Genomic DNA, 115343 nt, shown 5'->3' with positions numbered 1-115343 from the left:
GGCGCCTTTGCTTTTGGCTCTACCTTGAAGCAGGCTTTCATCTTTTCCACTTCACCCTTCAGTTTCGGGATATCCGAACGAACGGACTTAACCTTGCCGTTTTTGAGGGCTGTTTCGACTTTTTTGATCAGATTGTTTGCGGAGGTTTTGTGCTTGTTGAAGTCTTTGACTTTTTCCTGATCACTCAAGGTGCTCAGCTTGCTGGACAGATTTTTGATGTTCTTTTTGGCATCCTCGGCAACAGCCTGATATTCTTTCTTCCGTTTTGCGATGTCTTCGCTGTTGCCAGGCCGCAAATCAAGCATAACGGCTTTGGCTTCTTCCAGCTCTTCTTCCGCTTCGAGGAACTTGTCAGCTTCCAGCGTCTTCAAGGACTGATCCAGCCCATCCCTGGCGTCTGAGTAGATGTCCTCAAACTCTTCACGAGCGTTCTCGTCCTGAATTTTATCTTTTTCCTTGCCCAACTCGTCCAGTTCAGCCTTTGCAGTATCAATCTTGGCAGTTAACTCTGCATAAGCCTCCTCCGGGTCTTTGGCTGCAGAGTAATAGGCTGCTTCCAGCGCATCTCTCATGAATTCGAGCTGATCAACAGCATCACTGAGTGCACCGCCGGCATCTCCGCTGCCCATACTGGCCTGTGCCTTGTCGATATTACTATCAACAGCAACATAGGCCTGATCAAAATATTGGAGGTGCATCGCAAGATCACGGTCGAGTTTCGCCTTGCCTGCGATCTCGGATCGTCTGTCATATATGGTGTTTAATGTTTTTCGGAGGTAGTTGATGTGATCGGCAACTGGCGTTTTACCATCAATGCGCAGGTTTTCTTTAGGTTCCCGCTCAAAGCCCTTCGTGGGCCCGTTCCATTTTAGATTACAAGCGCTTAGTACATTCTCAGCCCAAGCCTCAACTTCTGGCGAGATTGTTTGTGCGTCTACATCCGACATATAGCAACTCCAGACCAATGCGGTGACAGCTTATTTCTTTGCAGTCCATTATGCTTAGCTAGAAAGCTCTTGCCTCCATATATGAGAGTTTGAGTGAAAACGGCTTGAAGGAGATCTCTCAAGGTTTGAGCAAACTTGAAGCTTTCGCCCCATAAAAACTTGATGCTGACTTGAATCGTTGCCCGACAGAATGCCTTGAGGTTTTGTATGCCTAAAACGCGAGTAGCCCCTGAAAGATAACTCTAACGTTTGTCCCTAAGCATCTTCAAATGCGTGGAAGCCAGTGGCTGAAGCGATTGGCAAAGTTCCAGTGCACCCGTTCATCGGACTGGTCTGGCGCCGAAGACCACATCAACTCAGGGAAACAAACATGCGACTGAAATTACTCGCAGCAGCGGTCATCGCAGGGTCACTTGGCTACACCAGTCAAATCGACTTTAACGAGCTTCCAACCGGCGTGGCTCTCCTCTTTTCTGTCGGCAAAGCTAACGCCCAGAATGCTCAGATTAATCAATCAAGACGCGTCGCACGACGGACATCCCGCAGAACATCCAGACGCACCAACTATCGCCAGTCCATATCTGGCTGCAGCCCCTATAACTCCTATTACAACTGCGGCGGCGTCTATTACAGACCTGTCCTTCAAAACGGCGTGACTGTCTATGTCGTTGTTAATCCGTAATTTTTCTATTCTGGAGACCCCAAAATGATTAAATCACTCGGAGCTGTCTTGTTCGGTCTTGGCTTGTTGGTTGCGACCACCGGATACAATGCGATAGCGCAGGATACAGCAGCAAAGAATGCAGCCCAAGGCGTGTTTGAAGCCTGTGAACCAGAGATAAAATCTCATTGTAAGGAAGTGACACCCGGAGAAGGTCGCATTTTTGCATGCATGTATGCCTACGAGGACAAACTCAGTCAGCAATGCTCAACTGCGATTGATGACTTCGCCGACGCTCTGGACTTCTTCTTCGCGAACGCCAGACAGGCTCTGGCAATTTGTGCTCCAGATATTGAAGCTCAGTGCTCAGAAACAGAAGTTGGCGGTGGACGTGTCCTGACCTGCCTGAGTGAGAAACAGGATAAAGTAGGCGCTGAGTGCAAAGAAGTGATCGAAGTCTTCAGTGAGAAGTTTGGCCTGAAAGACAAAGACTCTTAATTGCCGTAGCGTAGATTGCTGGCTGAGCAGACATACCAGTTTATCAGCCAGCTACTCCACGTGAAATCTAATGAATAAAACTAATTGAAGCCCCATAAGCGCAATATAATTACATTAATTGATGTCATTTTAGTTGATAATAATGCACGATAAATCTACCTAATCTATCAATAATGCCAGATCTTTGATGAATAATGCTTTTTGCATATATTCGCCTAAGGATATTTCGTTTTTCTACCCCTACGTCAACTGCTAGTAAATTCATGTACGCATGATAATTACATAATGTGTGGGAGGTCATCGGTAGACGTCATTTCTGCCGGTCATGGATCATTATTGCTTGTTGCCTGACCTGTGTTTTGCTCTTCTCTGATGGTCCATGAGCTTTTGAACTGGATGCTGTGACACATGAAGAACGCCAGATTGCTTATTGCGGTTGTTGCTTTCTGTTTTTCCGCTTTCGGAGTGAGAGCCTCAATGCCGGTTAATCCTGACCGGCCCTACTCAGACCCCACTTGTTCCTATGCCATTGAACGGTTGAAGGAGGCTGTGGCTGGCAGCCCCTTGCAAAGCAGCAAGGAGCAACAGCGGACAGTTCAATATGCCATTGAGCAAGTGGAACGTGCGTGCCTGGAAGATACTGGGCGGACGGACGACCTTCCGAAGCCCCAGTGAAAATGAACTCATTCATCTGAATGTCCATTTTAAGCTGGAGAAACATAATGACAAATCTCTATGAGACCAGAGATGCCGCAGACAACGCGTCCACATCCTACCGTTTAAGGGACACGGGGCAGGACGCGCAGGGATCGAACAACAACATCTTCGAGACGGTTCAAGGCACTATTAGCAGTGACGGCGACCACGACTGGTATGAAGTCGAGCTGGTTGCCGGGCAGACCTATACCTTCGCTGCAATTGGCACTTTTGATGGCGAAAGCCGCTTGGACGATCCTTATCTGCGCCTGCGGGACGCCGATGGGAACCTGCTGGTGGATGACGATGACGGCGGACCGGGCACACATTCCACGATTACGTTTACCGCAGCAACCAGCGGAACTTTTTATCTTGATGTAGCGTCCTATGGTGACCAAGGCACTGGCCAGTATGGCTTGTCTGCCGTGGAAGGTGACAAAGCTTATTATGACGGCAACATGGGCGCAGGTGCCCTGCTTCGCCCTGGCCTTTCATGGAGTGGACCGGGTACCGCAGCGACAGTGACTTATGGCTTCCGGGAGAATAACAACGGGGGTGAAGACACATTTGCGCATGTCACTGATGAACAGATTGCAGCTATTGAGAAGGTGCTGGCCTCCTACTCAGAAATTGCCAATATCACGTTTGATCGGGTGAACCCGGACGGATACACCGACGATGCGACTATGCTGTTTTCCAACTACAACTCCACCACGGATGGTGCTGGTGCCTATGCTTATTACCCAGGTTCGCCGGAGGCTGGTGAAAATGAAGGCGACGTCTGGCTGAACACGAACAGCGTTTCAACCGAGGAGTTGCCCACCGGCTCTTACAGCCACTTTGCTGTGATGCACGAGATCGGTCATGCTGTGGGACTGGCGCATCCGGGGGACTACAATGCGGGTCCGGGTGTTCGCATCACTTATGATGATCATGCTCAGTTCCGGCAGGACACGCAGCAGTATTCCGTGATGAGCTATTTTGATGAGAGCAACGCGGATTCCAACCTCGGCTATGGTGGCTTCCCGGATACGCTCATGCCGCTGGATGTTCTGGCGCTTCAGCAGCTTTATGGGGTGAACATGACCACCCGAGCGGATGATACAGTCTACGGCTACAACTCCAATGCTGGTGGTGCCTATGATTTCTCTGAGAAGATGCCCAGCGCAGTTACCATTTGGGATGCTGGTGGCAATGACACCATCGACATGTCTGGAGCTGGTAAGGTCAACCAGATGATCAGCCTCATTGATGGCTCCTTCTCCAACGTGGGTGGTGGCCTGAGTAATCTGGCGATTGCTTACAATGCCGTTATCGAAAACGCGATTGGTAGTGGCGGCAATGACACCATTATCGGCAACGCTGCCAGCAACATTCTGACCGGCAAAGCTGGCAATGATACGCTGCTCGGCAATGGCGGTAAGGACAAGCTGATTGGCGGGAACGGTCACGATACCCTTCGTGGTGGGTCTGGCAGCGATGTGCTGAAAGGCGGTGCGGGAGACGATACTCTGGACGGTGGTTCTGGGGCAGACAAGTTGATTGCAGGCGCCGGTGACGACACTCTTACAGGCGGTTCAGGCTCTGACAGCTTCTGCTTCTTCAATCTGGGAGGTGATGACACCATCAACGACTTTGAGATTGGCAGTGATCTCATCATGATCAAGAGCCGCATGGCTGAGTTTGACAACCTCACCATCTTCGACGATGGCGGAGATACCGTGATCACCTTTGGTACAAATTCCATTTCTCTGGTGAATGTGGATGCTGCACTTCTTGGCGAAAGCGACTTTGCTTTCGTGTAGTCAGCAGAAACTGGTCAGTGCCCTATCAACCCAGGGCACCGACTCAGATTTTAAGAGGCAGCCTCGGCCATTTCTGGTTCCATATGCTCAGCACCAAGCATGGCCTTAAACTGCTGAAGAGTATCCGTGGCAAGCCCAGCGGCTTCAAAAACGGCAGCTGTAAAAGACACCGGAGCCGTTCCCGGAGCGGAGATCACGCGGCGATCCGAGATAGCTGATGCACTTGGGCAGTAGTGCGCTACTCCCCTGTAGTTTTGTGCATTTTGCTGCAGGAATTCTGCGTTATTTGATGTGTGGCTTACTTCATTCAGCAGGCCAGCTCTGGCCAACGCCAATGTGCCACCGCAAACTCCAGCAATTGCAACACCACGCTCGTGGTGAGCCCTGAGCAGATCTGCAATATCCGGTGCTTGTTCGGTTTCCCATATGGTTCCCCCTACAACGACAATAACGCTCGGCTCAAACGCCCTGATCTCATCCAACCTGCGCGAGACAATCGCAGCCAGCCCGCCCTGCGATTTCACTTCACCCGCCTGAGGGGTGAAGAACTCAACCTGCATGCCGAAAAATGGGCCACCTGTGCCAGCAATAAATGCATATTCCCAATCAGCAAAACCTTGGGTGAGGATCACTGCAATCTTTGTCATTTCAAATATCCTTTTGAGCAATCAGTCGGGTTGATCGCCATCACTTACAATAGATTCTGTTCACTATATGTTCATGAAATAAGATTGGCTATCCCTTTCTTATGAGAACGACAAAACAGATGCTCTTGCTTCCATATAGGCAGATTTCTTTGATCTGAACTACCACGTCAGATCCTAGGGATTTAGGTCTTGGCTGAGATGTGTTGCCCTGTGAGTTCAAGTTGAGTTGGGGAGGCATAAATGGGGCAATGGAAACTTCCTATTCAGGCTGCGATTGCGGCGCTGATGATGGGGTGTGCCACGTTTGTTGCCTTTGCAATTGATGGCAAACCACCGCAGCACTATCCGGAGCTGGTTGGGCAATGGGTGGTGATCAAGAAAGATGCGGTCTATTGGCATCGAGACATCCAAAGCCAGGAAAACGGGCCCTCGCATTTGCGAATAGATGAGCAGACGGGGCCGGTGTTGGAAGGCGTCTTCTTCTGGCAGGTCAGTCCTGGGTCCGGGCGGGATCATGATGGACGGTCCGAGGTCTCAAAATCCAAAGAGCCCGTGATCGGGATGATCGGCTGGGATGGGGCTTCCCTCACCCTTGTTGAGCACCCGGATACAGGCACTATGCAGGGTCGTATGATCAACTCTGATACGATGGAGTTGGTGCACTATGAGGCCGGGCCGTATGCAACTATCTCTCGGTATTTGCTCGTACGACCTTAAACTTCTCAAACGACATTTTCAGCTCCAGCCTCATACGGCTCAGAGCGCAATCAGGTTTGTGATCACCCAGGTGTTCATCAGGTCGATAAAGAAGCCGCAGGTGAGTGGCACGATGAGGAATGCTTTAGGCGATGCACCAAACTGGCGGGTGACGGAGGTCATGTTCAGCACCGCTGTGGCTGTGGAACCGAGCGCTATTCCGCCAAAACCTGCTGCGATGACTGCTGCATCATAATCTTTGCCCATAGAGGTGAAGACGATAAAGAGGGCGTAGCCAATGGCGAGTGCGATTTGCAGAGACATCACCAGTGCGACGAAGCCCATAAATTGCCAGACCACCAACAGGTCCATAGTCATCAGCGCGATGCTTAGGAAGATACCTAGGCTGATGTCTGAGATCATCGCCATGCCTTTTTCGCGGCCAACATTGTCGTAGTTGCGAAACAGCAGGCGGCCTGTGTTGTTTATGATGATACCGGCAACAAGAATTGGCACGAACACCGGAATGACGACACCAGCTTCTTGTAGGCCAAGATACATCATGTAGCCGATGAAAATTGCCATGTTGATGAAGAAGACCGCGCCCAGAACATCGTAGTAGTGCAGGTTCAGCTTACCGTCGTCCTTGAAATTCTGCCCAACAGCTTCGTCTGTGCTGAGAGATCCTGCCAGTTTATGCCGTTTCATGAGGTACTGAGCAATCGGTCCACCGATGATACACGCAGACACGATACCAACGGTGTTGCAGGCAATACCGATTTCCTGCGCATTTGCGACGCCAAGCTCTGAGGCAAAAATCGGCGCCCATGCCAGCGTTGTCCCTACCCCGCCAGATAGCGAAACTGACCCGGCGATGATGCCTGTGTGAACTGGGTAACCATAGACACTGGCGGCACCCATACCGACAAAATTCTGAATGCCGAGAAATACCGAGGAAATGATGATGAGGATGACAAGCGGTTTGCCACCTGTCAGGAGGTCACTTACCTTTGCACGAAGACCGATTGCTGCGAAGAAGTAAATCAAAAAGAAATCAATCGGTTCTGTCGAGAATTTGAATTTCACACCCCACCAGACTGTCAGCACAGTAACAAGAATGGCGCACAGCAAACCCCCTGCCAAAGGATCAGGGATCGTCAGTTTTCGCAAAGCTACATTTTTGCGAACGAGCTCACGCCCAACAAACAAAACAAGGATTGCAATTGTGATTGTCGTAAATGGATCAATCTCAATAAGCTCGGGTTGCGCAGCTTCCATACGGGCCTCACTGTTCACCAGCCTTGGTTCTATCAGCATGACCTCACTTCCCGTTTAAAAGTGATCTGCGTATTTTAATCGGGGTGATCCATTTTATTTACTCTGATGCGGCAACAAAACCTTATGCATTGCGTAGATTTTCGAGAATTTCTTGTGTAAGGAAGGTCTTCAATTTCAATATTACAGCGGCTCAACTGTCACCATGACAAAACTAGACAACGAAGCACTTGCCGAAGCATATAACCGGGCTCTGGATCTGGAAAAAGCAGGCAAGTTTGACGAGGCTGCTGAAGCCTACAAAGCAGTTCTGGAGTTAGATCCGGAAGATCATGGTGGCGCGGCCGTTCGTCTGGCAAGCATGGGCAAAGGCAATGCACCCGTCAAAGCCCCGGATGCTTATGTAAGTACGCTGTTTGATCAGCATGCTGAAGTGTTCGACATGGTTCTAGTGGATCAGCTTGGCTATTCCGTACCGCTGATGGTGCGCGACAAGATTGAGAAGCTGGAGCTTGGCCCTTTCAAACGTTTGCTGGACCTTGGCTGCGGTACTGGCCTTTCCGGCGAAGCCCTGCATGATCTGGTGCCCCATAAAACCGGCGTAGACATTGCCGAGGGTATGGTTGAAGTTGCGGATGAGAAGGAAGTTTACGACGACCTTTACGTGGGCGAAGTGGTTGAGTTTCTCAAGGTTGAGGAAGAAGAGCGCTGGGACCTTATTGCCGCGACTGATGTGCTGCCCTACATGGGCGAGCTGGAAGAGTTTTTCGCCGGTGTTGCAGACAACATTGAAGCAAACGGCATCTTTGCATTTTCTTCTGAGACACTTCCTGCGGACGTGTTAGGCGAGCAGAACTTCATGGTGGGCAAGTACCATCGGTTTGCGCATGCTGAAAGCTATGTTCGGAACCTGCTGGAGAAGAGTGGTTTTACCATCCTTGATCTTTCGCCGATTACCGTTCGCTTTGAACAGGGTGAGCCAGTACCGGGTCATCTGGTCATTGCGGCTTACAAGAAGAGCTAAGGGCGTAAAAATAACTAGATAAAGTCAGGTGACTATTAATTGTTAAAATTGTATTAATGTCGCGAATGACTTAGATTTCCCCCTAGGAAATAAGCGTGTAGTTCTATAATTTGTACAACCGTAGATACGTCCGTCACATATGCGGAGCAACATGGGTGCCCATGACCAGTCTTAATATCAATGGCAGATCGATTGATGCCAAGCTTGGTGAAACTCTTTTAGAAGTCGCTGAGCGTGGTGGACTAGCTTTGCAGTGTGACTGCGGACATACGACTTGTGAAAGCACACGTGTTACCGTGATTTCCGGTGAGGTGGAAGCCAATGGCTCGCGGCTGAAAAGCACCGTTCTTGCTTGTAAAGCAACGGTTGCTGGCGATGCTGAGCTGAAACTGCCTGCATCCTCTGAGTTACAATCGCTTAAAGGGCATGTTTCTGCAGTGCGGAAGGTTTCAGATGACCTTTTCGAATTGCGCCTGAGTTTTACCAAGCCGATTTCATGGCGTCCGGGCCAGTATTACCATGTTGAGTTTCGCGGCCAGGAGCGGGTGAACCTTTTCGCCAGTTTTGCGCTGGATGCAGGGACGGAATTCAACACGCTGATTTTCCTCATTGAGCAGGCTAATACTCCTGATCTTTTTGCGATGCTCGCGAAGAAAGGCGATGTGAAGGGGCGTGTTGGCATTACCGGTCCTTATGGCTCATCCTTTCTTGGGCATGATGATGAGCCACTGATCATGGTTGCCGGACCGAACAGTCTGCCTCCAATCTGGGCAATGGCTTTGAGTTCCGTCATGGGGCAGCCACGCCGTGAGAAGATGCTCATTCTGGATCAATCATTGAAACAAGACCAGTTTCAGCAGGTGTTTAACTGGCTGAACCGTCGTGGCATACAGCCGACCTTTGCGGACCTGCAAGGTGTTGGAGCCGCTGAAACCCTGCAGGCGTTGTTGCCAGATCTCACCGAGTTTGACATGGCTTATATGGCTGGCTCACGCGACTTTATTGCCAGCCTTGAGCATGTTTTCATTGAAGCACAAGCCACTTACGGGCGGATTCCAAACTTCCAGCCGTGGGATGATGTGGCAGAACCCATTGATGATGCCGCTGCGATGGAACCTGCTGAGTGACTATTTAACCAGCGGCTTTCTTGGTCAGTTTTGAGTTGTTGACCTGAGCTTCCAATGTGATGCCGCGCGCTTCTTCCAACATCCAGAAGAGTGCCTGATTAGGTGGTGCAGGTTTGCCAAAGTAATAGCCCTGCGCTTCTGTACATCCCATAGCCTTCAATTGCTCTGAGATCTCTTTGCTTTCAACGCCCTCTGCCGTGGTTGTAATACCCAGGCTGTTTGCAAGATCTATGACAGAGTTGACGATGAAGCGGGAGTCGTCATCCTCAGTCATACTCATCACGAACGATCTGTCGACTTTAATCCTGTCAAAGGGGAAACGGCGGAGCGTACTCAGTGAGGAGTAGCCCGTTCCAAAGTCATCCATGGAGATCTTAACGCCGATCTGCTGCAGCTTCGCCAAGGTCTGACGCACGCGCAAATGATCTGCCAGCAACACGGTTTCGGTCACTTCCAGCTCCAGTCGTCCAGGATCCAGACCGGTGCGGGCCAGCACATCATCAACAACGGGCAAGAGCTGCTCGCAGTAGATCTGGCGCGGTGACAGGTTGACCGCCAAGTTCACCCGTTTGGGCCAGCCAACGGCTAGGGAACAGGCTTCGTCCAGCACCCATGCCCCAATCTCCAGAATTAGACCGGTTTCTTCTGCCAATGGGATGAATTCAAATGGTGAGATGAAACCGTAGCGTGGGTGGTTCCAGCGCAGTAGTGCCTCAAACCCCGAGATTTCTCCGGTTGCCAGTATGACTTGTGGTTGGAAGTAAACCTCCAGCTCCCGGTTGGCGGTGGCTTTATAGAGATCAGTGATCAAGGTCTGGCGCTGCTTGATTTTGGCAGCCATATCATCTTCGAAGAAGCGGAAGGTGTTTCGGCCATCATTTTTGGCCTGATACAAAGCAAGGTCGGCAAAGCGGATAAGCTCATCCACGTTTTGATATTCCTTGCTGAATGTCGCGATACCAACACTCGCAGCGACCACGATTTCATGACCTTCTAGGAAACATGGAGAAGCGATGACTTTCAGCACTTCTTTGGCAAGCTGTTCAAGGTCTTCTCGGGAGGCAGGCAACTTGGACAGGATTGCGAACTCATCCCCACCGAGACGGGCGACCATCTCTTTGTTAGACACCTTTTCTCGCAGGATTTTTGCGACGTGGCACAAGAGCTTATCGCCGACAGCATGGCCCAGTGAATCGTTGATGGTCTTGAACTCATCGAGGTCCAGCCACAAAATGCCGAAGTGCTCATCCTGCTCAAGGGCAGCTTGTTTCATCTCTTGCAAGCGCTCATTCATCAGCAGGCGATTGGGCAGTTTGGTCAAGGCATCGTGTGTTGCGAGGTAGCTCAGGTGATCACTGATGCGCTGCCTGTCAGTGATATCCTCGAAGATCGCAACCCAGCCGCCGCCATCTTGCGGCTCAAGTGTCATCAGAATGACCTGCTCGCTTTGCAATGTAAGCGTGAAGGTGCTGCGTACTGAGCTGGGCCAGTGCTGTTGAGCGACAGAGTTTTCATCTGCTTCCTCCAAAAACTCCTGAGCCAACGGCATACATTGGACCATTTCGTCCCATGTCATGCCAATTTTCCCCTCACCCTGCTCACAAGCGAAGATGTCATCAAAGCGCTGATTGAACACAATCAATCTTTTCTGTGTATCGAACATACACAGCCCATGAGACATATTGTTGAGAGCCGCGTCGAATAACGTATTTTGCTTCACCAATTGCTGTTCTTGCTTGCGTAATTCCTTATTCTTGCGCTGAATGTTGAGACGCAAACTGTCACGCTCGCGAGCGGAGGCTTGGAGCACTTTGACGGCGCGGGCGATCTCTCCGACCTCGTCCATTCTTCGGGTACCTTCCACCCGCACATCAAAGTTCCCTCCGGCCACATCAGAAAGAGCATCTGCAATGCGTTGCAATGGCTGGGACATTTTGCGGGAAACAAACAGGGCTACGATGAAGATGATGAGGCAGGCTGTGAAGCCCAAAACGATAAGCCGCTCAAAGGTTTGAGAGCTTGTTTCTTCCCCTACATTACGTAGACGTTCCTGCGCGTCCAGAAGGACCTCCAGTGGCTTGAATGCGCAGATTACAAGGGGAGATGGGCCATTGTCGCAAAACTCAAATGCAGTGTTCAGGATCTTGAGTTTGCGTAGGTTTTCCGGCATTTGCAGGGCTTCCACCGGCGCATTTGGAGACGCGCCAACCAGCTTTTCCTGATAGAAAATAGCAATCTCAGCACCTGAGATCTTGCTGTACTCGTCAATCACGCCGGAGTTGAAAGGAAACCAGCGCTGCGCCACCAACGCACCACGCCATTGGGTGCCCGGATCTATGAGTGAGGAATAGAGGACCTGAGAGACGCCTGCATCCGGCTCTCCCGGCAAGAGCGGGCCAAACTGCGTGGCGGGAAGCAGTGTGTATCTGACGGCTGGACCTGTGCCGGTTGAGGGTGTCCAGACAGTGCTAAGTGACTGTTTCAGATGTACTTTGAGAAGTTGCTTCTGTATTAGCCCTGGATCAGCGCGCTTGGATGCACCAACGATCTGGCCACGGTAGTTCAGCAGGATAATGGCATCCAGCGGCGTGCCTTCCTGCACAAGTGACAGAATGTTCACATCCCCTGCCCAGACGCGTGTTTCTGCAGCTTTTACGATGTCACCGCGCTCGCCAATAGCAGAGAGACTAGCTGCCGTTTCGGATAGCTGAGACTGAATACGGTGTCTTATCAAAGCAACATCGCGTTCAAGTGTGGTGGAGAACTGGTTTACGGCGATTTGGGAAAGCTGTTCGCTTTGGAGTTGGAGCGTTCTTTCCCATTGAATTACAACGAGAAATGTTAGCGCGAAATAAGATAGAGCAATGGCGACAACAGAGATGATTGCTAGTTTCAGAGAAATTGAGTGCCGGACTCGTCTCATAGAAATTGCCTGCGCCGAACAGTTTGCTATTCGCCAAATGAACAAAAACCTCGTGCGTGAGGGCACAGAGGTCTCATGAACAAGACCTGATTGTCGCGAAACTGTCTTAAGCAGGCGTGAGCACTACCAAACTATGAGTTTTGTCGGTTAATGCTCACGAAAGCAGGTTGGTTAAATGCACTTTAATTGCATCGGACTAGGCAGAGAGCTCTAGCTTTCTTTCTGCGTTCACCTCAACGCTTGTCCTAATTTCATCTGCGTTTTCAATAATCTGCGTCAAGTTGATTGCATCCAGTTCTTCCATGAAAGAATTCAGCGCATGCTTCAGCTTGCCTTTGAAGCGGCAGACACCCGAGAGCGGGCATGGTTTGGCAGGATTACATGCAAAGCACTCCACCAGTGCGAAGTTGTCTTCAACATTGCGGATGAGTTTGCCGATATTGATAGAAGCTGGCGCATGAGCGAGCATCAGACCACCCAATCTCCCGCGTCTGGATTTGATGTAGCCTTTCCGGTTTAGGATCTGCACGACCTTGGCGACCTGAGGGCGCCCGCTGTTGGTTGCCTCAGACAAGCGGTCAATTGTCCACTTGTCGCTCCGGTTGACAGCCATGAGCATCAGTATGCGTACCGCTACATCTGTCATCCCAGTTAATTTCATAGGTACCTCGACCTTACTCTAAAGCTGAAATTGCTTCATCGAATTACAGTTAATAAAAACATTTGGGGTATTATTTTTATTGATTGACACCGGTCATATACTACAAAAGAGCAGTACTCACATGGGAACATTGATCTCCGTCAAAAGTTATCAAAATATAAATACAATTACCAACTACACGCATCCGAACCATTACGCTGGGGCAATTAGAATTTATCTTCTATACTTAGCGTAAATAACTTTTTTTGCGTTTTTTTCTTTCGTGACCCCAATATTTCCTTACGTAATAACTGAAAGAAACGAAAACTATGATTTATTAAGCATGGATTTTTAATGAGCGAAACTATCGATGATCGATTGAAGTATCACTGTATTTCTTCGGCAGAATTGGAAGAACTTGGAAACTCCCAAGATATCATCATGGCGATCATGCCTGAGGTCTTGGATGAGTTTTATAGACACATTCGAAACTTTCCAGAGACTCTGAAGTTTTTCAAGAATGAAGAGCACATGCGCCATGCACGGGAGAAGCAGCATGAGCATTGGCGGCTCATATGCAGCGGCAAGCTTGATGATGACTATGCTCAATCCGTGCAGCGGATCGGCAGAACGCATCAGCGGCTCGGCCTGACGCCGCAATGGTATATCGGAGCTTACAGCAGGTTAGGGACGTTGCTCAACACAGCTCTTCTTGAGCAATCTGGCGGCGGATTGTTCTCCCGCTCTAGCCGAGCAAGCAAAAACCTGCCTGCCATCCTCAACAAGGTCATCCTGCTTGATATGGACCTAGCACTGGCGGTTTATGACCAGACCGGGGAAGAAGCGCGTCAAGAGTTTCTGACAGATCTTGCTGAGCATTTTGAAGGATCCGTCGGCCAAGTCACGTCTTCCATTGCCAGCGCTGCGGATCAGCTACACGGGTCTGCCGTGTCACTCTCTGGCAACTCAGAGCACACCAACGAGATCAGCTCCAGCGTGGCCGCTGCCTCTCTGGATGCCTCTCAGAACGTTGAAGCCGTGCGGTCCGCAACCGAAGAGCTGGGAACAGCCATTTCCGAGATTGCCGAACAGGTCCATAAGACAACGATCACGGCCTCCAACGCAACACTAGCGTCCACGAAGGCCTTCCAGCAAGTCAATCATCTTTCCCAAGTGGCGATTGAGATTGGTGATATCATTGACTTGATTACTCAAATCTCGGAGCAAACCAATCTGCTTGCTCTCAACGCAACCATTGAAGCGGCGCGCGCCGGTGAATTGGGCAAAGGGTTTGCGGTGGTTGCACATGAGGTGAAATCGCTTGCTCAGCAGACAGCGAATGCGACTGTGCAGATCAGCGATCAGATCTCTGGGATTCAGGAGAGCACAAGCGAGTCCAAAGAGGCTATCTCAGAGATCAAAGTGATCATTGAGGAAATGAACGACAGCGCGAATGCCATTGCCAGCGCGGTTGAACAACAAGGCATCGCAACGCAATCCATTGCCGTGAACATCAGGGATGCTGCATTGGGGACCACGCAGGTATCAGATAGCATCGGCCAAGTGCAAAAAGCGGCAGACGAAACCGATAAAACCGCCTCTGGTGTGCTTGATGCTGCACAAATTTTATCCAATCAGGCTGCTGACCTGCGTTCTTCGGTTGGCACTTTCCTCGGCAACTTGAGATAGAAAGCCTTCGCACTTGCGTTAGCTGCACTACAAAAAACTGGTGTTTGTCTTTCAGCCATAAGACAAACACCAGCGCTCTGCCTGCTTTGGGAAATTTAAACGACATTCTTCATGAATTCAGTATTTTACAGTTTTAGCAGACACCTTACGTAAAATGCATTCATTTCAGCCAAGTCACATTTGCAGTGCAGCACTTCCTGAAAACTAAATAGGGCAAACGATTTACAACATCTAATAGAATGTTACTTGGTATTAACCTTTGGTTTAAAAACCATAAGTCGAATTGCGATTCATTATACTACCGAACTAGGCTTTCCTTTGCGTGAGCTGACGTAACTGTTTCTGGTGAACAAGGAACGGTGAGCGCGGCAGGTTCTTAGGAGGACGGGACCTCTATCACGTCATTTTGGGCATTTTGCCTTTCGGGAGGATTTCATGAGCATTATTCGTAGGCCGATGAATCGGCGTAGCCTATTGAAGGCGGGAGCAGCCAGTGGTCTGGTACTGGCGACCCCAACTATTATCAGCCGCAGCGCTTGGGCTGAAACCAATTTCCGCAATGACCCAACCAATTCCAAAACAGTCACTTTCGGTTTCAACGTGCCACAAACAGGCGCATATGCTGACGAAGGCGCAGACGAGCTGCGTGCTTATCAGCTGGCTGTCAAACACCTGAACGGTGAAGGTGACGGCGGCATGCTGAGCACCATGAAGCCACTTTCGCTCAATGGGAATGGCGTTCTTGGCAAGAAAGTTGATTACGTCACCGGTGATACTCAAACAAAGTCTGACGCGGCCCGTGCTTCTGCCAAGCGCATGATCGAGAAAGACGGCGTTGTCATGTGGTCTGGTGGCTCTTCTTCCGGCGTGGCGATTGCACAGCAGTCTCTGGCGCAGGAAATGGGCGTCGTGTTCATGTGCGGTCTGACCCACTCCAACGACACCACCGGCAAGGACAAGCGGCGTTATGGCTTCCGCCACTTCTTCAACGCTTACATGTCCGGTGCAGCGCTTGGCCCAGTGCTTGACAAAGAGATGGGTAAAGACCGTCGCGCTTACCACCTGACAGCTGATTATACATGGGGCTGGACACAGGAAGAGTCCATCGCCAACACCACTGAAGGCCTTGGTTGGGAAACCGTCAACAAAGTCCGCACCCCACTGGGTGCTGGTGACTTCTCCCAGTACATTGCTCCAGTTCTGAACTCCGGTGCTGATGTGTTGATCCTGAACCACTACGGTAAGGACATGATCAACTCGTTGACACAGGCTGTTCAGTTTGGTCTGCGTGACAAGCTTGTCAACGGCAAGAACTTTGAGATCATTGTTCCGCTGTACTCCCGTCTTATGGCTCAGGGTGCAGGCGAAAACATCAAAGGCATTTACGGCACAACCAACTGGAACTGGTCCTTGCAGGACGAAGGTTCCAAGGCCTTTGTTAAGTCGTTCGGTCAGGAATATGGCTTCCCACCATCCCAGGCTGCACACACCTGCTACGTTCAAACGCTGCTTTATGCAGATGCGTGCGAGCGTGCGGGTACCTTCAATCCAGCAGAGGTTATCAAGGCTCTGGAAGATCACCAGTTCGACGGTATGGGTAACGGCCCAACCCTTTACCGCGGCTCTGATCACCAGTGCTTCAAGGACGTGCTGGTTGTGAAAGGTAACGAGAACGCGACTTCCCAGTTTGACCTTCTGGAAGTTGTTGAAGTGACACCTGCATCTCAGGTCACATATGACCCAGAGATCTTTGGTGGCGAGCTTGGACCTTACAAGGTCTAACAGCACCGTTTGCCCGGCTGCAGCTTTTTGCAGCCGGGTAATGGCTCCTGCTTGAACCACTGATGTTCCGCATTGGATGCCTTGCACCTTCTCACGAAATTAAAGGGAGAAGAGCGGATGGACGCCATCGTTCTTCAAATTCTCAACGGCCTTGATAAGGGCGGCGCCTATGCTTTGATTGCGCTTGGGCTAACGCTTATCTTCGGTACGCTTGGAGTTGTGAACTTCGCCCACGGGGCCTTGTTTATGCTTGGCGCATTTTGTGCCGTAGCTTTCAATAAACTGATTGGCCTTGAGCAGGTTGTCGTCGATCCAACCAAGACCACTGCCTGGGGCACACCTTTGGAAACCCGTGTGCCTTACATTGAAGTGTGGCTGGGTGATACTGGCACGACGATGCTGAACTACTCCGTTCCATTGTCGATCGCATTCGCTATTCCGGTCATGCTGCTGGCTGGGTATGTGATGGAGCGTGGTTTGATCCGCCATTTCTACAAACGCCCACATGCTGAGCAGATACTTGTGACCTTTGGTCTGGCCATTGTTTTGCAAGAGATCATCAAAACTTATTTCGGTGCCAACCCCATTCCACAATCAGCCCCTGACATGGTGCGCGGTGCTATGGATCTGGGTGTTATGCTTGGTTTCGACCCGGGAACCGTTGTTTATCCGCAGTGGCGCATTGTGTATCTGTTTTTCTCACTCAGCGTGATTGGCGGGGTCTTTGCCTTCCTGCAATTCACCACCTTTGGCATGGTTGTTCGCGCTGGCATGGCTGACCGCGAAACTGTTGGCCTTCTTGGCATCAACATTGAGCGTCGCTTTACGCTGGTCTTTGCCGTTGCTGCGGTCGTCGCAGGCCTTGCTGGTGTTATGTACACGCCGATCCTTCCGCCAGATTACCACATGGGTATGGACTTCCTCGTGCTGTCTTTCGTGGTGGTCGTCGTGGGTGGCATGGGGTCCCTGCCCGGCGCGGTATCAGCTGGCTTCCTGCTTGGCATCTTGCAAAGTTTTGCGAGTATGAACGAGGTGAAGACCATTCTGCCCGGTATCGACCAGATCATTATCTATCTTGTTGCAGTTATTATCCTTCTGGTTCGCCCGCGTGGACTTATGGGCCGCAAGGGCGTGATGGAGACCTGAGCCAATGATGACCAAGAACTCTCCACGCTCCGACCTGCTCATGCTTGTGCTGTTTTCAGCTGCAATCCTGACAATGCCAATATGGCTGGCACCGGTTGGTGCCGGGTATCCTGACCTTTTGCAGAAGTTTGCCATCTTTGGCCTGTTTGCTTTGGGCTTCAACTTGCTGTTTGGCCTCACAGGCTATCTCAGCTTTGGCCATGCTGCCTTTCTGGGCATCGGGTCTTACGCCGCGGTCTGGAGCTTTAAGTTGCTGGGTATGAACCCACTTCCAGCACTGCTCTTTTCCGTGGTGTTCTCTAGCCTCTTTGCAGTTGCAATCGGCTATATCTCACTGCGTCGATCAGGCATCTACTTTTCCATTCTGACGCTTGCCTTCGCGCAGATGAGCTATAATTTGGCTTACTCTGTGCTGACCCCAATCACCAATGGTGAGACGGGTCTGCGGGTGTTGCAATCCGACCCGCGGTTGTTTGACAGCTCTTCAGAAGCCTCTGGTCCGTTAATCTCCAACCTGTTTGGTATTGAGATGACCGGATACTCAGGCTTCTACTTTTGTGCCGTTCTGCTCATCGTTGGATTTTACATTTCACAACGCATCTTCCGCAGTCCGTTTGGCATGATGCTGCGTGCTGTGAAATCCAACCAGAACCGCATGAGCTACACCGGACTGAACACACGGCCTTACACACTCACTGCTTTCGTTATTTCCGGCATGTTTGCTGGTGTTGCAGGTAGTCTGCTGGCTGTGACTGATCCGCTTGCAGGTGCTGAGCGCATGCAATGGACGGCATCTGGTGAGGTGGTTTTGATGACCATTCTTGGTGGTGCTGGTACTCTGCTTGGACCGATCCTTGGTGCCGGCCTCATCAAGTACTTCGAGAACATCTTCTCTGCGTATAACGAGCAGACATTGCATGCCATCTTCTCTTTCCTGCCTGACTTCATGGAGGGGCCGGTGGTGAGTCTTGCGAGCCTGTTTGTGGGCGAAGGGTGGCACTTGACGCTTGGTTTGCTGTTTATGGTGATCGTGATCTTCCTGCCTGGCGGCATCATGGAGGGCTTCAACAGGATAACCAAAATGTTCCGCCGCAAGTCTTCGCGCGTTGGCAAGGGAACAGGTCATTCGCATTTTCCAGCATCAGCGAATGCAGCGGAATAGAGAGGCAACCATGGAAATTCTTAGTGTTAAGGGCGTAAACAAGCGCTTTGGTGGCCTGAAAGCTCTCGATGACGTGAACCTTTCCATCGAGCAAGGGCATGTGCATGCCATCATCGGGCCAAACGGCGCGGGCAAGTCCACATTGCTCAACTGCTTTGTGGGCCGCCTGATTCCGGATACAGGCTCTGTGACTTTTCTGGGCAAGGATCTCATTGGTGCTAAGCCGCATGAGATCAATCAGGCAGGTGTTTCCCGCGTGTTTCAGACGCCAGAGATCTTTGGTGATCTGACCTTGCAGGAAAACGTGATGATCCCAACTCTGGCAAAGCGAGATGGGGCATTCACCATGAACGCCTGGGCTCGTGTGGATGGTCAGGGCGAGATACGCGACAAAGCCATGCATATGCTTGAGGATGTTGGGCTTGTAGATAAGAAAGACATGACTGCAGACTCTCTTTCACGAGGCGACAAGCGGCGTCTGGAGCTGGCGATGTGTCTGGTTCAGGATCCAAAACTGTTGCTTTTGGATGAGCCAACAGCGGGCATGTCTCGTGCTGACACCAACAACACCATTGATCTGCTGAAGCGTATTGGTGAGCGCGGCATTACCAAGATTGTTATCGAGCACGACATGCATGTGGTGTTCTCCCTCGCCAGCAAAATCAGTGTTCTGGCACAGGGCACTGTGATTGCTGAGGGGCAACCAGAAGACATCAAGGGCGATCCACGCGTTCAGGAAGCTTATCTGGGAGGGGCGCACGTATGACCATTCTCGAAGATCAATTTAAAGGCGCGACGGCTCCGGGTGTTACGCCTGTGCGCTCCAAAGGTGGTGCTCCGGCTTACTTCTCGGCTTGGGATCTGCATGCCTATTACGGTGAAAGCTATATCGTTCAGGGTGTTAGCTTTGACATTCGCGAAGGTGAGATCCTTGCGCTGCTGGGACGAAATGGGGCGGGGAAGACGTCTACTCTTCGCGCGATTGCACGTGCCAGCGACCCTCAGCTGACACATGGTGAGATCTGGCTAGACCATAAGCCTATTCATGAGATGCCAAACTATCTGGCAGCTCAGAACGGAATCCAGTTGGTGCAGGAAGATCGCCGGATCATTCCAGGACTGACAGTTGAGGAGAACCTTCAACTAGCGCAGATTTCGGAGCCGCACGGATGGTCGATTGAGCGTCTTTATGATCACTTCCCTCGCCTTGCAGAGCGTGCCAAGCAGGAAGCTGTGACCATGTCTGGCGGTGAACAGCAGATGCTGGCTGTGGCCCGTGCGTTGGCTCGCGACGTGAAGCTGCTGTTGCTGGATGAGCCGTATGAAGGCCTCGCGCCGGTGATCGTTCAGGAGATTGAGCGCATTCTTGAGAACGTGAAAGAACTGGGCATCACGACGATTATCGTGGAGCAGAACGCTGTGGCTGCTCTGCACCTTGCGGACCGTGCGGTTATTCTGGACATGGGCGAAGTGGTGTTTGATGGCACGGCACAGGAAGTGCTCGACAACGAAGAGCTACGGCAAACCTATCTGGCGATCTGACGATTTTGTTGGAGCGTCAGCTCCGCAAAAGCAGGTTGCGTTATTTCTGAGTCTGCAACTTGCTTTATTTTGCAGGGTGTTTCTGAGCATTTTTCAGCATGCTTGGAGATCCCGATCAAGTTCCCCCAAGGGCTATTGACCCTTTACCTGAACCAGAGGATTCGTTCCTCTGGTCTTTTTCTTTTTGGGCGCATTATTTTTCAAAGGGTATCTAAGAACTGCTGATAGGTCAGAGGAACTTGGCGTGCAGGTTCATGGCCCAGAAAACGATCTTGCCAGAAACTCAGGTAGAGACTGGAAAAGTCAAAGGTTCCTGCCAGAATTTGTTGTTTCGCCTCAAGTAGACGTTCACTGGTCAGCTCGACCCAATCATCCAGAACCACGACTGGTAAGTTTTTGAACAGCGGGTTTAGGCTGGAGGATTTGACGATGGGAATCGCTCCAAGAAACAAGGCTTCCCATGTGCGGTGGCAGTCCATTCCGTCCCCAAAAGGACTGATCGTGAAGAGGAATTGCGCGTTTTTACGCCATGACTGTTCGCGAGGAAGGTGCTCATTTTCAAAATAGGCGGTGGAATCATCAACCACCTCAATCACCTCTGCTCTGTCTCCGCGATGCGCTGCATGGTGCCAGTTGCAGTAGGCTCGGACCTCTCGGTCTTCCAATGAGGCAGCGTTGGCGATCACAGTGCGCAGGCACTCTTCCTGCTCAAGCGGGGTCTGGAAGGTCCCCCAAGCGTGAGACTTGCGGGCGGTCATGGTGTGATAATCCAAACCGATGGGCAGGTTGAAGACTTTCTCGTGCTCGATAGCCAAGTTCTGCGCGTACCATGCAACCAGCAGCGGATGGGATAGCAGGTTCTTCAGATCAAGTGAGGACAGCGTGTTTGGCAGGGTTGTGTCCGGCCCTATGGGCAGATCACTGTCTCCACTGAGCAGGACGAATGGTTCGCGAATGTGCAGCAGTTTGGTTTGGACGAAGTACGGCAGGGCGTCGGTGGTGATGTAAAGCGTAGCACCGTTATGATGATGCTCCAGCAAGTTGTCGTCGAGATCAGGGACTGAGGACTTAAGTTTCTGGTTCCGGCTTTGGCAGGTTTTGGCGAAGCCTCTGCTGGAAATAAACTTGCAGTGATTTTCCTCTCTGTCTCGCGGCATCCACTGATAGGATTTATATTGCAGCAATGAAAAGACCAACCAACCCTCCTGCGCTTTTCGATATCTAAGCGTGCACGGTTGTTTGGCGCCACTCTGAAATCTTTCCCACCATTTCCAGAGATTCCCTAAAGCCTTAGAGTTTGGCACCTGTTCTTACCTGAAAACCGGCCCCCTTCTCGGGAATACGCTATAGAGTTGAATGGCATTTGAGAGATCCCATTGGTGCAGGATTACCATGATTTGCCAAAGTGCATGCAGGATGGCGCGGGCAGGGTAAAATCCGCAACAAGGCTGATCAGCCGAGGATGTTACTGAAAGAAGGCCCATAGATGCGCTTCCTGTCCCAGCGCGATGAGGAACAGTCTCCTAAAAAAAACAAATCACGGCTTGAGGTGAGCTACGGCAATATCCCACGCCATCGCACGCAGTTGCATCAGCGGCTTCTCGATCTTGGTTTGCCAACCCAGCCTGTTATTCGTGAGGTGCTGGATTGTGCCCAGTACTACTCCCTCAAAGCCCATGAGGATTTGCTAGTGCAAGGGCAAAGCGCGGATCGATTTTTCATCATTCTTGAAGGGGATCTGGAAGTTATCAAAGAAGATCAGGACGGGGCAGATACTGTTCTGGGTCACCTGAAAGCGGGTGATGTGGCGGGAGAACTGGCCTATATTCGTGCCCATGTCGGACCGCAAAGCTACATCGCAAGCGTTCGGGCCAAACGGGATACGGTTGTCGCCTCGCTGAGCTGGAACAGATACGGCACTTTGCCAACCTCGACTGAAACCAACTCCATGCTGTTTCGCTATTTTGCCCGGCAGGCGGCGCATCAGCTGGAGCAAAGCAGTTCCCGAGTGCTGGAAGAGATCAAGATCCGGTCACGACGTTTGCAGGCTTATGCGGTTTTGCTGGTGGCGAATATGATTGCCATGTCGTCGTTTGCATTGTTCATCAGCCTCTACAAAAATACGTTTGATGATTACGGCTACGGCTTTATTGCGATGACGGTTTACAGCTTGAGCCTGAACTTCATTCTTGCGGCTATTCTGTTTTACATCATGAAGAATCTCTATTTGCCGCCACGCATCTTCGGGCTTGAATTCAGCCATCTTCCGAGCCAGTTCGGTTATGGGGTGGTGATGACTATTCCGATCATTCTGGTAATGGCAGTGACCCGGTACATTGTGCATCCTTCAGAAGAGTCGTTTTCCTTCTACTTTCTCACGCATCAGGTACAAGGACCATTTATGGGATGGCCTGAGGTTGCCTTTGCGGTTTTTTATGCGCTGGTGATGTGCCCTATTCAGCAGTTCATTGTTCGGTGTGGCATGCAGGTTCCGGTGACTGCGGCCTTGGGGCCGCATAAGCTCTCCTCTGTGTTCTGGGGCAATTTTGCGGCTTCTGTTGCTTTTTCCATCATCCACCTTCCCTATTCCAAACTGGCGGTTTTACTAACGTTTATGGTGAGCTTTTATTGGGGTGTGATGTTCCAGTATCGACGGTCATGGGTGGCCGTTTCCACCAGCCACGCGATTGCTGGTCTTGCGGCCTTTTACTGGTTCGCCTTGCTGCGTGTTGCATAGCAAAAAAGGCGCCTGAGGCGCCTTTTTCATTGTCATCAAGATCATTACAAATCAGTTTTCAGATGGCTTTTCATCCTTAGCATCAACCGCCAACTCACCACCGGTTCCTCTTGCTGCACGACCTTCTTCAATGGTCCAGCCAGCCTTTTCGCGCATCCACTGGAAGCTGACATAAAGGGTGGGGATGAGGAAAATGCCGAAGGTGGCCGAGAACAGCATGCCAACCAGCACTGGCACACCCACAGCAACCATGGCACCTGCACCTGGACCGGATGCGATCACCAGTGGCACCAGACCAGCAGAGAAGGCAAGTGATGTCATCATCACTGGACGGAAGCGCAAGCGAGCGCCTTCAATTGCGGATTCGTAAATCCCCATGCCATCAATGCGTTTTTCTAGCGAGAACTCGTTCATCAGGATCGCGTTCTTACCCGCGAGCGCGATCAGAATGACCATCCCGATCTGTGCATACAGATCGAATGCGAGGCCAAAGACCCACAGGCTCAACAAAGCCCCTGCCAAGGCCGGAGCGACCGAAAGCAGAACGGGGATTGGCGTGTTCCAGCTTTCATAGAGCGCAACAAGGAACAGGTAGGCAAACAAGAACGCCAACCCCAATATCAGCGCAGTTTGACCCGCAGCTTCCTTTTGCTCCAATGCCAGACCTGTCCACTCATACGCATAGCCTTTTGGTAGAGCTTCTGCAGCAACACCATCCATCGCTGCCAAAGCTTCACCCAGGCCTACGCCGGGGGCTGCATTACCGTTGAAGGCGACAGCGCGGTAGTTGTTGTAGCGTGTGATGGTATTTGCTCCACGCGACAGCTCAGTGTGCACAACGGAGGACAGTTCAACCATCTCCCCTGTATCTGAACGAACAAAGATGGAACCAATGTCTTCAATACCTGAGCGATACTTCTGCTCAGCCTGAAGGCGAACGGTCCATGTGCGACCGTAGAGGTTGAAGTCGTTGATGTAGTAACCGCCCAGCGTGGCCTGCAATGCGTTGTAAACACTTGCGATATTGAGACCAAGCACCTGAGCTCGCTCACGGTCCAGCTGCACATTCAACTGCGGTGTGTTTGCGTTGAAGGTGGTGAAGAAGGACGAGATATCCGGAGCTTCATTCGCCGCTACAATCAGGGAGCGGGAGATTTGCGCAAGTACTGTTGGGTCCTGACCTTCCAGAGCCTCCATGATGAACTCAAAGCCACCGACAGTACCAAGACCATCAATCGCAGCCGGGTTGACCGGGAAGAAGGTTGCCTCTGGAATACCCGACAAGGCGCCGTAAGTTCTGTAAACGAAGGCGAAAGAAGACAGTTCGCGTGATGGACGTTCCTCATAATCCTTGAGTTTGACGAAGAAAACGCCTGCGTTTGGTGATGAGCCACCACCTGCCAGCAGGTCGAGCCCGATGATCATTGTGGTGGAGTTGACTGCCGGGTCTTTGCGGATGATGTCGTCAGCTTTGCGCATAACCGCTTCAGTACGGTTGCGAGATGCACCCGGTGGCAAGTTGACCAGCACCATGGCGTAGCCTTTGTCCTCATCCGGGACGAAGCCATCTGGCGTGTTGGAGACAATCAGGAAACCAAACAGCGCGAAGCCTACGACGACGGGCAGTGAAAACAACGACATCTTTGCAATGCGCTTGATGAGGCCAGCATACCCATGTCCGACATCATCGATCTTCTTGGATACCTTGGCCATGACGCCTGTCAGATTTTCCGACTTCATCAAGATGGCACAAAGGGCAGGAGACAGCGACAGCGCGTTGATTGTGGAGATCACCATCGCAGCGGAGATGGAGACGGCGAACTCTCTGAAAAGCACACCGGATGATCCCGGCAGGAAAGCCACTGGCACAAACACGGAGAGCAGTACAAGCGTGGTTGCGAGCACGGGTGCTGCAATTTCACTCACCGCTTTTGATGTTGCCTGAGCCGGGGTGAGATCAGGGTGTTCGTGCATAATGCGTTCGACGTTCTCTACCACGATGATAGCATCATCCACTACGATCCCGATGGCGAGCACCAAGGCCAGCAGCGAGATTGTGTTGGCTGTGTAACCCATCATAAAGGCCACAGCGACCGCACCGATGATGGACACGGGGACGGCAATCAGTGGAATGAGGGTCGCGCGGAATTTACCGAGGAAAACGTAGACCACGATGGTCACGAGCACGAAGGCTTCCAGCAGTGTGTGGATGACCTTCGAAATCATCTCATTCACGAAGAGTGAGGTGTCGAAGATGGACGTGTATGTGAGATCATCCGGGAAACGCTCTGCCAGATACGCGATACGCTCATTGACGGCTTCTGACACGGCCACTGCATTCGCGCCCGGTGACAGGTAAATCCCCACCATCGCCGTTGGCTGTTGGTTGTATTCTGCCAGCACATCAAAGGAGGCGCTGCTAAGCTCTACACGGGCTACGTTTTTCAAGTGAACCACGGAACCATCAGGATTTGCTCGCAGAACAATGTTCTGGAACTCTTCGACCGTATTCAAACGGCCTTTTGCTGTTACTGTCAGCTGAAGTTGCTGATCGGCAGCCAAAGGCGCAGCACCGACACGGCCCACTGCGGCCTGCTTGTTTTGCGACTGGACAGCTGCGATTAAGTCCTCTGCTGTCAGGTTCAAGGCTCTGAGTTTGACCGGATCGAGCCAGATGCGCATGGAGTAATCCTGCGCGCCGAATACGCTGGCATCCCCCACTCCCGGAATACGCTTCAGCTCATCGACAATATTGATGGTGACGTAGTTGGAAATGAAGAGGCCATCATGTGTCTGGTCCGGCGAGTAGAAGGAGATCGCCTGAAGGAGATCACCGGCCTTTTTAGTGACGTTTACCCCCTGATCCCGAACCTCTTGCGGTAGCTTACTTTCGATCGTGCTTATTCGGTTCTGAACGTTCACCGCATTGATATCCGGGTTCGTTGTCAGATCGAAGTAAACCGTTAGCGAATACGTACCATCACTGGAAGACGACGACTTCATATAGCGCATGCCGTCTACGCCGTTGACTGCCCCTTCAACAAGTTGGCCAACACTCTCTTCCACCGTCAATGCATCCGCACCGATATAGGTGGCATTCACCTGCACAGTTGGTGGTGCAATGGTCGGGTATTGTGAAACCGGAATTGAGTAAATCGAGATCGCGCCGACCACGACTATGAGAATCGAAATCACCATCGCCAGCCGAGGCCGGCGAATAAACATGTCATAGATCATGGTTTATTGACCTGCCAGCTGAGCGTTGACTTTAATTCCCGGGCGGACTTTCTGGATACCGGATGTGATCACCAGATCACCTTTTTCGAGGCCACTTCCAACAATTACAAGGCCGTTGATCTGGTCGACAACGCTAATGCGCTGTTGCTCAACCACATCTTTGTCATTCACCTTCAGCACATACGGGCCTTCCTGGTCCAACAGCAGTGCAGATTGAGAAACAACCAGCACAGGCGTGGCATCTTTGGCGTTGGCAACAACGTCAACCAGCTGGTGATCAAAAAGCAGGTGGTCGGGATTGTCGAAGATTGCATAAGCCGTGACGGTGTCTGTGCCCGGGTTGGCTTCCGCTTCAAGGAAGTCCAGCTTTCCGTTGTGCTGATAGAACTTGCCGTCTGATAGACGAATACGGATGAGGATGTTGTCAGTGACCAAGTTGTCGGCCCGCTGAGATTGCAAGATCAGTGCTTGCGGGACCGGGAAGGCCACACGAATGGGGTCCAAAGACGTGATGGTCGCCAGAGTTCCGCTGTTGGCGTTGACGTAGGCGCCTTCTTTAAAGGCGGCGGTTCCGATCTGCCCATCCAGCGGCGCTCGGATTTCAGTGTAGCTCAGATCCAGTTCGGAGAGCTTCAGGTCCGCCTGACGCAAAGCCAGCGCGGCGTTTGCCTCTTTCAGGTTCGCGCGAGCTGTGTCGAGCTCTGATACGGAAATTGTATCCCGGTTGACGAGTTGTTCCTTACGGTCAAAATCTACCTTTGCCAGATCTACCTTTGCCTGAGCACTTTCCAGATTGGCTTGTGATTGTTCTACTGAGAACTCATAGGGCTCCTGCTGGATCACAAAGAGCAGGTCACCTTGTTGAACGGTCTGGCCTTCTTTGAACTCCAACGGCTCCAGAAACCCACCGACGCGGGCAATGAGTGCGACTTGACTGATTGCTTCGGTACGGCCAGAGAAAACACGTTCTTCTTCAATGACTTCTTCTCGCGCAGGTTCAACAATAACACCTGGAGGTGGAGGAGCTTCCTGAGCGATGGCTGCGGAGGAAATAAGAAATGTGCCAAGAGACGCCGTCAGAAATGTGAGGGCGGCTTTGCGCGTTGATGAAAGCAGACTTCCATTCCGGCCGGCAGGGAACTCTATTTTGTTTTTCATTTTTTACTCTTACACATTGAGAATTGCTGGCAGCACTTGCCCAACATTACCTTAGGGAAGTAACTCAATCCTTGATGGCTGCAGGCACAGCTTGACTCGTCGCTGCCGAGGTCCTCTCGGCAACGTGGGAACTGAGTCAGATTGAGATTTGAAAATGTCCTCTCACTTTCCCGAGGGAAAGCCCGTGACTGGTGTCACAAAAAACGGTTTCTGGAAAATTTTACCCCTTGTTTGCCTGAGCCAGGTGCACAAGCTGAGTGGTTTCTGTCCAGAATTTCTGGCGGGTTTCTTTGCTCAGAACTTGCTGGTTTGGCGGGATTTTTGTTCCGCATTCGTAGAACCCTCCAGTCTTGCCCGCAAAATCCTGCGAGAGCAGCATGTGCATAGCGGGTAAGGCAGCATAGGGGGCAGACTTGCCAACCAGCGAGCTTTTCATGCCAAGCCAGAACCGCCGCATGGCGCTGTAGCCCTGCATTTGCTTGGTCAGCACAAGACCGGGTCCAAATGCATTGATGCAGATACCTGCGTCCTTGAGCTGATCAGCCAGTTCCATCAGAAAGAGCAGATTGCAGTTGGCGTGCGCTCTTCCCCGATTCCAACTGTCGAGCTGACAGTCAGGATCGTTGAGGATGTTCAGGTCGGGTAGTTCGAACTTTGTCACCGGGCTTGCAAACGAGACGACCCTTGGGGCTGTTTGGTCTTTGAGCAACGGTGTGATCTTATTCAGCAGCAGAAACCGACTGAGATAGTTGACCGCAAACCCAGCCTCAATCCCCTCTCCTGTGACGCCGCGAAACCCCGGCGTTTCGGCAGCGCAGAGGACGATACGGGTCAGGTCCGGCAGCTTTTGGGAGATTTCATCGGCAAGACGATCCACTTCTGAGATGAGGGAGAGGTCTGCCACAAAGCCACGGTGGGAGCGATTGGGACCGGCGTCGCCGACATCCTTGAGAACGGCACTCACTTTCTCCTTAGAACGGCCCACAACTACAATGGTTTGCCCGGCATCTGACAGACGGATCGCAAGCGCTCTACCGATGCCATCCGTTGCGCCTGTTACCAGACAGGTGTTGTTGGTTGCCCGCCATTCCTCCAAATACCCGGGAGGTGGTGGCACCGGAATGGCCTTGGCTTTCTTCATGCCAGAAGTAGAGCAGAAACCCTTTAATCAGTTGCAGAATTTTTCGATAAACTCACTGAGGGAAAGCGTAAGGTTTTCTGGTGCGGGCGAGATAGCGCCGCTCACACGAAAGTTTATGCGTGATGAGCTTGAGTGACTTTGCAGAAATGTCCACATTTGCTAGTAGATTTTTATCGGGTGCATTGTCGGGATTGAGGGATCTAGTTTTATGCAGGAAGCAGTAACCGATTTCAGGGGCGCTTTGCGACGCCTGTATTTCGGGCAGACCACAGCCGCACGCTCTTGGCGTATCGGATTGCTGATGTTTGATGTGGTCACGATCCTCTATTTCGTGCTTTCTGCGACGCTTCCTCAGCTGGAGGGCTACCCGCGTCTGGACTGGGCGATTGGTTTTATTCTGCTGATTGACTACGGATTCCGCCTCACCATTGCACTGCGGCCCTTCAAAGCTGCGTTTGACAGCACGGCCATTGCAGACCTTATTGTAATCCTGTCTTTGTTTGCTGAAGCTCTTATCGAAAACCTCGGCTTCTTGCGCGTGATCCGTATGTTGCGGTTGTTACGCTCCTACCATGTGGTGAAGGATTTGCGAGAGACGTTTTCGTGGTTCAAGGAGCGTGAAGAGATCATCAACTCGGCGATGAACCTGCTGGTCTTCGTGTTTATGGTGAGCGCGGTTGTTTATGTGATTGAGGCGCAACTCAATCCAGACATCAACTCCTACATGGATGCGCTGTACTTTACCGTTACCACGCTGACGACCACGGGTTATGGCGATATCACCATGACGGATACGATGGGGCGGGCGATCACGATCATCATCATGGTGTTTGGCGTGGCGCTGTTTTTGCGGCTGATCCAGACCATTTTCCGTCCGTCTAAAGTAAAATATGCCTGTCCTGATTGTGGCCTTAATCGTCACGATAATGACGCCGTTCACTGCAAGCATTGCGGCAATACTTTGCACATTCCCACGGAAGGGGAATGGCAGTAGGTCCTCTTGCGGTAACCCGTAAATGACGGCATCAATTTTGAGAGTAAGACCGCCCTTGAGGCGTATGTTAGCATAAACAAAATTAGTCTCGGCAATTCCTGGATTTATCCATGAATTTCAATAGGTTTAATCCGAGAGAGCGGCAAGAAGTGGAATGGGCATGAGCCTTCTTACAAGTGCGATTACGTTTGCTACCGTGGTTATTTCCGGGTTGGTTCCCAATGCAACAATGGCAGAGGAAGCGACCTGCGGTGTGACAGCTCCCTGTGAAGTTGAGAGCGGTGAATACTATATTGCACTTCCAGATTCTCCTGCTGATGATGAACAGATTGGCGCCATAATCTACCTGCACGGGTGGAAGGGCAAAGCTGATCGCGCCATCCAGAATAAAGCTCTTCGCGGCCTTGCAAATGAGCTTGGTGTGGCTTTGATTGTGCCGCAGGGCATTGGCGGTTCCTGGTCCTATCCGGGTTCTCCAAGTCAGGATCGTGACGAGTTCAAGTTCTTTGATGAGATGCTGTCAGACGTTTCTGATCGTTTCCCGATTGACCGTGAGAAGATCTTGCTCTCCGGTTTTTCCATGGGCGGTTCCATGGTTTGGAATCTGGCCTGTTATAAAGGCGAGAACTATGCTGGCTTTGCACCGATTGCCGGTGCCTTCTGGGACCCGATCCCAGCAACATGCCCTTCTCCGCTAACCAACCTTTATCACACCCACGGCGTGGAAGATAAAACCGTTCCGATGGTAGGCCGTGCTATTGGCACAAACTGGCGTCAGTCCGATGTGTTTGACAGTTTGGATGTCTGGAAGCGGCAGGCTGGCCTTTATGACATCAAGCCAACATCCATTAGCGCTGGTGAATTACAGTGTGATGTTTGGTCTGCTAAAGGCGAGAAGCTGGAGCTGTGCTTGCATGATGGAGGCCACTCCATGAAGGCCAACTGGATCCGGCGTGCATGGCTTGATCTTGCCAACACAAAGCACTGGTAAAACCCACAGGTCTATCACGGTAAAAACTTCAAATTTCACGGGCCATCACGATACTGTGTGATTTTTCAGATTGTTGTGGTGGGCCTTTTCTGAGTGCTCTAACGTCTCTCCAAAATCTGCTGGATTGCTGTACATGACAGGGTCAGTCACCCTCCATTTGCGGTCAATCTTGCCTCAAAACCAATGGATTAGACGGTTTGAATTCTCTAGTAGACGGTGAACAGCACCAGTCCTCTACCACCAAAGGGCCTTTGGATGGCCTTGTGGTGCTTGACCTTTCGCGCATTCTTGCAGGCCCAACCTGCACCCAGTTGCTGGGTGATATGGGCGCCGAGATCATCAAGATTGAGCACCCTAAACGCGGTGATGATACCCGCAAATGGGGGCCTCCCTTCCTGAAGGGCAAAGGCGGCGAGGATACTGGCGAAAGCGCGTATTATCTAAGTTCCAACCGCAACAAGCATTCTCTTGGCATCGACATGCGCTCTGAAGAGGGTGTCGAGATGCTGAAGGATCTGGCCGCAACAGCTGATGTGGTTATCGAGAACTTCAAGGTTGGTGATCTCGCTCGTAAGGGCCTCGGATATGATGATCTGCGTGCGAAAAATGACCGCTTAATCTACTGCTCCATCACCGGCTTTGGCCAAACTGGCCCTTACTCACATCGTGCAGGTTATGATGCGTTGATTCAGGCCATGGGCGGAATTATGAGCATCACGGGTCTTCCTGAGGAAGAAGGCGGCAGCCCGACCAAGATTGGTGTCGGCATTGCTGATGTGATGTGCGGGATGTATGCCTGCAACGCCATTCTGGCCGCGTTACACCACCGCGATAAAAACGGTGAAGGTCAGCACATCGACATCTCCTTACTGGACTGTCAGGTGGCTTGGCTGATCAATCAGGGCCTTTCTTATCTGACCGACGGCAATGTCCCGAAACGACTTGGCAACGCGCACCCAACCATCGTGCCTTATGAGACCTTCCCGGCCGCTGACAAGGATTTCATGGTGGCTGTTGGCAACGATGCGCAGTACCAGCGTTTCTGCGAGATTTTGGGTTGTTCTGACTTGAGCACTGATGCTCGCTTTGCAACCAACGCTGACCGCGTGCGCAATCGTGCTGAGCTGGTACCATTATTGCGCCAGTTCACGATTAAGCAGGGCGCTCAACATTGGACGGATGAGCTTGAGGCTGTTGGTGTTCCCTGTGGTCCGGTGAATGATCTGGCTGGCGTGTTCAGTGACCCGCAGATCCTGCATCGCGGTATGAAGATTTCTCTGCCACACAAGCAGTCTGATGATGGTCAGGTAAGCCTAATTGGCAACCCGATCAACTACAGCAAGACGCCAGTTACATACAGGAAAGCTCCGCCGACCCTTGGCGAGGACAGCATTGAAGTACTGACCAAATATCTGCAAAAAACCAAAGAAGAAATTGACGATCTCGCTGCTCGCGGTGTCGTGTCACTGGGAGATTCATAATTATGCGCGGCGCTGATCTTATTGCTCAAAAACTGCATCAGGCTGGCAGCCAATACGCCTTCGGAATTCCGGGTGGCGAAGTGCTGGCGCTTATGGATGCGTTGAACCTTGCTGGCTTGAAATTCAATCTGGTGAAGCACGAAAACGCTGGGGGCTTTATGGCTGAGGGCGCGTGGCATGGCCTTGCACGCCAAGGCACGGATGCCCCCGTTGTTTTACTGGCAACGCTTGGGCCGGGTGTCACCAACGCAGTCAACGTGATTGCCAATGCCTTTCAGGATCGCGTTCCGCTGATCTTCCTGACAGGCTGCGTGGATACTGCTGAAGCTGAGACCTACACTCACCAGGTGATGGACCATCAGCAGTTGCTCCGCCCTATTGTGAAAGCCAGCTTCAAAGCAGCTCCGGGTGCGCTGAATGCCATGATGGATAAGGCGATTTCCATTGCCATGTCTGGTCAACCGGGGCCAGTACACATTGATGTGCCGATTTCCGTTGCTGAAGGTGAAAGCGCAGAAACGCAGAAGTCTCCAAACTACGGTATCCGTGCTGCACAGCTGCCATTTGGTGATGTGCTGGAGCAGGCGCGTGATTTGCTGGGGGCTGCTCAGCGTCCAATCGCAATTGCTGGTGTTGATGCCGTCAACGTAGATGCTGGCAATGAGATTGAGGCCTTCTGTGAGGCCTATCAGATCCCGCTGATCACCAGTTACAAGGGCAAAGGGCTTATCCCTGAAGGCCATAGGCTTTCGCTGGGTGGGGCTGGCCTTTCTCCAAAAGCAGACAAAAGCCTGATGCCTTTGTTGGCTGATGCGGACCTTGTTGTTCTCATTGGCTACGACCCTATTGAGATGCGTGTGAACTGGCGCAATCCGTGGAGTGAAGAGACATCGGTTATTGAGCTGACACCTGTGCTGCGTAGCCATGGCATGCACCATGTGAGTCATACGTTGGAAGGCGATGTGAAACCGACCTTGATGGCTCTGACGCCAGAAGATGAGGCCGGTATTGTTCCAGAGGAGAGCGACTGGCTTCGTGATCGTATCGCACCAGCCAAAGACAAGCTGAAGGCTGACTTTTGTGCTGAAGAGAGCGGCTGGGGCCCTGCCACTGTGTTCCATGGCCTTCGTGAAGCCTTGCCGGAGACCACCGTTGCGACTGCCGACAGTGGTGCTCACCGCATTCTTGTAAGTCAGATCTGGGAGAGCCACTCCCCACGCACCATGCTGCAGAGTTCTGCGCTTTGTACGATGGCTTGCGCCTTGCCACTGGGCATTGGCCATAAGATGGCAAAGCCAGACGATCCGGTGGTTGTGTTTGTGGGTGATGCTGGTCTTGAAATGGGGCTGGGTGATCTGGCGGTTCTACGCGATATGCAGGTGCCGTTTATTGTCTGCGTGCTGGTTGACGAGAGCTTGTCTCTGATTGAGCTGAAGCAGCGCGCTAACCAGAATCCTAATCTGGGCGTGGACTTCTCAGCCACCAACTTCCCAGCGCTGGCTGACGCTTATGGCGGGCATGGCGTTTGGGTGGATGATGCAGAGAGCCTGAAGAAAGAAGCGAAGGCAGCGCTGGAGCGCGATACCTTCACTGTTCTTGCTTGTCGCATTGACCGCAGAGCCTACGACGGAAAATTATAGAGGCATTCGCCTTTTCGAGTGTGTCGCGAGAAAGGTGACACACTCTCTAAATTCGTTGTTGAAGAGTGCCTCAGGTGTTGCCTGTGGCACGGTCCGCGATCCGCTGGAAGATCACGTCCAACTCCTCGCCTAGCGAGACCAGGTCCTCAGAAGCTCTGTCGCGATAAGGCTGAAATACGAAGCTCGGCGTCTTCCATGACAGCGTTGCTGTGCCATCCGGATTTTCCGTCAGATAGTAACGAACTGGCGCCTCAATACCTGCCTGCACACTTGCTGCCAACATGCGGCGCGCAAAGTCATTGCGGAACACTCCGATCACGTAGTTGCCCGGAATCTCGAAACCGTTTGCTTTAGCACCTCGAGAAGCACTTGCCATGCTAACGAGCAGCATGTCTTCTTCGCGAATGGCTTTCTTAAGGGAATCCAACAGCTCATCAATCGCTATAGTGGTTTCGATAACTCGCCAGCCATTGCGTGGAAGCACCTTGCCCTGCTGAGCTTGCTCTGTGGTGATTTGCGCCTGGGATGGCTGAAAAGCGGCCATAACAAACATCAATGTTCCAACAAAGCCGAGCATCCCCGTAAGGAGTTTCATGGTTCAATCCTTCTCGTAATAAAATGAGTTTAAAAGCGGGAGCTGAACAGGCTGTTGTTCAGTCTCCCTTGATTTTAATTGGCCAAGTTTTAGTCATTTCCGGCAGTCAGCTTCTATTTTGCGGTAACAGGTGCAGGATCCATTCCGATCAAATGACGGACACGGGTTCCAACCATGGAGCCTGCAAAGGCGAAGACCAGCCAGAGCCATCCATGTATGGAGCCGGAGGTAATACCCCCGAGATACGCACCAATGTTGCATCCATAAGCAAGGCGCGCGCCGTAGCCGAGCAAGAGGCCCCCGACAACTGCAGTTCCAGCATCTCTGAGATTAATTTTTTTCACCGGATTGAACTTTCCAGCCAGTCCAGCTGCAATCAGAGCCCCGAGCACAATGCCGAAGTTCATGACGGATGTGGAATCGGCAAAGACAGATCTTTTGATCGCGCCGACCTGCCATTGCCAGTAAGGCCAGGTCTCTACAGGGATACCAATGGCGTAAAAAAACTTTGCGCCCCAGAGTGCGAAGCCGGATGTCACGCCCCACGGGCGCTGCAGCACAATGAACGTAAGAACGCAAACCAACGCCAACATCAACGCACCCAGAACATACCCCCATTGACCCTGAAAAAACCCGGTGGTTTTGCGGGATTTCTCCAGTTCACCCCATTGTTTTTTCTCGAGAAACACCGAGAATATCGCAAAGGCGACAAGTGGCAAAATGGTAATCAGAAGCGCGGGGACGACCCCATAGCCACGCACAAGCGAAAATGCCGGTAATCTTGGAAGAGAATTCCAGAATGAAAGATGCGCTGTTGCAATTACGCTGCCCAAAATGAAGAAAGCAAGGGTGATCACCATGCGTGATGATCCGCCTCCGACAGTGAACAATGTGCCCGATCCACAGCCTCCGCCGAGCTGCATTCCGATGCCGAAAATGAAGGCTCCCACAGCTGCCCCAACACCGAATGGAAACACGAAGCCGCCGGTGCGTATTCCGATGTCTGGTCCGTATTGGAGGAGCGGGAAACTTATTAAACAAACCAATGAGATAAGCAGGAATTGAGCGCGAAGCCCCTGCCCTCTTCGCTGGGTGACAATACGGCGCCACGCCGCCGTAAATCCAAAGCTCGTATGGTACAGCGCAACGCCTGCCAGAGCACCGATCAAGGCACCGCCAAATACACGCCAGCCGTTGTTCTGGAGTCCCAATAGAGCAACACCGGCCAACGCGACCAGCGCTCCGATGACGATCACAGATTGCGGTGATTGAATCTGTTGATCGATTTTTGTTTGTTGATAGCTACTCGTATTCGCCATGAATTCGCCACGTACTTAGTCTCTCTTGGAGTAAGGACATTACACAGTGGGGACTAACTAGAAAATCAAGAAGCAGTGAACACTATTTCAACCGACAAACAGAAGATTATCACAAGGCAATAAATACAGGTATAATAGAACTTAATATCTAAAATCTTACTTATTATCACTATTAATAATAGTAGGTTTTTACAAGCAAGCTTCTATTTGACGCATATTTTTTCTTAGTGAATAGAATAGTGTTTTCTATTTCTTCATGAGGTTGAACTATATTTTCTACATAAACAAAGCTTGCTGATATTAAACACCATTTTGTGTGTTGAACGTCATCGCCAGTTTTGAAAGGGTTCTGATCAACAGATTTCCTGGCAGACCTGTGTCGTTAGTAATGTAAACCCAATGGCTTATCTCATAAGCGATTGCACATTGCACGAAATACCGGTCGCCTCAACCACGGGTCGCATCCATGCGCATTGATGACCAGTTCGAATACACGGTAACACTCTCCGATAAGGGTGCATTAACACACTGGAACAACACTATTCTTGCGTTTCTGGCACATAGTGCTGCAACGCCGGAGCATCTTGCGAAAACACTGGAGGCCGATCCAGACTTCGCTCTGGCTCAAGCCGCGCGTGGACTGTTCTGCCTACTGCTTGGCAGACGCGAAATGACAGCAACTGCTTTTGAAGCTTATGCAATTGCTGATAAATGCCGTAGAGATACACAGATTACAGACCGTGAAGAAGCTGTAGTTGAGGCTTTGAATGACTGGCTTCAGGGTGCACCGACCAAATCAGCAGACCGCCTTGACGAATTGCTTCTTAAGTACCCACGCGATGCATTCCTTCTGAAGCTCGTCCACGCTATTCGCTTCGTTCTTGGCCAACCATCCCGCATGCGTTCCTCGATTGAAGGTGTGATTTCGTCTTACGAAGACGATCATGTTGCAAAGGGCTATGTGCACGGCTGCTACTCCTTTGCTCTTGAAGAGACTGGTGATTTTGAGCGGGCTGAACGGATCGGCAAAGAAGCCGTTGCATTTCAACATGATGACGCCTGGGGCTTGCATGCCGTTGCCCACGTGTTGGACATGACGGGTCAGACCGAAGAAGGCATCAAATGGCTTGATGACCAGCCAAAAGCCTGGGAACACTGCAACAATTTTGGCTATCACGTATGGTGGCACCTTGCGCTGCTGCACCTTGATCGCGGCAATGTTGAGCGTGTTTTCGAGCTCTATGACCAAAAGTTCCGTAAGGATCACACGGACGATTATCGCGATATTTCCAACGCAGCTTCCATGCTGGTTCGCCTTGAGCTTGAGGGCATCAAGGTTGGTAACCGCTGGGAAGAACTGGCAAGTATCAGCGAAAAACGCATTGATGATTCCTGTAATGTTTTCGCAGACTTGCACTACATGCTTGCTCTGCTTGGAGACAACCGTCGTCAATCATCTGATCGCCTGCTGACAAGGATGCGCACTTTTGGAGAACAAGACACCAACGAGATGGGTCTTGTAACCAAAACAGCTGGTTCTCCAACAGCATCTGGCTTGATGCAGTTCAAGAACGGCAACTTCTTCAGTGCTTACCACCACCTCGCAGAAGCACGCCCACTGCTGCGTACCGTTGGCGGTAGTCATGCGCAGCGAGATGTATTTGAACGTCTCACAATCGAAGCTGCTTTGCGCGCTGGCCTCTGCCAGGAAGCAAAGCGGATGATTGATGAGCGTACACGCCTGAGAGGCGGGTCAGACACTTATGGTGAAACCCGCATGGCTCAAGCAACCCGCATGACGGAAGCCACCGACCTCATGCAAAGTGAACACCTAAGATTCCGTATGGGATAAATGGAGGTGCAGCTTCGGGGGATTTCGGAGCTGCATTTCATCTTTTATAGTTTTTAGTTTCAGAGACACCGTGAACAAGCACAGTATACCGCCGACCCCTATGAAAACGGCCAGCCGACCAAGAGATCCTCGCCTCGATTTTTTTCGAGGGATCGCAATGTTCATCATCTTCATAGCCCACCTTCCTGCAAACGGTTGGGCTCTTTGGATTCCGGCGCGTTTCGGGTTCTCCGATGCAACCGAGATATTTGTGTTTTGCTCTGGCATGGCCTCCGCAATTGCCTTTGGCCGCGTCTTTGAACTGCATGGCCTGGTTATGGGCAGCGCGCGTGTTCTTTACCGCGTCTGGCAAGTTTACTGGGCTCATATCTGCCTGTTTCTCGCCGTTGCGGGCATGCTTGCCTTCCTGCAAATCAATGGCTGGACCAGCGACGATTATGTCGGGAAGCTGAATCTTTGGCACTTCTTTGAAGATCCGATCTTCCAGCTGCCGGGCTTGCTGACACTTACCTATGTGCCGAACTACTTCGATATTCTGCCAATGTATCTGGTGATCCTGGCAATGTTGCCAGTCATCATGATCGCCTATTACAAGGCCGGACGAGGTGCAGTTGCCGCACTCATCATCGCATTCTGGCTAATCGCAACCTTCCGATTGGTGGATTTTCCTGCTGAGCCATGGTCTGATCGCCGCTGGTTCTTCAATCCGTTTGCATGGCAGTTGCTGTTCTTTACTGGATTTGCCTTCATCAAAGGCTGGCTTCCAGCTCCTCCAGTCAAGAAACGTCTATTGTTCCTGAGCGCTTCGATTATTGTTCTTACAATTCCGTTCGCTTACTTCCGCATTCTCAACGAAGTGCCGGAGCTCCGTAGAATTGCAAATGGTATCAGTGACCTCACTGTAAAATCCGAGATGGGCCTCCTACGCTACATCCATTTCCTTGCCCTTGCTTATGTGGCGTGGGTGGCTGTTGGAGAAGGCGGGCAGCGCCTGCTTATGGGCGGTTTTGGCGGTAAAGTTGTTCGGGTCATCAAGAAAGTAGGTCAGCAATCTCTCGCTGTTTTCCTAGCCAGCCTCATTCTTGCACAAGGCATCGCAATCTTCCGCGATGAACTCGGTTTAAAAGGCACGGTCACAGGTGACGTCATGGCAAACTTGCTTGGTTTCGCTGGCTTAATCGCCGTCGCCTATACCGTGGCATGGTTCAAAGGTGAGCCATGGAGAAAGCCAAAGGAAAAGCCAGCTTCCTAGCTTTCCCCGTTCAAGAGAGAATGTGAAATCAAAAAAAGCCGGTCGCGTATCGTTACGCGACCGGCTTTTTTTGGGCAGTCTGGAAGCTCCCTTCAAGCCGCTCTTTTATCGTGTGGCCGCAGCTCGGTTTGCTTTGGCAAGCTCCAACTCTACACGGCGTTGTTCTTTGTTAAGGCCTTGCAGCTCAAGCGGTGTTTTCTTTTCTTCAGGCAATGCCCAAAGTCCAGAATGCTTGAAGGACATACCAAGCACTGGTTTTGAGGTGATCATCGCAAATGGGATTGTCAGCAAAGGTCCAAGGATTACTGGAAGCAGTAGCCACGTATCCGCGAAGGTGTAGTCCATCATCCAGATAACACCGCAAAGGCCAAAAAGAGTTTGCGGCCAGAACTTCTTCGCTGCGAGAAGGAATGGAATGCCATGAGGTTGTCTTTCCTGCCCTCCCCATTGCGTTTTTCGGCCTGCGAACAGTTGCGCAATAAAGATGCTGTGCGCGATTGCCATTACAGGCGCTAGCAGCATGGAATAGACCAGCTCGAAGAATGCACTGACAGACACCGAGAAAAAGCCACCATACTCCCGGCGTTCGCTCCTGACGGTCAAGATATGGGCAAGCGTCGCCAATTTGGGTGCAAAGACCATGCTCATGATTACCACGATCAGAATCGTGCCGTAAAATGGGTCGAATGCCACTGTCTCTGGAGCAGAAACAGATGCAGTTAGGATCGCCATTGCGATGAAAACGAGCCATGCCGGAGAGCCAGCAAACATGAGGATTGCAAGGCCGAGTTGGATCCGTCCCAGCAGCTTAAAACCAGGCTCTCGGAGCAATTTAAAGTACTGAAGGTTTCCGTGGCACCATCGCAGATCTCTACGGATAAACTCGATCAGGTGAGGTGGGTTTTCTTCATAGCTGCCACCTTCGACCGGCCATACACGCACTTCATAGCCTGCATCAGACATCATTGCAGCTTCAACTTGGTCGTGGCTGAGGATCGGTCCACTTAATGCGTCATTTCCCGGTAAGGGCTCCAACATGCAGAACTGCGTGAACGGCTTTATGCGAAAGATTGCATTGTGCCCCCAATAAGGGCCTGACGAGCCTTGCCACCACGCTGCACCAAGTGTGTAGGAGCGCATTCCCAAGCGCATGCCCCACTGGAAAACACGGGTAAAAAACGAACTGGTGGAGAGGCCCAGAACAAGTGTTTGCAAAATACCGAGACGAGGATTTGCATTCATTTTGCTTACGAGGTGGCACAAGGATTCTGCAGAGAGGAAGCTATCGGCATCCAGCGTAACTGCATATTCATGCCGAGCACCCCAGTTGCGGCAGAAATCTTCGACATTTCCTGCTTTGAAGCCTGTATTCTTCTCACGTCTGCGATAAAATACTTCAATCTGATTTTGCCACCTTGCTCGCAGCAGCGAGAACTCCCGCATTTCTTGCCGGATATGCTCAGGGTCATTGCTGTCGCTCAGAATGTAGAGAGCAAAGCCGTTGAGTTTTTCCAGACGGTCCAGATCTTGCAGCATCGCTTCCAGCTTGGCTGCAACTTCAGGCGAGTCTTCGTTTCGCACGCAGGAAAGCAAGGCGGTTTGCTTGTTTTGTAAAGGTTTTCTCAGGTCAAGAGTACCCAGAGGCGTCCCGGCGTATACCTGAGCTGTGGAATTTGATGAAAACCTCATGAGCGCCAAGCCAATGACAGCATGCCAAAAGCCAATGATAAGCCATGGTAAGGTTACCAGAAATGCGAGAAGCATCACGACTTTTGAAAGGGCAAAACCGCCCAGAAACAGCGTTAAAACCATGATGGTTGTCAACGCTGCGAAAGAGGTTAGAACGAGTCCTCCAAAGATCAGCCTGCGCCTGAATAAGCGCTTATTTTCCTGATGCTTGTCGATGATGTTGGTGGAGAGCAGCTGGTCAACAAGACTAGTGCGGGCGTTCTCTACAGGAACCCGTGATTGTTTTGTCATGTCCTACCCAAATTATTATTGTTTTTAGAGGCACCTACATTTCTGCTAGTTTCCTTTGTTCACGTTTCCCTAGAGTATATTTGTGAAAACTTAGCGATCCGGGGAGCGCGTTTCTTGTCTGAGATAGCCAGAGCGCTTTGGTATACTGCGCCTCAAACCATTGAAATAAGAGAGGAAAAACTCTCTAAATCATCTGGTAACCGTGTTTACTTAAAAACTCATGCTTCTGCGATCAGCCGAGGTACGGAGGCCATTGTCTTTCGTGGCGATGTGCCAGTGAGCGAGCGTGAGCGGATGATAGCTCCGTTTCAGGAAGGGACCTTTCCCTTTCCCGTTAAATACGGCTACGCAAACGTTTCTGAAGTGATTGAAACAAAAGATGATTTAAAAGCGGGGCAGCGCGTTTTTTCTCTTTTCCCGCACCAAAGCAACTTTCTGCTTTCCGCAGACGCGCTCTATCTTATCCCTTCTGATTTACCGAGCACCCGCGCCACATTGGCAGCAAATATGGAAACAGCGCTGAATATCATGTGGGATGCTGCTATTCTGCCGTGCTCCAATGTTGCCGTTGTTGGCGCAGGCACTGTTGGCTCACTTGTTGGCTATCTTTGTGCTCGCATCGCAGGTGCACACGTGACCATGATTGACGTCAACCCGAAACGGCAGGATATTGCAGATGAATTTTCCTGCACATTTTCTTTGCCGGAAGTCGCTCCAGAAAATCAAGACGTTGTCGTGCATTGTAGCGCCTCGGAATCTGGCTTGAACACCGCAATCCGAATTGCGGGGAGAGAAGCCAGAATTGTGGAAGCGTCCTGGTATGGCTCACGTCCTTCCGGTCTTGTTCTTGGCGGTAGTTTTCACAGTCAGCGCCTGAGCCTTATCTCATCTCAAGTCGGTCAGGTTGCCCCTATCATGAGGCCGCGCTGGACGCACCGCAGGCGTATGGAAGCAGCAATTTCTCTTCTAAAAGACGACGTACTGGATACCTTGCTCGCACTTCCCATCGAATTTGAAAAAGCACCGAAGGATCTGAAAGACGTTCTTTCAGGCAAGAAAGATACTTTATGCCAACCCATTGTTTACTCTTAATTTTACAAGGATTTTGAGATGTATTCAGTTGAGATCAGCAATCACATTATGATCGCACACAGCCTGAAGGGAGAGGTGTTTGGTCCTGCCTCGCAGCTTCATGGCCTTACTGCACACGTTCATGTCGCTATTTTTGCGGAGGAACTAGACGAGAACGGGATTGTCATCGACATTGGCAATGCGCTTGATGTGCTGGCAGAGATCCTGCATCCGTTCAACTACAAGAATCTTGATGACCTTCCTCAATTCAAGGGGCGAAACACCACAGTCGATTTTCTCTGTAGCTACATTTACCAGCGCGTGTGCGATGCTGCCTATCTACACAAACTTGGCCGCGAACCAGGCGAACTTAGCAAGGTACGCGTTTCAATTTCCGAAAACCCCAATGCTCGTGCGTCTTATGAGGCGCCGTTGACTGCATCCGAGGCCCATGAGTAATTTACATCCTTCTTCAGGCCAGACAGCAGAAGCAACTGCCAGATCTTGCTATTTTGTCTTTCCGGGCGATCTGAACACGCCAACAGGTGGTTATCGGTATGATCGTGAAATCATTCGAGGACTGCAGAAACACGACTGGAATGTCTCACTCATTAGCCTTGAGGGTACCTACCCGGTCCCATCTGAGGCCGACAAAAAACTAGCACTTGAAGCCGTTGATGAAATTGAGCACTCAGCTTTGATCATCGTGGATGGTTTGGTGCTTGGGACTTCACCCGACTTAGCGCAACGTATCGCTGAACGCTCTGGCCTCATTGCATTGGTTCACCACCCACTGTTTCTGGAAAGTGGGATCGAACCTCAACTGGCGAAAGTACTCCGCACGGCAGAGACGGAAGCTCTTACATTCGCAAAACATGTGATTGTGACCAGTCCTTCAACACAGAAGACGCTTGTCTCTCAAATGAACGTTCCAACGGAGAAGATCAGCATTGTCCTACCGGGTATCGATCGACCAACTTCTGCGGAGATCACTGTAACCCCAAGGGAAACTCTGGCAACCCCAAAGCTGCTTTGTGTAGGTTCGTTGGTACCGCGAAAAGGGCAACTGCACTTAGTGGAAGCACTGGGTCAATTGAAGCACCTGGACTGGCATCTGGATCTTATTGGAGAAACACGGTTTGATCCGGAATATGCGAGCCAAGTGCGATCACAGATCAAACGCCATGATCTTACTGATCGCATTCGCGTTCATGGAGGCATTCCTAAAGCTGAATTGACCGGGTTCTATCAGTCAGCTGACATCTTTGTACTCCCCACATACTATGAGGGATACGGGATGGCTTTTGCGGAGGCTATGAGTTTTGGGCTCCCAATTATTGCGAGTGGCGAAGGAGCTGTCGCGTCGACAGTTCCACCTACAGCCGGTTTTCATGTTGGTGCGGGCGACCCTCTAGCTCTAAGCAAAGCCATTGAAACACTTCTTCAAAACAAAGATTTACGCTCTCAACTTTCAACTGGAGCCCTTGCTGCTGCTCGTGCGTTGCCAGAATGGAGTGACAGCGCAAAAGCCTTTGCTTGCACATTGGAGGCTCACAGGTGAGTGGATTTTCCTCTGAATGGCTCTCATTACGCCGCAAAGCAGACCGACGTGCGCGCAACAAAGACGTCATGAAAAAGTTCTGTAGCTGGTTGGTAGAGCATGCTCCTAAGGGTGGCCCGCTCCGGCTCATTGATGTGGGCGCTGGAACGGGCTCCTTTCTGCAAGATCTAGCAGAGCACATTGATTCAAACAGGGAGCAGGTGTGGTTACTGATCGACAACGATCCCGAACTTCTAAAAGTTGCAAAACGCATCTCTCCTCCGTTACCTCATACGAGAACGAAAACAGATGTTTGCGAGCTGACTGATACCGGGTCACTGGATATTCTGGAAGGGCATCATGGGGTTGTTACTTCAGCCTTTCTGGATCTTGTGAGTGCAAATTGGTTGGATAGCTTTGTTGCCCGTATGCGTCAGCTAAAGCTTCCGTTTCTTGCAGGGCTTTCGTACAACGGTATCCTGCTAAGCAAACCACACCACCCAACAGACCGTCTTATTCAGCGGGCATTCAATCAGCATCAAGCAACTGATAAAGGGTTTGGCTCCGCGCTAGGGCCACTTGGTGGGTTTCATGCTCGTGAGCGCTTACTTAAAGCAGGTTACACCTGCTTTACTGGACGCTCTGACTGGGTCTGTGCACCTGAAGATGATGCTTTGCAGCTGGAGCTGATTAAGGGCTGGGCCGAGGCAGCACGCGAAGTTGGGGTATCTGATGCAATCGTAGATGACTGGCTGGAATATCGTCTAGCAGCCCTTGGCAAAGGCAAGTCACAATTACAAGTCGGGCACGTTGATATTGTAGGCCTCCCTCCTCATTGAGAGCATGAAGGCCAACACTCCCAGCGCCCTTAATTAGAGGCCTACATTCTTCAACATCAATGCCTGTGTGAGCATGAAGAGGCGTGGGCAGCGAATTTCCTGTTTGTCGTAGAGCCTATGCAATTCTTGGAATGACAACTCGACAACTTCAATATCCTCATCTTCATCCAGATCACGACCTTCGATATTTAGATCACCGGATGTGTATTCAGCGAGGAAGAAATGCGCCCGCTCGGCAAGACGTGCGGGATTGATGAAGACATTCGCAATCTTGTTGAGATTGGTGAGCTGACAGCCGAGTTCTTCCTGAGCTTCACGTACACATGCTTCTTCGATCGATAGATCGCTGATCTCGATTCCGCCTGCGCATGCCTCCAGGATAATCTCTTCCTCCATGATGTAGGGCGCTACACGAAGTTGCTTGACGAGCAGGACTGTTTTCGCGTGGGGGTCATAAGCCAGCACAGCGATTGAATCACCGTAAACCCAAACCGGATCTGTTGTGATGTGCTCGCGCCCATCCTCGTGAACAACACGCACTTCAACTTCCTCAATCCGCCCTTTAGCTTCCAAAAGGGTGGTGCGTCTGATGAGCTCTGGCATGCGTGTGTCCTTGTTCGGAAATTCACGCAAGTTTATACGAGTAGTTATTGGCGAAAGGAAATGCTTTTCAACTCACCGCAAAAGTTAATTGTTCAAGCTCAGATCTGCCAGCATATCAACACCCAAAGGATGCCACGTGACATCGGGACGAATAGCTTGTGCGAGATAATCAATCGCAGGCAACTGAAGACCTCTTGGTCCTGATCCGATGATCAACGGTGCGATCATCAAGTGAAGACGATCAATCATTTTCAGCTCAATAAAACGAGACAGCGTCCAAGCACCACCTTCAATGAGGATGCATCGAAAATCCCGCAACGCATGCCGAATTTCGGCACAGGACAGGCGACCTTTTGAATTCGGTTGTAGCTGGAGGCATTCCACTCCATCAGGGTAACGCGCATGAGCATCTGTTCGCGTAATCACAATGCGGCGTGCATTCGTATCCTGCAGAAGCGTACTGTCGCGCGGCATACGGCCATAAGGGTCGATGACAATGCGTGCGGGGTGGCGCCCACTGACATGCCTGACCGTGAGCTGAGGGTTGTCCGCAACCGCTGTTCCCACACCCACCACAACAGCATCACATAGTGCCCGTAGGCGGTGAAGATGGATCAGCGCTTCAGAGCAACTCACATAATTGGAGTCTCCGGTGACCGTTGCAATGCGTCCATCAACTGACTGCCCCAGCTGACCAATAACGAACTGCTTTTGCCCCATGCAAAGAGGTGCGAACAGACTGCCATAGCCTTGCAGGTCCGGCGCACGCCTCTCCACTGAGGCTGCCAAAACCTCCTGCCATTCTTCCGGAGACAAAATGCCCGGAGGTTGTTCCAGTGGCTTTTCGCAGGTCAACTGAGAATTATTCGGATGATCTTGCAGATGTATTGGTGTTGTGTGGCCCCTGTCCATCAAGCCCCCTTGTTTTACCGAGTTCACAGCTCACCTCACCTAAGGTTAGCCTAGTGGTAACGAACCTTGATTAATCTGTCGATCAGGAGATTGCAGGGGCTCTTCAGGATCCTCTGGGATTATCAGGAGAATAGAGCATGGCCTATCAAGTTGCCGGGTATTCAGTCATGGCAAAGACGTATCATTGGATCGTCGCCATTCTGGTCTTAATCATGGTTCCGATGGGACTAGTGATGACGGACCTGGGACCTGGTGCCCTTCAGAATACGCTCTATTTCTACCACAAAAGCATCGGTATCCTGCTCTTCCTGCTTGTGGTTTTGCGCCTTCTCCAACATTGGATCACTCCCGCTCCGCCACCGCCTGCCTCCCTTGCACCAGTGCTTCGGATCGTCTCACGTTCAGTACACGGGTTGCTCTATCTCGTACTGATTGCAAACCCGATCCTGGGCTGGATAGGGCTCTCTCTTTACGGAGCACCTATGCCATTTTTTGGCTTGTTTGATCTGCCGAGTATCGTTCCACAAAATCGTCCAGCTTCAGAAAGCGTTCTGGATTTCCACGCGACTGTTGGTGTTGTGTTTGCATGGTTGATCACGCTTCACATTTTGGGTGCGCTCTATCACTGGCTTATCGCTAAAGATGGAATTATTGAGCGGATGACAACGGCGCCCTACCAGAAGCCTAAAGAGTAGTTTTGCAGTGCTGCGCATTTTGCACGCAAGCCTTTAAGGTCTTCAGTACCTCATCAATCGACGCACACAAAATGCCGTTGGGTAGCTCTGGGCGCTTGAGCATTGCAACAGGTATCTGTAGCTCACGAGCGGCCCTTACTTTACCGTAGGATGCTGATCCACCGCTGTTTTTGCTGATGAGCCAGTCTACTTTCAGCACCTTGAAAAGCTCGGTCTCTTCGAGCCAGCTTTCATTGGGCAGTCCTTCAATGTACTCCGCGTTTGGAAGCACTTCACTATCACTCGGGCCTTTTAAAGTACGGATTACAAAAGTCAGATCTGGGCGCTGTTTCAGCGGTGCAGCAATCTTGGCACTGGCAGCAAAAAAGACCTTTGCGTTGGGTGGAATAAGGTTCACTGCCGCGATTACGTTATCTGCAAAATACCAAATATCATCATTGGTTTGCTCCCAAGCAGCTCGTTCAAAACGGAGCAACGGAATCGCAAGATGTCTTGTTGCTTCGACCGCATTGCGGGATATTTGAGCAGCATACGGGTGGGTTGCGTCGACGACGGCAGCAATGCCCTGAGTTTGCAGGTAGTTTGAGAGACCATCTGCACCACCAAAGCCTCCGGTTCGTGTCGTCACTGACAGATCTGCTGGATTTTTAGTTATTCCCGCGAGTGACGCGATGACTTCGTACTCGGTATTTGCAACCAACACACCAATCAGCTTTCTGGCTTCTCGTGTGCCTGCGAGCACGAGGATTTTGGACTTCTCCGACATCAAAACTGCTCCAGTTTTGCAGGTTCTTTCACAGGGACATGACCCAATACCTGACCTTGCCGATCGACCACGATAATCTCGACACTCACTGGAGCTCCGCAAAGAATGTTTAAGGCCGCACGCTGTGCTCTCTGCGCTATGACCTCCCCCATATGAATGCTTTCAGCAGCAGCTTTCTGAGCGATGTGAGAGACTAAATTTGCCCCTCTTGTTTCCTCAAGGAGCTCTTTCGAAGCTCCGGCATGATCCAGCACATCTGCGAGGGCATCGAAATCGACTGCGGAACGGGCTGAATGCAGGTCCATAGCGCCTTGTGCAAGCTTCGCCAGCTTTGCAATTCCGCCGGAGATGGTTAGTTTCCGAACAGGATGCGCGCGCAGATATTTGAGCAGGCCACCCGCGAAGTCTCCCATATCAAGATAAGCCTGTTCGGATAAATCAGGGTAGTGGGCACGCAGCACATCTTCTGAGGTTGCTCCTGTTGCAGCTGCGACGTGGGTCAAGCCAGTGGCACGCGCAACGTCTACACCACGATGAATTGATGCTATCCAGGCAGCACAGGAAAACGGGCGGACAATGCCTGTTGTACCAAGGACGGAAAGGCCACCGACAATACCCAGGCGCGGATTCATGGTCTTTTGAGCAAGTTCTTCGCCATTTTGGATGGATATCTCAACATCTACAGCAAGACCTACGCCATGATCATCTGCCACTTGTTGCAGCTCACGGGTCATCATTTGACGAGGCACGGGGTTGATTGCAGGCTCACCAACCGGGATCGGCAGACCGGGTTTCGTGACCGTTCCAACTCCAGAGCCAGCGATAAAGCGAATTCCGGCAATCGTTGGGTTTGGGGTCACTCTGGCCTGAATGAGCGCTCCGTGGGTTACATCAGGATCATCACCAGCATCCTTGATTATGGCGGCTGAGGCAGAGTTCTCACTCAATTTTTCAAAGGCGAGTGCGAAGGATGGCGTATCACCACGAGGCAAGGTGATGCTGATCGGGTCCGGAAAATCTCCAGACAACAAAGCTGCATACGCTGACTTTGCCGCAGCGGTTGCACAGGCGCCTGTTGTCCAGCCTGTTCTAAGTTTTTTTTGCCCAGTTTCAGCCATCCGGCGACTATACAGATTTAGCGGGATATACCAAGCAGAAGGCTTTGGACTTCCAATTGGTTTCCAATTAAATTGCTAGGCAAAATCACATAAATCATGAGACCCACTTGTTTGATATCTCTCTCCCCCACTTTGAATTTCCGGTGCTTGAAGCTGGATGGGTTTGGTTGGCTGGAGCAGGACCTGGTGACCCCGGCCTGCTGAGCTTGCATGCTTTGAATGGCCTGCAGCAAGCGGATGTCATTGTCTATGACGCACTGGTGGATGAGCGAATACTTCAATTTGCGGGAGACGGAGCGGAAATCATCTATGCTGGCAAGCGCGGTGGCAAGCCTTCCCCCAAGCAGTCAAGTATCTCGATTAAGCTGGTGGAACTTGCAAAATCCGGCAAACGTGTCATGCGCCTGAAAGGTGGAGACCCGTTTGTGTTTGGCCGCGGTGGAGAGGAAGCTCTGGCACTGGTGGATGCGGGTGTTCCCTTCCGTATTATTCCCGGCATAACAGCTGGTGTTGGCGGGCTGGCATATGCTGGGATTCCATCTACCCACCGAGGGATTAATCAAGCGGTTACGTTCCTTACAGGTCATGACCAAAATGGGGTTGCGCCAGACGAGCTCGACTGGGATGCTCTTGCCAAAGGATCACCCGTGATCGTGATGTACATGGCGATGAAGCATATTTCTCTCATTACTCAGAAGCTTATAAATGGTGGCCGACGAGCTGCCGAGCCTGTTGCTGTCATCTGCAATGCTACACAGCAGACCCAACAGGTACTGGAAACAACGCTTTCTTCTTGCGCTGAAGATATTGCAAGTAGTGGCTTAAAGCCGCCTGCGATTGTTGTCGTCGGTGAGGTGGTGAATCTGCGTGAGCAACTGAACTGGATTGAGCCTGCTCTAGCGCGCACCTCACAACCCTCTCAAATGAAAGAAGAACCTGCCCTATGACTATTGCGAAGGGTTTCGTCATTGCCGCGCCGTCTTCCGGGTCTGGAAAGACAACGATTACACTGGCGCTGTTGCGTGCTCTTCGTGATACCGGGCTTCGTATTGCCTCTGGTAAGTCGGGACCAGATTATATTGATCCGGCTTTCCATAGCGCCGCTTCCGGGCGGCCATGCCTTAACTACGACGCCTGGGCAATGTCATTGGCGCAACTTTCGCTCAACGCCACAGAGCAGGAAAAACACTCTGACGTTGTGGTTGTTGAGGGAGCCATGGGGCTCTTTGACGGTGCTGCCGATGGCTCTGGCTCTGTTGCAGAATTAGCAGTTCATCTGGGTCTGCCGGTTATTCTCGTGGTGGATTGCAAGTCTCAGGCGCAATCGGTTGCTGCCCTTGTCCATGGCTTCCTTACGTATCATCCACACTGTCATATCAAAGGTGTCATTCTCAACCGTGTGGGTTCTCCGCGTCATGAACGCATTTTGCGGCGAGCATTGGAACCGTTGAATGTCATTGTGTTGGGTGCGTTTTATCGCTCTAAGAAACTGGAACTACCGGAACGCCATTTGGGACTTGTGCAAGCCAGTGAGCGAGAGGATTTGGAAGAATTTCTAAATGCTGCTGGCGAGGTTGCTACTGAAAGTGTAGATGTGCCGGCTTTGATGCGCCTTGCAAAAGTGCTTGCTATTCCTGCCCGAGAAAACAAAGAGCTGACGGGCATCTCTCATTTACCACCGCTTGGGCAACATATCGCGATTGCTAAGGATATTGCCTTTGCATTCAACTATGAGCACCTGCTTAGTGATTGGCAGAAGCAAGGTGTTACGCTTTCCTTCTTCTCTCCGTTAGCAAACGAAGGCCCGCTTGCTGATGCTGACGCAATCTTCCTGAGTGGTGGGTATCCAGAACTTCATGCAGAGCAGTTGTCTCAAGCAGAGACCTTTAAGCGCGGACTAAAATCTGCAGCAGCTGCGGGCAAACTCATTTATGGTGAGTGTGGTGGCTACATGGTACTTGGTGAAGCCTTGACCGATAAAAGCGGGCAATCTCATGAGCTGCTTGGTTTGCTACCGATTGAAACCAGCTTTGCGAAGAGAAAACTGCATTTGGGCTATCGCAAGCTGAAAGTAACTGATGCCGCAAAATCTGCTGGTTTCCCTTGGCTGAACCCCTTGGGGGCACATGAGTTCCACTATTCGACACTGACGGTAAAATCAGAGGCACCGTCACTTTTTGACGCTCAGGATGCAGAGCATCACGATCTGGCCCCAATGGGCCATATCAATGGAAGCGTTATGGGATCTTTTGCCCACGTGGTAGCAGAAAGAAGCGAAGAATGGTGGTCCGCTTCTTCCTGATCTGATTGGTTACACGGTCACTTTTGCTTTTTTCTTTGGGCGAAGAACGTGAACGTGGTTGGCGTCATAGAGCGCACTGTCACGAAACTCTTTCCCTGCCTTCAAGGCTGGTCCGACAAAAATGAGCGCCGTTCTTGTGATCTTGGAGGCTTTTGCCTTATCGCGAATGTCCGCTAGTGTTCCATGAATGAATGCCTCATCTGGCCAGCCAACGCGGTAGGCGATAATCACTGGACAATCTTCACCGTAAAGCGGTGTTAGTTTCCGGTAGATCTCTCCCAGATTTCTGACACTGAGATGGATTGCCAGTGTGGCGCCAGAGCGGCCAAGCGTTTCCAGATCCTCACCCTCAGGCATACCTGAGGACTTCATCGAAGTTCTGGTAACGATGATGCTCTGTGCGATCTCAGGGATCGTCAGTTCGGTTTTCAAGGCAGCAGCAGCCGCAGCGAATGCGGGTACACCTGGAGTTACATCATACTCAATGCCCAGATCATCCAATCTGCGCATCTGCTCTGCTGTGGCACCATAAATAGATGGATCGCCAGAGTGAACTCTTGCCACATCCAGATCTTTTTCGTGAGCCTTCGCAATTTCGTCGATGATTTCATCCAGCGTCATGGAAGCTGTATCCATGACTAAAGCATCATCTGGCGCTGCCTCTACAATAGCGGGCGGCACCAATGAGCCTGCATATAGGCAGACTTTACATTTTTCGATGAGCTTGAGCCCGCGCACTGTAATGAGTTCAGGATCACCCGGCCCTGCTCCAATGAAATGAACCCTCACGTTGCTGTCTCCGTTTCTTTCTCTGGTGCATCAATCCTTTTGGCATATCCGCGTGGCGTGTACACAAAATGCAATGACTGGCCATTGCCCCCTAAGCGGCTTTGGCTACATCCCACAATGACCGTGGTCAGCATGTCGACATCATCGACTTGCAGTTCCTTCAGCGTTGTAGTGGTGATGAGCTCATTCTCTCGCCCGATATTGGATCCAAGAATAACCGGGGTATTTTCTGGACGGTATTCCAGCAGTTTCTCCCGTGCCCAAGCCAATTGCGTACGGCGGCGCTTAGAGACCGGGTTGTAGAACCCAATCACAAAGTCACCGATTGCTGCACCTTCCAGGCGTTGCTGGATGGTTTCCCATGGAGTGAGGAGATCCGACAGCGAAATCGCGCAGAAATCGTGCCCTAGCGGCGCACCAATGCGGTTGCTAAGCGCTATCATTGCAGAGATGCCCGGTGCGGATGCGACCTCAACGCGGCGGGCTGCATCGCTGACGCCACCATTGTCCTGCGAACGGTCTAATAGTTCGAAGACCAGGGCGCCCATTGCGTAGACACCGGAGTCTCCTGAGCAGACCAGCGCGACGTTGTGGCCCTGTCCGGCTCTTTCGAGGGCAAAGCGGACGCGCTCTTCTTCCGCACCCAATGGAAAGGCGTGTCGTTGCTTACCTCTGATCAGAGATGAGACCAGATCGAGATAGAGGCCGTAGCCGACAACTTCATCTGCCTCAGCCAACCAGCTGGAGGCTTCTGGCGTACGCCATGCTTCTTGCCCCGGCCCAATGCCGATGACGTGAAGACGGCCTCTTGCTCTGCCAAGTCTCTCGTGTTTCACAGGGACCAACGCTCTGGCGATCGCAACTGTCGCGTTTGCAGTCTTCTGCTTTTCCAGCACGAGTTCACCAGATACACCGACACCAGCCAATGCAGAGCCTTCACTTACGCCGTGGCACCCAACCTCGGCAAAGACCACGTCAGACGGATTTTGCAGACGATCTCTTTGTTCGTTGAGTTCGTCAGCTGTGAACAGGCGGAAAGGCTTATTGTAGCGAACAGCAAGCTTGTTCATGGCTACCTCATCGGCCTTCAGGTCGATACTCGCGAAAGCTGCGACAGCTCCCATCGAGATGTCTGCCTCTTCCAAGCCTTTTTGAAGGAGCTCATCCAACTCCTCAAGAGAGCACCCTCGGGAACAGCCAAGACCGACCACGTGAGTTTGAGGATGGAACACGAGCTTTCCGTTGTGCCCATCATGTGGCTGCTCGGTTACAACAATTTCCAGTTCGGCATCATCTGCAACAGGAAGGTTGGCTGCCTCCAACCAGTCTGCTTGACCGGAGAGTTTTACGGTGTCACCTGCCAGCATATGCGCCATAACTGACTTGGCATCTGATGGATTTGCCAGTGTCCAGCCCTCTGGTGGGTCATCCAGTGCAACACCAAATACAGTATCGCCGGCAGTTGTAATCGCGGCATGCCCTTGCAGGGCCTCTGCAATTTCATGAGTGAGAGCATTGGCGCCACGATGTCCGCCTAGCAGTGGTACGACGCTTGAACCATCTTCTGACACCGCAATAACAGGGGGTTCGTTGCGCTTATCTCCCAAGACGGGCGCGAGTGCGCGGATGAGAATCCCCGCAGCACAAATACCGATGATTGGTGTTCCTGACTGAAACAGGGATCGCAGATGGTCCATCGGCTCTGAGAAGGACAGCTGGTAATCTACGTTTGGCTTTGAACCATGTTTTGCAAAGCCATGAATGAGGCTTTCATCCAGTACAGTGGAGAGCTTCTGAGCGGTTTTCAGAGCGACCGGGCTGATCACAACGATTGCGGGTGCAACGTCCATGCCTCTTCTCCCTTATAAACAATTATCATTGAAAAATACGGTGCCGTTTCATTTGGATAGTCGGCCAGACGGGCCACGACCATTTCCGGCAAGGTCGCGCGTTCGACGTATCCGGCAGCACCAAGTAAGCCCAGTTTTTCAAGCAGAGCTTTGACGCGCGGTAGATGGCGTCCAACCTTCATGATGACGAAGGCGTCAGACTGCTCAATGCGTTGCTGAAGTTGCTCATCTTCCAGCGGACCGGGAATAATTGTCAGCACTTCATTGCGCGCTGCGAGAGGCCTGCCCAATGCAGCTGCACAGGCGTTAACTGATGACACACCCGGCACGATTTCGCAGGAGAAGTCACCGCGCAAGCGCTCGTAGAGGTACATGAACGAGCCGTAGAGAAACGGATCGCCCTCACACAAGACAACAACATCTTCTCCGGCTTTCAATTTCTTCGAGATCGTCTCTGCAGCTTGGTCGTAGATTTCCTTTGCAGGAAAACGCTCGACCTTCATCGGCATTTCAATCGGGACTTCTGTTGTTTCCTCTTGAATATACGGTGCTGCAATTTGTCGAGCAAAACTGGGCACTCCAACAGCTGCCGGGTATGCGATTGTTTTTGCAGAACAAATGAGCCGGTGAGCTTTTAGCGTCAAAAGCTCAGGATCTCCTGGTCCAAGACCAACGCCATAGAGCGTGCCAGTCATGATTTTACCAAGCTCCATTGTGTTACCGGCATCAATGGACGCCAACCCGTGAGACCGCCAATGGGATCGGCTCTTGAGATTGCTATACGGCTTAGGTCTCCGCCGTATTTCTTCCAGCCTTCGGCCAGCACCTGCTCTCCTTCCAGAGTCACAGCGTTGGCAACCAGACGACCTCCTGATGGTAGCGCCTCAAAGCATGTTTTGAGTATACCCTTTGACGTCAGGCCACCTCCAACAAAAATCGCATTTGGCTGCGGCAAATTATCAAGTGCTTCCGGTGCTTTGCCTTCAATCAGCTGAAGCGTAGGGGTTCCTAGAGCGGCAGCATTGCCACGAATGAACACATGCCGCTTTTCCAACGGCTCAATGGCAAGTGCCTTGGTATCCTTTGCAGCCCGCAACCATTCGATACCGATGGATCCGCTACCTGCGCCAATGTCCCACAGAAGCTGCCCCGGAATAGGTGCAAGCTTGGCAAGCGTAACAGCCCGCACTTCCTGTTTGGTCATCTTTCCATCATGGCGGAACGCAGAATCCGGCAGGCCGGGTGTGCGCGACAAGACAGGCGTGTTTGGGATTGGTTTGGCCTCAATCGCAATCGTGTTCAGCTCAGCAGCTTGATCAGAATACTCTTCAGCTTCACAGCTTATAACTTTTTCCTGCGAACCGCCGAGATGCTCAAGTATCGTCAGGGTACTTGCTCCATACCCTTCATCAGCGAGTAGATCTGCAATCTCACCTGGAGCTGCGCCGTTGGACGTGAGTGCGATGATGCGGGCGCCGGGATAGAGGAAACCGCGCAGGGTATCCAGTGGACGACCGTGCAAACTGAGAGTTTCAACATTTTGCAGAGGCCAACCCAAGCGACTTGCAGCCAGAGAGAAGGCTGAGAGATGCGGGATGACTTCAATTTCCTCAGCGCTAAACTGACGATGAAGGGTTGCTCCGATACCAAACCACTGCGGATCACCCGTCGCCAACACCACGGTGTTTTGACCTCGATTTGCTGCAAGCTCTTCAATGCCTTTTGAAAGCGGGGATGGCCATGCCTGCATCTCACAACTGATGTTTTTTGCACCATCCTGCAGAAGTTCCAGATGTCGCGCTCCACCATATATGCAGGAGGCAGCGCTCAGTGCTGACTTTGCAGTTTCAGACAGGCCGCTGAATCCATCCTCACCAATGCCGATGATTGTGAGCCAAGGTGCTGTTTGATCGCTCATTTTGATGTCCCCTGCACCTTTTCTTCAGGCAAGCCCGCCGCCATTGCATTGACTGCTGCTGCTGCGATTGCAGAGCCACCTCTGCGTCCCTGAAGCGTTAGGAACGGTATTCCGAGTGAGCTTGTCGCCAGCGCTTGCTTAGATTCTGCCGCCCCCACGAACCCAACGGGAAAGCCGAGAATAGCAGCTGGCTTTGGTGCTCCATTTGCAACCATCTCAAGAAGATGAAATAGCGCAGTCGGGGCATTGCCAATTGCTATGACTGCACCTTCCAGATGCGGTCTCCAAAGTTCAACAGCAGCTGCTGACCTTGTTGTACCGAGCTGTTTTGCTAGCTCGGGCACTTCTGGTTGGTTCAAAGTACAAATGACCTGATTGCTTACTGGCAGATATTTGCGGATGACGCCATGAGCAACCATCTCGACATCTGTCAGTACGGGAGCACCGTTTCGCAGAGCCTCGTTTGCTTTGGTAACGACATCCTCAGAATATGACAAATCCTGCGGAATATCAGTCATCCCACAGGAATGTATCAAGCGGACTGCAACAGGCCTCAAATTATCTGGCAGGCTCTTTAAGTCAGCCTCTGTCCGTACGATGGAAAAGGACTGCCGATATATTTCGGCAGGGTCCCTAATGTAATCGTAGGATGCCAGAACCTCTGGAATCTCGTTCTGGCCCATTCTCAGGCATCGTCCTTCAACATGGATTTCGGTCCAAGCGGGTGATCTGCATGGGGGTACGGATGATGATGGTGATCATGTCCGTGGTCGTCACCGTGATGGTGGTGATGTCCATGCCCGTGGCTGTGATCATGGGAGTGACTATGCGCGTGATCATGAGCATCCGCGCCCTTGCTGTCGCACTCTCCGGTACACGTCACATCACACAGCTTGCACTCTGCTTCGTCGCCTAAGCCTTCCACATGGTGATGGTGACTTTCCTGAGGCAGGCCGATCTCAGCCTCAAATCCAAGAACTTGTTCTCTGTATTTACAGAGCTGGCAGTTCATGTTGTTTGAACCCTGAACAATCTCCGTCACACGCTCCTGCATGGTGTCGATGACTTTCGGGTGATCGTTCAGATAGCCAGCTTTGATAAACTCAATATCCGGATGGCGTGCAGCAACTTCATCGGTGAAATTGTAAATACGCTGCACAAGAACACCGGTGAACAGGAAGTATGGGAACACAACAATGCGCTTGTAACCAAGCTTAACAGCGTGCTCCAAGCCCGGTTCAACGAGGGGGAATGTTACGCCAGAATAGCAGGTTTCCGCCCAGCCAAAGCCAAAGCCTTCCCACAACATGCGGGTGATTTTGGCAACGTTGGAATTTGCATCCGGGTCTGACGCACCACGGCCAACCACCATCAGCAGGGTTTCTTCTGGCTTTACATCACCACCAGCTGCATCGATGGCTTCCTGAATGCGTGCGCCTGCGGCCTGCACCATGCGCGTATCGACGGCCAGTTCGCGGCCATATTCGATAGAAACTTCAGGATGTTTGGCCTGATAGGTGTTGAGCACAGATGGAATGTCGTTTTTTGCGTGCCCAGCTGCAAACAGCATACCCGGAACTGCAAGAATGCGCGTGCACCCCTGCTCGCGCAGATTGTCCAGGCCTGAATGAATCACTGGATTTGCGAACTCAAGGTATCCATAGTCCACTGGAAGATCCGGAAATCTTTCACGCATACCTTTTGCAAGGCGAGCAAATTCGGCGACTGCACCTTTGTTTCGGCTGCCATGTCCGCAGATCATGACGCCGAGCTTTTCTTCTGTTTTTATTGTCATTATGCTGGCTCTGCTTCTGTACCATCCGGGGAGAGAGCGCCATCGCTCTCAGCATTTTCAGGCGAGTTCTCTTCAGAGGAAGAGGACCGTTTTTTTGCTTTGGCAGCCAGTCCAGCGATGATTGCAGCGCCGGTGACTGCGGCTATGCCAATCCAATGGCTGTGGCCAGCGAGTTCACCTAAATGTCCCGCATGCGCAAAGGCAGCAGACGAGGAAAGCCCCATCACTCCTGCGAGGAGTGCGGGCTTTAAAAAATAAGACATGTTCTATCTCCAACATGCAGCGGTGCCTTCCATTGCCACTGGCAACAGGGGTTTATCGCTGTCATTTAAGGAGACGTCGCAAAGACAATAGATTGACCAACGAAACAGAACAGCAACCACGCACCATAAGTCCGTAGCTTCACACATTATTTCGTCAGACAGCTTCGATTCTGGCCCCCGATGTGGGTCGACCGCCCCCGAAATCCATTTCAGTCCGTCACGGGACGCCGTCCATAGTTTTACGAGGAGCAAGCTAGTTGGCAGCCCTGGAGATAGCAAGATGATAAATTGCGCAATTGGTCGATACCAGAGGTTTTCTTAGGTGCAAAAATACGAGTAACTTGATCGAAGTGTTTGACTTACACCTGCATCTGGCATTGCTATTATAGGCAGGGCCCTAGCCTATCACAGGGGTCGCTTTTGTGGAGAATGCGTTATGAAAAAAGAGCTTGTCCTCACCGTCGTTGCTGATGATCGCCCAGGTCTAGTTGGTGAAATCTCCAAGGTGGTTGCTGATCACAAAGCGAACTGGATTGACAGTTCCCTCTCTCGTCTGGGAGGTCAGTTTGCAGGTATTGTTCGTGTGCATGTTGAAAAGACGCAGGCAGCAGACCTTTCAGCAGCTCTGACCAAGCTTGAGTCTGTGGGACTTACCATTGGCATTCATGAGCACAACACAGGTGATGCCCCAGCAGGTGCTCATGCGCTTCTTCATATTCTGGGACAAGATCAGCCGGGCATGATCAGCCGTGTTTCCAGCGTGTTGGCAGATCTTCATGTGAGCATCGAGACTCTGGAGTCACTGGTTGAACCGGGCTCCATGAGTGGTGGTCTCATGTTCCGCGCCAATGCTCGCATCATCATCCCAACGCATCTCTCACCAGCAGAAGTCTCCGACGCATTGGAAGGCATTGCGGCTGATCTGATGATTGACGTTGAACTCAATGAAGCAGCAGTAGAAGAGGACTGATCTCTTACACGCATCACGTTGTTCTCAGATCTCTCCCGGGTAACTACGTATTTACCCTCGATCCCTGCTGGGATTTACGCTAGATATGGCTGTTTGGTTCAATTCCCGGGAAAGATCTGATGCAAGAAACTGTTCGGACGATAACAGCGCTTCGCGGCCATGTGTTTCAATTTAGCGGCGATCCGTTCTGCGATAATCCGGCAGAGGCACTGACAGACTGGTCTGATGGGCTGGTTGTTACGGAAAACGGTAGGATTACCGCAATTGGTGATGCTGCGGACCTGATAAAGACACTGCCGGATGATGCGGTTGTTTATGATCATAGCGGCAAATTCATTCTGCCCGGCTTTGTGGATTGCCATGTCCATTATCCGCAGACAGAGGTGATTGCGTCCTACGGCGCTCAACTGATCGAGTGGTTGAACACCTACACCTTCCCGGCTGAAGCAAAATTTGGCGACATTAACTACGCCCGCCGTGCTGCAGATGTGTATTTACAGCAGAGCTTTTCAAACGGTATCACGAGTGCTTCAGTTTACTGCACCATCCATCCTGAGTCTGTAGATGCGCTGTTCGAGCAGGCTGCGCGATACAACATGCGGATTGCTGCCGGTAAAGTCATGATGGACCGCAATGCGCCAGAAAACCTGCGTGATACGGCGCAGACAGGTTATGATCAATCCAAAGCGTTGTTGGAAAAATGGCATGGCCAGGGGCGTGCGCTCTATTCCATCACACCACGTTTTGCACCAACGTCTACTCCTGAACAGATGGAAGCGACCGGAGCGCTCTGGAAAGAGCATCCGGAAGCCTTGCTGCAGACCCATACCTCTGAGAACCGTCAGGAGCTAGAGTGGGTGGGAGAGCTTTATCCTGAACATCCTGATTACGTTGGCGTTTACGAGCACTTTGGGTTGCTGGGTAAAGGTTGCGTGCTTGGGCATGGGATTTATCTGAATGACCGTGAAAAAGCGCTTATTCACGAAACCGGTACGTCCATCGCTCACTGCCCGACCTCGAACACCTTTATCGGCTCTGGCCTGTTCGATGTGCGTGGTTCTCATTTCACACACGAACCTATCAGCGTAGGGCTGGCAACCGACGTGGGGGGCGGATCCAGTTTTTCTATGCTGACGACGATGCGAACAGCCTATGAGGTTGCCCAGTTGCAGGGTTACTCTTTGCATCCAGTACAAGCGTATTATCTGGCGACTGTTGGATCTGCCAAGGCACTCTATCAGGAGAACCGGATCGGCAATATCAAGGTTGGCATGGAAGCTGACTTTGCTGTCATCGACCCGCTCTCAACGCCACTCATCCGCCACCGCATGGCATACGCCAAAAACGTGATTGAGCAGCTCTTCATTCAAATGATCCTTGGCGATGATCGCGCGATTGCAGCAACATATGTGGATGGTAAACGGGTCTATTCTCAAGCAGGATAACGCTGCGGACAGAGCTGGTGGGTGCATCAGCTCTGTTTTTTACTGTTGAGGGCACCAGCGCCTTTTCCGAAGTACATAAAGGACAGCAGGTAGCACAGCAGAGTGACAGCTGCCGCGGTTCCAAACACGTATTCATAGCTTTCCGTGAAAAGGAATATTGAGCTGGAGACAGACATTCCGATTGTGCCACCCAGCATTTGAGAGGTGATCATAACACCACTCGCCTGCCCCTTGTGCGTCAACTCAACCGAGTCCACTGATGACTTCATAGATGGCAGGAACAACAAGGGCATCGCAGCTCCCCATGCGAGCAGTGCCGGCAGCAGCAGCCAATAGTTATCCCGTGAGATAAACGCTGTTAGCCACAGCGTGGAACTGGACAGCACCAGCAGCCCCCACATGGCTGGCGTGCGAACACCAAACTTATCGACGCAAACACCACTCAAGCCCGCCGTTGCTGCATTCATCACGACTGCAGACATCAATGCTAAGCCAGCAAAGAAAGGGGCAAAGCCGAGCTTGTCCTGAAAGTACAAAGCTCCAAAAATGAACATTGCAATCTTGGAGTATTGCGCCTGAAAGACCACAAATGCTGCCACGGCGAAAGACGGCTCCTTGAAGAAACGCACTTGAATGAGAGGTGCCTTTTTATGCAGTTCATTCCATAGGAAGACGGCTAACGCAGACACCCCAACAACGAATGACAAGACGATATCTCTTGATGTCCAACCCCATTCCGGCGCTTGCATGATGGCCAGAACGAAAAAGAAAAGTCCCACAAGCAATGTGATGATGCCTAGCCAGTCAAAAGAGTAATCCGAAAGGCTTTTATCCTGTCCGTGAGCAATCCGTCCCCTCAACGGCGCAAATGCGATAACCAAGCAGACGATCAAAACAAAGGGTGGGTTGATCCAGAAAATCCATCTCCAAGAGAAATAGCTGGTGAAGTAACCGCTCACTAACGGCCCTGAAGACAAGAAGATTGTGGCGATTGAGCCGAACACGCCCAATGCGAAGCCTCTGCGTTCAGGTGGGAAAATGCGCGAAATGGCGACAATCGGCAGCGGGAACATGATTGCAGCGCCAATCCCCTGCACGACACGTGCACCAACGAGGAACCCTCCGTTTGGTGCGAAGCCACAGGCCAGCGACGCCAAACCGAAGATGATCATGCCAGAGAGGATGAGATAATTGATGTTTACTAAGTCAGCCAGTTTGCCACCGAGAGCCACCAAAGCTGCGAACATCAATAGATAGGAGTTCACCACCCAATGGGCTTGAGTGAGTGTCATCCCAAATTCTTCTGAGATGGTTGGCAGAGCCAGACTAACGACTGTTTCATCCAACAAAGCGAGCCCAAGGATGAAACTCATTGCTGCCAGCAGCACCCATCGATGCAAAACGGATGGCATGCAAGTATATTTGGTGGGGTTTTGGGGCAACTCCGTCATTGGCACTAGCACCTCACAGGCCGTAGCCGACAGGCACAAGCCAATTCCAAGAGTTTCTAGCTATCACAGAGGCAAGAAGATGCTTAAGGGCGTACTTTGGTACACACTTAGCAGAGCACTAAGGCTCAAGAGACAATTATGCCGGTCTCTCGAGCCTCAGCTTCGTTAAATCTGGTTTTTACTCACCTAGAGCAAGGCCTTCGCGGCGTGGATCTACCCCACCCTGCAGGCCATCTGCGGTGATCACAATTCCATGAAGACCGGAGTTGAGGTCACGAATGTTGGTTTTGTAACCCATAGCATCCAGAGCAGGTTGCAGCTTTTCAGCGGCAGTGCCCTTCTCAAGATCATAGGTGCCGAAGCGATTGACCAGATGCGGCATGGAGATCGCTTCCTGAATGTTCATACCCCAATCCAGGTTCGCAACCAGTGTTGTTGCTACGTAACCAATGATGCGACTACCACCTGGAGACCCAACGACAACGAATGGTTTGTCGTCTTTCATAACGATTGTTGGCGCCATGGAAGAACGTGGGCGTTTGCCTGGCTCAACGCGGTTGGCAATCGGCACACCATCACGATGCGTACGGAATGAGAAGTCCGTCAACTCGTTGTTAAGCAGGAAGCCATTGGTCATAAGACGAGAGCCAAAGCCATTCTCAATAGTAGTTGTCATGGAAACAGCATTGCCGTTTGCATCTACAATTGAGAAGTGGCTGGTTGATGGCAGTTCAATGCTCTCATCATCAGCCAGCAACATGGCGTGATCCCAAGTTGGGTTACCTGGGACAACCTTGTCTTTCGGCAGGGCTTTATCGCCGTTCAAAAGCTTAGCGCGCTCTTTGAGGTAAGCAGGCGCAACGAGGCCGTTGGTTGGCATTGGCACATAGTCACTGTCCGCCATGTAGCGACCACGATCAGAGAAGGCGAGACGGGATGCGTCACCAATCAAGCGCCATGCGTTCGGGTCGCCAGAGTTCATTGATGGCAGATCGTAGCTGTTGAGCTGGCCGAGGATCTGGCCAACGGTCAGAGCACCAGAAGATGGCGGGCCCATGCCGCAGATTTCGTAGGCACGGTATTCAGCACAAACAGCTGAACGCTCTTTGATGTTGTAGTTTGCGAGATCTTCAAGGGCCAGTTTACCCGGATTGCCCTTAGCGGATTGAACAGTCTCAACGATGGACTTTGCAATATCTCCAGAATAGAAGCCATCCGCTCCATTTTGAGAAATTGCAGTCAGGGTCGCTGCATATTCTGGGTTTTTGAGCAGCTGCCCAACTGGCAAAGGAGTGCCGCCCGGCAGGAAGTAGTTTCTCGTTGTTTCGAAGCGAGAGAGGCGCTCCTGATCATTGGTGATCAGGGCGTTCAGGCGCGGAGAAACCTCAAAGCCATCTGTTGCCAGTTTGATGGCAGGAGCAACAAGATCGGCCCATGGTAGAGAACCGAGTTTTGCATGGGTATCATACAGCAGTTTTACTGTGCCAGGCGTTCCGACAGAAAGTCCGCCAACAACGGCATCATAAAACTTGAGTGGTTCACCGTTTTCGTTCTGAAACAGTTCTGGCGTTGCTGATGCAGGCGCTGTCTCACGACCGTCATATGTGGTCAGCTTGCCTGCTTCGGCATCATAATAAACGAGGAACGCACCGCCGCCGATTCCAGAGGATTGAGGTTCAACCAATCCCAGCATGAGCTGCACAGCAACCATTGCATCAATGGCGTTGCCGCCAGCTTGCAAAACGTCAAAACCCGCTTTTGACGCATGAGGGTTTGCGGCGACCACCATAAACTTTTGCGCGGTCACCATTTTCTTGTCGGAGATTCCGCTTGCCATTTCGGGAGCGACGCTGTCTGCCGCCTCCTGTGCTTGCGCAGGTAAAGCAAGCCCTGCTGCCAGTACGGCAGAGACCCATAGTTTCTTCATTATTTTCCCTCCTGAAGCGGGCAAATTCCCGCTGATTAGACTAGCTCTTCAAATTCACTTTCATTCTTCAATGTAAAATCCAAAATTCCACGCACATGTTCCGTGGTGCTATCAATGACCGGAGCTGAAATATCCTCCTGTCCCACCAACAGTCCAAGCTCTGTGCACCCCAGAATGACACTATCAGCACCCTGGTCCTGTGCTTTTCTGACAATCTGCAAGAGTGTGCGGCGAGAATCCTCATTAATCTGACCCCGACACAACTCATTATAGGCGATGTCATGGACGACGGCTTGCCCTCCATTGTCAGGGATCACTACCGATAATCCGTAGATATCCTGCAATCTTCTGATGTAAAAATCCTGTTCCATAATGTAGCGCGTTGCAAGCAAAAGTGGTTTCCTGCGTTTTACCTTTTGAATGGCATTCGCAGTTGTTTCAGCAATATGAATGAATGGGATCGTCAAACCATCCTGGATGTAGGAGGCGACTTTGTGCATTGTGTTCGCACAGATCACAATGCAATCAGCACCGGCACTTTCTAACTTCAGCGCCGCCTGTTTTAGCAAACTACCCGCTTCTTCCCACTCTCCGCGTGCAAGAAGCAACTCGATCTGAGAAAAATCAAAGGACCATAAAACGAGCTCAGCAGAGTGAAGTCCGCCAAGTCGTAAACGCGTTTGCTGATTAATCAGTCTGTAGTAAGTAGCAGTGCTCTCCCAGCTCATTCCTCCTAATAAGCCAATCGTTTTCATATATTCCTCGACATACAATACTCGTCGTAGGGACTATGTTGGCAAATTGCGCCGACTTAGAGAAGGTTGTTTTTTGTGCAGTTGAGCTGGGAGACCTAAATTAAGGCACTCTGCAGGTGATGTCCTCACCATCTTTCGCTTCACAGCATGCCCATTCGGTGTACTCACCTGTACATGCTTCGCCGCCTACAGAGCGACGATTACAGAGCTTATTCGTCTGGAAAGTGTAGCGATCATCCTCATCGATATCAGTAAATCTATGAATGGGTCCGTTTGGAGCTTCCGGTCCGATTGTGACCTGAACTTCGCAGAGTTCAGTATCAGTGGTATCCAGAGTGATTGATGTCGCATTCGCTTTCTGACCTAGCGCTAACACTAGGAAAAGAGCCGAAAATACGAAGAGGCCAAACCAGAGGGGGCGCTTAAAACACAGGGACATTATCTTCACCTTTAGTATTTTTCTATTAAAATTGAATAGAAATTACCTATTCAATTCAGAGGTGAAGGTAGCTATCGCCGGTAAACTTAAGCCGCAAAGTGGACGGTGAATTTTCATAAGATTACAGTAAAGTAACCTAGGATAATTCTATTGCCACTTAGTCATGTTCACGCCTGGATCAATTCCTAGTGTATTAATGCCGCGGGCAGCAATTTCTGTGAGCATATCCTCTTTGTTTTGCATATCTGCATAAAATGGAGGCACTGGCGGCGCGATAATTCCACCCAACCGAGTCACCTTGAGCATCGCCTCTAAATGCCCCTCATGCAAAGGTGTCTCACGCGGGACGAGGACCAGCTTACGGCGCTCTTTGAGCACAACATCCGCAGCGCGTGTGAGCAGATTATCTGAGAAAGAATAAGCCACGCCTGAGAGTGTACGCATGGAGCATGGTGTGATGATCATACCATCAGTGTGGAATGAGCCGCTTGCAATAGCAGCCGTCATTTCATCAGGCGCGTAGGTGACGGATGCAAGCACTTTGAGCTGCTCAACGCCATCCTTGCCAAGCTCATGCTGAACAGAAGCGACGGCTCCTTTTGAATGCACCAGATACGTTTCAACGCTCAGCGCTTTCAGGATTTCCAGCGTTTTCAGAGCAAGTTGAGCACCGGAGGCTCCCGATACCCCAACAATGATACGCTTCGTCATGCCGCCTACTCACTTCCTTCAGGAGAACTCTTTATCTCTGAAGGGGTGATAGCATCCTTTGGTTGATCCTGGTTTTGTTTTTTAGGCAAGCCGCCTGGAAACAGTTCATCCCAGCGATCTTCAACCTTCTTGGTCAGCTCTTCCGGCATACGCATCACTTCTGGCCAGTCAGTGCGGGTTTCTGATCCGATTTTGGTTGTCGCGTCGATACCGAGCTTGCCGCCCAGACCTTCCATGCCCGAGGCAAAGTCCAGCGTATCAACCGGTGTGCGGTCCAGAACAACCAGATCGCGGGATGGGTCCATGCGGGTTGCGACGGCCCACATCACATCGCTCCAGCTCCTGCAGTCTATGTCTTCATCGACAGTGATGATCAGCTTGGTCATGGTGAACTGCGGCAGCAACGACCACATGCCCATCATCACGCGACGTGCCTGACCGGGATAGCTTTTCTTGATCTTCAGAACTGCAATTCGGTAGGAGCACGCCTCAGGCGGCAACCACAGATCGACAACCTCCGGAATTTGCTGTTTCAGCAGCGGCAGGAAAACGTCGTTCATAGTTTCGGACAGGACTGCTGGTTCGTCTGGCGCTCTGCCGGTGAAGGTGCTCATGTAGACTGGGTCCTTACGGGCACGAATGCCCGATACTTTGAAAACTGGGAACTGATCAGGGTCGTTGTAATAGCCGGTATGGTCTCCAAATGGGCCTTCCTCAGCTGTTTCTATTGGCTCTGCAAAGCCTTCCAGGACAATCTCAGAGGATGCTGGGACATGCAGGTCCACGTGCTTACATGGGATCAGCTCTGGTCGTCCACCAGACAAGACACCGGAAATCATCAGTTCACTGACGTCAGATGGTGTTGGTATGACTGCTGACAGGATTGTTGCAGGATCTGCACCGATGACAACGGCAACCGGCATACGCTCGCCGCGCGCTTGCCAGAGGCGATGGTGAGCAGCTCCACCGCGCATGGCGAGCCAGCGCAGGATTGCTTTGTCTTTGCCGATGACCTGCGCACGGTAGATACCCAGATTGTATTGAGAGGGATCATCCTTCCCCGGAGGGCGCGTGATGACGATACCCCATGTAATCAGTGGCCCCGCATCGTTTGGCCAACACATCTGCACAGGGAACTGTTCCAGATCAACCGGCATGTCTATCAGAGGAGATGACCGCAAGCGTTTTGGGCGAGCCGCCCATGCTGCTTTGGCAACAGGCAGCGCATCGATGAAGCCTTTCAGGCCCTTCGGTGGTTGCGGTGAGCGGAGATAGGCCAGCAGCTCCCCCAAGGCTGGAAGCTCATCAGGAGCACAGCCAAGGCCTAGTGCAACACGCTCTCGCGTGCCGAACACATTGGTCAAAAGCGGCATATTGCTGTGCGTTCCCGAACATGTGATCGCATTATCAAACTGAAGGACTGGACCACCCTGCTCAATCACCTGACGATGGATTTCTGTCGCTTCAAACTGAGCTGAGACCGGCGCCTTTACCCTCACAAGCTCCTGCTGCGCTTCCAATACATTGAGAAAGCTGGAGAGTGTCTCGAACTTCTTTTCGCTACGCCAATACATTCCATTTCCAGATTACTGGGCAAACTCGGGATCTGTTCGCCGGATTAACACACATTTGAAGGGTGTTGTCGCTCTGGTCCTTGACCTCCATCAATGATGAGTTCCGCTAGGATTAATAGGAGAGGATACTGATCAGTGGAGATTAAAGTATGTTCTTTAAACCGGAACGAGGCCTGTTTCCTCCTGCCCTGCAAAAAGCTCTCGGCATATTGCCGGTTCCTCCGCTTGGCTTTGCTCTGACCCGGGCCGTGCGTCGGCTTGCCCGTCATCGCCCAGACCTCTTCGAGCGTCTGGACACATACAAACGCACGCATTTCATTATCGACCCAATTGATATCCCGCACGTCTTCCGCATGATCCCGAATGGTGAACATGCGACGGTTGAGATGTTCAAACGTAAAGATGCGCCCGAAGGCGCGGCGCGTATCTCTGGACCACTCATCGTCCTGCTGGGACTGGTTGATGGCACATATGACGGCGATGCCGTTTTCTTTACCCGCGATCTGGTGATCGAGGGTGATACGGACGCTGTGCTAGCCCTTCGTAACACCATGGAAGAAGCCGATCTCTCCCCTGCTGAATTCCTTGGTTTTAATGGCCGCCCGCGTGAAGTCGTGGATGGAGCAACCAACAAGACCTTAGATCATCTGCGCCGACTACTCGACGCACCAACTGCCACTTCCTGATTGCCGCGGCAGAGTGGAAGCACTCTGCGCGAACCAAGTGGTTCACTCTGTTATTTTCTGGAAGGTGTTTTATGCTTGGACAGCGCAACGATAATAATCCATCGCTGGAGCTTGTTTGCCCAGCCGGTACACCAGCTGCTCTTAAAGCCGCCGCAGAAGCGGGCGCACACAGCATTTACTGCGGTCTGCGCAACGAAACCAACGCCCGTAACTTTCCCGGCCTCAACTTCTCTGAAAAAGAGTTGAATGCCGGAGTTCGCCTTGCCCATAAACACGGTTCGCACGTTCTTGTTGCTGTGAACACGTTCGCCCGAGCAGGTGACACACACATCTGGAAGCGCGCGGTTGATGCGGTTTCTGCGTCTGGTGCTGATGCGATCATTGCTGCCGATATTGCGGTGCTTGACTATGCAAAAGAGAAACATCCGAACCTGCGCCTGCACCTTTCCGTACAAGCTGCTGCGGCAACGCCTGAATCCATCAGTTTCTATCAGGACACTTTTGGCGTGCAGCGTGTGGTTCTTCCACGTGTCATGTCTGTTGAAGAAATCGTCAAACTCAATAAAGAGGTTACAGTCGAGACTGAAGTCTTTGTGTTTGGTGGGCTTTGCGTGATGACGGAAGGGCGCTGTGCTCTGTCTTCTTATGCCACGGGCAAATCTCCAAACCTCACCGGCGTTTGCTCCCCTCCGGGCGACGTTTCTTACGACGAAGACGACAGCAACCTTTATGCCCGTCTTGGCGGCTTTACCATTGATGGTTTTGGTGAAGGTGAAACTGCCGGATACCCAACACTTTGTAAGGGGCGCTTCAAGGCAGAGGGAGAGACTTCCTACCTGTTTGAAGACCCTGTCAGCCTGAATGCTGCAAGTTTGTTGCCACGCCTTCAAAAAGCTGGTGTTACCGCCGTTAAGATTGAAGGCCGCCAGCGCGGTAAAGCCTATATTTCTCAGGTAGTAAAGGCCTTCCGTGCTGCTGTTGATGCCATGGATGCAGGCGGCAATGCAGAAGAAGAAGTTTCAGCCATGTTGAGCGCAATGACAGAAGGTGGACGCGAAACCACCGGCGCCTACAAAAAGATCTGGAGATAAGGACCAATCATGAGCAAGATCGAACTTTCCATTGGTCCCAACTTCTTCAACTGGTCCAACGAAAAACTCGTCGACTTTTATGCGCGTGTAGCAGATGAAGCTCCTGTTGAGCGCGTTTACATCGGCGAAGTTATTTGCGGCAAGCGTATGCCGTTTAACGACAAAGTGTGGCCTGAGATTTATGAGCGCCTCACAAACGCTGGTAAAACGGTTGTCTTCTCAACTATAGCGCTGCCTGTCACCATGCGTGATCGTAAGTCTATCAACGCTCTCTCAGCAGATTGCGAGCTGGTGGAAGCCAACGATATTGCGAGTGTTCACAAACGCTCAGGTGAGCCTTTCGTTGGTGGACCGTTCCTCAACATCTATAATGAGCAGACAGCGAAGGTTCTCATAAACCTGGGCATGGAAACATTTTGCCCGCCTGTTGAATTGCCGATCAAGTCTGTTGAAGCGATTGCACAGGCTCTGCCAGACCTAACCATCGAGCTGTTTGCATTTGGCCGTCTGCCACTGGCTGTCTCTGGTCGCTGTTACCATGCACGCGCTCACAAGCTGCACAAAGACAACTGTCAGTTTATTTGTGATCGTGATCTTGATGGCATGGACGTAACGACACTGGATGATCAGAAGTTTCTTGCAGCGAATGGTATCCAGACACTGTCTCACAGCGTTCAAGCCATTACGCTTGGCCGCGACGAACTTTTGACAAAGGGTGTTGGTCGCTTGCGCCTGTCACCGCATGATATTGATATGATTGCGATTGCCGAAATCTATCGTGATCTTGTTGATGGAAAAATCGAAAGCGCTGAAGCCGTGGCACGTCTGCAGACACAACAGCTGCCGGGTGCGCTGGCAAACGGGTATGTGACCGGAAAACCGGGTCACCTCTGGGAAGCCGATTGAGATTTTAGGAAAGGCGGGGCTTCGGCCCCGCTTTTAGTTTGACGGGACCATTCCGCCCATCACGTCAAAAATCATTTTACAGATTTGCTCTGCGGCCTCAGCACGCAGGCTTTTCTGAAACTCGACTGCCTCTGCTGCTTTGCCTTCTTTGATGAACTTCAGCAGCTCCCAATGCTCCTGAGCAGAGTTGACGGGCGCTCCATGCGCTTTCAGCAGCATGTTCCGCGCTCGTTGGGATCTATCCCAGAGCTGCAGGAAGACAGTCTCCAGATGCACGTTGCCGCTGAACTTGACGACATCTTCGTGGAACTTCTTGTCCGCAGATGCCCAAACGCTGAGGTCTCCACGTTCAAGTGAAAGATCCATCAGGGTGACAGAGTCCTCAAGTGTACGCGCCTGCTTTTCGCTGATTGGCTTTTCAGCTAATTTTCGGATTGCAAGCCCCTCAACAACCTCAAGGATCTCGTAGATCTCCGAGATATCACCCACGGTGATTGGAAGGACGCGCATGCCTTGACGCGAGCGCATTTCCACGAGCCCGTCCTTTTGCAGCATTAGCATGGCCTCACGCACTGGCGTACGGCTCATTTCCAGCTGGGTAGCCGCTTCCTGCTCAAGCACCTGTGTACCCGGTCCGAGCCGGTTTTCGAGGATTGCTTGCTTCAGTTTGCGATAAGCGATGGAGACGTTAGACGTGGACGAAGGCATTTCCAAAAGGTGGGTTCGAGTAAAGATCGGCTTTCTCTATCATCCCCCTTCTGCATTGTCGATATTTCCGCTAAGTCATGATAAATTGCATTGCACATATAAAATTAATTTTATCTATAGAACCCATAGAGTTCGGCCATTTACCCTAATCAGAATTGATTATTTAAAACTACGTTTAATCCGTGAGTTATCCCTGCCAAAACGTAACTGCGTAATACACAAACAGATATCGGGCGACTTTGCCGATTGCGACCAACACCAGAAAGTTCATGAATTTCATGCGCAATGTGCCTGCAATGACGGTGAGCGGGTCGCCAATAATTGGCACCCATGCGAGCAGCATTGATGCTTGGCCGTAACGCTTAAACCAGCGCACAGCTTGCTTGAATTGGTGCTCTTTTATCGGGAACCACGAACGGTCTTTATAGTGGGACAGAAAACGCCCGCAGTACCAGTTGAACACTGAACCTGCGACGTTGCCCAACGAGGCAGACGCGATCAGGATAACTGGATCCCAACCTCCCGCCAACAACAGGCCGCTGAGAGCTGCCTCTGAGGAGCCCGGAGCTAACGTGGCAGCTAGAAATGAAAACGCGAACAAGCCACCATAAACACCAAGAGCCACGAGCATCTTAAGAAAAACTCCAAATCACTTGAGTAGTAATATTTCACAGCATATTGAGCCGTCCCTCTGTGCAGGTTATGAAGGGGCTCGTTTTGCTTGAGCGCATTTTTCCGATTAATTGCAGCTAATTAAACAAAATGCGCTGAAGGAGCTCTATGCTAAGACAAACAGTTCGGAAATAAGGCATTCCGACTAGTTCTGGGGGAGAACATGGATAAGCAACAGAAAATAAGTGTTGTTGACATGCATACAGGTGGCGAGCCGCTTCGTATCGTAACCAACGGCTATCCGGAAATCCCCGGCGAAACCATTTTGGCAAAGCGTCGCTATGCACGTGATAACCTTGACCACCTCCGACATTTTCTGATGTTTGAGCCACGTGGTCATTTCGATATGTATGGCGCGATCCTCGTTGAACCTTCTCATCCAAATGCTCATTTTGGTGTGCTCTTCATCCACAATGAAGGTTACAGCACCATGTGCGGTCATGCCGTGATCGCTCTGGGCCGTTACGCAATTGATCATGGCTTGGTTGAAGCTAAATCACCCGTCACTGAAGTGCGCATCGAATGCCCTTGTGGTTTGGTTATTGCTTCTGTGGAGGTCAACAACGGTGTCCCTGGTGCAGTCTCCTTCCATTCCGTCCCAGCTTTCCTTCATTCCCGTGATGTAACAGTAGATGTGAAAGGCGTCGGTGAGCTGACGGTTGATGTCTCCTACGGTGGTGCATTTTATGGTCTGGCGCCCGCTTCTGCATTTGGGCTGGATGTTCAGAAATCCCGAACGCGCGATCTTGTTGATGCCGCAAACGCTGTTAGCGATGCGATCCGCGCCGCTGTGACACTTCAGCATCCAGATGACGCAGATCTTGCATTTCTGTACGGCACCATTCTGACAGATGGAAATGACGCTTACAGCGGTGATCCAACAGCAAACATCTGCGTGTTTGCTGATAGTCAGGTAGACCGTAGCCCAACAGGATCCGGTGTCACCGCCCGATTAGCTGCACAAGCTGCTAAGGGTCTGATTAGCAAAGGGCAAACCCGTCGTTTTGAGAGCCTGATCGCAACAAGCTTTGAAGGCACTTATTTCGCGGATGCCAAATGCGGACCGCACGACGCGATCGTTGCGCAGGTAGCAGGCAAAGCACATTACAGCGGAGAAGCAACCTTCTGGCGGGAAAATGATGATCCTGTTGGTAACGGCTTCCTGCTGAGATAACTCTCTGTAGTTTTTCAGGTTTCGATGAAGTTTCGAAAAATGACAGGCTCCGCTTTCTCATCAGAGAGCGGAGCCTGTTGTTTTTTGCTGGAAATGGCTGCGGGTTAAAGCTAGAAAATACGAAGAAATTCAAAAAGATAACCGAAACTTTTCGGTAGCAATCGGGGGTGATCAGCAATGGCAGTTGATCCTAAGCGTTTTCTAAGTGACCTGTTTCATGCGGCCATTGAATCCGCTCAACCTGAGAAATGCATCCCGAAGTACTTACCTGACACTCCCAAAGGGCGGCTCATCGTTATTGGTGCGGGGAAAGCCTCCGCAGCCATGGCACGGGCCGTGGAAGATAACTGGGAAGGCCACCTCAGTGGTCTGGTAATCACACGTTACGGCTACAACGTTCCTTGCAAGTCCATCGAGATTATTGAAGCAGCGCATCCAGTGCCTGACGAAGCAGGATTGGCTGGTGCCAAGCGCATGTTGAAGCTTGTTTCCGATCTTTCCGCTGAGGACACAGTTCTCTGTCTCATTTCTGGCGGCGGTTCTTCACTCCTGCCTTTGCCGTTTGACGGACTTTCGTTGGAAGACAAGCAGTGCATCAATAAAGAGCTGCTGCGGTGTGGCGCTACGATCAGCGAGATGAACTGCGTACGGCGACATCTCTCGCAGATTAAAGGGGGACGTCTGGCTGCTGCGTGCCATCCTGCCAAAGTGATCAACCTGCTGATCTCCGACGTTCCCGGTGATGATCCGATCAACATTGCATCTGGTCCAACGGTTGCTGACCCGACCACCTGTGCCGATGCTCTGGCGATTGTGGAGCGGTATAAGATTGAGCTCCCAGCAAGAGCATTGGAGGTTCTTGAAAGTGGCGTTGGTGAAACGCCGGATGAAAACGACCTGCACCTCGGATCTGTTGAGACGCATATGATCGCGACGCCGCAGTTGGCGCTAGAAGCCGCAGCATCTGTTGCCGAGAAACAAGGTATTCCAGCTTACATACTGGGTGACAGCATCGAGGGTGAGGCTACGGATGTAGGTGTTGTGATGGCCGGGATTGCCAAGCAAGTTGCCTCGCACGGACAGCCGTTTGAAGCCCCTTGTGTGTTGCTTTCTGGTGGAGAGACGACAGTCACGATCAAGGGCAATGGTCGTGGAGGGCGGAATGTGGAGTTCTTGCTCTCACTGGCAGTTGCTTTAGACGGCCAGCAAGGTGTCTACGCCCTTGCTGGAGATACAGACGGCGTTGACGGGATTGAGGAGATTGCAGGGGCTTACTGTGATCCTTCCACCCTACAAAGAGCCTGGGGCAAAGAGATCAATCCGCGACGGTCCCTTGCTGACAACGATGGGCATGGGTTTTTTGAGGCGATTGGCGACAATGTTATCACCGGCCCGACACTGACGAACGTAAATGACTTTCGTGCGATCTTTATTGATGCCGTTTAGGCCATAGCGTTCATTTTATCTCTCAGATCGTTCAGGCTTCTGGACGAGTAAGTTGCTTAGGCTCATAGTGAGTGGATGCTTGATACGCTCAGTGACATCCTCACCCGCCTTTCCGTCAAAGGCACACTTTACTTCCGCACCTCCTTTACGGTGCCGTGGGGGGTTGCTGTGCCGTCCTTTGAGAATGTGGCACGTTTTCATTTTGCCCATCGTGGGGATTGTATGGTGCGGGTGAAAGAGACGGGCAAGAAGGTGTTGCTCGCCCAAGGTGATTTGCTGATCGTTCCTCATGGCGCCGCTCATGACATCTATTGCGGGCGCTCTGAGGAGGAAGTCATCCTGCCGCTGGATCGTGTTCTGGAGCTTTCCGGGTACAACGGTGAAGGTGTGCTGGTTTATGGCGGAGAGCAGGATGAACGTGAGACACAGCTGATTTGCGGTCACATCTCACTGGCTCGCAATGCTCGTCATCTCATCTTTGATCAGCTGCCTGATTACATCCATATATCGAACTATGGAGAAGCCGCAGGGCGTTGGATGGAGGCCACTCTGCGTCTGATAGGAGATGAAACACATGGCACACGCCTTGGCGGTGACCTGATCGCGCTTAAAATGACCGAGGTTTTGTTTGCTCAGGCGCTGCGCAGTTTCATTGAGCAGGAAGGTGAAAAGCACCTCGGGCTTGCCGGGTTCGCTGATCCGCAGTTGAGCAGAGCGCTGGCGGCCTTTCATAAGGCTCCTGCACGCGAGTGGAGCGTAGAAGGCTTGGCGCGGGAGGCAGGTCTTTCGCGGACTGGATTTGCGACACAGTTTTCCAGCAAGATGGGCCTTACACCCATGCAATATCTGACCAGTTGGCGCATCCAGATTGCACAACAGGGTTTGGTTGATGATCAGATGAGCGTGTCTGAAGTGGCAGCGCTTGCTGGATATGCTTCTGAATCTGCATTTACGCGGGTTTTCAAGAAAGAAGTGGGTTTAACACCAGCGGCGTATCGCACATCCCATTAAATAAAATTAGCTCAACTGTTCTACTTTTAGATCCATCCTGAACGATCTGCATATTCCTTTGAACGTCCTGAAATTGAGCTAAACGGGAGCTTCTCCTAATCTGACTGTGCCCAAAACGAAAGACCGACACAGTCAAAAAGGAACCCTGTCATGTCCCTCCGTTTCGTTACAAAAAGTATCCATGCTTATCTGGATTATCCCGTTGCCTTTGCCTTGATCGGTTTGCCCTTTATTTTTGGTCTTGGAGCATCCAACCCATTAGCGCTCTGGCTATCTGTTGGCACAGGCACAGCAGCGTTAATTTTGACGCTTCTGACGGATCACCAGTTTGGAGTGCTCCGTGTGCTGCCTTACAGCCTCCATCTGGCCGTTGATGGAGCGGTTGGCGTGCTCTTTTTGCTCGCACCTTTCCTCTTCGGCTTCACCGGACTGGACGCAGCCTATTACTTTGCTAACGGCTTGGCGGTTGCGATTGTCGTGAGCCTGCACAAACCAGAGACCGAAATGGCAGCAGCTTGAGGCAAAGCCCCTCACTGCCTGCACAACCAATAAACCGTAGGTGTCTGAAAGAGGCCTGCGGTTTATCCCATTTTTACTGAAGCTCTTGCCAATGCAGGTTCGGAATAGCGTTTCCAGAAACTGTATTGCGTCAGGAACAAGCCAACGCGATAAATGAAGTCCGCGAAGATAACACCAGCCAGACCGTAACTCATTGAAACACCAAATACATAGGCCAGCGGTAAGAAAATGAGCCATTGCGTGATTGCTGAGACTGTCCACGCTCGCCCGAACAGTTGGGCACCTTGCAGAACATAGTTCATCACTGCTCCCGCAATGTTGATTGGCAAGATTAAGCAGGAAAGCGTGAACACCAATATGAGTTGCGGTTCATCCAATGCTTCTCCCAGCAAAAGGGTCAGGACATCCTCAGAGAGCACCATGACGAGCAGTGCGTAGATCACAATAGGATATGCAGCACCTGAGATCATCTTCAGGCCAACCTGTTGGGCTCCCGACAGGTCTTTTGCCCCAACTGCCTGACCTACCTGACTGATCGCGACGCTTCCCAAAGCATTTGCTACATAAATCGGGATGAGTGTTGCCTGAGTGATAACCTGATAGACGGCCAAAGCTAAAACACTGAGATGCCCGACAATCCAATAGCTTGAAAAGATCCCAAGAGCGTAGATTGTGCTTTGAGAGGCAGACAGGATTGCCTTCCTCAAAATCTCGATGATCAAAGGCACAGACAAGACTCCAAGTCTCAGTTTTTGCTGCGAGATCGCTTGTAGTGCTGCTGACACATAGAAGACCGCTGCAAGCGCAAATGCGATGAACGTGCCGAAGCCAATTCCTGAAATTCCCAGTTTAGGAGCACCAGCCCAGCCGAATGCCAGTGCTACAGTTGCAACGGCATTCACTATCTGCGTTCCAATGCCGATGTAAGAGACGGTCCACGCTTTGCCGACAGCAATAAGGAGACCGCGCGACGCACCACACATGTAGTAAAACGGTGTCGCATAAAGGAGAAACTCCAGATATCGCCTAGAAGCTTCCCTGACTTCAGCGTCCGGATTCATGAAAATAAGTATGTCTTCGAGGAAATAGATTGAAGCTGCTGTTAGCAAGAGCCCAAAGCTTAAGCCCAAGATCAGACAGACCACAAACGCGTCCAGCACTTCGTTGTTTTCCCGACTGGTCAGAAACCCAGCAGTGAAAGATTGGATTGCGATGGAAAAGCCGTTGGAGAATGAAAACAAGACAAAAAACATCATGCCGCAGATTCCGACCGCAGCGACAGCGGGTGCACCGAAATAACTGGAGACGTAAGTATCTGTCCAGTTGGTGACCAAAGCAGCGCTGCCGGTGAGGAAGAGCGGTAACGCCCGCAAATACATATGCTTAAACGAAATCATCGAAGTATGGATTGCCGGAGAAGAGGTAGGAACTTAACATGGCCAGCATACACTGTTCCCATTCAAACGATAGATGAAAATAAGTAATTCAACCTATATTTTATCTTATGCTTCTAGCTGATCTGTCTTTTCTTCATTTTCTGAAAGTAACTGTTTCGATCAGCACAGTAGCTCCTTTGTAGAAGTGCCAATCTCAACTGCATCGAGATCTTCATTCCAAGATCTCTTCCACTCATGGTGAGGAGTATGCCATGGCTGAGACAACTGCATTTGATGAGTTGGTTCGGGCGTTTTCGTCCAGTTTTGATCTGGACCTGCCGGAACCGTGTAATGGTGCCTACTTTTTCTGCGTTGATGAGCGCAGTCATTTGATTTTGTGTCAGCATCATGAGGATTTTATCATGATGGCACTGACGAGTGGGCTGCGTAAAGTTGACCTTTCTGCTGATCAAGCCCTCATGCTTTTAAAAAGCAACGGCAACGCATTCACTCAACCACATATCATCGCGTCGATTACTGGGCAGCGCGTATCTCATTGGACCGAGGTTTCTACAGGTGGTGGTGCTGAGCTTATGCGCGAAGCGTTTGATTTGCTCCTTGATGCAAACGCACGACTGGAGCGTGCACAGCCTTCTGCTGAAGAGGGGGCCCTCGATGAAATCCATGTGCCTTTGCCCAAGTACGGCTCGGACATGGTGATTATTGGTTCCTGATCGCTCTGACAAATCAATGGAATTTACTGTTTTCACGTTGGTGTTCCGGCGCTCCTGAAGAATGGAGGCCAACACTGGGAATTTATGAGGTGTCCCATGGGTCGTTCTCCAATTCATTCAAAAATTTCGCTGCCTCAAGTCAATCCAGACCAACAAGGGGCTACACCTAAGAAAACAACCAGTTCTCATAAAGGACACAAACTGTGCCATACCGAGCCAAAGAATGTGCATCGCTTGCTGGACCAGTTGGATGAACTGAACGGAAAGTCTACACAACACAGCCGCCCAGCAAAAGCCGGGGCGAAGGACCCCCAACTGCGCCCACTTGCTTACCACAAGCATCATAAACCGGAGGGCGAACCTTCTAACCCAACGGATGGTATGTCACGTGCTGCGAAAAAGCTTCGCTATGAGGGCTACCGTTTGCCTTCAGAAAAGTTGATGGGGCATGGCGCGAGCAATACCGCGACATCCTCGCAACAAAGTACAAAGACGGTTCCGACTAAAGCAGAGCCTCCGCTCGCTGCGCATGCGAACACACTTGATCATATGGGCTCAGATCCTGATCTGAGCGACTACGTTATTGTTGACGCTCCCAAGCCTGAAGGAAGTAAGACATCTGCCGCAAATGGTGCGTCGCAAGCTGTTGGGCAGCCCAAGTTGGAAGCCGCTGAGCAGCCAACCGCACCTCAACCACACAGCGAACCGTTGGAGTTGAAACCACATCCGGCAATGCTGGCAATGCATGAGTTGGATTTGGCGGTGAGCCCGGAGCTTGAGCAGCAGTTCCAAGCGTATCAGGAAAAGAAAACGGCCTTTATCAATGACCCGACAGGCACTGCACATGAAGGACCGGAAGCAGCAAAAAAGCAACGACTGATCACAGGTCTGTTGGGTATGGCTCAAAACAAGGCTGATACATATCTGCGTATGCAATTTAGAACCGGGCTGGACAATGATGCACGTGCGTTGGCCAAGCAAATTTTTGAAGATGCCTCTCATGATCCTCGCTTCCTCGCTTTCCTGAAGGTCGCAGCGCTGGCTGCGCCAGAGGATTTGTCCAATAATCACAAAGAGCTGCTGGTATTCCTGAGCCAGAACCTGAAGGCGCTGAATAAAGAAGTTGTTGGCGACGTCAACGCGCTCATGCGCCAGAATGCGTTTAGTAAAGGCTTGAGTGAAGCAGTCGACACCGCCAGAGAAAATGCTGTGACCGAGCAGGATGTGCGTTATCTGGATGAGGTCGAGAAAGATGTTGTCGCCTATCGAATGGCGACTTCTAAGCAATTGGGAGAAACGCTGAATGCCAGCAATGATTTACTGGCAGCCATGAGCTTTGGTGATGCGATCCTTTCCAGCACAGAAAGCCTCTCGCATGAGAATGGCCGGGCGCAATACGCGCTGGCCAGCCTGCGTGAGGTGGCCTCGCAATTGACTGAGCAGCACCTGGCGGATCATCACAGCACCAAGAAGACTGAAACATGGATCGCTAAGCAGCCATGGGCGGCGCTGGTTTCTGTTTCCATCCAGAAAGATGGCGGATACTACAACATCAACACGGAACTGCGTCACGACCCCGCTCCAAGAAAAGTTGGTAACAGCACGTTCTTTGACAATACCGATGTGGTCCCGCAATTGGGGCTGACGAAGAGCGAGTTGCGCGACAAGCCCCAGCTGGTTCTGAATGGTCTGCGCTCCAAGGAGATGATGGAAGCACTGAAGTTGGTCCCGACTGGCGAAGACGGCGTAGATGATTTGCCCATCGTTGAAAAGCCAAGTGATCTGGCCATGGCGTGGGGAAGTACACTCGTGGAGGCTAAGCAGCGGGGCGATAACATCTCCAAGATGTTACCCGACTACTTCATCCTGAAGCAAGTGCGCTATCACAAGATAGAGGGCTTCCTGATCGAGAATGACATGCTGGAGCCAGCCTGGGTGGTTGAATACAAGCCGACCTCTCATACGATGTCAGAGATCGGCAAAATGAGAGCGTTGCCGCAAGCTGCTGCTAAGAATCTGGCTGCTCTGACTGTCAACCTGAATGAGTTGAAAGACAGTCAAACCAAACAATCTGACGAGCTTTCTTCCATGAGAGAGCGTTTGGATACCTTCTTGAGCACCAAGGGCAATGGCTTGCTGATGAGCTTTGGAAAGGCACACTTTGCGCTGGATAAGCTGATGGAGCATGTGCGCGATGACGTGCACGCCCGGATTGAAAAATCTGGCGGAAGCCTGAAGAAGATCCAGAAATGGATCTCTGAGCAGCCCTGGGTCGCGTTGTTTGATGTTTCTGTCACACGACCTGAGGGAGGCAAGAAGAGCGAGTATCTGATTTCTGTGAAGCAGAAGACTGCTCCTGAACCAGCTCACACAACCGTTACGGTTGTAGACCCGGAAACGCAGGAAGCTGGGGCAACAGCTCCTCAGGCACATGATAAATTTCCGGGAGTGACAGGCACCTTGCGGGCGTTGTTAGAGCCAGAAATACGAGCTCAACTCATCCTGAAACCAACCGATGAAGCCAGCTTGGGTGCGGAGATTGTTGATAAGCCAAGTAAGCTGGCACGGGAATGGGGTGAGCTGCTTGCCAAGGACGCTCAGGCTCAAGAGTCCCTGCCAGATTTTCTGGATCTGCGGGAAGTTCAATATCACAGTGAAACCAGAAACGTCTTCAGGAAAGGTCATCTGAAAACGTGTTGGGTGCTGGAGTTCAAGCCTGAAGCTCTGAATGCTGGTAGGAGCTAAAGCTTGGGGAGTGCAGTTCCCTGACTGCACTCCTTCTCTACTATCGTTAGCGCTTATAGATGATTGGGAACCAATCTTCTCGCAGGATTTGCCCAGGCTTCATGTCATGACCGGGGAATGGCGGAGATGTGCGGCCCGGCCGTTCAATATAGCGGGCATCGTCGCCTAGTAGACGCAAGGAGAATGCGCGGCGGCGCTGTTTTGTCGTGTTACCGCGTGCGCCGTGCAGCGTGTAATAGTTGAACGCGACAGCATCACCCGGTTCCATCTCCCATTCGCGGATCGGCATTCCTTCTGCATCCGGGTCCGGGATTGGCATGTACTCATCACTGTCGCCATAGAAGTTTTGCTCAGATAGCCAGCGGATTGGAAGGACTGGCTTTTCCCAAAGATGAGAGCCTGCAACACTGCGCAGGGTGGCACCTGTTACGGCGTCCATTGGCGACCAGAAGCTGACGGTCTGCTGCCCCTCGACGAAATAGTAGGGTCCATCTTGGTGCCATGGCGTGGCTTTGGTCGTGCCCGGTTCTTTAACAAGCACATGGTCATGAAACATCTGAACGGTTTGGGATTGCATCAGGTCTGCCGCAGCTTCTGCTGCGGGGGAGTTGTTCACCACCTCAACAAATTCTGGAATACGCTGCCAGTTGCAGTAGTCATCAAAGAAGCGACCACCCTCACCTTCTTTCAGGTTTTCTGCCGCATATTCTCCCGGCTCTGCCATGTTCCGCTCAATACCGGCCCTGATCAGATCTACATGATCTTTAAAGAGGCCTTTGATCAGTACGACACCTTCGCGCTGATAAGTATCGATATGGTCCTGAGTGATAAGTGAAGATGGCATCGTCCCGTCCAGTCTGTTAGCGAAGCTGACAGTCTGGACGAAGAGTCACGTTGGATAAATACAACTTATGCTAGGCGATCTGGAGATTTTCTCAGGCAACCGTTGCGAAGGGCTGACCAACCGTTACCAGCGTTTCCTTGCCTGCTGCGCTGTTGGCGACAAGATCCTCGCTGAAGTTCACTGCACCCGGCTCAAACACGACAACAACTGTTGAGCCCCCAAACTTGAAGTAGCCTTTTTCGTCCATTTTGGCGACATGGCCAGAGGTCTTTGTGTTTACGATGCTGCCTACGCCGAACGCGCCGACCTCCACGTAGCACATGGTGCCCGCATTTTCGGTTTTAAGCAGTGTGTAGCTGCGCTTGTTTTCGCCAAACACATCCGGGCCGGCACCCAGAGCAATCGGGTTTACGGAGTGGTAGGCCCCTTGAAAATCTTTGGCTCCGACAATTTCACCCGAACATGGGAAATGGTAACGATGGTAGTCAGCCGGACACAGACGCACGATTGCCAGTGAGCCGCCAATAAACCGATCAGCAACATCCGGCAGCATTTTGCGGATGGAGAAGGGATGGCCTTTGACCGGTACGAAGGTATCTTCATCCAGCTGCGGGAAGACCAGTACACGGCCATCAGCTGGGCTGACGATTGTGTCTGCACTGGTATCGAATGGGCGGGTTCCCTCTTTCAGATGGCGAATGAAGAACTCATTGAAGGACGCAAAGCTTTCCTGCGGGTCTGCAAACTCAGCAGTGTCGATGTTCAGCTCATCAATGGCACTTTGAATTTTGCCTTTAGAAAGCGGGCTGTCATAGTACCAGCCCATGGCCTTGCTCAATGCGGCGGAGCGGAACAGCAGCTTCTCAATCACGCTTGAACTGGAATCCTGGTAGGCCCAACGGATCCACTTCTCCCCCAGAACCGTTTCTTCAAACTCTCGGCCGGTTTCACGGTCAATAACGATAATGGGTTGTTTCTCAGACATGTGGCAGCCCTGCTTGCAAATTACGAGGCTTTACTAGGTGAGATACTCGGTGAAGGCAAGTAACTCTCCCATTTATTTCAAAAACTGTAATCCCGCACAATTCTATCTTCACCAGCTCACTCAAATCTCTCAGGATGCTCCCGAATAAGCGTCAAATCAGGAAGCAACAGCGACTAAGTTAGAGCCAGCAAAATCATCTCGTCGCGGAGTTTCCTATGCCAGATAACAAACTCTCACCAGAACAACACCAGTGGGCTCAAAAGGTCTTCAGGCATTTACAATGGAAATTCCCCTTGGTGGAAGGTGATCCCATTGAGGAAGATGAGTTTGAGGATGTCCCGCTCGACGATGTTTCCCTTGATGCGACGACTGAGAGCGATGAGGACGTCACTCCGCAGACTGAAGCGGAACCAGATGATGAACTGACAGCTCGCAAAAAAGCTCATGATGCGGAGCTCGGCGCGCTCTACAAGCGCATGAGAAATACTGCGAAGTCCATCAAGGTTGCTGGAAAACGAATACCTGTTTTCACCGAAGAGGATGAGAGCCAAGACCTCTTTGAAGCAGCTAAGGAGCTGGGTGAAGAGCAGGTTGAGCAGGCTCAAGATCTGGTTGGAAAAGAAGATGAGAATGGTTTCACGGATCTTGGTGGGATCAAAGCTCATGTAGACAAGGCAGACCAATACCTGAAGACAATGCAAGCCGCTTATCAAAAAGGGCGCGGCAATGCGGTTGAGGAACTGGTCGATCTTAAGAAAACCGCAGCATTGCAGCAAAAACGCGCTGAGGATGTTTATAAAGAACGCGAGCCAATCTTGCTCTGGAATGTGGATTTGTCTGCAGTCGACAAAGCTTATGACGCAGCACAAGACAACTTCACGGAAATGAACAGAGCAATCTCCGGTTATGTGGTTTCAGAGGTTGACCGCACTCTGTTGGTCGCAAAAGAGAAATATGCGGTTTTAAAAGATGCGATGGACAGCGCGAAGCGTTATGCGGATGCAGCTGGTACAGACCTGCTCCTCAAGGTGTCGATCGCCCAGCGCGAAATTCATGATTTGGCTGGTCAGCGCGAGACCTTGGACAATACCCCAGACCAGCAAAGTGCCTTTGATAAAGTCCACGGTGAAGCAACAGCTGCAGCACAAAAAGCAAACGATGCTGTTCTTAGCAAACGCGGCAAGGACTGTGAAAAAGCGCTGCAGGAAACTGAAAAGTTGATCTCACAGATGCAGCAAGTGTTGTTGCAGGCGATTGTTGGATCTTCTGAGATTGAGTTCTCACCACCTGAAGATTTTGATGAGGAGGAGATCAAACGGCTTACCGGTGATGTTACTGCTCTCGAAAGTTCCGTTGAAGGGCTCAATGATCAACGGGATCTTGTGAAGAACCACGGCGTCAACTTCCCTTCCTTCGAGGCGGCTTATCAGTCAGCTCGTACAGCTATTTTGAGTGCGCAGACAGCTCTGCTGACCAAGAATGCGTATAGCGCGCAAGACAACATTCGGGACATCCGGGATAGTGCAGCGGACATGCAGGACTACATAACTGAAGCGGAATCAATGCTTCAGATTCAGGTGGAGCAGATTGCAGATCTTCGCAGAGAACTTGAGCCGCTTGCGGACACTCGCAAAGGTTTTGAGCGGTACGCGCAGGCTGACGAGAAGTTTGGCGGCAAGCAGCTAGGCCGGTTTGATGCCCTTTGTGGTGAAGTCACTGCGCTCATTGATTACGCAGAGGCCTGCATGCAAGGCCAGCGGGTTGAGGAAGCGGATCAGGCGATTGGGAACTCACGCAACGGTTTGAAAAAACTGGAGAAAGAAACCCGCAGCTTGCAATGGATGCCAAAGGTCAACACCGCAGCAACTGAAGCTGAAGCACGAGAGATGCTGCAAAAGGCGATTGCGCGCGTCACAGTGGAACTTGAAGATTACGACAGCATGCGCAGTGTCTTCAAAGACAATGAAGAGCGGCAGATTTACGCCAACTTGCATGACAAGGCTGCTGATTTCGCAGAGCAGGCATCCAACTTATTAGAACGGAAGAAGTTTTTGGCTTCTGAGGATGCTCTTGATAATGCCCGGGTTACACTCGACTCGATGGAAATTGCTTATGAACGCGGGGCGGGTACAGCAGCAAAAGTTGAAGGGTATCTTGCGGATGCGGAGGCTGCGAAAGACCGGATCAACGCTGTTTATGAGCAGGGAACAGCTTTGCAGCATCCTGACCATAAAAATGATTTCCTGAGCTACAACAGCATTGCCACAGACTTTGCCTTCCAGGTGGAAGGGCTGATTGCTGAAGGCAAAGTGAGGGATGCTCGGGCAACTCTGAGCAACCTTAAGGTAGCGCTGGCAAATCTGGAGCGCTGTGTCGCGCAGAAGCCGCCGAAGAAAACAAAAAGCAAAGCTGAACCAGTTGATCCTCATAGTGTAGAGCAGGCTGAATTGGTGCAGCAATTTGATCAGATCCGCACCGCTATCAATACGATCTTCAGTCAGGCGCGGCCGCATTGTGTTGATGAGTATGTGGTTGATCTGGAAGCGGCCTATGCTAACGCGATGCAACACCATGAAGAAGGCACTACTGCGCTTGCAGGGGATGATTTGGACAGTGCACGTGAGTCTCTTACTGCGGCAAAAAAAGATTTTATCATCCTGCAGAAGATACAGGACAACAGCCGACAAATCCTGAGTTCATTGTTGAATGGCTTGTCTGAAGGTGCGGCGTACTACGAGAACATTATTGCCGGTATTCACCAAAAACGAGCTGAGTTTGATGCCTGGGATATCGACCTGACTTCATTTGATGCAGCCTACAAAACCTCTCAGGAAACATTGTCCAATCTTCGTAAGGCGATCAAAGATCAGCTTGCCAACTTTGCAAAGACCATGGTGGACAAGATTGGGGATGATCAGCAGGCATTGGAAGAGGCCTATCGCACCACTTGCGAGGCAAGAGACAACCTACGCTCCGACTTAATCATTCGGGTTTCTGACAAGCAGTCCGAGCTTTCACAGTTGTATGCAGCGCAAGATCGCTTTGACGGGAATGAGGCTCTTCTAGAGCGCTTTGCAAAGTATCATGCGATGGCAATGGTTTGCGCCCAGATTATGCTGGATCACCTGAAAGTAGATGAAGGGAAGGAAGTGGAGAAGCAGTTTGCCAAGTTTGACGAGTGCGTCGCGGTTCTTGAAGAGATGTTACAGGCAGTACCCGTACCAGTTACAGAAGAAGAGAGTGAAGAGTTAAACCTCGATCGAGATGAAGCCGTTGCGATTGGTATTGAGCAAATTCAGCGTGAACTCAAATCCTATAGTAAACGCAAATACATCTTCAAAAACGCAGAGGAACTCGCCAATTTTGAGAGCATGTTCAAGACTGCGGAAGTTTATCTGGCACAAGCGGAAAATCAGCCTGGTACTAACGCTGCGCAAGATGCTCTGGAGAATGCTGAGATCACGATGGAGAGCGTGCGTATTGCGTTTGAACGTGGGCAGCGTACCGCCGCGAGGATTGAGGAGTATCAGGTCAAAGTTGAGGAGTTGGTGGAGACCATCAACAAACTCTATGGTCAGCGCAGTGTCATTCTGGATGATAACGATCTGGCCATATTCTCTGACAACAACGAGACAGCCAGCGAGGGAGCTTACAAGATTGAGAGCTTCCTGAGCAAAGGCAATGTTATGGAAGCAGAGGTACAGTTTGGCTTCCTCAACAGCATTATCGCCAGCATGGAACGCATGCTGAAACAGCACACCACCAAAAAACGTAAAGGCATTTTCAAACGCCGGGGTGCAATGCGTCAAGGCAAGAAAAAGTAGTTGTTTGGTATTCATTTTTGCTGGCGTTTCAGCACTTGTTGCAAGCGGTGTTTGAATACGTTTAGCAACATTTGTCTGTAATTCTGCCCCGACGTGTTTGCATTTTAAGTCGGGATTGGAACGCAGAATGAGACGCTTTTTCACGACAGGTTTGTGCCTGGTTGCCATTGCTGGGCTGGCTGCTTGCCAGACAACAACACCTGGGCAAGGTCGTTTGGGTGGCAAGGCTGTTGACTTTGAGGTGACGGAAAACTTCTTTGGCGGTGGCGGCGCGGCGACAACGGCGACATTGCCTGATGGGGAAGTATTTACCGGCAAGCTGGTGACAGCCAAGAGCCAGACCACCAACATTGGAGAAAGCGACTTCGATGATGGGTTTGATGATTTCGACGACTTCGATGATTTTGACGGGTTTGATGACGGGCCGTTCTTTGTCTCGACCTTCTCAACCACCTATAGCCCCTATGCCCGCGGTGTTCTGTTTAGTGCGAAACGGAGCATGCGCTGTGTCGTGACGCTTTCCAATCCAGCTGACGGGTTCTCTGACGGAGGTGTTGGACAGTGTAAACTTTCTGGTGGCGGCAGCTTCCCTGTTGAGTTTTAGAGAGCGAAATTTTTCTCACACTGTGCTTTTTGTGATTGCCGACCAAGTTGCCCCTGACCTACAGCCGGTTCAGGGGCTTTTGGCTGTGGTGACTGCGTTATTTGAACCAATCTCCAAACAGCCAAAACCGACATTTAGCTATTCGGGATTGGTAAATTACAATGAAGACTATTTTTAAGATCGGTGTGTGTGTTGCTGCTGTTGCAGTTTTGGCGGGCTGTCAGTCCACCACGACAGGACAAGGACGTGTTGTTAGCAAAGACGGCAAGAACTCACAGAGTGTGACATTTCAGGTGACCGAAGAGTTCCTCGATGATGGCGCAGCCTCAGCTGTTGCAACACTTTCCAGCGGCGAGTTTTTCACCGGTAAGCTGGTAACTGAGAAGAAGCAGACGGAGAGCGTTGAAGACGGGTTCTTTTATGACGATGACGACGATGACTTCTTCTCGTCCAGCTCTTCCACCACATACAATTCAAGAGCCAAAGGCGTGCTGTTCAGCGCTGCTCGCTCCATGCAGTGCCAGATCACTTTGAGCAACCCAAGCTCTGGATTCTCAGATGGCGGCGTTGGCGAGTGTAAGATTTCTACTGGCGAGACTGTGCCGGTGCAGTTCTAAGCGAACCGCAGATAAAAGCCTGAGAAGCACATTGCCTCTCAGGCAAGTTCAGCAGAGAGACTACCTCTGCTCGCTCTCTAGAGCATACCCGCGTTCATTTGCATTCACGCCTCATGCTCTAACTTCTTTATGTTGAGCGAGTTCTTGTCGTTTGATTGGATTTAATCAAACGGAATGCGCTCTATGCTTTTTGGGTCTTGGTGAGGTCCAGCGCGCAAGGCTCGAGCAATTCCGATATCTTCTCGCTACATCCCTGCACATCTTCTATGTGGCTGCGCACAGTATCAAACAGCGTCAGCAACGCTTCATATTCCTGCGTGTGCTCCATGCGCTCACTCATCACTACACTCATTGAATACACCAGATTTTTGAGGTGGTTGGATGAAAGGTTGAGCTGGTCCACTTCATTGCGAAGGGACATATGGGCACTTTTCTCATTTCCATTGGTCGTCATTTCATACCTCTAAGCAGGCGGTGAAAGATCCGCTCGGCATAGAGCTTTCGACGGCCCACTGGCGAGCGGGAGGTTCGAAACCTGGCTTAGACAGGCGGGTTTATTCCCCCGCAAAGGGTATTGTATTCACCGCCCTCCCGCCCATAAGCGAGAGTTTGCGTATAGAGAACCAACTCCAGACACAAAAAGACCGCGTATTACGGCTGCGGTGACCGCTAAGCAAATAAGGTTTCGACGCCTCAACTTTAGGATGCGCCGTCTTGCTGCGGGTGTCAATGAGGGAAGTGGGGTTACCCCATGAAGGGGTGGTGTTGAGGTATGGGGAAGTAGCAAATTCTGTGTGTTGAAGATGCATGCCGAGGCTACGCCTAAGACCATTTACACACAACACCGAGCTTTATCCTGAGTGATAAATGTTCTTGTATGCAAAACGAACCTCTTCTTACATTACAAGCACCGCAATCTCATATGTTTGGCAGCTGCCCCAAGCAATCACTAAACCTATTACTCAATCTAGAGTAAAGAGGCCTTAATATTGCTAAGGCCAAGTGTTTGTAGGCTATTTCTACATTGCTCTTTTCAATGCGTATCTCTAGGTTGACTATAACTTAACATCTGTCGTACTCGATTAAGGAGTTTTGATGTCAACTAGTAGTTCGTTGCCTCGCGGCACATTAGTGATCGAACTTATCCGATCTGTTCTTAAACAGGTCAAAAATGGCAAAGAACCTCATGAAATCAAAACAAGTTATCCCAATCAAGATCTTGCTCTGGTCGTCAAAAGTTTGGTCGAGCTTGGTTTAGTTGATCACCTGTCAATCGTGGCAGCTCTTCAAAGCGAAGCTAAATCAGGGACTTACTTTCTGACTGACAAAGGTCTTAGATGGCTACGCACCTATGACAGATGGGAGCACTTCAAGCATGTAGTATCAAAGTGGCAAGTTCTATGGGGTGTAATCTTGGGAGTTTCAATCAATATGGTTTCTAATCTAATTTGGCCGTACATTTTAAGCTTTCTATCTGGTTAGTAGAGCTCACAAAAGCTAATGCAAGAGTATTTGGAAAGATTTCATTGAGGAGAACGCGATGTCTAAACTCAGAAAATTTTTTCTAACTAAGGATAAAGACAAAGGCGATTGGGTATTAGAACAAGAGGGCTCAGATCGGGCTCGAAGACGGTTCTTGACCAAGGCTGAGGCTACAGCTGGCGGCGTACTGGAAGGCGCTTTGGGTTCAGAGGGAGGATCAGTGCGCATCCGTAAAGAAGACGGCAAGATACAAGAAGAACGCACTTTTCCCCGCGACAAAGATCCCGAGAAGAGTCCCGGCTGAACTAGGTAAGCAATATCTTAGCTTTAAACCAATGTTGTACCACTTTTATGTGACTTCAACTGAATGTAGGTAAATGTCGAGCAGCTTACGTTTGAGGAGCTAGTTTCAAACAGAAAACACTTATCTACGCTTCCCCACGCCCCTCACTCCACCTTTTCCCGCATGCCTTTGCCGTTGTTCCTCCACAAGAGGGATTGTAAACAACGCCCTCCCGAGTTTGCGTTTAGAGAACCAACTCCTGACACAAAAAACAACAGATTGCAGTTACTTCACACGATAATCTCTAATGGACGACCTTATTGACCAGATCGATGCCATAGGCCTGCTCACCATCGAGGATGGTACCTTCTGAAAGGGTTATACGCAGAACGATTGAGTTTGGATTTTCCTCATCGCCTTCCTGATCAAACCATTTGAAGATGTTTTTGAACTTCGCTCTAATTTCTGAGTTCTTTTCAGCTTTCACCCAGCCAAGATTCTCAGCAATTCCCTGGAAAGAAAAACCTTCCATACCGCAAACAGAAACCTCGTTGTTCTTCTCTATTTGCAATGTTTTATTTTTTCTTGCGTCAGTAGAAACATAAAACACGCCATTTTCGTAGTAGGCGCAAACCATGCGGGTTGAAGGGCGGGGTTTACCGGCTTCCTTCTCAGATAAGGATATTGTCGCGAGGGCAATAATCACTTCCTTGTCGTTTCCGCAACGCGTTTCAATAAGTTTGATGGTATCTTCGTACTTGCTCATTTTCAAACACCTCCAATTTTGGTGTTTTTTACAGAGGACAGAGTTGAGTGCTTGTTTCAGCGTTCCACTGCTTTGTATGAGCTTGCAATCAAAGCTATACGAGGCCGTAAAAGTGGGCACCTTATCAAGCTAGTTTGCTGTTTCACATTTCTCCGGGCTCTGGTGCCCAAGAGATAGGAACAGGAGTTCACGCTCATGTCAGGCAATCTGCAGGGTCTCTAACCTCCGTACAGTTACCATCGTGATGCATAGAGCTCACAAAAAAGCTTAAGCTCATCTTCACTAGCATCAAGCCCGAATCGCGCTTCTCGCACAGGTTATTCTATTGCGTATATGCAACCTTTCCGCGATTCACTATCGTGTGGTGCAGACGCTTCAAGCAGGGTATTGCGAGGCGTAAGCTATCTGCAATTCCCCACGCTCCTCACTCCACCTTTTCCGGCATGCCTTTGCCGTTGTTCCACCAGCGGTTTGGGTTGGTGCTGGTGGGGTTGTAGGCGGCGCGGCTGGCCCAGTCTTCGCGGAGGAAGATGACGGGTTCTTCGTAATGGTGAGCGTAGATTATGGCGTCCATGACTTTTGCGAGCACTTTTGGGTCGCGCTCAATGGAGATTTTGAGCTCTACCATGGGGTAGGTCTCTGTCATGCCAGCCTGAAAGCCCTCAATGTGAGTTGTGGTGGTTGAGTTTGGTTCTGGTTGGGACGTTTCCTTGCCAACTGCAGAAATGCTGGCGTTGCGTTGGTAGCGACCGAAGCTGAGCGGGTGCACCTGCATGACGGCATCCAATATACGGTCCGTGTCCTCTTCCAGCGTCTGAATTTCGATTGTCCAGACGGGCTCGAAACTGCCTGATTTTGCCTTGTACTCTGATAGATCGGACATGGTCCCCTCCCCTTACTCAGTATCCTGCGGGTTGCCGCGAAATGTGCCATAAAGGCCTATGATGCCAACCGTACATATCAGTGCGCCAGCGATGACGTTGAACAGCGTGCCTTCATAAAACGATGTGTAGGCGAAGTAGGCACCGTAGGCGCTGATGAAGCAGGTGATGAGCACGTACAGGACTTTGCGGAAATTACGCATGATACGGCCTCGCTAGCTGGCAGGAACTTCACCGGAGCCTAGCAGATTCCTTCTGCTTTGCATCCATGTTTGAGCAGCGTTCTGGTGATGAACATGTCGCTTTTATTCAATACGCACCTGCAGCACATTGCTAGGGTCTTCCTCATGAAAACAGGAGGCATTCCATGCATTTAAAATACGTCATTTTGTACGTTGAGAGCCCGCGCGACACCATCGACTTTTACTGTAAGGCGTTTGGTGTTGAGCCGGGTCTGATCACCGAAGGCGGGGATTATGGTGAGGTGAAAACTGGTGAGACGACACTGTCGTTCTCCTCCTTCAAGCTGATGGAAGACCTTGGCAAAAACCCATCGCAGGCGGATGCGAGCAATCCATGCTTTGAGATTGCATTCCAGACTGAGGATGTTGCCGGTGACCTTGCCAGAGCACTGGCAGCAGGTGCTGAGCTTGTGCAAGAGGTGAAGGAAGAGCCTTGGGGGCAGACGACATCCTACGTGAAGGATAGGAATGGATTTCTGATTGAGATCTGCTCGCCGGTGACGGCTCCAGCGTGATGTGGGAGATTAGCCGAACGCGACCGATTGGGCCTGCTGTTTGAAGCCTGTGTTTGCGGCGAACTGCATTGGCGAAGTACCGAACCAGCGCTGGAACTCACGGGTCATATGGGCTTGGTCAGAGAAACCGTTGTCCAAAGCAAAGTCGGCCCAGTTTTCCGCAGCCTCAATATGGCGGGCAGCTTTGCGGATACGGGCAAGCTGGCGCCAGTAGACTGGCGAGCGGTTGGTGTGGCGCGCCAAGGTGCGCTGCAAGGTTTTGAGCGTTACCCCCAACGCTCCAGCGGAGGCGGCAATGGGCAGTTGCTCCTCCGCGATACAGCCCAGCGCTTCTGAGACCCTGTTGTTTAAGTTGGTGTGTTCTGCCAGTCGTTCGCAGATGCTGGCCTGATCCCAAGACTTCAAACCGTTGAGAGCTGCAAGCAGTGCTGGCTCATTCACCTGTGCCCCCGGTTTGAGGCGGAAGCCGATCATGCGCTTTACGGTGATGCGTTCGGGTTGGTGCGGCTCATCAAACAGCTTCGAGACTTGCCATGACAGGCGCTGGCCTTCCACCTCTGTGACGATCAGATCTCTGCAGCCATCCGGCAGAATTGGTCCGGATGCACCAAGCTGACCCGAATGATGCCAGACTTGCGCAAGGGTTTCGGGCAGAGAGATGGCGGTTTGATTGTGTTGCAAACCTTCCCTCCTTGTTCTACCTGTTGGTCCGCTTATGCAATTTGCCATTAGAGCATTGAAGGATCAATCGGAATTGCTCCAATGCTCTTGCTCTTTGGCATAACGCCTATTCAGTGGCGATGAAAACATCTCGCTTCGGAAACTGTCGCACTGCTTTGGACTGCCGATTGAAGTGCGCCGCCAACAGGTAATCCGGATTGCTGGCGAGCCATTCTGACAGATCGATGGCCTGATACTCACCAGTGTTGAAGGCGACCAGAATACGGGCCTTCTCCGTTCCGGTGTTTTCAATGGAATGGCCGTAGCCTTGTGGGATGTAGCCGACATCGCCCTTGCTCAGCGTCTCGACGGCATAACGGCCTTTTGCACCGAACATGGTCACACTGATGCTGCCTTCCATCACGTACTGCCACTCATCCGCGTTGGGGTGCCAGTGCAGTTCTCTCAGTGCACCCGGATCAAGCTCCAGAACAAGGCCGGTGATGGTGGTGGCGATGGGAAACTCATTCTGACTGACACGCCATATTCGGCCACCTTTACGAGTAACCTTAGGTTCCTGTTTCATCAGGCTGTATTTGTGCGTTTCAGGCGTGGGGTTGAACTCGCCCTGATGCGGAAGTGTTGGCTGCTCCGGCGGGATAACGCCCTTGACAAAGTAGGCTTCCGATTTGGGGAAGTTGTCGAACGCGCTTTCTGGCATGCCAAGATTTTGGGCGAGTAGCTTCTTTGGTGTGTGGCCCAGCCAGTCGGTGATGCTGAACGTGCCAAATTCGGAGAAATAGCCGTTATCGAAGATCAGGATGAAATGGCAGGGCTCGTCTCCCAAGCATTGGATTGAGTGGCCGTGCCCTCTTGGAAAGTACCAGACGTCTCCGGGCTCGAAGTCATTGGTCGCCGACTGGCCATTGGGATTGATAACCGTCGTTCGGCAGTTGCCATCCATGACGAAGGCCCACTCTGCTGCGGTTGCGTGCCAGTGCAGCTCTCGGGCGACACCCGGTGCGAGCCGCATGGAGACCCCGGCAATTCCAGTTGAGATAGGAAACTGTTCGACGGTGGCTTCTTTACCGAAGCTGCCGCCATCAACACGTCCGGCGGTTTTCTCCAGCTCGAACTTAAATTTTGGCAGTTCGTTGTTGGCCAAATCCGGTTCAGGAACGTTGTTCCAGAATGGTCCTGATGGGTATTCAGCTGCGGAAGCTTGTGTCGCCACCGCTCCGCCCATACCAGCTGCCATTGCAGCTTTGAAAAAATCCCGTCTTGATGCGCCAGACATGTTGCCTCCCTACGATCAGGAAATGCAGCGCGCACACTTTATCACGGTACTTTTTGGGGGCAATGGCAGGAGTGCGTTGTCAGCGCAAAGCATGCGAAATGCTGCAGTTAGCGTTAACCGCTCATGCTCGGGTAAGTTCAGAGAGAAATGATACTGGACGGCATAAGGAAGTGCTGTTGCTTACGCCCGAAAATATCAACCATTAGCTTTAATATATAATTTTACACTTTAACTGTGAATTATATAAAATTCGATGGTTTAACAATCAGTGCACGCTATTAGTGTGTTTCGCATACTAAGTATTGCGAGTACCTAATGTTCTATAAAGAGACTTTTCTAAAACTGTATGAGAGTACAGTTGCCGATCCAGTAGCTGTATTCTTCATTGTTTTAATTATTGGTCTTTTTCTGTTTAGCCTATTAGGCAGTTTCAAGCAGATCCGGTTCTTTTCAAAATTATCGCCAATTGCGCCTAACCTACTGACAACAATAGGCATATTTGGAACTTTTTTTGGTATTACACTAGGGCTAACAAATTTTGATGTTTCAAATATTGATGGATCGGTACCTGAACTCCTAGCAGGCCTAAAGATTGCCTTCATAACTAGTATTGTGGGCATTTCAACATCCATAATGCTTAAGGCCTTTCAAAACCAGATTACAAAAGCCGAGTTGGTTGGGCAGATTGGACCCCAGGAGATTTACTCACTGTTGCAACGCATTGAAGTTACCGGAAGAGAAAATTCCGAGATGCTTCAGGAGAACCTTTCAGATATTAGAAAAGTCATCTCATCGGACGGTGAGAGTAGTTTGCTCACACAGTTGCAAAAGCTTAGGTCAGAAGCGAAAGACGGGCAGAATGAACTCATAACTGAATTCAAAAACTTTGCAAAACACATGACTGAGAATAACCAGAAAGCTATTATTGAAGCACTTCAGGAAGTTATTCGAGACTTCAACAATAATCTAACAGAGCAATTTGGCGATAATTTCAAGCAACTTAATGCGGCTGTAGAAAAACTCGTTATCTGGCAAGAAAACTATAAAGAGCACATCGACAAAACTGAAGAACGTATTCAGGCCACTTTGTCATCACTTGAAGCAGCCTTATCTGCAGTGCAAAGCTGTGCCGAAACATTGGCAACAATTCGCGAACATACCGAAGCAATTCCTGCAGCTGTCCAACCACTCCCAGAACTAGCAGGCTCACTAAACTCCCAGATTTCAGTGATGGAGAAACACCTTGAAACCCTCGCGCTCTTGCGCGACAAAGCTGTGACGGCCTTCCCTGTTATTGAAAATAATCTTGAACTTATTACTACGAAATTGGGAGAACATGTCGATCAAGCTGTTCAGCGTAGTTCTGAGACACTCGCGCGGCACACTGAGAATTACAAGACCTTAGAAGAAGGCTTTGAAGGGCTCCAGCGTCAAGCCTCTAACGCGCAACAGGAGTTTAACGAAAAGCTCTCAACCACACTAAATAATGTCAATGCACAGGTCACCGAAGCAGTTAAGAAGCACGGTGAGCTCATTGAGAGCAATGCAAAAGCTGCACAAAATACAATTCAGGAATCGTGGTCCAAAACAGATGCTGAGTTAGAGAAGCAGATGCAGATGTTTGATAAGCAAATGTCTCAGGAACTTGAAAGAGCAATTGAGCAGCTTGGTACACGTTTGGCATCGCTCTCCGAAAAATTCGTACAGGACTATGAACCGCTAACACGGGAGTTACATAAACTCGTCAATCTAGCGCGGCAGGTTGCATGAAGAATATATTAGGCTCTTCTCCAGTAACTGAAGATAGCGAATGGGTATCAGTTTCAGATCTTATGGCTGGCCTGATGGTTATTTTCCTTTTCATTGCAGTCGTCTACCTACGCCCCCTTGTGGAAGCAAAAGAGCAGGCCATTCAAGACAAAGAAGTACTCACCAACACGCAGGATACCATCAAGCAAATTGTAGTAGCGTGGCACGATTCCGAAGTGAGCATTTATGAAGCATTAGAGGCTGAGTTTAAAGACGATTTGGAAACGTGGAACGCAGAGTTAGAGCAGGAAACATTAACGCTCCGCTTCAAAGCTCCTGAGGTTCTGTTCAGGTCAAATGAAGCAAGCTTAAGGCCTGAGTTCCGACGTATTCTTGCGGACTTTTTCCCACGCTATATGACTGTATTGAATCGGTTTCAAGATACAATTGAAGAGATTCGAATTGAGGGGCATACCTCATCAGAATGGGGAAGAGGCACGCCCAAGAGTGAGGCGTATTTCAATAATATGGCCCTATCCCAAGAGCGCACAAGAGCCGTTCTTGAATATTCTATCATGCTTACTGCCGTACGCCCTTTCAGAGAATGGGCTTTCAAGCACGTAACTGCCAATGGCTTGTCATCCAGCCATACAATCCAAACTGAGACCGGCTTTGAAAATGCTCGCGCATCAAGGAGAGTTGAGTTTCGCGTTCGCACCACTACAAAAGACCAAATCATCAAAGTAATTGAAACAATTCAATGAAGCTGAACATTAACTTTCCTGCTCTAGACCGACTAATCTCTCAGATGGGCGCCCCATTATCTAAATGGCGCACACAGAAGGTGAAACTGTCTGAACGAGAGATCCTGCGCCAAGAACTCGAGGCAGGTAAGGAAGTCTCTATTGATCAAATTCACTCTTTCGGAGGTCTGCTTGAACATGAAGGAGAGCAGATCCTTATATATATTAAGGCAACGGGTAAAGACAAAGACACTTTACTACACGATACGAAGAATTGTCCTAAGTTTCACTTTGCAGAGTGCGCCACAATTAGGGGCAAGCGAAAAGAGAACCGCCTTCAGAGATACCATGCAACTATTCGCATGGATGGCAAATTTGAATGTACCTGGACAAACGATGAGACACGCGAAGAAGGCGAAATAGAAGCAGAGCTCATAGTTTGCAAGAATTGCCTGAAAGAGATTGCATGGAAGGGATACGGTACTAGCGATCAAGAGGGCAGTAATGATACGATTGCTCAAGATTTTGAAATTGCAGATTTTTTAAGAACTTACGAACCACTTTTTCATACGAAACCATCAAAAACATCCTCAACTCCAACCACTGCAATCTACCCCAAAAAATGGGCACAAACTTCTCTTACTTATAGAAGTTCCAGACAATGGAAATGTGAAGAGTGCGGAGTAAACCTTTCCAAGAAAGAACATCGCAGGCTGCTTCATACGCATCATATCACCGGAGATCTCAGCGATAGTTCTCATTTAAATTTGAAAGCTTTGTGCATTCTATGTCATGCGGGGCAACCTAATCATGGACATATGAAAGTCTCCCTTTCAGAACAACGCGAGATTGAAGCGCTAAGACACGCATAACTTGACTACCGCTCTTCCTCTTCGGCGAGGTAGCGTTCGAGTTTGGTGTGGTTGGCGACTTTGAGTTCGCGGCCACGTTTTTCGACCAGGCCGTGCTCGATGAGTTGGCTGACGGCGCGGCGGTAGACGCGTTCTGAGCAGCCGAAGCGTTCGGCTTCGCGGAAGACACGCTCAAACTGGATAGGCGGCTTGTTGCCGCGTTCACGCATCAGCAGGTCTTTGGCGATGTTGTAGGCCAGCGGGTACATGAAGTGCGAGGTGACCCGGTCCATGACACCCTGATAGGTGTCGGCCAGACATTGGCTGAGCCAGATGCCCACGTGAGGGTGTTGCACCAACAGTGCTTCCAGCTCCGCAATCGGGATGACGCGCACGCTGACCGGACCATCGCAGCGGATGTCAAACTGAATTGGTTTGCCCGTCAGAAATTCGATCTCACCGTAAAGGCGATCTTCGATATTGAACCTGCCATGACTGAAGCGTCGCCCATTGGCTGCGGTGTAGCTAACCGTGCAGAAGCCATCCTCGATCCAGTACAGGTGTTCAAGGTTTTGGCCTTGCCGGAGCAGGTAATCTCCGGGCTCCATATGGCGTAGAAGAAACGGACCAGTTTTGACCCATTCTAATACTTCCTTATGTCCAATTTCTGCGAGCGATTTAATTGTCATTTTTGCATTATTTAATTCAGAGATACGGACAATTGTCCTGTTTTTGAAACGGAGATATTTCTACCCTTCTCCTTGCAAGCTGCATAGGAGAATCTGATGACACCGCATATCAACGCCCAGACTGGAGACTTTGCTGAAACAGTCCTCATGCCGGGTGATCCGCTTCGCGCAAAGTATATTGCAGAAACCTATCTGGAAAATGTACGCGAAGTAACAAACGTGCGTAATGTGCTTGGTTTTACTGGTGAATACAAGGGTAAGCCAATCTCAGTTATGGCACATGGTATGGGTATGCCATCCATCTCTATCTATGCGCATGAACTGATCAACTTTTACGGCGTGAAACAAATCATTCGCGTTGGTAGCTGTGGCGGTGTTGATGAAGAGCTGAAACTGCGTGATTTGATTGTCGCGACAAGCGCCAGCACCAACTCCGCAATGATCCGCGATCGCTTTGCTGGTTACGACTATGCTGCTGCACCTGACTTTGAATTGTTGAAGGCATGTTCTGATGCTGCTGGTGGCCTGGGTCTGTCGCCGCGCTTTGGTAACATCCTCTCCGGTGACCTGTTCTACGGTTCCAACCCTGCGCTGTTGCCAGCCATGCAGAAAATGGGCGTTCTGGCTGTTGAAATGGAAGCTGCGGCCCTGTTTGCGATTGCTGCGGAGTTCCGCGTGAAAGCGCTGTGCGTGCTGACCGTGTCCGATCACCTGATCACAGCAGAGGAAACCTCCTCTGAAGAACGCCAGACCAGCTTTAACCAGATGATGGAGCTGGCTCTGGAAACTGCATATGCAACAACACCAGAAATGGCTGCGGCATAATGAATATGGAACTTGTAGGCTATCTGGCCTCAATTACTGTGATGACTTCCCTCCTGATGGGCAACGTCCTGTGGCTTCGTGTGATCAATATGGTCGGTTGTGTCCTGTTCACCATTTATGGTGTTGCAGTTGATGCTTACCCGGTTGTTTTGCTCAACGGCATGTGCGTGTTCATCAACATTTACCACTTGGCAAAACTGAGAAAGCAACAACAACAAGCACTTACGCCAGCAGAAGCGTAAGGCACTCGCTCCCCATCAAGCCAAGGTAATTGTAAACTTAAGAGCCCTGAGCGTCCTCCAAGACGCGCTCAGGGCTCTTTTTCTATCTACCATCCGGCATGCGGATCAGGCGGGTTGCTGCGCTTCCAGAATGTGTTTGTAGTAGATCTCTCCGCGCTCTGCGGCGAACATGTCGATGATGAGGCCCTGCACGGAGAGGATCATGAGCGTTATTCCGATCGCCTGAAGGTGGGCGTTGCTGAACAAGAAGAAGAGCGCGAGGCCACCTAATGCAAACGCAATTGCAAGTGGGTAGGTGATGCGGAAAATTTTCTCAAAGCCTTCGACACGCTGTTTTTCTTCTGCAATGAAGCCAGCAGGATCTGCCTCGTACTGTTCTGCGAATGTGGTCATGCGCTGGGTGTTGTTGACGACACCAAAGACGCTTGTTGAAACACCAATGACGCCAAGCACGATGAACGGGATCATCATGGCCTTGGCATGAGGTGTGGTGCCAAACCAGCCAAAGGCGATGCCTGAGAGTAAGATTGTCAGACCAAATGCGCCGAAGAGCGACGCTTCCAGAATTTCGCCCTTGCACCATTGCAGGGTGTATTGAATGAAGTCCATTTGGCACCTCGATGAGTTATCGCGGCTCCAATTAAGTGAACATCGTTCTCTTGTCAATTTTCATTGCAAGAGTTGCGTCAATTTGCGGCGCCCTCTCAAGATACGCTGTTCTCTGCCCTCAATCCAGCATCACATTGCGGCGGGCTTCGTTGGTGCGTTTGGTGGAGAGGAGGAGGTTGGTCTCACTGGCTGAAATTCCGTCGATCAGGCGGATGCGGCGCAGCACGTCATCGAAGTGGACCAGCGTGTCGGTTCCCAGCTCCATGATCAGGTCCCACTTGCCGTTTGTTGTGTGCAAGGCAGTGACCTCCGTCATCTTGTTGAGGTGATCGACAATGCGCTGGGTGCCTTTGCCCTCGATCTTGATCATCATAATGCCACGAACGGGTTGTTCAAAGACATCGCCCCGCAGCACGACCGTGTAGCCAAGAATGTCGCCGACAGACTTCAAACGCTCCATACGCGAGCGCACAGTCGAGCGAGAAATCTTCAGCTCAAGGGCTAGATCAGAAACACTCGCACGCGCATTTCTACGTAGTGTCGCGATGATTTTTTGATCTATATCATCCAAAGTGCGTAACCTTACTTACCAATCTGGCCAATGCGACCACCATTTTGATCACAATGCCAGCTTTTTACCGCCACTTCCACAAGGATAATACCCCATATCGGATTTAATCGGGAAGTGGGAATGAAGAATACCGTTGTGCTCGTCGGGGCACCTGTACAAACAGGAACCAACATTCAGGGCTGCTTGATGGGCCCGGATGCTCTACGAACCGCCGGACTGCAAGACTCCCTGGAAGCGCTCGGCTACTCCGTTATAGACCGAGGCAACATTTTACCAGAGGCAAGTCGGGATCGGGTTCATTCCAACAGCGCTGTCCACCATTTGAGTGAGACAATCAGCTGGACTGAGAAGCTCCATGACGTTGCTTTAGCGGAAATTCGTGAAGGTCATCTGCCCGTCTTCCTTGGCGGTGATCACTCCATGGCAGCGGGAACTGTCAGCGGTATTGCCCGTGCGGCGGCAGAAGCTGGCGAAGAGCAGTTTGTGCTCTGGCTGGATGCGCATCCTGATTTCCATAATCTCAGCACAACGACCAGCGGCAATCTGCACGGCACGCCCGCGGCTTACTTTTGTGGTCTCTCCGGTTTTGAGGGGTATTATCCGGAGCTGAACACAACGATCAAGCCAGAGAATATCTGCATGATGGGCTTGCGGTCCGTCGACAATGCGGAGCGGGCTGCCCTGCAGAAAACCGGCATTGAGACCTACGACATGCGCCGGATTGATGAGAACGGTGTAGTCAAGCCGATCAATGAGTTTCTGGAGCGTGTGAAGGCCGCCAATGGCCGTCTGCACCTGAGCTTTGATGTGGACTTTCTGGACCCGGACATTGCACCAGCAGTGGGCACAACTGTTCCAGGCGGTGCGACCTTCCGTGAAGCGCATCTGATTATGGAGATGCTCTGCGACAGTCAGTTGGTCACATCTGTGGATCTGGTTGAGCTGAACCCATTCCTGGATGTACGTGGCCGGACAGCGACTTTGATGGCAGATCTGGTGTGCAGCTTGTTTGGCAAGCAGGTGCTGGACCATCCAAACCGCGCCTGACCTCAAGCAACATAATAAAAACTTTAGGAAGTCCCATATGGTCCAGTTCGTAAGCGTTTCTAAGATTTTGGATTTGGTCAACAAACACGGTGTCGAGACTGTTTTGAAAGGCATGACCGAGTATGTGGAGGAAGATTACCGCCGCTGGTCTCTGTTTGACAAAACACCTCGTGTTGCGAGCCATTCCAAAGTTGGCGTTATCGAACTGATGCCGACCAGCGACGGGGAACTGTACAGCTTCAAATATGTGAACGGTCATCCGAAGAACACCAAGGAAGGCAAGCAGACAGTGACTGCGTTTGGCATGCTTGCTGATGTGGACACGGGCTATCCGTTCTTCCTCTCCGAAATGACTGTTTTGACTGCTCTGCGTACTGCTGCGACCTCTGTTATGGCGGCAAAGCATCTGGCGCGAGCAGATTCCACGACCATGGCGATCATCGGCAATGGAGCTCAGTCTGAATTTCAGGCTCTGGCGTTTAAGGCGGTGATGGGCATTACCAACTTGCGTCTGTTTGATACGGATGCGGAAGCAACAGAAAAGTGTGCTGCAAACCTTGATGGGAAGGGTTTCACCATCACCATCTGCCGCAGCTCTGAAGAAGCGATCACGGGTGCGGATATCATCACCACGGTGACCGCTGATAAGCAACAGGCCACCATTTTGACCGACAACATGGTTGGAGCTGGCGTGCACATCAATGCCATTGGTGGCGACTGCCCCGGTAAGACCGAGCTGCACAAGGACATTTTGCTGCGCTCCAAGATCTTCGTTGAGTATCCGGAGCAGACCCGCATTGAAGGTGAAATCCAGCAGCTGGATGACGACTATCCGGTTGTTGAGCTTTGGGAAGTGATTACGGGCGCTGCTGAGGGGCGTACCACCGAGCGGGACATCACCTTGTTCGACTCCGTAGGTTTTGCCATCGAGGACTTTTCCGGCTTGCGCTACATCTATGATCTGGTGAAGCAGGACGAAACAACTCAAGACCTTGAGATGATTGCTGAACCGGCTGATCCACGCAACCTCTTTGGTCTTTTAGAAGTTAAACAAGCTGCCGAGTAAGAGCAGCGGTCATCGTTAAACTTATCCCTTGCCCGGGGTTTGTAAGCGCCTGCCCACCTAGCAGGCGCTTCTTTTTTGCTTGATTGGCTTTTGGCCGGGCAAAGGCCGACGATTAAGGTTCGGCGCGTCTCATGATCAATTACAGGAGGGTCTCAATGTGAGCTCTCTTTGCTTCAAGCCAGATCTCATCAATAAAAAGGCTGATGGTCTCGCGCAGTTCAACGCTGTTGTTTGGATCAAGCTGTTCGGCAAGGAGTTTATCAAACACTTCTGCTTCTACAATTCGGCCTTCCACGGCCTCTGCAATCTCAGGGGTGTACTTTTCTGAGATAAACTGTGTGATCACATCGAGGGTATCCACGGCCGCCTGCCTGACCTCATTGTCTGGGACCGAGAAATCTCCCTCCAGCAAGTTTGCCGGAAGCACAGACGCTATGTCATGGTTCTCCGGTTCTGCAGCTTTTGCGTCGACTTTTGAAACAAACGCGGCCGTGTCCTCATCTAGCACAGTGTCGTTAGAACTGGACGTTGCATATTTTGCAGCTGTCACTTCGTGCTCGGAGATTAACGCGGCGAGTGGATCGCTATTCAACTTTTCATCTGCGTAGTGAACACCGGTTACGACCTGCCTTGATGTCAGGCTGTGGTTTTGGCCAGCTGAGAAACCGCAGGCGTTGCAGGCCTTTTCGTAAGCTTGTGTTCCAAGGGTTGCGCCATACTTGTCCTGAAGGGCTGTACGGAACGCTCCCTGATCTGCTGCTTTTTGAGAATCTAGGTTGCCCTGCAGAGCAAGCCAGGACACAAACCGCCCCTTAACTGACGTGCTTGCCAGACGGGGTTGTACGTCTCCACCTTCGACTGTCAGCTTTTGAGAGGAGGCTGTATCGGTCGCGATATTCTGGAAGTTACTCAAGCTAACTGAAGTCATAGTGCTCATCCCATTCTGCTGGTCTTTTTTGTAATGGGATCAGGCTAACGTTAAGTCAGATGAGCCACTGTTTTATTCATCACAGCGCCCATGACACCTGAGTAACAACTCTGTCAGATGGGGGATGAGAAGCAGTCTTTATTGGCGCTTTTCTTGGCTAATAAACTGAAAGAACTTGGCTTTATGAGAGGTATCACGAACAAGACCACACCCAATTGAAACCGTGAATAACTGAATTATCTTCAGTGAATCCCAGCCAATTTGCTCAGTTTGGCATTGCTGGTGAGTTCCGTTTTGAACCGCAACTCAAATCTGCCAGTTATTGAAGTCAGAGTTTAAAGAGCAAGCATGGCAATCGTGGGTGAGAGCCCAAAGCAGTCTTTCTTCAGGCTCCCACCAAGTTACACGCATGCCACTTAACCTATACAGGCTGCGGGTGCAGCTTCGCTCACTTGTTGCGCTGATTGTAGCAAGCCCGCATCTTTGCAGTTTCAGCACTACTCAATTTTGCCTTTGGGCGATAAATATCGAACTCAAATGTTTCACTGCGGCCTGCATCAGCACGAAACCCCTGCGATGCATTTGGCTTGATCTCTTTCAGGCATGAACTGTAAGCCTTGAAGGAGATAAAAGCGCGCTTGCTTTGCTCACTTGAGCCACAGGCAGCCAGCAGGCTCAACATAGCGACAGACGCCAGCACGAGGGGTGCAGATTTCATTTTCATAAAGCAGAGCTTTCGTTGTTTGGTGACACTTCTTATGATTTGATCGCTTGACGTTTGTGACGAAGCCAGAGCCTTTGAGCGCACCAATATTGGTTGCCTCAATATGAGCGTCGCTTAGCTTCTGACATGCCAAAAATCGACGGCATGGATACCATAAAAAGTGAGATGTACAACACGGCGAGAGCACTAAAAGCTCGTTGGAAGCAATTTGCAACTTGAGGCACAAACTTGCCGGAATACCCGCTCTGAGATAAAGCTGCGCCCTCTTATTATCGCTGAAATTTAAAGGGAGTCGCGCGGCTATGATTACCTGTTATGTGCATTATGAGTTGAACCCGGGGAAGGTCGCTGAGTTTGAGCATTATGCCCGGCTTTGGATTCCGTTGGTTGAGAAATTTGGTGGGCAGCATCATGGGTATTTTCTGCCTCACGAAAGCGCGAATGATCTGGCGCTGGCTTTATTCTCGTTTCCATCGCTCGCAGCCTATGAGCAATATCGCAAAGACAGCATGAAAGACGAAGACTGCCAGAAGGCCTTTGCTTATGCCGAAGAAACGCAATGCATACGCCGTTATGACCGGCAGTTTCTGCGACCAGTGCTGAAGTAACTCCGGGAGTGGGGTCTTCGTTGAAACCTACTTGGTGTGTTTCAAAGAGTATTCGACGACCTTGTCGCCTGCGATGAGCAAGAGGAGTTTCTTGGAGTCCCGTTTCACTTCAACAGGGCACTTTTTGGCGGCATCGGCTTTAATTTCCGTGAGTTTTTTGTCGAGGGCGGCCAGTTCGCGTTCGGCTTTCCGGAAATCATTCCGCTTTTTACCGGCTTTTTTCCAATGAGGTGCAAGCTTTAGCAGATTGGCTTGCGCCTCTTCATACTCTTTGTCTTCGCTGAGCTTTTTGACGTCGCCTTTGTTTTTCTTGCTCGCCTCATTCAGTTTGGCGACCAGCTGGTTGTAGAGCTTGTCGAGATCATCAAAACCGCTGCTTTCGCGCTCCAGTGAGTTTTTGAGCCGCGTGAGCTTTCCGTGCGCTTCCGAGGCTTTGGAAACCTTGGGGGAGTCTTCAACGGCTGCCTCATAGCTTTTATCAAGGAAGGTTTTGTTGCCCAGCTCTTTGTTGAAGTTGGTTATATCCAGTAAATGAATGCCGTGTTTATGGTCCATTTTCTGCTTCAGGTCTGAAAGACCGCTGCGGAAATCGGAGAGGTTTTTAAAGGTCTTCAGAGTTTTTCCGGCCATTTCTGTCACCTGCTATTGTTCAAAAAAACGCTAATGCAAAACGGTCAGGCTCAAAAGGAAGAGGTCTTTCGTTAGTTAAGCAAAGCAGAACTGGAGGTGACAAAAGCGAGAGTTCCGGTGAAGTTGTTCGCTTTGGTTTTTCTGAAAGACTAAGCCGGAAACCGCATTGGTCTTCCCCCACGCACAAACGTTTCTTTGAGAATTTAAAGTGGGTGGGTTGAGTAAAATACTATTTCCTCAAAACCTAAAATATCCTAGTAGTTTTGCTGGGCAATGCAGCAAGGGCCCGACCCTTTTGATTTTCCCATCCTCCATTCACTCGCAGCGTTTTGTGCAAGACGAAGCGCGCGCAGCTCTGGTTTGTCAAAATGAAAAGCTTCACCGCTGCTTGTCAAAAAATTGCAAAAGACTCCGTCAGCCTGTTCTGGATCATGGTCAAGACCATGGTTCCTGTGATGATCCTTGTTCGCATTCTGATGGAGTTCGGACTGGTAGATTACCTGGGCATTGCGCTTGAGCCGCTGATGGGTCTGATGGGCCTGCCTGCTGTAACGGGGCTTGTTCTTGCAGTTGGCTTGCTGGTAGGCACCTACTCCGCAGTGGCTGTGATGCTGACTATTTTGCCGCTGGTATCGCTGAGTGTTGCTGATGTGACTGTGCTGCTTTCTGTGGTGTTGATCGCCCATGCATTGCCTCTGGAACAGAGCATCTCCCGCCGAGCCGGGATCAGCTTTGTGTTTTCCTCCAGCCTTCGGTTCGTGGTGGGCATCACCTACGGCATGGTGCTGAACCTGTTTTACTCCGCAGGTGGCTGGCTGCAGCAGCCGATCCAGCTTGACTGGTTGCCTTTCGTGCCAACAATCGAAGAGACATGGCTGCAGTGGGGTTACTCCAGTGCGTCGCTGCTCTTCACCATGTTCTGGATTATCATGGGGCTGATCATCTTCCTGAAGCTGCTGGAACTGATGAAGATCACCGACCTGATTGGTTGGCTGCTCTCTCCGTTGCTGCGCCTCATGGGCATCAGCAAGGCAGCAACGCCGATCACCATGGTTGGTGTTTTGCTTGGGCTTTCTTACGGTGGTGGCCTCATCATCAAAGAAGCGCAGGAAGGCAAGTTATCCTCTCGAGACGTGGTGTTGTCCCTCTCCTTCATGGGAATTTGTCACGGGTTGATTGAGGACCCGCTGGTGATGATGGCGTTTGGCGCACACTGGTCTGGCGCATTGGTTGGGCGTTTCGTGTTCTGCGTTGCTGCGATGGCGCTGATTGGTCGCTTGATCCAGATGATGCCGGAGGATGCGTTCAACCGGTTCCTCTACCGCCCAGCGAAAACAGCCAAAGCGATTGGCTGATACCCTATACTATTCCTGATGCGTCGTTACGTTTCAGGAACACGCCTCGCTTAAGATGTTTCGCAATGAGCCTATTCTGGTCTGATTGCGGAACACGTGCATGAACGAAACACCTCCTCAAGAGACGCGTACACCTAACGAGGCCTGGTTTGAAACCAGGTGGTGGTGGCGGGTGAAAATGTGGCTGCAGTGGACCAGTTGGCTGCAGTACCTGCCCAATCTGGTGGTCCTGCTGTTGTTGCTGGTATTGGCCGGGATCGGCGCGCTGGTTGGGTGCTGGCCGGTTTTGTTGGTGGATCTGCCGCTTGTTCTTGCGGTGCTGTTGTTTTTCAATCTGATTTTCGATGTGGTGACAGTTCGGTATGGCTTTCACCCGGAAGAGCCGCTGCCAACCAGCCTTGAGCATCTGGATGCATTTGAGTTGATGCGGGCGCGGGTCTCGTGCCGGTCCTTTCAAAAGCGGCTTATGAGCGAAGAGCATCGTCAGATGGTGCTTTCATTGGCAGAGCAGAACAGCAAGCCTGAGAATTGTCTGAGCCCTCACCCCATTCGCTTTGAGTATGTCGACAATCCGCTTGTGGTTTGGCCTGCGGTTGGGACCCATGAGTTTTTGGTGGCTATAGCACCGCGTGCGTATGATGAGATGGCGGTGGTGGATGTGGGGCGCAGTTTGCAGAAGGTTGTGATCGAGGCCACACGGCAAGGGCTGGCGACCTGCTGGATTGGGCCGGGGGCTGATCATAAGAGCATCATCAAGCATCTGGGGGCGCGGTTTGATCCTGAGAAGGATCATATCATCTGCGTTTGCGGGTTTGGGTATCGCTCCCGCTACATCCCGCTGGCAATCCGGTTCATTCAGAAGACACAGCGGCATCGTCTGGATGTGCAGGAATTGTTCTTTGCGGATGCTGGTTTCGCCAAGCCGTTGAACACGAACGCGCGGCCCTATCGGGATTTCGGGCGGTGTTATGAGGTGTGCCAATGGTCGCCCTCCTCCTACAATGCACAACCAACGCGGGGTGTCGTGCTTGCGGAGAATGCAAGGATACAGCGGGTGGATTTTTGTGCGGCGACGCACTCGCGGTACTACGCCATGGTGGCATTGGGGATCTGGCTGGCGAACTGGGAATGCGGGTGTGAGGCGCTTGGCAAGGTAGGGCGGTTTGAGCAACTTGCGCCAGAGATGCGCGGCAAAGAACCGTTTCCGGATCTGCCGCGCTATGTCATCTCGTGGTTGCCTGAGGAGACGGGCCCCTCAGGCTGAGCTTGTCGGCTTAGACCCAACGTACGTGCTTTGTGGTGTCGTTGGAGTGGTCAGCAGCTGGGGGGCTGGCGTGTTTTGGTTGCGGAGATTTCAGTTCGCCCAGTGCATTCTCAATGATGTCATTGAAACTCTCGACTGTGACTGAACTGAGGAACGTCTCATCCTCCCGCTTTTCAATTAGCCGCTCAATCGCGAGGTCGCGGATTGGGGGGATGTTGGCCGCAAAGTAGGTGCCTGTCGCGCCATTCGCCCAACTGACGCCGGAAATACCGTGCTGTTCGGCTAGCTTCGGGAAGTTCTCCCAGTTCAACTGTCGTGACAGATCATGGATGGCGACTTCCGCATTCTCTGGCAGAGAGTGCAGGAAGTTCTGTTCTGCGTATTTCCAGACCTGTTCCTCGAAGCGTTCAACTGCAATCTTCATTGGGTGCGGAGTTTCTGAAACCTTCAGAGCTTCGCCCTGCTCCACCGGGCTTTGATCGCGCAGGACACCCCGGTAGATGTTCTGCAGCAGCTCATTACTCCACGCCTTGGAGGTGGCATTTTCAGCCAGCAGTGGATCATACTTCTTGGCAATCTCCGTGCTGAGGCGGGCCATCAGCTCCCGTTCTACATGGAAAGGATTCCGCTCCGTGTATTTGCTATCAGCGCGGGCTGTCAAAAGTTCGGTGTTGCTCTCCGGGTTCTCGATGATCTCGCTTTGGAAAGACGGGATTGTCTGATGCTCCTTGTTCTGAACCAGCCCGTTGATTGAATTGCATTTCACATTCTTGGAAAGCCCATTTGTGTCCACTGCCGAGCTTTCATCTCTCAGCACCTGATGCTCTGCAAAGGTAACGCCTTCCAGCACTTGCTTTGCCGTCAGACTGTGGCTTTTACCAGGGTTCTGGCCGCACGCACGGCAGGCTGCATCATAGGCTTTTTCGCCCAGCGTTTTGCCGTAGTGATTGGTCAAGGCCAGACGAAACGCACCCTGGTCGGTGTGTTTCTGCTCAGCTCCTGCAGCCTGTTGTTTGACCCATGTGACGAGCCGGCCAGCGATTGCGGAACTGGACTGCGCTTTGACGTGCCCCTCTGCAATCGTGAGCTTACCATCCTGCGGGATGGTGTGTGCGGCGGAGACAAAACTGTTCAAACCAATCGCTGTCATTATCCAACTCCCATGATGTCAGCGGCCCGGGCATGCTGCCCTCCCACCTTTCAGAGTAGGCAATCACTTTGCGGGTTGCTGTTCTGAGCGTCACAGGAGATGACTGGATTTTATAAGGAAGACTACGGAGTTAGCGTTATTTGTCATGCTCCTTCAGGAAGGTATGGATGATTTCATGGAGGCGTTTGCCGTCGAAGCTGGGGAAGTGACCGCCGTGAATGGTGCGGACGGGGATATCAGCCAAGCGTTTCATACTGTTGATGTAATCTGCCATGTTGGAGTGATAGCAGTCTGTCACCAGCGGGCCATCGTAGACGATGTCTCCTGCGATCAGGGTTTCGGTTGCTTTCTCCCAGAGTGCTATGCCTCCCGGAGAGTGGCCGGGGGTATGGATCACTTCGAAATTGCGATCACCAGTGGTGAGCACTTCGCCATCTTCCAACAGGTGGCTGGCAGGGGCTGATTTGACGGCATACTCGGAAGACTTGTAGGGCTTCGGTGGAAGTGCGTCGAAGATATCATCTGCAACACACCCTTCGACCAGCGTGTTCTGACGGGTTGGGTGGGCCAGCAGGTCTGCTTCCGCTTTATGAACCAGACGGTTCGGGAACTCATGTTGGCAGCCGATATGGTCAAAGTGGGTGTGGCTGACGACGGCCATCACGGATTTCTCTGAGGTCAGCGCCACATGCTCCCTCAGGCTGACAACGCCCATGCCACTGTCCACCAACAGGTCCTTATGGCGTCCGCGCACATGCCAGATGTTGCAGCGGTAGAACTGTTTGATGTAGGGCTCATCAATCAGTGTGATGTCATCTGCCAGTTTTGTTGTGCGATACCACTTCTGCGCCGGAATGCGTTCCACCGCTCATTCCTCCTGCTTGATAAGAGAAGTCCATCATAGCCAGCTGTGGTGTGTAGGGGGATAACTTATTTTGAAAGGGGGCTATTCCGCCCCTCAGGGTGCTGCGGGACGAAAGAACTCAGGAAAAACACATTCAACGCAAATGAACGCACATAACAACGCAAGCGCAGTTTTGCAGGGTTGTCCCCGTTTTAGGCGTTGCTGCTCGGGGAGTAATCCGCGGCATTCACAGCTTTTGGGCGACCTTCCAGCGAGAGGGTGGTGATGCGAGGCGCGGTTTCGGCGATGACTTTGCCGCGGCGGACGACAGCGAGGCGGGTTGCCTTCATGCGGATGGCCTCAATGGCATCTTTTGCCTGTAGCAACACGAAGTCTGCTTTGCTACCGACTTTAACGCCGTAGCCTTCCAGCCCCATGATCTTTGCGGAGTTGGTGGTAACGGCCTCATAGCAATAACGGATGTCATCACGACTGGAGAGCTGGCCCACATGCAGGCCCATGCCTGCGACTTCCAGCATGTCTGCGTTGCCCAGCGAGTACCAAGGATCCATCACACAATCATGACCGAAACCAACGGTGATGCCGAGTTCGCGCATCTCACGCACGCGGGTCTGGCCACGGCGTTTTGGGTAGGTGTCGTGACGGCCCTGAAGCATGATGTTGATCAACGGGTTGGCAATGGCACAGACATCAGCTTCCGCCATCAAAGGCAGCAGTTTGGAGACGTAGTAATTGTCCATGGAGTGCATGGAGGTGAGGTGTGATCCTGTCACCCTGCCCTGTAGCCCTAAGCGCTGGGTCTCGTAAGTCAGTGTCTCAATGTGGCGTGAGAGAGGATCATCAGATTCATCGCAGTGCATGTCTACGCGCAGGCCGCGTTTTGCTGCGATTTCCATGAGGTCTTTCACGGAGCGGGCGCCGTCTTCCATGGTGCGCTCAAAATGCGGAATGCCACCAACCACATCTACACCCATATCCAGAGCGCGGAGCAGGTTATTTTCCGCCGTTGGTGAGCGGTAGAAGCCATCCTGCGGGAAAGCGACCAGCTGCAAATCGATATAAGGCGCAATGCGTTGCTTTACATCCAGCAGAGCCTCCACGCCCAGCAGACGGTCATCACAGACATCCACGTGAGACCGGATTGCCAGCAGGCCCTGAGAGACTGCCAGATCGCAATAGCGCAAGGCACGTTCGACAACCGCATCGATGGTGAGTAGAGGTTTCAGCTCTCCCCAAAGGCTGATGCCTTCCAACAAGGTGCCGCTCTCGTTCATTCTTGGCAGGCCAAGAGAAAGGGTGGCATCCATATGGAAGTGCGGGTCAACAAATGGCGCTGAGACCAGCTGGCCCTGAGCATCAATCACACGCTCCGCTTCTGCGGTGATGTCCTTTTCAATCGCGGTGATTGTGCCGTTTTTCACCGCAATATCTACACCAGTTTCACCTGTGGTCAGAACTGCGTTTTTGACAAGGAGATCCAGAGACATGAGTGGTGCCTTTCTTGCTTTTCCAGCTTAACGCTGACCACGGAAATAAGGTTGCAGCAGGGCGCGTGGGTAGTCTGCCTTGCGAGCGACCAATACCAGCGCAATGATGGAAAGTAGGTATGGGATCATCAGGAACACCTGAGACGGGATTACCGCGCCAACCTCGTTTTGCAGGCGGATCTGGAAGGCATCAAACGCGCCAAACAGCAGTGCCCCCAGCAGAGCTTTGCCCGGTCTCCAGCTTGCAAACACCACCAGAGCAATGCAGATCCAGCCGCGTCCGTTGATCATGCCGAAGAAGAAAGCATCAAACGCGGACATGGTGAGGAATGCACCGCCCAGCGCCATCAACGCAGACCCGGCCATGATTGCCCCGATACGCAATGCGAATACGGAGAGGCCTTGTGCTTCAACAGCGGATGGGTTGTCGCCTACTGCACGGATGGCGAGGCCAAGCGGCGTGCGATAGAGCACGTAGCTGACTAGCAAGACCATGGCGAGCGCCAGAAAGGTCATAGATGTTTGCTGGAAGAGGGCTGGACCGATGAAGGGCAGATCAGACAGGACCGGAATATCAAGCGGTTGGAACGCCTCAATACGAGGTGGACTAGACACCTTTGGCAGGGCTGTACGGTAGGTGAAGTAGCTGACCGAAGTTGCAAACATGGTTATGCCAAGGCCGGAGACGTGCTGCGATAGGCCCAGCGGCACCGTGAGGATGCCATGAAGCAAGCCGAAGAAGGCCCCGGCCAGTGCCGCGATAAGGATGCCGCCCCAGAGGCCAGCGCCGAGCCAAACGGCCATCCACCCACACATGGCCCCAACGACAAAGATGCCCTCGATACCGAGGTTGAGCACCCCTGCCCGCTCGCAGACCAATGCGCCCAGCACACCGAAGATGAGTGGGGTTGCGATGCGGATGGCAGCGGCCCAGAAGTTGGCGGAGAGAAGAATATCAATATATTCCATGGCTTATGCCTCCCCTTTGGCGACAAGTGGTGTCTTTTTAGGCCTGACAAAGCGGATTTTGAAACACACGAATAGGCTGGAGACCAACACACAGATCAGAGACATTGCGACCACAAGATCAGCAATGTAGCTGGAAACGCCCATGGCACGGCTCATACTGTCTGCCCCTACAAAGACTGCGGCGATAAAGACAGCAGCCACAACCACACCAACGGGTGAGAGACCCGCGAGCATGGCGACCACAACACCAGTGTAGCCAAAGCCCGGGGAGATATCGGCAGTCAAATACCCTTTGAGGCCAGCTACTTCGCTGACGCCAGCAAGGCCTGCAAGTGCGCCGGAGATCAAGCCGACTTTGATGAATGTGGAGGTGACCGGGATGCCAGCATGTTTTGCGGCAGAGACGTTTTCGCCCGTTGCGCGGATTTCAAAACCCCAGACGCTGCGCTTCATCATGATGTAGATGATTAATGCGGAGACCAGTGCGATCACGAGGCCCCAGTGGATGCGCATGCGGGCGAACATTTTGGGCAGTGTGGCGGCGCTGGTCATAGGTTCTGACTGCGGCCAGCCCATGCCCATCGGGTCTTTCATCGGGCCTTCCAGCATCATCTGCACAAACAGCAGCACGACGAAGTTGAGCAGCAGTGTGGTGACCACTTCATCCGCGCCTAGCTTCGTTTTCAGCAGGGTTGGCACCAGCATCAAGGTGCCGCCTGCGATCATGCCTGCCAGTATAATCAACGGGATCATGATGTAAGAGGGCGCAGAGATTGCGCCGGAGCCGATGGCAACGGCTGCGAGCGCACCCACATAGAGCTGGCCTTCTGCCCCGATGTTCCAGAGCTTTGCGCGAAAGGCAACACTGACGGCCAGACCCGTGAAAATGAGCGGGGTTGCGCGGGCCAGAAGCTCAGATAATGCGAACTTTGAGCCGAATGCGCCTTTGAAGATGTGCCCGTAGGCGGCGAAAACTTCTCCCCCTGCGGCTGCAATGGGGATCGCCGCAAGCACAAGCGCGGTGATTCCTGCAATAATTGGCAGGGCAAACGCAAAGAGAGAAGAAACGTTGCTACGAGGTTCAAACCGGATCATGCTGCTTGTTCCCCTTTTGCGGAATGTCCTGCCATCATCAGGCCAACCTGTTTCTTATCCAGCTTTTCCGTCTCCATTGGCTCGCAGATATGCCCGCGGTGGATCACGGCAATCCGGTCGGACAACTGGAAGAGCTCATCCAGATCCTCAGAGATGAGAAGGACGCCAGCGCCTCTGTCCCGCGCCTCTTGCAGGCGGCGGTGCACATCAGCTGTTGCGCCTACATCCAGCCCTCGGGAAGGCTGTGCGGCAAGCACGATATCGGGTTGCTGGTCCAGCGTTCTGGCGAGGACGATTTTCTGGATGTTCCCGCCGGACAGCAGGCGAGAGACGGCAAGCGGGCCAGAACAACGGATGTCATAGGCCTTGATAGCCTCTTGGGCACGCTTGCGAATTTCGTTAAAGCGGAGGAGGCCAAAGCGCTGATAGGCAGGCTTGCGGATCTCTTCCAGAACGAGGTTTTCCTCCACCGACATGGCGCCAACGATGCCGTCATGATGGCGGTCTTCCGGAATGCGGGCGATGCCGGAGCGGATCACCGCAGCAGCATTTGGCTTCAGCGGATTGCCATGAAGGGAGACGGTTCCAGCCGTTGGTTCTTCCAAGCCGGAGACAACCTTTGCCAAGGTGCTTTGACCGTTGCCAGAGACACCTGCGAGGCCGATGATTTCCCCCTTACGGAGGGCGAGATTGACGTTCTCAATCTGCTCACGGCCCTCTCCTGCACTGACACCAGCAAAAACCAGCGTTTCGTCTTCCGGATAGCCGGGTTTGCGTTTTGCGCTCTGGACTGAATGCCCGACCATCACTTCAGCCAGTTGATGGCGATCACACTGCGATGTTGGCAGATCCGCAACAATCTTTCCCCCTCTCAACACCGCAACACGATCAGATGCGCCCAGCACCTCAGCCATCTTATGGGAGATGAAGATGATTGCCATGCCTTTGGCGGCGAGCAGCTTCAAGGTTTTGAAAAGACTATCGGATTCCTGTGGCGTGAGAACCGCGGTGGGTTCGTCCAGCACCAGAATACGGGCATCGCGGTAGAGCGCTTTGAGGATTTCGACGCGCTGTCGTTCCCCCACTGCCAACTTTGAGACGCGCAGATCCAGATCGACTTCGAGGCCAGAACTCTGCATCAGCTCCTGGAGTTTTGCCCGCGCTTTGGAGCGGCTGAAACGGCGTGCGAACAGGCTCTCTGTGCCCAGAACGATGTTCTCAAGACCTGTCAGGTTCTCGGCCAGCGTGAAGTGCTGGTGAACCATACCTATCCCCGCTTCAAGGGCCGCCTGAGGAGCGCCGGGCTCCAGATCTACCAGAATACCAGAGGCGTGACGTACCATGACACGTCCTTGATCAGCCACATAATGACCGAACAGGATATTCATGAGCGTGGTTTTCCCCGCTCCGTTCTCACCCAACAATGCAACGATTTCCCCGGCATGCAGGTCCAGATTGACGTTTCCGTTGGCAACCAGATCACCGAAGATCTTGGTTATGTTTTGAAGAGATAAAAGCGGATGCCCGCTCTCAGTTTCTGGCATGGGATACCCTTAGACTGAAGAGGTTATGCGCGCGGCAGGCGGAGAAGGCGGGCCAGGTTATCCCCCCGGCCCGATCAGCGTTAATTGGAGGACTTTGGCTCTTCGTCGTTGATCTCAACGATAAAGGACCCATCCAGAATGCTCGCTTCGACAGCTTTAACCTTGCCAAGAAGGTCCGCATCCACCAGCGTTTCATCAACGACCAGCGAACCACCACCATGGCCCATGAAGGAGTACTTGCCGTAGTCTTCAGCCTTGAAGTTATTCGCCTTTACAGCCGCTATCGCAGTATCGACCGTTGGCTCCATATGCCAGATTGCTGAGGCGAGGATGGTGTTTGGATAGTCGGCAGCGGTGTCGATCACATTGCCAATCGCGAAGATGCCTTTTTCCATCGCAGCATCAGACACACCAAAGCGTTCTGCATACAACACATCCGCACCAGCATCGATCATAGCGTAAGCGGTTTCTTTCGCTTTTGGCGGATCGTACCAGGAGTTGATGAAGTTGACGGTGAAGGTTACGTCCGGATTGGTTGCCTTAGCGCCATTCATGAATGCGTGCATCAGGCGGTTCACTTCCGGAATGGCGAAGCCGCCGATCATGCCGATTTTGCCTGACTTGGACTTCGCGCCTGCGATCATACCGGAGAGGTAAGATGGTTCGTGGATGAAGTTGTCGAATACAGCAAAATTTGGCTCAGCAGCCGGGAAAGAAGAGCCCATGAGGAAGGCTGTTTCAGGGTATTCTGCAGCCACGTTACGGGCTGCGCGCTCTACTGCAAACGCCTCGCCAACAATGAGCTGATGGCCTGCTTCGGCGTATTCACGCATCACCCGTTCGTAGTCGGTGTTGGCTGTGTTCTCGGAGTAGACGTAGGTGATGTCACCACGCTCCGCCGCTGCATTGAGCGCTTGGTGGATGCGGCCAACCCATTGTTGCTCAACAGGAACGGTGTAAATCGCTGCAACCTTGAGAGGTTCGGCAGCTAAAACTTTTGCTGGAGAATAAACCGCGATTATGGCCGCAAAAGCAGCTACGGCTGCGAGAACATGGCGTCTCACCAAACCGTTCAAACGTGTCGCAAACATGCACACCCCCTGAAATCAATAATTGTGCAGGGCTGCAGATCAGACTGCAGCCGCAATCTGCCCTATCTCGCATTTTAAGTGAAAAGGTCCTGAGCAGGACGAAGGCATTAAAAATGGCTGTATACGAGACAAAGCGGCTAATGACTAGATGCCTCAGAAGTATTTTTTGCATGACGGCACGTAAATCAATGCAGATCACACAGTACTTTTCTTATGGTATTCAGCTATTTATCGACTTTATAAATATTATTTAACCACTATATGGCTGTGGATTGAGCCAAGCGACGATAAAACACTCGAATCGAAGCAACATTATGAAATTTTACTTTTCGGTCAAATAATTTCAATCAATATTATTTTGCAATATTTTCCATAGATTGAAAAATAGCTCACATCGCCTAATGAATGCTCTATTTGCCTAAATTGCACACATGTAGCAGGCTGATTTCATGCAGGAATTAGCGCTTGCTGCTTATAGAGTGTGCAAGAGGAACTGTAACGGATCACTGAGAAAAATTTGGGAATTATTGTATTTACGAGCGCTTGAATGGGTTTCTTGCGCTACCCGGAGGAGTGCAATCGCACCCCTCACATTGTGATATGGTGTAGCTTAAGCAGTCACGGTTGCAGCTTCCCAATCGGTTAGGATCTGCATAATCTGACGGCTGTCCTCAACACTTGGAGCCGGACTTTCCAGCACCTTTTTGCCAGCTTCAATTGCTTCCCGGATCGCTCTGACCTGATAGACAAAGGCATTGCCGTCTGCTGTGATTGTGCGCGTATCTCCCGGCTTTTCGTATGGG

107 protein-coding genes and 1 pseudogene (2 of these 108 cut by a window edge) are annotated in these 115343 nt (G+C 51.4%); 54 read left to right on the top strand and 54 right to left on the bottom strand.

Annotation, left to right across the window (positions count from 1 at the left end; genetic code table 11):
* A protein-coding gene (locus BM231_RS04130; RefSeq protein ID WP_093516909.1) for a hypothetical protein crosses the window boundary here: on the bottom strand, nucleotides 1–947 show its 5' portion. Its footprint begins 28 nt before the window's first position; 947 of the gene's 975 nt are visible here — the first part of the coding sequence; its start codon is at nucleotides 945–947; its stop codon lies off the left edge, out of view.
* Nucleotides 948–1317: 370 nt separating this feature from the next.
* Here BM231_RS04130 and BM231_RS04125 point away from each other — a divergent pair, with 370 nt between their 5' ends.
* The 4 genes from BM231_RS04125 to BM231_RS04110 all read left to right on the top strand — a co-directional run bounded on the left by BM231_RS04125 (nucleotide 1318) and on the right by BM231_RS04110 (nucleotide 4607).
* Complete coding sequence (locus tag BM231_RS04125; protein ID WP_093517106.1) at nucleotides 1318–1629, top strand: hypothetical protein; 312 nt, start codon at nucleotides 1318–1320, stop codon at nucleotides 1627–1629.
* A 24-nt stretch (nucleotides 1630–1653) separates the two neighbouring features.
* Nucleotides 1654–2106: a cysteine rich repeat-containing protein gene (locus BM231_RS04120; protein WP_093516907.1), complete on the top strand. Its 453-nt coding sequence runs from the start codon at nucleotides 1654–1656 to the stop codon at nucleotides 2104–2106.
* A 477-nt stretch (nucleotides 2107–2583) separates the two neighbouring features.
* Entirely contained in the window at nucleotides 2584–2781 is a 198-nt protein-coding gene (locus tag BM231_RS04115; protein ID WP_093516905.1) for a hypothetical protein, read from the top strand.
* A 47-nt stretch (nucleotides 2782–2828) separates the two neighbouring features.
* Entirely contained in the window at nucleotides 2829–4607 is a 1779-nt protein-coding gene (locus tag BM231_RS04110; protein WP_093516903.1) for a M10 family metallopeptidase C-terminal domain-containing protein, read from the top strand.
* 50 nt (nucleotides 4608–4657) lie between these two features.
* Here BM231_RS04110 and BM231_RS04105 read toward each other — a convergent pair whose 3' ends face one another.
* Entirely contained in the window at nucleotides 4658–5254 is a 597-nt protein-coding gene (locus BM231_RS04105) for a DJ-1/PfpI family protein (protein ID WP_093516896.1), read from the bottom strand.
* A gap of 240 nt (nucleotides 5255–5494) precedes the next feature.
* On the opposite strand from BM231_RS04105, the gene BM231_RS04100 reads away from it, so the two are divergent.
* Entirely contained in the window at nucleotides 5495–5971 is a 477-nt protein-coding gene (locus tag BM231_RS04100; RefSeq protein ID WP_093516894.1) for a hypothetical protein, read from the top strand.
* A gap of 39 nt (nucleotides 5972–6010) precedes the next feature.
* Here BM231_RS04100 and gltS read toward each other — a convergent pair whose 3' ends face one another.
* Nucleotides 6011–7267: a sodium/glutamate symporter gene (gene gltS, locus BM231_RS04095; RefSeq protein ID WP_208860039.1), complete on the bottom strand. Its 1257-nt coding sequence runs from the start codon at nucleotides 7265–7267 to the stop codon at nucleotides 6011–6013.
* A 163-nt stretch (nucleotides 7268–7430) separates the two neighbouring features.
* Between gltS and BM231_RS04090 the strand changes: the two genes are divergently transcribed.
* The gene (locus BM231_RS04090) at nucleotides 7431–8249 is read left to right on the top strand and encodes a class I SAM-dependent methyltransferase (RefSeq protein ID WP_093516890.1); all 819 of its coding nucleotides are present in this window, start codon (nucleotides 7431–7433) and stop codon (nucleotides 8247–8249) included.
* A gap of 161 nt (nucleotides 8250–8410) precedes the next feature.
* Nucleotides 8411–8605: pseudogene (locus BM231_RS27515) on the top strand (2Fe-2S iron-sulfur cluster-binding protein); the annotation flags it as partial.
* Nucleotides 8606–9380: 775 nt separating this feature from the next.
* Here the strand turns inward: BM231_RS27515 and BM231_RS04080 are convergent.
* Together BM231_RS04080 and BM231_RS04075 are read right to left on the bottom strand one after the other, a co-directional pair.
* On the bottom strand, nucleotides 9381–12299 hold the full coding sequence (locus BM231_RS04080) for a putative bifunctional diguanylate cyclase/phosphodiesterase (protein ID WP_093516886.1): 2919 nt from the start codon (nucleotides 12297–12299) through the stop codon (nucleotides 9381–9383).
* Nucleotides 12300–12495: 196 nt separating this feature from the next.
* The gene (locus BM231_RS04075; RefSeq protein ID WP_208860038.1) at nucleotides 12496–12960 is read right to left on the bottom strand and encodes an RrF2 family transcriptional regulator; all 465 of its coding nucleotides are present in this window, start codon (nucleotides 12958–12960) and stop codon (nucleotides 12496–12498) included.
* 333 nt (nucleotides 12961–13293) lie between these two features.
* On the opposite strand from BM231_RS04075, the gene BM231_RS04070 reads away from it, so the two are divergent.
* The 6 genes from BM231_RS04070 to BM231_RS04045 all read left to right on the top strand — a co-directional run bounded on the left by BM231_RS04070 (nucleotide 13294) and on the right by BM231_RS04045 (nucleotide 20260).
* The gene (locus tag BM231_RS04070) at nucleotides 13294–14628 is read left to right on the top strand and encodes a globin-coupled sensor protein (protein WP_093516884.1); all 1335 of its coding nucleotides are present in this window, start codon (nucleotides 13294–13296) and stop codon (nucleotides 14626–14628) included.
* Between the two features lie 435 nt (nucleotides 14629–15063).
* On the top strand, nucleotides 15064–16410 hold the full coding sequence (locus BM231_RS04065) for a substrate-binding protein (protein ID WP_193757817.1): 1347 nt from the start codon (nucleotides 15064–15066) through the stop codon (nucleotides 16408–16410).
* Between the two features lie 117 nt (nucleotides 16411–16527).
* Nucleotides 16528–17556: a branched-chain amino acid ABC transporter permease gene (locus BM231_RS04060; protein ID WP_093516882.1), complete on the top strand. Its 1029-nt coding sequence runs from the start codon at nucleotides 16528–16530 to the stop codon at nucleotides 17554–17556.
* Nucleotides 17557–17563: 7 nt separating this feature from the next.
* Nucleotides 17564–18718 (top strand): branched-chain amino acid ABC transporter permease, encoded by a 1155-nt coding sequence (locus BM231_RS04055; RefSeq protein WP_425287809.1) that lies wholly within the window; start codon nucleotides 17564–17566, stop codon nucleotides 18716–18718.
* A gap of 10 nt (nucleotides 18719–18728) precedes the next feature.
* On the top strand, nucleotides 18729–19484 hold the full coding sequence (locus BM231_RS04050) for an ABC transporter ATP-binding protein (protein WP_093516872.1): 756 nt from the start codon (nucleotides 18729–18731) through the stop codon (nucleotides 19482–19484).
* Nucleotides 19481–20260 carry an ABC transporter ATP-binding protein gene (locus BM231_RS04045; protein ID WP_057461711.1) on the top strand — a complete coding sequence of 260 codons (780 nt, stop codon included), beginning with the start codon at nucleotides 19481–19483 and terminating at the stop codon, nucleotides 20258–20260. Before BM231_RS04050 ends, BM231_RS04045 begins: the two co-directional genes overlap by 4 nt.
* A gap of 200 nt (nucleotides 20261–20460) precedes the next feature.
* Here BM231_RS04045 and BM231_RS04040 read toward each other — a convergent pair whose 3' ends face one another.
* Complete coding sequence (locus BM231_RS04040; protein ID WP_208860037.1) at nucleotides 20461–21456, bottom strand: hypothetical protein; 996 nt, start codon at nucleotides 21454–21456, stop codon at nucleotides 20461–20463.
* 290 nt (nucleotides 21457–21746) lie between these two features.
* Here BM231_RS04040 and BM231_RS04035 point away from each other — a divergent pair, with 290 nt between their 5' ends.
* Entirely contained in the window at nucleotides 21747–22997 is a 1251-nt protein-coding gene (locus tag BM231_RS04035) for a cyclic nucleotide-binding domain-containing protein (protein WP_093516870.1), read from the top strand.
* A gap of 51 nt (nucleotides 22998–23048) precedes the next feature.
* Here the strand turns inward: BM231_RS04035 and BM231_RS04030 are convergent, their stop codons facing one another.
* The 3 genes from BM231_RS04030 to BM231_RS04020 form a co-directional block, all read right to left on the bottom strand.
* On the bottom strand, nucleotides 23049–26234 hold the full coding sequence (locus tag BM231_RS04030) for an efflux RND transporter permease subunit (RefSeq protein ID WP_093516868.1): 3186 nt from the start codon (nucleotides 26232–26234) through the stop codon (nucleotides 23049–23051).
* Between the two features lie 3 nt (nucleotides 26235–26237).
* Nucleotides 26238–27392 (bottom strand): efflux RND transporter periplasmic adaptor subunit, encoded by a 1155-nt coding sequence (locus BM231_RS04025; RefSeq protein WP_208860036.1) that lies wholly within the window; start codon nucleotides 27390–27392, stop codon nucleotides 26238–26240.
* Between the two features lie 220 nt (nucleotides 27393–27612).
* A complete protein-coding gene (locus tag BM231_RS04020) occupies nucleotides 27613–28533 on the bottom strand; it encodes an SDR family NAD(P)-dependent oxidoreductase (protein WP_093516866.1) in 921 nt (306 codons plus the stop codon).
* Nucleotides 28534–28741: 208 nt separating this feature from the next.
* On the opposite strand from BM231_RS04020, the gene BM231_RS04015 reads away from it, so the two are divergent.
* The 4 genes from BM231_RS04015 (at nucleotide 28742) to BM231_RS04000 (ending at nucleotide 33639) form a co-directional block, all read left to right on the top strand.
* Nucleotides 28742–29527: a potassium channel family protein gene (locus tag BM231_RS04015; RefSeq protein ID WP_063309352.1), complete on the top strand. Its 786-nt coding sequence runs from the start codon at nucleotides 28742–28744 to the stop codon at nucleotides 29525–29527.
* A 160-nt stretch (nucleotides 29528–29687) separates the two neighbouring features.
* Complete coding sequence (locus BM231_RS04010) at nucleotides 29688–30518, top strand: CE1 family esterase (RefSeq protein WP_208860035.1); 831 nt, start codon at nucleotides 29688–29690, stop codon at nucleotides 30516–30518.
* Nucleotides 30519–30715: 197 nt separating this feature from the next.
* A complete protein-coding gene (locus BM231_RS04005; RefSeq protein WP_208860034.1) occupies nucleotides 30716–31999 on the top strand; it encodes a CaiB/BaiF CoA transferase family protein in 1284 nt (427 codons plus the stop codon).
* A gap of 2 nt (nucleotides 32000–32001) precedes the next feature.
* A complete protein-coding gene (locus tag BM231_RS04000; RefSeq protein ID WP_093516862.1) occupies nucleotides 32002–33639 on the top strand; it encodes a thiamine pyrophosphate-binding protein in 1638 nt (545 codons plus the stop codon).
* 70 nt (nucleotides 33640–33709) lie between these two features.
* Here the strand turns inward: BM231_RS04000 and BM231_RS03995 are convergent, their stop codons facing one another.
* Both BM231_RS03995 and BM231_RS03990 read right to left on the bottom strand, forming a co-directional pair.
* Nucleotides 33710–34234, bottom strand: a complete 525-nt coding sequence (locus BM231_RS03995; protein ID WP_093516860.1) for a DUF302 domain-containing protein — start codon at nucleotides 34232–34234, stop codon at nucleotides 33710–33712.
* 113 nt (nucleotides 34235–34347) lie between these two features.
* Nucleotides 34348–35553, bottom strand: coding sequence for a YeeE/YedE family protein (locus BM231_RS03990; RefSeq protein WP_093516858.1), 1206 nt, complete (start codon nucleotides 35551–35553; stop codon nucleotides 34348–34350).
* 466 nt (nucleotides 35554–36019) lie between these two features.
* Between BM231_RS03990 and BM231_RS03985 the strand changes: the two genes are divergently transcribed.
* Both BM231_RS03985 and BM231_RS03980 read left to right on the top strand, forming a co-directional pair.
* Complete coding sequence (locus BM231_RS03985; RefSeq protein ID WP_093516856.1) at nucleotides 36020–37405, top strand: tetratricopeptide repeat protein; 1386 nt, start codon at nucleotides 36020–36022, stop codon at nucleotides 37403–37405.
* A gap of 100 nt (nucleotides 37406–37505) precedes the next feature.
* Nucleotides 37506–38657, top strand: a complete 1152-nt coding sequence (locus BM231_RS03980; RefSeq protein ID WP_093516855.1) for an OpgC family protein — start codon at nucleotides 37506–37508, stop codon at nucleotides 38655–38657.
* Between the two features lie 105 nt (nucleotides 38658–38762).
* Here the strand turns inward: BM231_RS03980 and mdoH are convergent, their stop codons facing one another.
* Nucleotides 38763–40637 carry a glucans biosynthesis glucosyltransferase MdoH gene (gene mdoH, locus BM231_RS03975; RefSeq protein WP_093516853.1) on the bottom strand — a complete coding sequence of 625 codons (1875 nt, stop codon included), beginning with the start codon at nucleotides 40635–40637 and terminating at the stop codon, nucleotides 38763–38765.
* Between the two features lie 114 nt (nucleotides 40638–40751).
* Between mdoH and BM231_RS03970 the strand changes: the two genes are divergently transcribed.
* Genes BM231_RS03970 through BM231_RS03955 form a run of 4 tightly spaced genes read left to right on the top strand, consistent with a single transcriptional unit; the run spans nucleotide 40752 to nucleotide 44087 of the window.
* Entirely contained in the window at nucleotides 40752–41729 is a 978-nt protein-coding gene (locus BM231_RS03970) for a zinc-dependent alcohol dehydrogenase (protein ID WP_093516851.1), read from the top strand.
* 18 nt (nucleotides 41730–41747) lie between these two features.
* Nucleotides 41748–42167 carry a 6-pyruvoyl trahydropterin synthase family protein gene (locus BM231_RS03965; RefSeq protein ID WP_093516849.1) on the top strand — a complete coding sequence of 140 codons (420 nt, stop codon included), beginning with the start codon at nucleotides 41748–41750 and terminating at the stop codon, nucleotides 42165–42167.
* On the top strand, nucleotides 42160–43269 hold the full coding sequence (locus tag BM231_RS03960) for a glycosyltransferase family 4 protein (protein WP_093516847.1): 1110 nt from the start codon (nucleotides 42160–42162) through the stop codon (nucleotides 43267–43269). Before BM231_RS03965 ends, BM231_RS03960 begins: the two co-directional genes overlap by 8 nt.
* Nucleotides 43266–44087 carry a class I SAM-dependent methyltransferase gene (locus BM231_RS03955; protein ID WP_093516845.1) on the top strand — a complete coding sequence of 274 codons (822 nt, stop codon included), beginning with the start codon at nucleotides 43266–43268 and terminating at the stop codon, nucleotides 44085–44087. The genes BM231_RS03960 and BM231_RS03955 overlap by 4 nt, the downstream gene beginning before the upstream one ends.
* Before the next feature lie 33 nt (nucleotides 44088–44120).
* Here the strand turns inward: BM231_RS03955 and BM231_RS03950 are convergent, their stop codons facing one another.
* Entirely contained in the window at nucleotides 44121–44690 is a 570-nt protein-coding gene (locus BM231_RS03950; protein ID WP_093517098.1) for an NUDIX domain-containing protein, read from the bottom strand.
* A gap of 84 nt (nucleotides 44691–44774) precedes the next feature.
* Nucleotides 44775–45602 carry a RibD family protein gene (locus tag BM231_RS03945; RefSeq protein ID WP_093516843.1) on the bottom strand — a complete coding sequence of 276 codons (828 nt, stop codon included), beginning with the start codon at nucleotides 45600–45602 and terminating at the stop codon, nucleotides 44775–44777.
* Between the two features lie 137 nt (nucleotides 45603–45739).
* Here BM231_RS03945 and BM231_RS03940 point away from each other — a divergent pair, with 137 nt between their 5' ends.
* Complete coding sequence (locus BM231_RS03940; RefSeq protein WP_093516841.1) at nucleotides 45740–46297, top strand: cytochrome b; 558 nt, start codon at nucleotides 45740–45742, stop codon at nucleotides 46295–46297.
* On the opposite strand, the gene BM231_RS03935 is transcribed toward BM231_RS03940, so the two are convergent.
* Both BM231_RS03935 and BM231_RS03930 read right to left on the bottom strand, forming a co-directional pair.
* A complete protein-coding gene (locus BM231_RS03935) occupies nucleotides 46287–47063 on the bottom strand; it encodes a precorrin-6A/cobalt-precorrin-6A reductase (protein WP_093516839.1) in 777 nt (258 codons plus the stop codon). The genes BM231_RS03940 and BM231_RS03935 overlap by 11 nt on opposite strands.
* Nucleotides 47063–48181: a cobalt-precorrin-5B (C(1))-methyltransferase gene (locus BM231_RS03930; protein ID WP_093516837.1), complete on the bottom strand. Its 1119-nt coding sequence runs from the start codon at nucleotides 48179–48181 to the stop codon at nucleotides 47063–47065. Before BM231_RS03930 ends, BM231_RS03935 begins: the two co-directional genes overlap by 1 nt.
* Before the next feature lie 107 nt (nucleotides 48182–48288).
* On the opposite strand from BM231_RS03930, the gene cobA reads away from it, so the two are divergent.
* Together cobA and BM231_RS03920 are read left to right on the top strand one after the other, a co-directional pair.
* Nucleotides 48289–49128 carry a uroporphyrinogen-III C-methyltransferase gene (cobA, locus tag BM231_RS03925; RefSeq protein ID WP_093516836.1) on the top strand — a complete coding sequence of 280 codons (840 nt, stop codon included), beginning with the start codon at nucleotides 48289–48291 and terminating at the stop codon, nucleotides 49126–49128.
* Nucleotides 49125–50483: a cobyrinic acid a,c-diamide synthase CobB gene (locus BM231_RS03920; protein WP_093516835.1), complete on the top strand. Its 1359-nt coding sequence runs from the start codon at nucleotides 49125–49127 to the stop codon at nucleotides 50481–50483. Before cobA ends, BM231_RS03920 begins: the two co-directional genes overlap by 4 nt.
* 9 nt (nucleotides 50484–50492) lie before the next feature.
* On the opposite strand, the gene cobM is transcribed toward BM231_RS03920, so the two are convergent.
* The 7 genes from cobM to BM231_RS03885 are packed head-to-tail and all read right to left on the bottom strand — an operon-like array spanning nucleotide 50493 to nucleotide 57098.
* Nucleotides 50493–51272: a precorrin-4 C(11)-methyltransferase gene (gene cobM, locus BM231_RS03915; protein ID WP_093516834.1), complete on the bottom strand. Its 780-nt coding sequence runs from the start codon at nucleotides 51270–51272 to the stop codon at nucleotides 50493–50495.
* Nucleotides 51269–53122 (bottom strand): precorrin-3B C(17)-methyltransferase, encoded by a 1854-nt coding sequence (gene cobJ / locus BM231_RS03910; RefSeq protein WP_093516833.1) that lies wholly within the window; start codon nucleotides 53120–53122, stop codon nucleotides 51269–51271. The genes cobM and cobJ overlap by 4 nt, the downstream gene beginning before the upstream one ends.
* Entirely contained in the window at nucleotides 53095–53817 is a 723-nt protein-coding gene (gene cobI / locus BM231_RS03905) for a precorrin-2 C(20)-methyltransferase (RefSeq protein ID WP_208860033.1), read from the bottom strand. Before cobI ends, cobJ begins: the two co-directional genes overlap by 28 nt.
* The gene (gene cbiE / locus BM231_RS03900) at nucleotides 53814–55040 is read right to left on the bottom strand and encodes a precorrin-6y C5,15-methyltransferase (decarboxylating) subunit CbiE (protein ID WP_093516831.1); all 1227 of its coding nucleotides are present in this window, start codon (nucleotides 55038–55040) and stop codon (nucleotides 53814–53816) included. The genes cobI and cbiE overlap by 4 nt, the downstream gene beginning before the upstream one ends.
* Complete coding sequence (locus BM231_RS03895) at nucleotides 55037–55723, bottom strand: precorrin-8X methylmutase (protein WP_093516830.1); 687 nt, start codon at nucleotides 55721–55723, stop codon at nucleotides 55037–55039. The genes cbiE and BM231_RS03895 overlap by 4 nt, the downstream gene beginning before the upstream one ends.
* Nucleotides 55724–55725: 2 nt before the next feature.
* A complete protein-coding gene (locus BM231_RS03890) occupies nucleotides 55726–56835 on the bottom strand; it encodes a sirohydrochlorin chelatase (RefSeq protein WP_093516829.1) in 1110 nt (369 codons plus the stop codon).
* Entirely contained in the window at nucleotides 56835–57098 is a 264-nt protein-coding gene (locus BM231_RS03885; RefSeq protein ID WP_093516828.1) for a DUF6732 family protein, read from the bottom strand. The genes BM231_RS03890 and BM231_RS03885 overlap by 1 nt, the downstream gene beginning before the upstream one ends.
* Nucleotides 57099–57534: 436 nt before the next feature.
* Between BM231_RS03885 and BM231_RS03880 the strand changes: the two genes are divergently transcribed.
* Complete coding sequence (locus tag BM231_RS03880; RefSeq protein WP_093516827.1) at nucleotides 57535–58068, top strand: glycine cleavage system transcriptional repressor; 534 nt, start codon at nucleotides 57535–57537, stop codon at nucleotides 58066–58068.
* Nucleotides 58069–58187: 119 nt separating this feature from the next.
* Complete coding sequence (guaD, locus tag BM231_RS03875; protein WP_093516826.1) at nucleotides 58188–59513, top strand: guanine deaminase; 1326 nt, start codon at nucleotides 58188–58190, stop codon at nucleotides 59511–59513.
* 26 nt (nucleotides 59514–59539) lie between these two features.
* On the opposite strand, the gene BM231_RS03870 is transcribed toward guaD, so the two are convergent.
* The 6 genes from BM231_RS03870 to BM231_RS03845 all read right to left on the bottom strand — a co-directional run bounded on the left by BM231_RS03870 (nucleotide 59540) and on the right by BM231_RS03845 (nucleotide 66370).
* A complete protein-coding gene (locus BM231_RS03870) occupies nucleotides 59540–60964 on the bottom strand; it encodes an MFS transporter (protein ID WP_208860032.1) in 1425 nt (474 codons plus the stop codon).
* A 178-nt stretch (nucleotides 60965–61142) separates the two neighbouring features.
* Nucleotides 61143–62891: a gamma-glutamyltransferase gene (gene ggt, locus BM231_RS03865; protein WP_093516825.1), complete on the bottom strand. Its 1749-nt coding sequence runs from the start codon at nucleotides 62889–62891 to the stop codon at nucleotides 61143–61145.
* Nucleotides 62892–62926: 35 nt separating this feature from the next.
* Entirely contained in the window at nucleotides 62927–63646 is a 720-nt protein-coding gene (locus tag BM231_RS03860) for an aspartate/glutamate racemase family protein (protein ID WP_093516823.1), read from the bottom strand.
* 100 nt (nucleotides 63647–63746) lie between these two features.
* On the bottom strand, nucleotides 63747–64085 hold the full coding sequence (locus BM231_RS03855) for a hypothetical protein (RefSeq protein ID WP_063297285.1): 339 nt from the start codon (nucleotides 64083–64085) through the stop codon (nucleotides 63747–63749).
* Nucleotides 64086–64232: 147 nt separating this feature from the next.
* Nucleotides 64233–64796, bottom strand: coding sequence for a UbiX family flavin prenyltransferase (locus BM231_RS03850; RefSeq protein ID WP_093516821.1), 564 nt, complete (start codon nucleotides 64794–64796; stop codon nucleotides 64233–64235).
* A gap of 5 nt (nucleotides 64797–64801) precedes the next feature.
* Entirely contained in the window at nucleotides 64802–66370 is a 1569-nt protein-coding gene (locus BM231_RS03845) for a UbiD family decarboxylase (RefSeq protein WP_093516819.1), read from the bottom strand.
* 149 nt (nucleotides 66371–66519) lie between these two features.
* Between BM231_RS03845 and ubiT the strand changes: the two genes are divergently transcribed.
* The 3 genes from ubiT to ubiV all read left to right on the top strand — a co-directional run bounded on the left by ubiT (nucleotide 66520) and on the right by ubiV (nucleotide 69053).
* Entirely contained in the window at nucleotides 66520–67056 is a 537-nt protein-coding gene (gene ubiT / locus BM231_RS03840) for a ubiquinone anaerobic biosynthesis accessory factor UbiT (RefSeq protein ID WP_093516817.1), read from the top strand.
* Between the two features lie 71 nt (nucleotides 67057–67127).
* The gene (ubiU, locus tag BM231_RS03835) at nucleotides 67128–68147 is read left to right on the top strand and encodes a ubiquinone anaerobic biosynthesis protein UbiU (RefSeq protein WP_093516815.1); all 1020 of its coding nucleotides are present in this window, start codon (nucleotides 67128–67130) and stop codon (nucleotides 68145–68147) included.
* A 9-nt stretch (nucleotides 68148–68156) separates the two neighbouring features.
* Nucleotides 68157–69053 carry a ubiquinone anaerobic biosynthesis protein UbiV gene (gene ubiV / locus BM231_RS03830; RefSeq protein WP_063304365.1) on the top strand — a complete coding sequence of 299 codons (897 nt, stop codon included), beginning with the start codon at nucleotides 68157–68159 and terminating at the stop codon, nucleotides 69051–69053.
* A gap of 33 nt (nucleotides 69054–69086) precedes the next feature.
* Here ubiV and BM231_RS03825 read toward each other — a convergent pair whose 3' ends face one another.
* Together BM231_RS03825 and BM231_RS03820 are read right to left on the bottom strand one after the other, a co-directional pair.
* Nucleotides 69087–69761, bottom strand: coding sequence for a GntR family transcriptional regulator (locus BM231_RS03825; protein WP_093516813.1), 675 nt, complete (start codon nucleotides 69759–69761; stop codon nucleotides 69087–69089).
* A gap of 187 nt (nucleotides 69762–69948) precedes the next feature.
* Nucleotides 69949–70392 (bottom strand): YqaA family protein, encoded by a 444-nt coding sequence (locus tag BM231_RS03820; RefSeq protein WP_093516811.1) that lies wholly within the window; start codon nucleotides 70390–70392, stop codon nucleotides 69949–69951.
* Between the two features lie 204 nt (nucleotides 70393–70596).
* On the opposite strand from BM231_RS03820, the gene BM231_RS03815 reads away from it, so the two are divergent.
* From BM231_RS03815 to BM231_RS03800, 4 genes are all read left to right on the top strand, one after another.
* Entirely contained in the window at nucleotides 70597–71607 is a 1011-nt protein-coding gene (locus tag BM231_RS03815; protein ID WP_093516810.1) for a proline racemase family protein, read from the top strand.
* Nucleotides 71608–71784: 177 nt separating this feature from the next.
* Nucleotides 71785–73053 (top strand): glycerate kinase type-2 family protein, encoded by a 1269-nt coding sequence (locus tag BM231_RS03810; protein ID WP_093516809.1) that lies wholly within the window; start codon nucleotides 71785–71787, stop codon nucleotides 73051–73053.
* Between the two features lie 75 nt (nucleotides 73054–73128).
* Nucleotides 73129–74064: an AraC family transcriptional regulator gene (locus tag BM231_RS03805; RefSeq protein WP_063309393.1), complete on the top strand. Its 936-nt coding sequence runs from the start codon at nucleotides 73129–73131 to the stop codon at nucleotides 74062–74064.
* Nucleotides 74065–74214: 150 nt separating this feature from the next.
* Entirely contained in the window at nucleotides 74215–74583 is a 369-nt protein-coding gene (locus BM231_RS03800) for a hypothetical protein (RefSeq protein ID WP_093516808.1), read from the top strand.
* A gap of 62 nt (nucleotides 74584–74645) precedes the next feature.
* Here BM231_RS03800 and BM231_RS03795 read toward each other — a convergent pair whose 3' ends face one another.
* Nucleotides 74646–75980 (bottom strand): MATE family efflux transporter, encoded by a 1335-nt coding sequence (locus tag BM231_RS03795; RefSeq protein WP_093516807.1) that lies wholly within the window; start codon nucleotides 75978–75980, stop codon nucleotides 74646–74648.
* Nucleotides 75981–76231: 251 nt separating this feature from the next.
* Here BM231_RS03795 and BM231_RS03790 point away from each other — a divergent pair, with 251 nt between their 5' ends.
* Both BM231_RS03790 and BM231_RS03785 read left to right on the top strand, forming a co-directional pair.
* Nucleotides 76232–76693, top strand: a complete 462-nt coding sequence (locus BM231_RS03790; RefSeq protein WP_093516806.1) for a type III secretion system chaperone family protein — start codon at nucleotides 76232–76234, stop codon at nucleotides 76691–76693.
* Between the two features lie 96 nt (nucleotides 76694–76789).
* Nucleotides 76790–79438: a hypothetical protein gene (locus tag BM231_RS03785; RefSeq protein WP_093516805.1), complete on the top strand. Its 2649-nt coding sequence runs from the start codon at nucleotides 76790–76792 to the stop codon at nucleotides 79436–79438.
* Between the two features lie 46 nt (nucleotides 79439–79484).
* On the opposite strand, the gene BM231_RS03780 is transcribed toward BM231_RS03785, so the two are convergent.
* The gene (locus BM231_RS03780; protein WP_093516804.1) at nucleotides 79485–80282 is read right to left on the bottom strand and encodes a phytanoyl-CoA dioxygenase family protein; all 798 of its coding nucleotides are present in this window, start codon (nucleotides 80280–80282) and stop codon (nucleotides 79485–79487) included.
* A gap of 91 nt (nucleotides 80283–80373) precedes the next feature.
* Nucleotides 80374–81267 carry an archaetidylserine decarboxylase gene (gene asd / locus BM231_RS03775; RefSeq protein WP_093516803.1) on the bottom strand — a complete coding sequence of 298 codons (894 nt, stop codon included), beginning with the start codon at nucleotides 81265–81267 and terminating at the stop codon, nucleotides 80374–80376.
* Between the two features lie 215 nt (nucleotides 81268–81482).
* Between asd and BM231_RS03770 the strand changes: the two genes are divergently transcribed.
* The 3 genes from BM231_RS03770 (at nucleotide 81483) to BM231_RS03760 (ending at nucleotide 86312) form a co-directional block, all read left to right on the top strand.
* Nucleotides 81483–85091 carry a hypothetical protein gene (locus BM231_RS03770; protein WP_093516802.1) on the top strand — a complete coding sequence of 1203 codons (3609 nt, stop codon included), beginning with the start codon at nucleotides 81483–81485 and terminating at the stop codon, nucleotides 85089–85091.
* Nucleotides 85092–85218: 127 nt separating this feature from the next.
* Nucleotides 85219–85695 (top strand): hypothetical protein, encoded by a 477-nt coding sequence (locus BM231_RS03765; RefSeq protein WP_093516800.1) that lies wholly within the window; start codon nucleotides 85219–85221, stop codon nucleotides 85693–85695.
* A gap of 161 nt (nucleotides 85696–85856) precedes the next feature.
* Nucleotides 85857–86312 (top strand): hypothetical protein, encoded by a 456-nt coding sequence (locus BM231_RS03760; RefSeq protein ID WP_063294172.1) that lies wholly within the window; start codon nucleotides 85857–85859, stop codon nucleotides 86310–86312.
* 181 nt (nucleotides 86313–86493) lie between these two features.
* Here BM231_RS03760 and BM231_RS03755 read toward each other — a convergent pair whose 3' ends face one another.
* The gene (locus BM231_RS03755; RefSeq protein WP_093516798.1) at nucleotides 86494–86766 is read right to left on the bottom strand and encodes a hypothetical protein; all 273 of its coding nucleotides are present in this window, start codon (nucleotides 86764–86766) and stop codon (nucleotides 86494–86496) included.
* A gap of 641 nt (nucleotides 86767–87407) precedes the next feature.
* Between BM231_RS03755 and BM231_RS03750 the strand changes: the two genes are divergently transcribed.
* Together BM231_RS03750 and BM231_RS03745 are read left to right on the top strand one after the other, a co-directional pair.
* Complete coding sequence (locus tag BM231_RS03750; protein WP_093516796.1) at nucleotides 87408–87794, top strand: hypothetical protein; 387 nt, start codon at nucleotides 87408–87410, stop codon at nucleotides 87792–87794.
* 58 nt (nucleotides 87795–87852) lie between these two features.
* Nucleotides 87853–88098 (top strand): DUF2188 domain-containing protein, encoded by a 246-nt coding sequence (locus tag BM231_RS03745; RefSeq protein ID WP_093516794.1) that lies wholly within the window; start codon nucleotides 87853–87855, stop codon nucleotides 88096–88098.
* Nucleotides 88099–88381: 283 nt separating this feature from the next.
* On the opposite strand, the gene BM231_RS03740 is transcribed toward BM231_RS03745, so the two are convergent.
* The 3 genes from BM231_RS03740 to BM231_RS03730 form a co-directional block, all read right to left on the bottom strand.
* Nucleotides 88382–88843 carry a pyridoxamine 5'-phosphate oxidase family protein gene (locus tag BM231_RS03740; RefSeq protein ID WP_093516792.1) on the bottom strand — a complete coding sequence of 154 codons (462 nt, stop codon included), beginning with the start codon at nucleotides 88841–88843 and terminating at the stop codon, nucleotides 88382–88384.
* 424 nt (nucleotides 88844–89267) lie between these two features.
* Nucleotides 89268–89726, bottom strand: coding sequence for a hypothetical protein (locus BM231_RS03735; RefSeq protein ID WP_208860031.1), 459 nt, complete (start codon nucleotides 89724–89726; stop codon nucleotides 89268–89270).
* Nucleotides 89727–89738: 12 nt separating this feature from the next.
* Entirely contained in the window at nucleotides 89739–89927 is a 189-nt protein-coding gene (locus tag BM231_RS03730; RefSeq protein ID WP_093516784.1) for a hypothetical protein, read from the bottom strand.
* 164 nt (nucleotides 89928–90091) lie between these two features.
* Between BM231_RS03730 and BM231_RS03725 the strand changes: the two genes are divergently transcribed.
* The gene (locus BM231_RS03725) at nucleotides 90092–90481 is read left to right on the top strand and encodes a VOC family protein (RefSeq protein ID WP_093516782.1); all 390 of its coding nucleotides are present in this window, start codon (nucleotides 90092–90094) and stop codon (nucleotides 90479–90481) included.
* 9 nt (nucleotides 90482–90490) lie between these two features.
* Here BM231_RS03725 and BM231_RS03720 read toward each other — a convergent pair whose 3' ends face one another.
* Nucleotides 90491–91162, bottom strand: a complete 672-nt coding sequence (locus tag BM231_RS03720; RefSeq protein ID WP_093516780.1) for a helix-turn-helix domain-containing protein — start codon at nucleotides 91160–91162, stop codon at nucleotides 90491–90493.
* 106 nt (nucleotides 91163–91268) lie between these two features.
* Nucleotides 91269–92438: a cupin domain-containing protein gene (locus BM231_RS03715; RefSeq protein WP_244527136.1), complete on the bottom strand. Its 1170-nt coding sequence runs from the start codon at nucleotides 92436–92438 to the stop codon at nucleotides 91269–91271.
* A gap of 315 nt (nucleotides 92439–92753) precedes the next feature.
* Between BM231_RS03715 and BM231_RS03710 the strand changes: the two genes are divergently transcribed.
* Genes BM231_RS03710 through BM231_RS03700 form a run of 3 tightly spaced genes read left to right on the top strand, consistent with a single transcriptional unit; the run spans nucleotide 92754 to nucleotide 95802 of the window.
* Nucleotides 92754–94208 (top strand): hypothetical protein, encoded by a 1455-nt coding sequence (locus BM231_RS03710; protein ID WP_093516778.1) that lies wholly within the window; start codon nucleotides 92754–92756, stop codon nucleotides 94206–94208.
* Complete coding sequence (locus BM231_RS03705) at nucleotides 94205–94951, top strand: OmpA family protein (RefSeq protein WP_093516777.1); 747 nt, start codon at nucleotides 94205–94207, stop codon at nucleotides 94949–94951. Before BM231_RS03710 ends, BM231_RS03705 begins: the two co-directional genes overlap by 4 nt.
* Nucleotides 94948–95802: a hypothetical protein gene (locus BM231_RS03700; RefSeq protein ID WP_093516775.1), complete on the top strand. Its 855-nt coding sequence runs from the start codon at nucleotides 94948–94950 to the stop codon at nucleotides 95800–95802. The genes BM231_RS03705 and BM231_RS03700 overlap by 4 nt, the downstream gene beginning before the upstream one ends.
* A gap of 5 nt (nucleotides 95803–95807) precedes the next feature.
* On the opposite strand, the gene BM231_RS03695 is transcribed toward BM231_RS03700, so the two are convergent.
* Complete coding sequence (locus BM231_RS03695) at nucleotides 95808–96470, bottom strand: Crp/Fnr family transcriptional regulator (RefSeq protein WP_084408011.1); 663 nt, start codon at nucleotides 96468–96470, stop codon at nucleotides 95808–95810.
* Nucleotides 96471–96566: 96 nt separating this feature from the next.
* Between BM231_RS03695 and deoD the strand changes: the two genes are divergently transcribed.
* Together deoD and BM231_RS03685 are read left to right on the top strand one after the other, a co-directional pair.
* Nucleotides 96567–97295, top strand: coding sequence for a purine-nucleoside phosphorylase (gene deoD, locus BM231_RS03690; RefSeq protein ID WP_082826957.1), 729 nt, complete (start codon nucleotides 96567–96569; stop codon nucleotides 97293–97295).
* Nucleotides 97295–97537, top strand: a complete 243-nt coding sequence (locus BM231_RS03685) for a YgjV family protein (RefSeq protein WP_093516773.1) — start codon at nucleotides 97295–97297, stop codon at nucleotides 97535–97537. Before deoD ends, BM231_RS03685 begins: the two co-directional genes overlap by 1 nt.
* Before the next feature lie 105 nt (nucleotides 97538–97642).
* Here BM231_RS03685 and BM231_RS03680 read toward each other — a convergent pair whose 3' ends face one another.
* The gene (locus tag BM231_RS03680; protein WP_093516771.1) at nucleotides 97643–98146 is read right to left on the bottom strand and encodes a hypothetical protein; all 504 of its coding nucleotides are present in this window, start codon (nucleotides 98144–98146) and stop codon (nucleotides 97643–97645) included.
* 118 nt (nucleotides 98147–98264) lie between these two features.
* Entirely contained in the window at nucleotides 98265–98717 is a 453-nt protein-coding gene (locus BM231_RS03675) for an Lrp/AsnC family transcriptional regulator (RefSeq protein ID WP_063304346.1), read from the bottom strand.
* A 120-nt stretch (nucleotides 98718–98837) separates the two neighbouring features.
* Here BM231_RS03675 and rocF point away from each other — a divergent pair, with 120 nt between their 5' ends.
* Both rocF and BM231_RS03665 read left to right on the top strand, forming a co-directional pair.
* Entirely contained in the window at nucleotides 98838–99764 is a 927-nt protein-coding gene (gene rocF / locus BM231_RS03670; protein WP_093516769.1) for an arginase, read from the top strand.
* Between the two features lie 37 nt (nucleotides 99765–99801).
* A complete protein-coding gene (locus BM231_RS03665; protein WP_093516767.1) occupies nucleotides 99802–100830 on the top strand; it encodes an ornithine cyclodeaminase in 1029 nt (342 codons plus the stop codon).
* Between the two features lie 139 nt (nucleotides 100831–100969).
* Here BM231_RS03665 and BM231_RS03660 read toward each other — a convergent pair whose 3' ends face one another.
* Complete coding sequence (locus tag BM231_RS03660; RefSeq protein ID WP_093517090.1) at nucleotides 100970–101758, bottom strand: hypothetical protein; 789 nt, start codon at nucleotides 101756–101758, stop codon at nucleotides 100970–100972.
* 448 nt (nucleotides 101759–102206) lie between these two features.
* Nucleotides 102207–102482 carry a hypothetical protein gene (locus BM231_RS03655; protein WP_093516765.1) on the bottom strand — a complete coding sequence of 92 codons (276 nt, stop codon included), beginning with the start codon at nucleotides 102480–102482 and terminating at the stop codon, nucleotides 102207–102209.
* 302 nt (nucleotides 102483–102784) lie between these two features.
* Between BM231_RS03655 and BM231_RS03650 the strand changes: the two genes are divergently transcribed.
* A complete protein-coding gene (locus tag BM231_RS03650; protein ID WP_093516763.1) occupies nucleotides 102785–103090 on the top strand; it encodes an NIPSNAP family protein in 306 nt (101 codons plus the stop codon).
* 27 nt (nucleotides 103091–103117) lie between these two features.
* Here BM231_RS03650 and BM231_RS03645 read toward each other — a convergent pair whose 3' ends face one another.
* Nucleotides 103118–103720, bottom strand: a complete 603-nt coding sequence (locus BM231_RS03645) for a hypothetical protein (RefSeq protein WP_093516761.1) — start codon at nucleotides 103718–103720, stop codon at nucleotides 103118–103120.
* Nucleotides 103721–104088: 368 nt separating this feature from the next.
* Here BM231_RS03645 and BM231_RS03640 point away from each other — a divergent pair, with 368 nt between their 5' ends.
* Nucleotides 104089–105075 (top strand): nucleoside recognition protein, encoded by a 987-nt coding sequence (locus BM231_RS03640; protein ID WP_208860030.1) that lies wholly within the window; start codon nucleotides 104089–104091, stop codon nucleotides 105073–105075.
* Between the two features lie 100 nt (nucleotides 105076–105175).
* Entirely contained in the window at nucleotides 105176–106339 is a 1164-nt protein-coding gene (locus BM231_RS03635; RefSeq protein ID WP_093516759.1) for a nitroreductase family protein, read from the top strand.
* Nucleotides 106340–106349: 10 nt separating this feature from the next.
* On the opposite strand, the gene BM231_RS03630 is transcribed toward BM231_RS03635, so the two are convergent.
* The 8 genes from BM231_RS03630 to BM231_RS03595 form a co-directional block, all read right to left on the bottom strand.
* Nucleotides 106350–107489 (bottom strand): hypothetical protein, encoded by a 1140-nt coding sequence (locus BM231_RS03630; RefSeq protein WP_093516757.1) that lies wholly within the window; start codon nucleotides 107487–107489, stop codon nucleotides 106350–106352.
* Nucleotides 107490–107625: 136 nt separating this feature from the next.
* Nucleotides 107626–108354 (bottom strand): MBL fold metallo-hydrolase, encoded by a 729-nt coding sequence (locus BM231_RS03625; protein ID WP_093516755.1) that lies wholly within the window; start codon nucleotides 108352–108354, stop codon nucleotides 107626–107628.
* A 191-nt stretch (nucleotides 108355–108545) separates the two neighbouring features.
* The gene (locus BM231_RS03620; RefSeq protein WP_093516753.1) at nucleotides 108546–109841 is read right to left on the bottom strand and encodes an amidohydrolase family protein; all 1296 of its coding nucleotides are present in this window, start codon (nucleotides 109839–109841) and stop codon (nucleotides 108546–108548) included.
* 27 nt (nucleotides 109842–109868) lie between these two features.
* Nucleotides 109869–110810, bottom strand: coding sequence for an ABC transporter permease (locus BM231_RS03615; RefSeq protein WP_063304338.1), 942 nt, complete (start codon nucleotides 110808–110810; stop codon nucleotides 109869–109871).
* Nucleotides 110811–110813: 3 nt separating this feature from the next.
* Entirely contained in the window at nucleotides 110814–111905 is a 1092-nt protein-coding gene (locus tag BM231_RS03610) for an ABC transporter permease (protein ID WP_093516751.1), read from the bottom strand.
* Nucleotides 111902–113449 (bottom strand): ABC transporter ATP-binding protein, encoded by a 1548-nt coding sequence (locus BM231_RS03605; RefSeq protein WP_093516749.1) that lies wholly within the window; start codon nucleotides 113447–113449, stop codon nucleotides 111902–111904. Before BM231_RS03605 ends, BM231_RS03610 begins: the two co-directional genes overlap by 4 nt.
* An 80-nt stretch (nucleotides 113450–113529) precedes the next feature.
* Nucleotides 113530–114540 carry a BMP family protein gene (locus tag BM231_RS03600; RefSeq protein WP_093516747.1) on the bottom strand — a complete coding sequence of 337 codons (1011 nt, stop codon included), beginning with the start codon at nucleotides 114538–114540 and terminating at the stop codon, nucleotides 113530–113532.
* Nucleotides 114541–115150: 610 nt separating this feature from the next.
* Nucleotides 115151–115343 carry the 3' portion of a Gfo/Idh/MocA family protein gene (locus BM231_RS03595; protein WP_093516745.1) on the bottom strand. 800 nt of this gene lie beyond the right edge of the window, so 193 of the gene's 993 nt are visible here — the last part of the coding sequence; its start codon lies off the right edge, out of view; the stop codon is at nucleotides 115151–115153.

The sequence above is a fragment of the Pseudovibrio ascidiaceicola genome, from assembly GCF_900114245.1.
Taxonomy (GTDB): Bacteria; Pseudomonadota; Alphaproteobacteria; order Rhizobiales; family Stappiaceae; genus Pseudovibrio; species Pseudovibrio ascidiaceicola.
The sequence above is the reverse complement of the archived record's forward strand: the minus strand, read 5'-3'. Positions and strand labels throughout refer to the sequence as shown.

Coding starts and splice junctions, on each gene's coding strand:
- BM231_RS03760 (WP_063294172.1), top strand. CDS start 85,857: ATGAAGACTATTTTTAAGATCGGTGTGTGTGTTGCTGCTGTTGCAGTT.
- BM231_RS03755 (WP_093516798.1), bottom strand. CDS start 86,766: ATGACGACCAATGGAAATGAGAAAAGTGCCCATATGTCCCTTCGCAAT.
- BM231_RS03850 (WP_093516821.1), bottom strand. CDS start 64,796: ATGACGAAGCGTATCATTGTTGGGGTATCGGGAGCCTCCGGTGCTCAA.
- BM231_RS03700 (WP_093516775.1), top strand. CDS start 94,948: ATGAAGCTGAACATTAACTTTCCTGCTCTAGACCGACTAATCTCTCAG.
- BM231_RS03685 (WP_093516773.1), top strand. CDS start 97,295: ATGAATATGGAACTTGTAGGCTATCTGGCCTCAATTACTGTGATGACT.
- BM231_RS03725 (WP_093516782.1), top strand. CDS start 90,092: ATGCATTTAAAATACGTCATTTTGTACGTTGAGAGCCCGCGCGACACC.
- BM231_RS03795 (WP_093516807.1), bottom strand. CDS start 75,980: ATGATTTCGTTTAAGCATATGTATTTGCGGGCGTTACCGCTCTTCCTC.
- BM231_RS03740 (WP_093516792.1), bottom strand. CDS start 88,843: ATGAGCAAGTACGAAGATACCATCAAACTTATTGAAACGCGTTGCGGA.
- BM231_RS03815 (WP_093516810.1), top strand. CDS start 70,597: ATGGATAAGCAACAGAAAATAAGTGTTGTTGACATGCATACAGGTGGC.
- BM231_RS03605 (WP_093516749.1), bottom strand. CDS start 113,449: ATGCCAGAAACTGAGAGCGGGCATCCGCTTTTATCTCTTCAAAACATA.
- BM231_RS03635 (WP_093516759.1), top strand. CDS start 105,176: ATGAACGAAACACCTCCTCAAGAGACGCGTACACCTAACGAGGCCTGG.
- BM231_RS04075 (WP_208860038.1), bottom strand. CDS start 12,960: ATGAAATTAACTGGGATGACAGATGTAGCGGTACGCATACTGATGCTC.
- BM231_RS03825 (WP_093516813.1), bottom strand. CDS start 69,761: ATGCCTTCGTCCACGTCTAACGTCTCCATCGCTTATCGCAAACTGAAG.
- BM231_RS03655 (WP_093516765.1), bottom strand. CDS start 102,482: ATGAAAATGAAATCTGCACCCCTCGTGCTGGCGTCTGTCGCTATGTTG.
- BM231_RS03935 (WP_093516839.1), bottom strand. CDS start 47,063: ATGTCGGAGAAGTCCAAAATCCTCGTGCTCGCAGGCACACGAGAAGCC.
- BM231_RS03695 (WP_084408011.1), bottom strand. CDS start 96,470: ATGACAATTAAATCGCTCGCAGAAATTGGACATAAGGAAGTATTAGAA.
- BM231_RS03615 (WP_063304338.1), bottom strand. CDS start 110,810: ATGGAATATATTGATATTCTTCTCTCCGCCAACTTCTGGGCCGCTGCC.
- BM231_RS03870 (WP_208860032.1), bottom strand. CDS start 60,964: ATGACGGAGTTGCCCCAAAACCCCACCAAATATACTTGCATGCCATCC.
- BM231_RS04000 (WP_093516862.1), top strand. CDS start 32,002: ATGCGCGGCGCTGATCTTATTGCTCAAAAACTGCATCAGGCTGGCAGC.
- BM231_RS03805 (WP_063309393.1), top strand. CDS start 73,129: ATGCTTGATACGCTCAGTGACATCCTCACCCGCCTTTCCGTCAAAGGC.
- BM231_RS03710 (WP_093516778.1), top strand. CDS start 92,754: ATGTTCTATAAAGAGACTTTTCTAAAACTGTATGAGAGTACAGTTGCC.
- BM231_RS03855 (WP_063297285.1), bottom strand. CDS start 64,085: ATGTCCCTGTGTTTTAAGCGCCCCCTCTGGTTTGGCCTCTTCGTATTT.
- BM231_RS03735 (WP_208860031.1), bottom strand. CDS start 89,726: ATGTCCGATCTATCAGAGTACAAGGCAAAATCAGGCAGTTTCGAGCCC.
- BM231_RS03980 (WP_093516855.1), top strand. CDS start 37,506: ATGAAAACGGCCAGCCGACCAAGAGATCCTCGCCTCGATTTTTTTCGA.
- BM231_RS04090 (WP_093516890.1), top strand. CDS start 7,431: ATGACAAAACTAGACAACGAAGCACTTGCCGAAGCATATAACCGGGCT.
- BM231_RS04015 (WP_063309352.1), top strand. CDS start 28,742: ATGCAGGAAGCAGTAACCGATTTCAGGGGCGCTTTGCGACGCCTGTAT.
- BM231_RS03940 (WP_093516841.1), top strand. CDS start 45,740: ATGGCCTATCAAGTTGCCGGGTATTCAGTCATGGCAAAGACGTATCAT.
- BM231_RS03665 (WP_093516767.1), top strand. CDS start 99,802: ATGGTCCAGTTCGTAAGCGTTTCTAAGATTTTGGATTTGGTCAACAAA.
- BM231_RS03765 (WP_093516800.1), top strand. CDS start 85,219: ATGAGACGCTTTTTCACGACAGGTTTGTGCCTGGTTGCCATTGCTGGG.
- BM231_RS04115 (WP_093516905.1), top strand. CDS start 2,584: ATGCCGGTTAATCCTGACCGGCCCTACTCAGACCCCACTTGTTCCTAT.
- BM231_RS03820 (WP_093516811.1), bottom strand. CDS start 70,392: ATGCTCGTGGCTCTTGGTGTTTATGGTGGCTTGTTCGCGTTTTCATTT.
- BM231_RS03640 (WP_208860030.1), top strand. CDS start 104,089: ATGAAAAGCTTCACCGCTGCTTGTCAAAAAATTGCAAAAGACTCCGTC.
- asd (WP_093516803.1), bottom strand. CDS start 81,267: ATGTCTGAGAAACAACCCATTATCGTTATTGACCGTGAAACCGGCCGA.
- BM231_RS04100 (WP_093516894.1), top strand. CDS start 5,495: ATGGGGCAATGGAAACTTCCTATTCAGGCTGCGATTGCGGCGCTGATG.
- BM231_RS04060 (WP_093516882.1), top strand. CDS start 16,528: ATGGACGCCATCGTTCTTCAAATTCTCAACGGCCTTGATAAGGGCGGC.
- BM231_RS03750 (WP_093516796.1), top strand. CDS start 87,408: ATGTCAACTAGTAGTTCGTTGCCTCGCGGCACATTAGTGATCGAACTT.
- BM231_RS03885 (WP_093516828.1), bottom strand. CDS start 57,098: ATGTCTTATTTTTTAAAGCCCGCACTCCTCGCAGGAGTGATGGGGCTT.
- BM231_RS03945 (WP_093516843.1), bottom strand. CDS start 45,602: ATGGACAGGGGCCACACAACACCAATACATCTGCAAGATCATCCGAAT.
- BM231_RS03715 (WP_244527136.1), bottom strand. CDS start 92,438: ATGTCTGGCGCATCAAGACGGGATTTTTTCAAAGCTGCAATGGCAGCT.
- BM231_RS04025 (WP_208860036.1), bottom strand. CDS start 27,392: ATGAAAAACAAAATAGAGTTCCCTGCCGGCCGGAATGGAAGTCTGCTT.
- cbiE (WP_093516831.1), bottom strand. CDS start 55,040: ATGAGCGATCAAACAGCACCTTGGCTCACAATCATCGGCATTGGTGAG.
- deoD (WP_082826957.1), top strand. CDS start 96,567: ATGACACCGCATATCAACGCCCAGACTGGAGACTTTGCTGAAACAGTC.
- ubiT (WP_093516817.1), top strand. CDS start 66,520: ATGTTCTTTAAACCGGAACGAGGCCTGTTTCCTCCTGCCCTGCAAAAA.
- BM231_RS04125 (WP_093517106.1), top strand. CDS start 1,318: ATGCGACTGAAATTACTCGCAGCAGCGGTCATCGCAGGGTCACTTGGC.
- BM231_RS03860 (WP_093516823.1), bottom strand. CDS start 63,646: ATGAAAACGATTGGCTTATTAGGAGGAATGAGCTGGGAGAGCACTGCT.
- gltS (WP_208860039.1), bottom strand. CDS start 7,267: ATGCTGATAGAACCAAGGCTGGTGAACAGTGAGGCCCGTATGGAAGCT.
- BM231_RS03950 (WP_093517098.1), bottom strand. CDS start 44,690: ATGCCAGAGCTCATCAGACGCACCACCCTTTTGGAAGCTAAAGGGCGG.
- BM231_RS03620 (WP_093516753.1), bottom strand. CDS start 109,841: ATGTCTCTGGATCTCCTTGTCAAAAACGCAGTTCTGACCACAGGTGAA.
- BM231_RS04030 (WP_093516868.1), bottom strand. CDS start 26,234: ATGATCTATGACATGTTTATTCGCCGGCCTCGGCTGGCGATGGTGATT.
- ubiV (WP_063304365.1), top strand. CDS start 68,157: ATGAGCAAGATCGAACTTTCCATTGGTCCCAACTTCTTCAACTGGTCC.
- BM231_RS04070 (WP_093516884.1), top strand. CDS start 13,294: ATGAGCGAAACTATCGATGATCGATTGAAGTATCACTGTATTTCTTCG.
- BM231_RS03790 (WP_093516806.1), top strand. CDS start 76,232: ATGGCTGAGACAACTGCATTTGATGAGTTGGTTCGGGCGTTTTCGTCC.
- BM231_RS03630 (WP_093516757.1), bottom strand. CDS start 107,489: ATGACAGCGATTGGTTTGAACAGTTTTGTCTCCGCCGCACACACCATC.
- BM231_RS03960 (WP_093516847.1), top strand. CDS start 42,160: ATGAGTAATTTACATCCTTCTTCAGGCCAGACAGCAGAAGCAACTGCC.
- ggt (WP_093516825.1), bottom strand. CDS start 62,891: ATGAAGAAACTATGGGTCTCTGCCGTACTGGCAGCAGGGCTTGCTTTA.
- BM231_RS04045 (WP_057461711.1), top strand. CDS start 19,481: ATGACCATTCTCGAAGATCAATTTAAAGGCGCGACGGCTCCGGGTGTT.
- BM231_RS03680 (WP_093516771.1), bottom strand. CDS start 98,146: ATGGACTTCATTCAATACACCCTGCAATGGTGCAAGGGCGAAATTCTG.
- BM231_RS03880 (WP_093516827.1), top strand. CDS start 57,535: ATGAAAAAAGAGCTTGTCCTCACCGTCGTTGCTGATGATCGCCCAGGT.
- cobI (WP_208860033.1), bottom strand. CDS start 53,817: ATGACTGGCACGCTCTATGGCGTTGGTCTTGGACCAGGAGATCCTGAG.
- cobJ (WP_093516833.1), bottom strand. CDS start 53,122: ATGGACGTTGCACCCGCAATCGTTGTGATCAGCCCGGTCGCTCTGAAA.
- BM231_RS04120 (WP_093516907.1), top strand. CDS start 1,654: ATGATTAAATCACTCGGAGCTGTCTTGTTCGGTCTTGGCTTGTTGGTT.
- BM231_RS04055 (WP_425287809.1), top strand. CDS start 17,564: ATGACCAAGAACTCTCCACGCTCCGACCTGCTCATGCTTGTGCTGTTT.
- mdoH (WP_093516853.1), bottom strand. CDS start 40,637: ATGACAAAACAATCACGGGTTCCTGTAGAGAACGCCCGCACTAGTCTT.
- guaD (WP_093516826.1), top strand. CDS start 58,188: ATGCAAGAAACTGTTCGGACGATAACAGCGCTTCGCGGCCATGTGTTT.
- BM231_RS03610 (WP_093516751.1), bottom strand. CDS start 111,905: ATGATCCGGTTTGAACCTCGTAGCAACGTTTCTTCTCTCTTTGCGTTT.
- BM231_RS03660 (WP_093517090.1), bottom strand. CDS start 101,758: ATGACTTCAGTTAGCTTGAGTAACTTCCAGAATATCGCGACCGATACA.
- BM231_RS04020 (WP_093516866.1), bottom strand. CDS start 28,533: ATGAAGAAAGCCAAGGCCATTCCGGTGCCACCACCTCCCGGGTATTTG.
- BM231_RS03990 (WP_093516858.1), bottom strand. CDS start 35,553: ATGGCGAATACGAGTAGCTATCAACAAACAAAAATCGATCAACAGATT.
- BM231_RS03890 (WP_093516829.1), bottom strand. CDS start 56,835: ATGACAATAAAAACAGAAGAAAAGCTCGGCGTCATGATCTGCGGACAT.
- BM231_RS03705 (WP_093516777.1), top strand. CDS start 94,205: ATGAAGAATATATTAGGCTCTTCTCCAGTAACTGAAGATAGCGAATGG.
- BM231_RS03845 (WP_093516819.1), bottom strand. CDS start 66,370: ATGTATTGGCGTAGCGAAAAGAAGTTCGAGACACTCTCCAGCTTTCTC.
- BM231_RS03930 (WP_093516837.1), bottom strand. CDS start 48,181: ATGGCTGAAACTGGGCAAAAAAAACTTAGAACAGGCTGGACAACAGGC.
- BM231_RS03985 (WP_093516856.1), top strand. CDS start 36,020: ATGCGCATTGATGACCAGTTCGAATACACGGTAACACTCTCCGATAAG.
- rocF (WP_093516769.1), top strand. CDS start 98,838: ATGAAGAATACCGTTGTGCTCGTCGGGGCACCTGTACAAACAGGAACC.
- BM231_RS03920 (WP_093516835.1), top strand. CDS start 49,125: ATGACTATTGCGAAGGGTTTCGTCATTGCCGCGCCGTCTTCCGGGTCT.
- BM231_RS03770 (WP_093516802.1), top strand. CDS start 81,483: ATGCCAGATAACAAACTCTCACCAGAACAACACCAGTGGGCTCAAAAG.
- BM231_RS03780 (WP_093516804.1), bottom strand. CDS start 80,282: ATGCCATCTTCACTTATCACTCAGGACCATATCGATACTTATCAGCGC.
- BM231_RS03745 (WP_093516794.1), top strand. CDS start 87,853: ATGTCTAAACTCAGAAAATTTTTTCTAACTAAGGATAAAGACAAAGGC.
- BM231_RS04010 (WP_208860035.1), top strand. CDS start 29,688: ATGAGCCTTCTTACAAGTGCGATTACGTTTGCTACCGTGGTTATTTCC.
- BM231_RS03785 (WP_093516805.1), top strand. CDS start 76,790: ATGGGTCGTTCTCCAATTCATTCAAAAATTTCGCTGCCTCAAGTCAAT.
- BM231_RS03650 (WP_093516763.1), top strand. CDS start 102,785: ATGATTACCTGTTATGTGCATTATGAGTTGAACCCGGGGAAGGTCGCT.
- BM231_RS03895 (WP_093516830.1), bottom strand. CDS start 55,723: ATGGGCCAGAACGAGATTCCAGAGGTTCTGGCATCCTACGATTACATT.
- BM231_RS03800 (WP_093516808.1), top strand. CDS start 74,215: ATGTCCCTCCGTTTCGTTACAAAAAGTATCCATGCTTATCTGGATTAT.
- BM231_RS03810 (WP_093516809.1), top strand. CDS start 71,785: ATGGCAGTTGATCCTAAGCGTTTTCTAAGTGACCTGTTTCATGCGGCC.
- BM231_RS03965 (WP_093516849.1), top strand. CDS start 41,748: ATGTATTCAGTTGAGATCAGCAATCACATTATGATCGCACACAGCCTG.
- BM231_RS04110 (WP_093516903.1), top strand. CDS start 2,829: ATGACAAATCTCTATGAGACCAGAGATGCCGCAGACAACGCGTCCACA.
- BM231_RS03995 (WP_093516860.1), bottom strand. CDS start 34,234: ATGAAACTCCTTACGGGGATGCTCGGCTTTGTTGGAACATTGATGTTT.
- BM231_RS04065 (WP_193757817.1), top strand. CDS start 15,064: ATGAGCATTATTCGTAGGCCGATGAATCGGCGTAGCCTATTGAAGGCG.
- BM231_RS03730 (WP_093516784.1), bottom strand. CDS start 89,927: ATGCGTAATTTCCGCAAAGTCCTGTACGTGCTCATCACCTGCTTCATC.
- BM231_RS04080 (WP_093516886.1), bottom strand. CDS start 12,299: ATGAGACGAGTCCGGCACTCAATTTCTCTGAAACTAGCAATCATCTCT.
- ubiU (WP_093516815.1), top strand. CDS start 67,128: ATGCTTGGACAGCGCAACGATAATAATCCATCGCTGGAGCTTGTTTGC.
- BM231_RS03600 (WP_093516747.1), bottom strand. CDS start 114,540: ATGTTTGCGACACGTTTGAACGGTTTGGTGAGACGCCATGTTCTCGCA.
- BM231_RS03645 (WP_093516761.1), bottom strand. CDS start 103,720: ATGGCCGGAAAAACTCTGAAGACCTTTAAAAACCTCTCCGATTTCCGC.
- BM231_RS04050 (WP_093516872.1), top strand. CDS start 18,729: ATGGAAATTCTTAGTGTTAAGGGCGTAAACAAGCGCTTTGGTGGCCTG.
- BM231_RS04105 (WP_093516896.1), bottom strand. CDS start 5,254: ATGACAAAGATTGCAGTGATCCTCACCCAAGGTTTTGCTGATTGGGAA.
- BM231_RS04035 (WP_093516870.1), top strand. CDS start 21,747: ATGCGCTTCCTGTCCCAGCGCGATGAGGAACAGTCTCCTAAAAAAAAC.